Genomic DNA, 115,343 nt, shown 5'->3' with positions numbered 1-115,343 from the left:
GCGGCACCCGGAAGGTGGACGTGTGAGCGCGCGCCTGTCGCTGCGCGAGGCCGGGGTCGACCGGGACGGGGTCCCGGTGTTGCGCGACGTGCGCGCCGACGTCGAGCCCGGCGAGTGGGTGGCGGTGATCGGCCCCAACGGCGCCGGCAAGTCCACCCTCCTCAAGGCGGTCGCCGGCCTGCTCCCCCACGTGGGCGAGATCACCGTGGCGGGCCGCCCCGTTCGCGGCCTCTCCGCCCGCGAGCTGGCCCGGACCATCGCCTACACGGCCCAGAACCCGGTCGTGCCCGACCAGATGCCCGTCCACGAGTACGTGCTCCTCGGCCGCACCCCCCACCTGGGCTACCTGGCCCGCCCGGGCCGCCGCGACCGCGCCATCGCGAGCGAAGTGATCGACCGCCTCGACCTGGGCCGATTCGCCGCCCGCGACGTGGGCCGGCTCTCCGGCGGCGAACGGCAGCGGGTGGTGCTGGCCCGCGCCCTGGCCCAGCAGGCGCCGGTGCTGCTCCTGGACGAGCCGACCACCGCGCTCGACTTGGGCCACCAGCAGCAGGTCCTGGAACTGGTCGACACGCTGCGGATCACCGACGGCCTGACCGTCCTGACCACGCTGCACGACCTGGGCGTGGCCGCCCAGTACGCGGACCGCCTGCTGATGCTGGTCGGCGGCCGGGCGGTCTCCTCCGGCCCGGCCGCCGACGTACTCACCCCCGACACGATCGCCGAGCACTACCAGGCGACCGTCACCGTCGACCAAGGTCCGGACGGCCGCCCCCGGGTCCATCCGGTCCGCCCCCGCCGGACGGTCCGAGACACCGCCGAGGAGGCCCCGTGACCGCACCGCCGCACCCGCGCCCGACCCCGTCCGCCCTGCTCACCCCGGAGCAGCCCGTCCGCGACGAGGACGGCACCCGCCGCCCGGCCCTGCTCTGGCGCGCCGGGCCGCACCGGATGATCTCCTCCGCCCTGCTCGGCGGCGGGATCGGCGAACGCGCATGGGTGCTCAACCTCCAGGTCCGCCCGGGCTACGACCGCATGGACCCGGCCGCCCACCTGGCCGATGTGGCCGCCTCGCTCGGCCTGACCGGCCCCGGCGTGGGCCTGATGACCGCCGCCGACGTCACCGCGTGGACCCACGGCGCGGACGAGGGCGTCGAGGCCCTGGCCACCACCGGAATCGGCATCCCCACCTGGGCCGCCGCCCCCGGCCCGGGTGTGCCGGGCACCCCGCCCCCCGGCACGATCAACATCATCGCCGCGATCCCGGTCCCCCTGTCCGACGCGGCCCTGGTCAACGCGATCGCCACGGCCACCGAGGCCAAGGTCCAGGCCCTCCTCGAAGCGGGCCGCCAATGCACCGGCACCCCTTCGGACGCCATCTGCATAGCCGCCACCATCCCCCACCCGAACACCCCGGTCGAACCCTTCGCCGGCCCCCGCTCGATCTGGGGCGCCCGTCTGGCCCGAGCCGTCCACACCGCAGTCCTCACCGGCGCCCACAACGACCAATCCCGCCGCACCAACACCCTCCACGCCCCCGCATGACCGCGCCCCGCCCCGAAACATCCGAGCCGTCGGCCCACCACCCCCGAGGCGCGTCAGCGCCCACGCCTCAGGCCACCCCCGGGATCGACGCGCGCAGCGCGGAGAGCGGCGGAGCCGCGAGTTTCGGGTCGGGTGGCCCGGAGCGAAGCGGAGGGACACCCGACCCCGAGCGAGGGGCCACTTTTTTCTCGGAGGAGCGAAGCGGGGGAGAGAAAAAAGCGGTCCCTCGCGAGCCGGCGCAAAGCGCCCAACAAGCAGCCCCTCGCGAGCCGGCGGCGGAGTCGGCCGGTGGGCAGAGGACAATGGCCCCGTGAGCCCCCAACCCGACCTTCGTGCCGCGACCGTCCGCAGGCTCGAGAAGTCCGCCGGTGCCCTGGCGGGCGCGGCGCTCGCGAGGATGGACGAGGCGCTTCCCTGGTACCGGAACATGCCCGCCGACAACCGGTCCTGGATCGGCCTGGTGGCGCAGGCCGGCATCTCCGCGTTCACCGAGTGGTTCCGGCATCCGGAGACCCCGCAGAAGGTCAGCGCCGACGTATTCGGCACCGCGCCGCGCGAATTGACCCGCACCATCACGCTGCCGCACACGGTCGAGTTGATCCGCACCACCATCGAGGTGGTCGAGGCGGAGATCGCCACCCTCGCCGCGCCCGGTTACGAACAGGAGTTGCGCGAATCGCTGCTGCTGTACTCCCGGGAGATCGCCTTCGCCACCGCGCAGGTGTACGCGCACGCCGCCGAGACGCGCGGCGCGTGGGACGCCCGCCTGGAGGCCCTGGTGGTGCACTCGCTGCTGCGCGGCGAGGCCGACGAGGGCATCCTGTCCCGGGCCTCGGCACTCGGCTGGGGCTCGCCGGACTCGGTCATGGTCGTGGTGGGCAACGCCCCGGACGCGGACGCCCAGGAGGTCGTCGACGGCATCCACCGGGCGGGCCGACACGCCCGGCTGAACGTGCTCACCGGGGTGCAGGGCGAGCGGCTCGTGGTGATCCTCGGCGGCACCGACGACCCGATCCGCGCGACCCGGTCGCTGATCGGCCAGTTCGCCCCCGGCCCGGTGGTGGTCGGCCCTCAGGTGCCCGACCTGTTGGCCGCCGTACGCTCCGCCCAGGCCGCGATGTCGGGACACCGCGCGTGCGTGGCCTGGCCCGACGCGCCGCGCCCGGTTTCCGCGGACGATCTCCTGCCCGAGCGCGCGCTCGCGGGAGACGACGAGGCCCGGGAGCAGTTGGTGGAGGAGATCTACATACCCCTGCACGCGGCCGGCTCCGCGCTCCTGGAGACGCTCTCCGTCTACCTGGAGCAGGCGGCGAGTCTCGAAGGAGCCGCCCGGATGCTCTTCGTCCACCCCAATACCGTGCGCTACCGGCTGCGACGCGTCGTGGACGTCACCGGCCTGGTACCGACCGAGACCCGTTCCGCATTCACCCTCCAGGTCTCGCTGATCCTCGGCCGACTGGCCGCGATCGAGAGCTAGTCGGCACCTATTTGTACGAACCCAACAAAGTCACCATCGGATCTTCGTCCCTGCCGATAAGGGGTTGCCACCCCTCGCAGGAGAGAGGCTTGACCTCGTGCTCGTACTCGTCGCCCCCGGACAGGGCGCTCAGACGCCCGGATTCCTCGCCCCCTGGCTCGACCTCGACGGCGTGGCCGACCGGCTGCGCTGGTGGTCGGCCGTCACCGGCCTCGATCTGATCCACTACGGCACCAAGGCCGACGCCGACGAGATCCGGGACACGGCGGTGGCCCAGCCGCTGCTCGTCGCCTCGGGTCTGGTGGCCGCGTTCACGCTGTTCCCGCAGCCCGACGACGTCCCCGGTTCGGTACGCGCCGCCGCCGGCCACAGCGTCGGCGAGCTGACCGCCGCGGCCGCCACCGGCGTGATCTCCGCCGAGACGGCGCTGACCCTGGTGCGCGAGCGGGGCCGGGCGATGGCCGCCGCCGCCGCGGTCACGCAGACCGGGATGAGCGCGGTCCTGGGCGGCGACCCCGAGACGGTACTCGCCAAGATCGCGGAGCACGGCCTGACCCCGGCCAACATGAACGGCGCGGGCCAGATCGTCGCCGCCGGCACCTTGGAGCAGTTGGCCGCGTTCGCCGCCGACCCGCCGGAGAAGGCGCGCCTGCGACCGCTGGCCGTGGCCGGCGCGTTCCACACCGAGCACATGGCACCGGCGGTGAACCGCCTGGCCGAACTGGTCCCGGGCGTGAGCGTGCGCAACCCGAGCGTCCCGTTCCTGTCCAACGCCGACGGCACGGTGCTGAACGACGGCCACGACGTGGTCGCGCGCCTGGTCAGCCAGGTCTCCAACCCGGTCCGCTGGGACCTGTGCATGGAGACCATGAAGGACCTGGGCGTGACCGGCCTGATCGAGGTCACCCCGGCCGGCACCCTGACCGCTCTGGCCAAGCGCGCCATGCCGGGCGTGGAGACGGTCGCGCTGAAGACTCCGGACGACCTCGAGGCCGCCCGGAAGCTGGTCGAGGCGCACGGTGGCCCGACCGGCCCCCAGAGCCCGTCGTGACCCCCGTCGCGACACCCGCTCTGCACCCGGCCGCGAACCCACCCGGCCTCGAACCCGTACGGGAGGACCACGCGTGACCGCAACCATCACCCCCCGCGCCGGAGCCGCGCACGCGCGCATCCTCGGCGTCGGCGGTTACCGCCCGGCCCGGATCGTGCCCAACTCCGAGCTGGTGGACCGGATCGACTCCTCCGACGAGTGGATCCAGTCCCGTTCCGGGATCCGGACCCGGCGCTGGGCCTCCCCCGAGGAGACCGTCGCCGAGATGTCCGTCGCGGCGGCCGGCAAGGCCCTGGCGCACGCGGGTCTGGACGCCTCGCAGGTCGGCTGCGTGATCGTCTCGACGGTCACCCACCTCAAGCAGACCCCGGCGATCGCCACCGAGATCGCACACCGCCTGGGCGCGGGCGGCGGGCGGGCGGCGGCGTTCGACGTCTCCGCGGCCTGCGCGGGCTTTTGCTACGGCGTCTCGCTCGCCAGTGACATGGTCCGCGGCGGCAGCGCCGAGTACGTCCTGGTGATCGGCGTCGAACGGCTGAGCGACCTGACCAACCTGTCCGACCGGGGCACCGCGTTCATCTTCGGCGACGGCGCGGGCGCCGTGGTGATCGGCCCCTCGCCCACCCCGGGCATCGGCCCCGTGGTGTGGGGTTCGGACGGTTCCCAGGCCGAGGCGATCACCCAGACCGTCGACTGGAACGACCTGCGCGACGACCGCGAGCAGGAGTTCCCCACGCTCAAGATGGAGGGCCAGAAGGTCTTCCGCTGGGCCGTGTGGGAGATGGCCAAGGTCTGCGAGCAGGCCCTGGACGCCGCCGGCGTCAAGGCCGAGGACCTGGACGCGTTCATCCCACACCAGGCCAACATGCGGATCACCGACGCGATGATCAAGGCGCTCAAGCTGCCCCCCGAGGTGCCGGTCGCCCGCGACATCGCCGAGAACGGAAACACCTCCGCCGCGTCCATCCCGCTCGCCATGGAGCGCATGCTCGAAAGCGGCGAAGCGGTCAGCGGCGGGACCGCGTTGATCATGGGATTCGGGGCCGGCCTCGTGTACGCGGGGCAGGTCATTACGCTTCCGTAGTCCCCCGTCGGTCGCCGCGAGGCGCCGATCGGACGAGCAGCACGGCTTTACGTCACCGCAAGATTCCAATCAAGGAGCATCATGGCTAGCCAGGAGCAGGTCCTCGAGGGCCTCGCCGACATCGTCAACGAGATCGCCGGCGTCCCCCAGGACGAGGTCGAGCTGGACAAGTCCTTCATCGACGACCTGGACGTGGACTCGCTGTCGATGGTCGAGGTCGTCGTGGCGGCCGAGGAGAAGTTCGAGGTCAAGATCCCGGACGACGACGTCAAGGGCCTCAAGACCGTCCGCGACGCGGTGGACTACATCGTCAAGGCCGCCGCCTAGGTCGGATGTAGCGCCGGTCGTTCTCCGGGCCGGACCGCGTTCGCGCGTCCGGCCCGGTCCGTCGCAGTCACACCACGGGCCCCGGCATCGCCGCACCCTCGGCACGCCGGCCGCCCGAACCCACAGCGTGAGAGTGAGAAGACAGTGAAGTCGACCGAGCGCAACGACGCCACGCGGACCGTGGTGATCACCGGTCTGGGTGCGACCACGCCGGTCGGCGGCGATGTCGCGACCACGTGGTCCGCGCTGCTCGCGGGCACCTCCGGCGCGCGGGCCCTGACCGAGGAATGGGCCGAGCAGCTGCCGGTCACCTTCGCCGCGCGGATCGCGGTCGAGCCCCTCGAGGTCATGCCGAAGGTCGAGGCGCGGCGCCTGGACCGCTCCGGCCAGTTCGCCATGATCGCCGCACGCGAGGCCTGGCTCGACGCCGGCTACGCCGCGAAGAACACCGCGCCCGACGACGCCCCGGACGCCCTCGTGGTGGACCCGACCCGCCTGGGTGTGGCCATCGCCTCCGGCATCGGCGGCGTCACCACCCTGCTCGACGCGTGGGACACCTTCAACGAGAAGGGCCCGCGCCGGGTCGGCCCGCTGACCGTGCCGATGCTCATGCCCAACAGCCCGGCCGCCAACGTCGGCATCGAGCTGGGCGCGCGGGCCGGCGTACACACCCCCGTGAGCGCGTGCGCGTCCGGCGCCGAGGCGGTCGCCTACGGCCTGGAGATGATCCGCTCGGGCCGCGCCGACGTGGTGGTCTGCGGCGGCACCGAGGCCGCGATCCACCCGCTGCCGATGGCCGCGTTCGCGAACATGATGGCGATGTCCAAGCGCAACGACGAGCCGCAGCGCGCGTCCCGTCCGTACGACAAGGGCCGCGACGGCTTCGTGATGGGCGAGGGCGCCGGCGTCCTGATCCTGGAGAGCGCCGAGCACGCGGCGGCCCGCGGGGCCCGCGTGTACGCCGAGGTCGCGGGCGCCGGGCTCAGCTCCGACGGCCACCACATCGCCCAGCCCGAGCCCACCGGCCGCGACATCGCTCGCGCGATGGCGCTCGCCTTGGCGGACGGCGGCCTGGAGCCGGAGGAGATCGTGCACGTGAACGCGCACGGCACCTCGACCCCGGCGGGCGACGTCACCGAGCTCAAGGCGATCCGCGCGACGCTGGGCGACGCGGCGGCCGACAAGGTCACCGTCACCAGCACCAAGTCGATGACCGGTCACCTGCTCGGCGGCACCGGCGCGGTCGAGTCGGTGGCCACCGTGCTCGCCCTGCACCACCGCCTCGCGCCGCCCACGATCAACGTCGACGACCTCGACGACGAGGTCGACCTGGACATCGTGCGGGGCGAGCCGCGCACGCTGCCCGACGGCGCGATCGCGGCGCTGAACAACTCGTTCGGCTTCGGCGGGCACAACGTCGTGGTCGCCTTCCGCAGCTTCGAGTAAGGCCCCACCGTCGCACACCCGTTCGTGCCCCCGTCGCGGATCTCGCGGCGGGGGCACGAATGTTCGCGGCCGAGCCCGGCGCCGCCGACCCGGTGATCGACCTGCTCGGGAGTACTCGCGTACCGGCGACCACCGCCCCGAGCCAACCCACAAGAGGGACGAATCACCCACGCCAGGGCGACCGTTCGTCCCGCCGTGCCCCGGGGCGCATCCGCCGGCAACCCGCTCCGCCGGCCGCTCTCGATCCCAAGCAGGAGACGCGAGCGACCCTTCCGGATGATTCGGGAGGGCCGCTCGTATCGGTATGTCTATACGCATGTCTTCGTCTCGGGGATCCCCCGCGTGCTCAGACCACCTGGTGCAGCCACCGCACCGGGGTGCCCTCGCCCGCGTAGCGGAAGGGCTCCAACTCGTCGTCCCACGGCTTGCCGAGCAACTTCTCCACCTCGGAGCGCAGATCGACCTCGCCCCGCGCCGCCCGACCGAGCACCGCGCGCAGTCGGTCCTCAGGGATCAGGATGTCGCCGTGCGCCCCCGTGACGGCGTGGAAGATGCCGAGCTCGGGGGTGTTGCTGTAGCGCTCCCCCTCGGCGTTGGCCGAGGGCTCCTCGGTGGCCTCGAAGCGCAGCAGGTGCCAGCCGCGCAACGCCGAGGCGAGGCGCGACGCGGTACCGGGCGCGCCCTGCCAGCACAGCTCGGCCCGCAACATCCCGGGCGCCACCGGTTGGCGGACCCAGTCCAGACTCACGCGCACGCCAAGAACGCCCGCTGCGGCCCACTCGACGTGCGGGCACAGCGCACGCGGCGCGGAGTGCACGTACAGAACTCCACGTGTCGTCACCGGGACCTCCAGGCTTCAAGGACGAGGTTCGCCTTCCCCAGCGGCCTCAAGCCTTGTCTCGGACTGCCTGTTCGAATCCCGGTTTTCCATTGTGCCCCACAGACCACGGATGTACCACAGGCACCAGTTGCTGTCCGTAATCACATGTGGGCAATTGTCCGATGTGAAGGAACAATTCGTTACTCACCGTCTCGGAATGGTGAGCCACTGCACTCAACGTGCCCGGCCGTCGACGACGCCACTCCCGGCATTGTCGGCCTTCACACGAAGGAGTGACATACCGTCGATGGACATCGTCGTGTCGATGCTAGGGGGCGGAGGGGGCGGCGTGGGTCGGAAACGACGAGTAGGGGCGGCAACCGCGATGATGGTCGCGGCGTTGTTGACGTTGTCCTCCTGCATGGATTCGGGCGACGGCGACAAGGCCGATCCGGCGGCTGCCGGGGATCGACTTATTGCCGGGCCGAGTGGTGGGCAAACCCCGACACCCGGCAACCCGACCTCGGCCGAACAGCCCAACGGCAAGGTGCTGTCGCCGGCACCCGAGAAACCGCCCACCGCGACCGTGCCGCCCCGACCCCGTTCGATGGCGGCCCTGGGCGACTCGATCACCCGAGGGTTCGATACCTGTTCACCGCTCCAGGACTGCCCGGAGAAGTCGTGGGCCACGGGCACCTCGGCCGATGTGAACAGCCACGCCAAGCGGCTCGGTCTGCCGGCCGAGGCCGTGTTCAACAACGCGAAGACCGGCGCGAAGATGACCGATCTGGCGGGCCAGGCCCGACAGGCGGTCGGCCAGCGGGTCGACTACGTCACGATCCTGATCGGCGCCAACGACGCCTGTCGGCACACCGTGGACGAGATGACCTCGCCGGGCACCTACGAGAGCCAGTTCCGCGACGCGCTGGGCATCCTGCGCAGCGGCCTGCCGAACACGCGTGTGCTCGTGGTCAGCATCCCGGACCTGGGTCGCATGTGGGAGACCGGGCACGACGAGTTCCTGGCCCGCACGGTGTGGTCGGTGGGCAACGTGTGCCAGTCGATGCTGGACGACCCGCAGTCGACCAAGCCCGACGCGCTGGACCGCCGACAGCGGGTCCGCGACCGGGTGACCGCGTACAACGCCAAGCTGCGCGAGGTGTGTTCGACCTGGGCCAACTGCCGCTACGACGGCGGCGTGGTCAACACCCAGCGGTTCGGCAAGAACGACGTGAGCCACTGGGACTGGTTCCACCCGAGCGCGTCCGGCCAGCGCACGCTCGCCGAGGTGACGTCCCGCCAGGGATATACGTGGGGATAGCCCGTTCGAGTGATTTCACTCCCGGAATCCAGCAGGAGCCCGCTAAGCTCTGACTCGACTACGGAAAAGAGTCGCCCGACGACACACAGCAACCAAGGCATCGGGTGGGACGAGCCGACACACAAGCACACGGCACGAGGGCACGGCATGACACGAATGCGGTCGGCGTTCGACGGCGCCGAGAAGAACGGGTGGGGCGGGTGGGACTCGAACCCACGGCCAGAGGATTATGAGTCCCCTGCTCTAACCAGCTGAGCTACCGCCCCTTGCCGTCCGCTGCCGGACAGCCTGACGCAGCATAACCGGTCAGGCCCGACCAACGCCCGGGGGGATCCTCGCGGGCGTGGTCTCATCCTGCCCGAAACCGTTCGCATCCCGCCGTCGATCGCAGACAGTCGATCGTCCGTGCCACACGCGCGATCCGCCCGCCGCTTTCCTCGCCCCCGGCGCCCCTCACGGCGCCGGGGGCGAGGCGCGGGGGGACGGGCGCCGGGGGCGAGGTGCGGAGGCGCGGCGCCGAGGGCAGAGCGCGGCGCTATGCCACCAGCGGCGCCAGGCGGGAGCACAGCGTGGTCACGTGGGCGCGGACCATGTCCTCGGTCATCCCACTCAGCGAGGCGAAGAACCACACCGTCTCGATCGGCGTATCGGCCACGTACGCCCGGATCTCCCGCGCCGCGTCCTCCGGGGTGGCGTGCAGGAAGTGGCCGGGCGCCGCGGACAACCCGCGTGCCCGCCAGCGGTCCGGGTCGATCGGGCGCGGCGGCTCGGCCCCGGTGCCCTCCGCCGCGTACCGGTGGTAGCCGTCCCACTGGTGTGCGAGGTGGCGGGAGACCACCGGCCAGTCCCGCTCGGGGTCCTCGGTGATCCAGCCGTTGAGCAGCCCGGCCATCCGCGCGGACGCCGGATCGTGGCCGCCGGCGCGCAGGCCGTCCAGATACGGCGCGGCCATCGCCGGGTTCGCGGTGAGCAGCGACTCACCGAGCAGTCCGGCCCGCCGCGCGCCCTGCGGCCCCTGGTAACCGAGCCAGATCCGCGGCCGGCGCTGCACGGGCGGCGGGCTGATCGTGCCGGTCTCCCACAACCTGCGGATCTCGCGCGCGCTCGCGTCGGTGGCGCCGAATCGGGTCGCGAGCAGGTCGCCTCGGTCGAAGAGGTCGTACTCGGGCCTGCGGTAGCCGGTGCCGATGCCCAGTTCCAGCCGCCCGCCGCTGACCAGGTCCACGATCGCGGCCTCCTCGGCCAGGTGCGCGGGGTGGCGCAGCGGCGCGATGGTCACGCCGGTGCCGATCCGGGCCCGCTTCGTGCGCGCGGCGATCGCGGCGGCCAGGGTGAGCGGCTGGCTGAGGTAACCGTCGTCGAAGCCGTGGTGCTCGGTGGTCCAGATCGAGTGCACGCCGAGCCGGTCCGCCTCCTCGCACAGCTCCAGCGCGAAGGCGTACAGCCGAGACCAGTCCTGTCGCCACTCGACCGGATTGCGCATGTCCAGATAGATGCCGACGTCGACCATGCGCGCGCTCCCCACGGGGTGGGCGTCCCGACGGGCCGACCCGGGGCGTGGTCCGGGTCGGTCGTCTGACACCGTGATATCTGACTGACCGTCAGCTTACGGAGGCAGCATGTCGGATTCGATCACCACCCGGCTCGATCGCCTGGAGGCGTACGAGCAGATTCGCCAACTGGCCGCCCGCTACGCGCTGGCGCTGGACAGCCGGGATGTGCCGGCGCTGGCCGACCTGTTCGTGCCGGACGTGCGCACGGGGGCGGGCGGTGTGGGTCGGGCCGCGCTCGCCGAGTGGTTCGATCCGGTATTGCGGCCGTACGGGATCACCTTCCACCTGATCGGGAACCACGTGATCGACCTGGTCGACGAGGACCACGCGACGGGTGTCGTGTACTGCCGTCCCGAGCACGAGGTGGGCGACCTGTGGGTGGTGATGCCGATGCAGTATCGGGATCGCTACGAACGGCGGGACGGGCGCTGGTACTTCCGCAGCCGCAAGCCCGAGGCCTTCTACGCCGCCGATGTGCTGGAGCATCCGCTGGCCGTGCCGGGGCGCTTCCACTTCCCCGACAACCCGATGATCACCGATGCGCAGTTGCCCGAGAAGTGGCCGTCCTGGCAGGAGTTCTGGGCCCGGGCCGGGAGCGAGTGAGCCGGGGCGGACCGGATACGCGACAGCGCCCGCCGGTGGACCGGCGGGCGCTGTCGATGGCTCCCGCAATTGGACTCGAACCAATAACCTGCCGGTTAACAGCCGGCTGCTCTGCCAATTGAGCTATGCGGGATTGCGTCGGACCGTCTGGCGGTCGCTGCGTGGAATACATTAGCGCATTCCGAGGGGTGGCCCGCACCAGGGTTTTTCCGGTAGGACCTCACAGGTTGCCTACGCACGTCGCCCGGGTAGGCGCTGACGTGCACGGGCGGGACAAACGACCGCGGAGGACACCATGATCAACAAGCTCACCTTCGTCACCGGCCTCGCCATCGGCTACGTCCTGGGGGCGAAGGCCGGGCGGGAGCGGTACGAGCAGATCCGCAAGCTTTCCGGCACGGTGGCGAGCAGCCCGCCGGCGCAGAAGGCCGGGCACGCGGCGGCCGGGCTCGGCCGCGAGGCGGGCGCCAAGGCCGGCCGCGCGATCGGCGAGCATCTGCCCGAGCGGGTGGGTCGGCACCTGCCGGACCGCTTCGGCGGCCACGGCACGAACGGCTCGTCGGTAACGTCGTCACGCCACGGCCAGGGGCTGTAACACCCCGGACGACGCCCACAACGCGCCGGTAGATCCCGGGCGGACCCACGGGGGCACCCATGGGCCGCCGGGGCCACCGGCGTGGGCACCCCTGGCATGCCCGCTCGGCCCGGCCGGGCCGGCATCCCCACCCGCCTCCGCAGATCGGCGGGCGCCAGGGCCGCGGATCCGGTGGCCTACGCGGAACCCGGCGGCATACCCGACCGGCGAGGTCGCAGGCGTGTGTAGCCGGACATGGACCCGGCGACCTGTGTGAAACCCGACGGCACGCCCGGCCGGCGAGGTCGGAGGCCTCTTGCAACCAGGCAGGAGCCCGGTGGCCCGTGTAGACGCTGTCGGCATACCCGGCCGGCGAGGTCGCGGGTGTTTGCGGTCGGTGTGTGCTCGGTGGTCGTGGGTGGGTGGTCAGTCTCTTCTGTGGCGGCCGCCTGTTTCGGCGGTTTCTCGCGGTGGGGTCACGGCGCCGGGGTGCAGGCGGTTACGTACCTCGCGGTACTGGGCCCGGACCGCGTCGCCGAGGGCGAGTTCGTCCTCGTCGGCCCCGATGAACGTATCGATGTCCGCCGACCACTCCGGCAGCACCCCGAACAGCGCCCAGGCCGCCTGCCGGGCCGCGCCCCGGGCCACGAACCGGCCCGCGAGCGCCGCCGGCGGCACCGCGGTCGGCACGCCGAACAGCGCGGGCGCGATCCCCGCCACCGCCGCCGAACGTGCTCCCGGGCCGATCAGGATCAGCCGCTCCACCGCCACGTCCCGATCGCGCAGCGCGTCCAATGCGTCCGAGATGCCGCACAACATCCCCTCCACCCCGGCCCGCGCCAGCGCCGGCGGGGTCATGCTCTCCCGGCGCAGCCCGGTGAGCGTGCCCGCCGCGTGCGGCAGGTCGGGGATGTGCTCGCCCTCCAGGTAGGGGAGCAGGACCAGCCCGCTCGCGCCCGGCGTGCACTCCAGCGCGATGCGATCGAACTCCTCGGCGTCCACGCCCAGCATCGAGGCGGTGCCGCGCAGCACCCGGGCCGCGTTGAGGGTGCGCACCAGCGGCAGGTGGCGCCCGGTGGCGTCGGCGTACGAGCCGACCACGCCCGCGGGGTCGGCCAGCGGCACGGGGTGGACCGCGAACGCGACGCCGGTGGTGCCGAGCGCCACCACCACGTCGCCGTCGGCCAGGTCCGCGCCGAGGGCCAGGGCCGCCTCGGCGCCGGTGCCGGGCGCGACCAGGATCCCCTCCGGCGTGCGCCCGGCGGCGGCGCCCGGCGGCAGCACGATCGGCGTGCGCGGCACCCGGCCGATGGCCAGGTGCATGAGGTCCTCGCGCCACTCCCCCGTGGTCGCGTAGTAGCCCGTGGTGGAGGCGTCCGCCCGGTCGGTGACCGGGTCCGGCGGGCAGCCGAGCAGTTGCCAGGTCACCCAGTCGTGCGGCAGCAGCACGGTGGCGATCCGGGTCACCGCCTCGGGCTCGAACCGGGCGAACCGGCGCAGCTGCGCGATCGCGGACGAGGAGCCCGGCACCGCGCCGGTGGCGGCCGTCCACGCGGCCGGGCCGCCGAGCGCGTCGACCAGGTCGGCGGCGGCACCGGAGGCCGAGGGGTCCTCGTCGGGCAGCGGATGCCCCAGGATCACCCCCTGGGCGTCCAGCGGCACCGCGCCGTGGTTCTGCGCGGCCACCGCGATCGCCGCCACGCCGTCGAGCAGACCGCCCGCCGCGGCCTCGCCGAAGGCCCGCAACCACGCGCCCGGCGTGGTCGAGGCGCCCTCGGCGTACGCGGCGCGCCCCTGGCGCAGCGGCGTACCGGTCGCGGCGTCGCAGACGAGAATGCGCAACTGGTGCGCTGAGCAGTGCACCCCGGCGACGAGGGTGGGTGTCGGGCTTGTCGGCATGGGCGAATTCTGACAGCAGATGTAAGCCGAAACGCCAGGGATCAGTCGAGATAGCCTCGCAGTTGCTCCGAGTACGACCGCTCGCGGAGCCGGGACAGGGTGCGTGACTCGATCTGGCGTATACGTTCCCGGGTCACCCCGAAGACCCGGCCGATCTCCTCGAGCGTGTGCGGTTCGCCGTCGGCGAGCCCGTAGCGGAGCTGTACCACCTGCCGCTCGCGGTCGCCGAGTGTGGACAGCAGCGCCTCCAGGTGTTCGCGCAGCATCAGGTAGGCGGCGGCCTCGGCCGGGGCGGTCGCGTCGGTGTCCTCGACGATGTCGCCGAGCAGCACCTCGTCCTCGCCGACGGGGGTGTGCAGCGACACCGGCTCCTGGGCCAGCCGCAGGATCTCGGTGACCCGCTCGGCGGTGAGGTCGAGCGCGGCGGCGACGTCCTCGGCGGTGGGTTCCTCGCCGCGTTCCTGCAACAGGCGGCGCTGGACCCGGATGACCCGGTTGATGAGTTCGACCACGTGTACCGGGACCCGGATGGTCCGGGCCTGGTCGGCCAGCGCCCGGCTCATCGCCTGGCGGATCCACCACGTCGCGTAGGTGGAGAACTTGTAGCCCCGGGTGTAGTCGAACTTCTCCACCGCCCGGATCAGCCCCAGGTTGCCCTCCTGAACCAGGTCGAGCAGACCCAGGCCGCGGCCGACGTAGCGTTTGGCGATCGAGACCACCAGGCGCAGGTTGGCCTCGATCAGCCGGCGTTTGGCGCGTTCGCCGTCGCGGACCAGGGTGGCGAGCGCGTCCCGGGCGGCGGGGTCGGCGGGCGGGTCGTCGAGCAGGCGGGCCCCGGCGAACAGTCCGGCCTCGACCCGGCGGGCCAGGTCGACCTCGTCGGCGGCGCTCAGCAGCGGCACCCGGCCGATCTCGCGCAGGTACTGGCGCAGCAGGTCGGCGGAGGAGCCGGCGGATTCGGCGGGGCGGGCGAGTTCGTCGGGTTCGCCGTCGCCGGCCGGCGCGGCGGTCGCCTCGACCTCGGTCGGGGCGGGTGGCGCGTTTCCTGGGGTGACGTGCTTCGTGAGGACGGTGGCCGGGCCCGGTTCAGGCTCATCCGTCCGTTCCGTGTGGGCGGGGTCGCCGCCGGGCGTTTTCCCCCCTCTGGTGTGCCGATGCACCTTCCCCAGTCTGCTCCACGAGGGGGCCTGTAGCCGAGAGTCCGGGCGTGGAAATCTCGCCCGGCGTGGGCGGTTCACCCGATTCGGCCGGCCGGGAGGGGCTTTCGGGCGCCCGGCCCGACGGTGGTCAGCCGCCGGGGGCGTAGAGGGCCTCGGCGCCGCGGTCGAGCAGGGCCCGCTTGTACGTCTCCAGGGTGGTCAGCTCCTGCCAGACCCACCCGTACTCCTCCGCGTCGCGGCCCGGGTCCAGGCGCAACAGGCGGGACTTGGCGTCGGCGATCCGGCGTTCGGCGGAGAACACCCGCAGCCGGACCAGGTTGCCGTCGGCGTACGCCCGGTCCGGGTCGCTGCTCAACCGCATGTTTTCCACGGCCAGTTCGGTGACCATGTGCCGCACGGCGTCGTCGGGCGCCGCGACGCGCACCTCGCCGACCCAGTTCGGGGTCTGCGCGAGGTCGCAGCACACGCCGCCGGCGGTCGCGATCGCCGTGCGCACCGCCGCGTACGGCGCGGCGGTGAACTCGTCCACCTCGTAGTGGTCGAACGCGGGCGCGACCAGCGCGGGCGTCTGGAGCGCGAGCTTGAGCACCTCGCGCTGGACCGCCTGGCACATGTCACGCGGGTCGGGTCGAAAGCCCGCGGGCCGCTGCGGGGCGGCCGGCCGTCGGCCGCCGGCCGGGGTGGCCGGCCCCTGGGTGGGGCCGCCGCCGCGCTCGCCGCGCGCGGCCCGCTCACGCTGCCAGCGGTTGACCTGGGCGACTCGGCCGACCACGAACTTCTCGTCCAAGAAGCCCAGCATCGAGTCGAGTCGGACCGCGTAGGTGTGGCGCAGTGCCTGGTCCTTGATGCCGGCGATGACCGGTGCGGCGGCGTCGAGGGCGGCGACCCGGCCCTCGGCGGTGGACAGGTCGTGGCCCTCGATCCGGCTGCGGATGGCGAACTCGAAGAGCGGGACGCGCGCGTCGATCAGGGCGAGTACGGCCTCGTCGCCCTGTTCCAGGCGCAGGTCGCATGGGTCCAGGCCGCCCGGCTCGACCGCGACGAACGTGCGGGTGACGAACTTCTGGTCCTCCTCGAACGCGCGCAGCGCGGCCTTGCGGCCGGCGGCGTCGCCGTCGAAGGTGAAGATCACCTCGCCGCGGAACTCGCCGGAGTCCATCAGCAGTCGGCGCAGCACCTTGATGTGCTCGTCGCCGAAGGAGGTGCCGCAGGTGGCGATCGCGGTGCCGGCGCCGGCGAGGTGGCAGGCCATCACGTCGGTGTAGCCCTCGACGATGACCGCCCGGCCGGACTTGGCGATCTCCTTCTTGGCCAGGTCGAGGCCGTAGAGCACCTGGGACTTCTTGTAGATGGGCGTCTCGGGGGTGTTCAGGTACTTGGGGCCGTTGTCGTCGTCGTAGAGCTTGCGCGCGCCGAAGCCGATCACGTCACCGGTGATGTCGCGGATCGGCCAGACCAGCCGGCCGCGGAAGCGGTCCATCGGGCCGTTGCGGCCCTCGCTGGCCAGTCCGCCCTCCAGCATCTCCTGCGGGGTGAAACCCTTGCCGCGCAGGAATCGCACCAGATTCTCCCAGCCCTTGGGCGCGTAGCCGAGCGAGAATCGCTCCGCGGCGTCCTGCGGGAAGCCCCGGTCGGCGAGGAATCGGCGGGCGGTCTCCGCCTCGGGGGTGCCGAGCTGGTCGGCGAACCATGCGGCGGCGATCCGGTGCGCCTCGACCAGGCGGGTGCGCCGGCCCTGCTGGCGCCCGGGGGTGTAGCCGCCCTCCTCGTAGTGCAGCTCGATGCCGTACTGCTGGGCCAGCCGCTCCACCGTCTCGGAGAACGTGGTGTGGTCCAGGCGCATGACGAAGTCGAGAACGTCGCCGCCTTCGCCGCAGCCGAAGCAGTACCAGAGGTTCTTGGCCGGGCTGACCTGGAAGGAGGGGGACTTCTCATCGTGGAAGGGGCAGAGCCCCTTGAAGTTTCCTCCGCCCGCGTTGCGCAGTTGCAGGTGTTGTTCTGCGATCTCCGCGATGCGTGCCGTCTCGCGGACCCGCCTGACGTCTTCTTCACGGATACGGCCGGCCACGATCGTCGAGTCTACGGGTCCGTCCGACACCCGGGGGCGGTGACCGGTCGGCCCGGTTCATCGGGTCGTCAGCGTGGCGTGCAGGGTGAGGGCGGCGCGGTCGGTCAGGGAGGCGACCTGGTCGATCACCACGCGCAGCCGGGCCGCGTCGGTGTCGGCTTCGATCCAGTCCTCGCGCAGGGACGCGTCCAGCCGCTCGGGGGCGCCGGCGGCGAGCAGTTCGACCAGTTCGGTCAGGACGGTGCGCTGGCGCTCGCGCAGTTGTTCGGCGCCCTCGCGGGCCATCACGTAGCGGGCGGTGATCGCCTTGAGCACCGCGCATTCGAGGCGGATCTCGCGCGGGACGATCAGGTCGGCGGCGTAGCGAAGGGCCGGCGCGGTGCCGTACAGCTCCCGGGTGGCGTGCTCGGCGGCCAGGCAGAAGCGGCCGATCAGGCCGCTGGTGGCGTTCTTGAGCCGGGCCTGGGCGCGGCGCGAGCCGTCGTAGCCCGCCGGCCAGAAGTCGAGCGCGAGCAACCGGTCCAGCGCCTCGCCGAGTTCGTCGGCCACGCAGTCGGGGCGGTAGCGGCGCACGGTGAGGTCGAGCAGTTCGCGGCGCTCGCCCGCGTCGCGCAGGCGCACCAGGTCGAGGCGGTGCGACTGGACCGCGTCCTCCAGGTCGTGCACGGAGTAGGCGACGTCGTCGGACCAGTCCATCACCTGGGCCTCCAGGCAGCGGCGGTCGGGGTCGGCGCCCTCGCGCACCCAGTCGAACACGGCCCGGTCGTCGTCGTACGCGCCGTAGGCGTGCTTGTCCTGGCGGCGGGGCCACGGGTATTTGAGCACCGCGTCGAGGCCGGCGCGGGTCAGGTTGAGGCCGACGCTGCGGCCGTCGGGGGCGAACGTCTTGGGTTCGAGCCGGGCGAGCAGGCGCAGGCTCTGCGCGTTGCCCTCGAAGCCGCCGCAGCTCTTGGCCGCCTCGTCGAGGGCGCGTTCGCCGTTGTGGCCGAACGGCGGGTGGCCCAGGTCGTGCGCCAGGCAGGCGGTCTCCACGAGGTCCGGGTCGCAGCCGAGCGCCTGACCCAGCTCACGGCCGATCTGGGCGCATTCGAGCGAGTGGGTGAGCCGGGTGCGTGGGCTGTCCTGGCCGGCCGGGGTGCTCTCGCCGGGGGTCACCACCTGGGTCTTGCCGGCGAGTCGGCGCAGCGCGGCCGAGTGCAGCACCCGGGCCCGATCCCGCTGGAACGCGGTGCGCCCGCGTCGCTTGTTGGGCTCGGGGACCCAGCGGGCGAGGTCGTCGGGGCCGTATCGCCGCGGTACGGAGCGGGGTGTCGCCGGATCTGCCGATGTGCTGTCCACTTGTCCACATTAAGGAATTGCTCCGACATTCGACGGAGGCCGGGCCGCGAACACTGCGCGAAGCCTTCACCGCGCGTCGGACAACTTGCCGCGCAGCTGGAGCACGGCCTTGGTGTGGATCTGGCAGGTGCGGCTCTCGGTCACCCCGAGCACCTGGCCGATCTGGGACAGGGTCAATCCCTCGAAGTAGTAGAGCGTGACCACGGTCTTCTCCCGTTCCGGCAGTGCGTTGACCGCGCGGGCGAGCAGGTGGCGCATCTCGCGGCTCTCGGCCACCTCGACGGGGTCGTCGGCGGTGGTGTCCTCCAGCGTGTCGACCAGGCTGAGCCGGTCGCCGCCGTCCTGGCCGGTGTGCAGGAGTTCGTCGAGGGCCATCACGTTGATCAGCGAGAGCTGGCTGAAGATCGCGTGCAGGTCCTCCAGCGCGATGCCCATCTCGCGGGCCACCTCGACCTCCGAGGGGGTGCGGTTGAGCTTGGCTTCCAGTCCCGCGTACGCCAGTTCGACCGCGCGGGCCTTCTGGCGGACGGACCGGGGAATCCAGTCCAGCGCGCGCAGTTCGTCGATGATCGCGCCGCGGATGCGACTGATCGCATAGGTTTCGAATTTGATCGCGCGATCAAGATCAAACTTCTCGATCGCGTCGATCAGGCCGAACATCCCGTACGAGACGAAATCGGCCTGGTCCACATTGGCCGGAAGGCCGACGCCGACCCGCCCGGCGACGTACTTCACGAGCGGCGAGTAATTCAGGATGAGGCGTTCCCGCAGGGTGGGGTCCCCCGAGCGCTTGAAGTCGCTCCAAAGGTTCTCCAGCGCGCGGTTGGAAGCGCCACCGTCCTCGACGGTGACGGCCGGTCCGTTCTCGGACGCGGCCGCGGTGGCGCTCTTACGCCCTGGGGTGTGCTTGGGCATACGTGGCCTTGTGTCGTTCCACGGAAACGTGCGTGTAGATCTGCGTCCTCGCGAGCGTAGCGTGACCTGACGACTCCCGAGCGCTACAACGACGGGGCTCGGCCCCCGTCGCCCGAATCACGGCATCCCACCCGAAGCCGCCCGGCGCGCGCCGAACCACCCCGGACCGAGGCGAAGGGGTCGCTCGGCCGGCCTCGGACCGAGGCGAAAGGGTCGCTCGGCGCCACCCGAACCACGCCCATCGCCACACCCGCGCACACGGCGACCCCCCTGCGGCGGCGTGACCGGCCCGCCCCGCACGACACCGCCCGCCAACAGCACTCGCACCCAAGGCGGCGCACACCCCGCCTCCCGCACGCCCCCACACCCCGGCACCGGCGCACAAACAACCAACACCCCGGGTGGCGCGCTGGTGGCGGGGCTGGGCTCGGGGGTGGGGCGCGTCGGGGGCTTCGCTGTGGGCCGTGTCGGAGTGTGGGGGGTGGGTCCTGCGGGACGGCGACGGGTCGCCGTCCGGGCGACTGCGGTCGCCGGTGGGGTGATTCATGTCCGGGGCGGCGTTCTCGGGCGCGCGCTCGTCGGTCACGGGTATGGCACACCTCCTCGATCGGGCCTCCTCCCCTCACGGTGATGATCACTGCGGCCCCAGGTCAAGCACCGCCACGGCGACGCCACCCCTTCGAGGTGCGATCCACGAGTTCGCGGGCCGCCAGCACGTCGAGTCGGCGTCGCGTGGCGGCCGGCGCCGATCCCGCCTCGTGCGCGATCGCGGCCGTGGACAGCGCGCCGCGCCACGGCACCACATCCAGAATCCGGCGGATCTCGGGCGGCAGATCGTCCCCCGGGCGACTCGGGCCGGCCAGGACCGGCGCGAGGTCGTCGCCGATCGCCCCGACCTGCTCGATCACCTCGGCCGCCCGGGTCACCAGGACCGACCCCGGCTCGCGCAGCAGCACGTGTACGCCCGCCGAACTCGGCGAGCCGATCGGCCCCGGCACCCCCATCACCTGGCGGCCGAGCAGCGCGGCCCGCCGGGCACTGATCAGCGCACCGCTGCGCAGCGCCGCCTCGACCACCACGGTGCCCCGGGTCAGTGCCGCGATGACCCGATTGCGCTCGATGAAGCGGTAACGGGTCGGATGCGCGCCCGGCGGCAGCTCGGTGACCAGCACACCCTCCTCGGCGATCCGGGCCAGCAGCCGCTCGTGCCCACGCGGATAGTTCACGTCGATCCCACACGCCAACACGGCGACGGTGGACCCGCGCACCGCGAGCGCCCCCCGGTGCGCGGCCCCGTCCACCCCGTACGCGCCACCGGAGACGACCGTCCAGCCTGCCTCGGCCAGCTCGGCCGCGAGCGCCCCCGCGACGTGCGCGCCGTAGTCGGTGCAGGCCCGCGCGCCCACCACCGCCACCGACCGCAGCGCGGCGAGCCGCAGCGGGGTCGCGCCGCGCGTCCACAGCCCCAGCGGCCGGGCGTCCCCGAGGTCGTCGAGCTGGGTGGGCCACCCCGGATCGCCGGGAACCACAAAGCTCCCACCCACCTCGGCGAGCCGAGCCGAGTCCTCGTCGGGATCACACGCCCCCAGCCGAACCCGATACCCCGCCGGATCCCGCCGAGCCAACTCCCCCGGCAACGCCCCATGCCCCCGCAGATCCCGCAACAACCGAGCGGCCCCGTACACCCGCACGGCCCGCCCGAACACCGCGTCCCCGGGCTCCACCAGCCGACTCAACACCGCCCGAGCCGCCCGCTCCCCCACCACATCCCGCTCGGGAAAGTCCCCATCCCCCCAAGGCAACGACTCCACCCCACCCACCCCCACACCTTCCGTCCCCCGACACCCCCGCCGGGCCCAACAAAACCCCGCAACCCGCCAAAAGACCGCCACCCGCTCGGATGCCGACCACGTGCCGTTGCCGGGCCGGCGCGGGCGTTGACGCGCTCACCCCGGGCCACCCATTCGCAACTCCCACCCACCCCACGGTGGCCACCACCGACCCTCCGCCCCGCACACGAGGCCGCCGGCCACCGGGGCGAGCGCGGGTACGCGGGCCCGGTCGGGGCCTGCGGTGCGGGTGAACTCCGGGGCAAGGCAACGGCGACGCCCCGGACGTGTGGTGACGGCGGGCCACATCCGACGCTGCCGGACGTACGTGGTGACGCAGTGACGCGCTCAGTGGTCCGCTCACCCCGGACCATCCCGCCGCAACTCCCACCCACCCCACGGGGCCGCCCCCGGCCTCCCCCATCCGGACGCTCGCATCACCCCCCCAGCCACCGCGCGAGGCCGCGAGCGGCCTGTCGGGTCGGCGGTGCCTCATCTCTCGAACCCGTCGTCGTCCGCCGTGTCGCCTCGGATCACTCCCGTGCGCAGTTCGAGGGCCGTGTCCACGTCGGAGCGGGTGGGGCGGGGGTGGGCGTGCAGGTCTGCCAGGGTCCAGGCGACGCGGAGGACTCGGTCGAGACCCCGGGCGGTCAGGAAGCCGCGCTCCATGTCGCGCGCCGCCCGGTCGAGGGCGTCGCCGTCGACCGTCCACCGCGTGCGCAGCTCGCGCCCCGGCACCTCGGCGTTGACCGTCCACCCCGTGCCGGCCAGCCTCCGCGCGGCCCGCTCCCGGGCCGCCAGCACCCGTGCGGCCACCACCTCCGACCGCTCCCCCGCCGCCTCCGGCGCGAACAACTCGGCGCGGGAGACCGTATCCACCGTGACCCGCACGTCGATCCGGTCCATCAGCGGCCCGGACAGCCGGGCCAGGTACTTGTGCCGCATCAGCGACGAGCACGTGCAGTCCAGCCCCCGTCCGGAGAACCGCCCGCACGGGCAGGGGTTGGCCGCCATCACGAGCAGGAACCGGGCGGGAAAGCACAACATCCCCCCGCTGCGCGCCACGGTGACCGTGCCGGACTCCAGCGGCTGGCGCAGCGCGTCCAGCACCCGCCCGCTGAATTCCGGGCTCTCGTCCAGGAACAACACGCCCCGATGGGCCAGCGAGACCGCGCCCGGGCGTGGGAGGCCGTTGCCGCCGCCGACGATCGCGGGCATCGTCGCGCTGTGGTGCGGCGCGCAGAACGGCGGCGTGGTCACCAGCGGCAGGTCGGGGCGCAGCGTGCCCGCGATCGAGTGCACCGCGCTGACTTCGAGCGAGGCCGGTCCGTCCAGCGCCGGCAGGATCCCGGGCAGCCGCTCGGCCAGCATGGTCTTGCCCGCGCCCGGACTGCCGAGCAGGAACAGGTGGTGCCCGCCCGCGGCGCACACCTCCAGGGCCCGGCGGGCCCGGCCCTGACCGGCCACGTCGGCCAGATCGGCCGGCGCCGACCCGGCCGGCGGGCCCGCCGTCAAGGTGCCGACCACGGCCAACGGATCGGGGCCCAGACCGATGTCGCGCACCGCCTCCGGCTCGGCCGGCGCCGGCTCCCCGCGCAGCCTCGCCAGCAGGTGCCGCAGCGAGGTCACCCCCCACACTGCGACGCCCGGCACCAACTCGGCCTCGCCGGCCGCCACGGAGGGCACCACCACCCGGGCGCACCCGGCCGCCGCGGCGGCCATCACCGCCGGCAACACCCCGCGCACCGGCCGCAGCCGCCCGTCCAGGCCCAGCTCGCCGATCATCACCAGGTCCTCGATCGCGCGCGGGTCCAGCACGCCCGCCGCGGCCAGCATCGCGGCCGCGATCGGCAGATCGAAGCCCGATCCGGTCTTGGGCACCGTCGCCGGCGACAACCCCACCGTCAGCCTGCGCTGCGGCCACTCCTCGCCGCTGTTGACCACCGCCGCCCGGACCCGCTCCTTGGACTCCACCAGGGTCCGGTCCGGCAGACCCACGAGGGTGAACGTGGTCACCCCCGGCTCCAGGTCGGCCTGCACCTCGACCACGACGCCGTCCACCCCGACCAGGGTGACCGACCGGGTGCGCGCGAAGCCCATGCTCAGCACACCCCCCGGACGTGCTCGACCCCGGCCGCCCCACGCACCGCCGCGACCACCGCGACCAGGTCGATCCGCACCTCGCGCCCCGGCGGCCCGGCAAGCGGGTTCGCCGCCCGCCAGCGCTCGGCCAGCACCCGCAGCCGGGCGGCCTTGACCGGGCCGATCGCCTCCAGCGGGTGCTCGAACCCGCCCGCGCGCCGGGTCTTGACCTCGCACACCACCAGGACCGGCCCGTCGCGCGCGACGATGTCGATCTCGCCGTCCCGACAGCGCCAATTGCGCGCCAGGACGGCCATGCCCGCCTCGGTCAGATAGCGCGCCGCGACCCGCTCGCCGTAGCGCCCCACCGCGCCGTTCCTGGACTGCCGGGCCGGGCCGCCCCGGCCCTCCCTGCCACCCGCATCGGTACGCACAACGACCACCTCCGGGCTCGACGCTGCCGGAGCCGGAGGTGGTCGTGTGTCGACCCACCGTGACCTGTGCACAAACCGGTCGTTGTGGATACCGCCCTTGCGGACGCGCGGAGTCCGCTCAGCCGCCGAACCCTTCGTTGCCCGCGGGCATCTCGAATTCGCTCTTGGTCAGTTCCTCGACGTTGACGTCCTTGAACGTAAGAACCCGGACATTCTTCACGAATCGTGCGGGTCGATACATGTCCCACACCCACGCGTCCGCCATGGACAACTCGAAGAAGACCTCCCCGTCGGCCGACCTCACGTGCAGCTCGTACTGGTTGGTGAGGTAGAAGCGCCTTTCCGTCTCGATGACGTACTTGAAGAGACCCACGACGTCGCGGTACTCGCGGTAGAGCTGCAGCTCCATCTCGGTCTCGTACTTTTCGAGATCTTCCGCACTCATGCGCGCCCCTCGCTCCTGCGCTTCGCTGACGCCTCCCATTGTGTACCGGCGACCCTCGCGTCCACCGGCGCACCATGGCACAACCGTCCGGGACATCCCCGGCGGCCCGGATCGACCGGCCGTCGACCCGCCGGCGCCGCGGCGCTCAGCCGTTCCACCACTCGAACGGCTCGTCGATCAGCTCGCCGGCCAGGAACCTCGGCAGCAGCTCGGGCAGCCTGCCCGGGTAGAACCGCGCCGGCGCCGCCCGGATCTCGTCCACCGGCCACCACACCGCCTCCTGGTACTCGGCCAGCTCGTCCGCGGTCCACAACGAACGGTCCTCGCAGACCGCGGGCGCCCGCTCGGCGACCCGGACCAGGACCACGAACTCGTGTTGCACCCGCCGATGCCCCGGCCGCACCCACGTCACACTCCGCCGCCAGGTCGGCGGCCCCACCTCGGCGGGCTCGATCCGCAGGCCGGTCTCCTCCCGGATCTCCCGAACGGCCGCGTCCACATAGGTCTCCCCGGGGTCCAGACCGCCGCCCGGCAGGTCGTACCAGTCGGACGGATCGGATTCGGGGACCCGGGTGCGAAACAGCAGCACCCGGTCGTCGGGGTCGAGAATCACCACGCGCACGGCGCGTCGTTCCAGGTCGGGAGCCAGGTCGGCGGGGTAGTCCGGCACCGGCTCCGGTACGTCTCCGGGCCATGACACGGGTTGAGTCGTCATCCCCGGATTGTGCCCCGAGCCGCGAACGGCCGGGTCGCGCGGGAGGGGATTCCCGAGCGCCCGGCCGGATGCGAGAGGTCGGCCGTCAGGCCGGCGGCGCCGCCGAGGGCGGGCGCGTGGCCGTACGCTCCTCGGGCCCGCCGCGCCGCCTGCGCCGCCACCACACCAGCGGCACCGCCCCGATCAGCCCGGCCGCCATCGGGGTGCCGCCGATCACGTCGAGCCCGAGGCCCGGCTGGTCGAAGGTGCCCGGCACGCCGAGGCCGTGGATCCGGTTCAGCGGCCACACCACGGTGAACGCGCGGCCGATCACCTGGTCCTTGTCCACCGTCCCGTTGAACGGCTGGTCCATGTGATAGCGCGAGTCGGACGAGTTGTCCCGATTGTCGCCCATCAGCCAGATCCGGCCCTTGGGCACGGTCACGTCGAACACCTTCGTCGACGGGGCCACGCCCTTCTTCAGGTACGAACTCTCGTCCAACGGCTTGCCGTTGACCATGAGCCGGCCCTGCGCGTCGCAACACTGCACCCGGTCGCCGCCGACCCCGATCACCCGCTTGATCAGGTCCTTCTCGTCGGCGGACGGCATCAGGCCGACCCAGGACATGCCCTTTTGCAGCCCGCGCACCACCGCGTTGTCGGACTGCTTCGGCGCCTCCTGGAGCCAGTTGCCCGGGTCGTGGAAGACCACGACCTGCCCGCGCTCCGGCTCCGCGCCGAACCACGGCGAGAACTTGTTCACCAGGACCCGGTCGCCGACCTTGATGGTGTTCTCCATCGACTCCGACGGAATCGAGAAGGCCTGCACGAGGAAGGTCTTGATGAGCAGCGCCAGGACCACCGCGATCACCAGAAGCAGCGGCAGTTCCTTCCAGAACGACCCCTTCTTCTTGCGCCGTTCGCCCGAGGCCGAGGCGCCCTCGTCGGTGCCCGTGCCCTCCGGTTCACCGACACCCTCCGGCTCGCCGGAGTCGCCCGATCCCCCGGAGTCGCCCGGACCACCGGGACCGCCGGGGCCGTCCGCGTCCGACGGTCCGCCCGCGCCCGGACCACCGGTCGCGGGGGTCGGCGCCACCGGTGGAAAGATCGGCGCCGCGTCGGCGTCGGCGGCGGCCCCGTTCTTCGGATGTTTCACCAGATCGGGCGACTGCCGGGGCCCGTCCCCGCTCGTTGGTTGGGTCGGTGGCGCTCCGGGATCGTGCGGCGCGTCGGTCGGGTGCCGCTCGTGCGGCTCCCGCCCACGATCGTCGTCTCCACCAGCGGATCGCGCTCCGATCACGACTTCCCCCACGGCGCCTCCTCGTACCCGTGCAGGCCACACGGCATCCGGTCGGGGCTGTCCACCGGCTGCCCACAGCTCTGTCTTGATGATTTCCGACCCGTGCCGCGCACGTCGCCGGGTCGATGTCGACCCCACGGGGCCGGCATGCGCCGGCGCGAGCGTACACGTCGGCGTAGCAGGACCAGCGGAACCGCACCCACCATTCCCATAACGACCGGGGTGGGCGGGAGAATCGCAACCGACAGGGCTTTGTTCCCGAATGTGTCCGGAACCGGCAGCCGATGCGCGCGACCGAACGGCCAGGCCACCAGGACGGCCCGCCCGACCACATCGTCCACCGGGATCGTGCCCTGATAGGGCCGATCCATATGTGCCCGCGAGTCGGCCGAGTCGCCGCGATGGTCGCCCATCACCCACAGCCGCCCCTTGGGCACGGTCACACTGAAGCGCTTCTCCGAGGGCGCATTGCCCTTGTACAGGTAGGGCTCGTCCAGCGGAACACCGTTGACGGTGATTCGCCCGGACGGGTCACAGCAGGCCACCGTGTCGCCGCCGACCCCGATCACCCGCTTGATCAGGTCCTGTTCGTCGTCCGAGGGCAACATGCCCACGAACACGAGCCCCTGCTTGAACTGCTTGAGTCCGGGCGGCGGATCGTCCGTCTTCTTCTTGCCCAGCCAGCCGCCCGGGTCCTTGAAGACGACCACCTGGCCGCGTTCGGGGGTCCACCCGAACCACGGCGAGAACTTGTCCACCAGGACCCGGTCGCCGACGTCGATGGTGTGCTCCATCGATCCCGACGGGATGTAGAACGCCTGCACCAGAAACGTCTTGATCAGCAGCGCCAGGGCGAGCGCGATCACCGCGAGCATAGGCAGTTCGCGCCACAGCGGCACCACCTTGTCCTTGCGCCGCGAACGCCTGCCCCGACGCCGGCGCGCGGGAGCGGGGGTCGGCGCCTCGACCGACGGCGCCGCACGGACCGGTTCGGCCTCGCCGAGCGCCACCGCGCCCGCGACCTCCGGGGTCGGGAGCGGACCGGCCGCGCCCTCGGGGTGGGCACTCGGCCGCGCGGGCACCGGATCGGCGGCCCGGGCGCCCTTGGGCTTGCCGCGTTTACCCACGGCGGTCGAAGTCCGACCGATCGAACGTCTTCGGCCGATCCGCGCCCTGGATCCGCCCGAACGGCCAGATGATCCACTGCGCGCGCCCGATCACCCGGCTCTCCGGCACCATGCCGCCGCCGGGGTCGCCCAGGTGGTCGCGCGAGTCGGCCGAGTTGCTGCGATGGTCGCCCATGACCCAGAGCTTTCCCTTGGGCACCTCGGCCTCGAACGGAAAGTCGGAGGGCTTGTCGCCCGGATGCAGGTAGTCGCCCTCGTCCAGCGGCACCCCGTTGACGGTGACCCGACCCTGCGGGTCGCAACACTTGACCACGTCGCCGCCGATCCCGATGACGCGCTTCACGAAGTCGTTGTCGTCGGGGTTGGTGAAGCCGAACACCCCGCCGAGCTTGCGCAGCGCGCCGGTCACCGGGTCGGGCGAGCCGCCCTCGGGGGTGAACGAGCCGCGCCCGTCGAAGACGATCATGTCGCCGCGGTGGATGTCCCCGTACTTGTAGGCGAGTTTGTTCACCAGGACCCGGTCGCCGACCTCCAGCGTGTTCTCCATCGAACCGCTGGGGATCACGAACGGCTGGGCGACCCACGAGTTCACCACCAGGACGACGACCATCGCGATCGCGACCAGGAGCGGGAGTTCGATCCACGCGGGCATCCGCCGCCGACGCGGCGCCTCGGGAGCACCCTCGACCTCGGGAGCACCGTCGACCTCGGGACCCGACTCGGCCTCGGAATCGGCATCGGCATCGGCATCGGCGCCACCATCAAGGTCGCCGTCGGACTCGGTCCCGGCAACAACGTCAGTCCCGGACGCGGTCGCGGCTTCGGCGGTCACAGTCGCGGATACGGTCTCGGCCCCGGACGCGGTCCCGGTCCCGGATGCCGTCGCGGTCCCGGGCTCGGGTGCCGTCTCGACCGTCGAACCCGCCCCGTCCTCGGGGGCGTCGGCCTTCTCCGGCCCCTTCGACGGCGCATCGACACTCGCCTCGGCGGCCGGGCCGACGCCCGCACCGCCGCCCGTGCCCGCCGTCGAATCCTTTGCGAAATCAGGGGACTTCGGCGCCGCCGGCACCGTCCCGAGCGCCCCGTCGAGCCCGCCCCCGTGACCGTTCCCGCCCGACGCCCCTCCCAGGACACGCGAAGGCCGCGCCTCCACGACCTCGGTGGACGAGGTACCGGCGGATTCCTCCGCCGTGGAGGCACGGCCTCTGCTCTGCTCTGCGTCGTCCATCACGAACGAGCCTAGCGCCCGGGTCGGCTCGCCATGGGCGAGGCACCCCGGGTGCGGCGCACGGGTCAGCGCGTCGGACGGTCCGAGCGCTTCTCTTTGATCTTCGCGGCCTTGCCGCGCAGGTCACGCATGTAGTAGAGCTTCGCGCGACGCACGGCGCCGCGGGTGACCAGCTCGATCTTCTCGATCACCGGGGTGTGCACCGGGAAGGTGCGCTCCACGCCGACGCCGTAGCTGACCTTGCGGACTGTGAAGGTCTCGCGGACGCCGTCGCCCTGGCGACGCAGCACGAAGCCCTGGAAGACCTGGACGCGGGACTTGTTGCCTTCGATGACGCGCACGTGCACCTTGAGGGTGTCACCGGGGCGGAAGTCCGGGACGTCGTCCCGCAGGGATGCGGCATCGATGTGGTCGAGCTTGTTCATCTCGCGTCGCTTTCTCGGGGGTGCCACAGGTCACCCACGGGGATTCGTGGTTACGAAAGGGGGGTCGCCGGTCCCGAATGGCGCTCCCCCTGTGGCAGGGGTGCCGTCCGGCTCCCGGGGAACCCGGTCCGGATCGGGACATGGCAACAGCGTCTCAGTCTGCCACAGGTGGGTCGGCCCGATGAAACCGGCCGTCCCGCTCGACCCAGCCCAGCTCGGCGAGCAGCGCCCGGTCCTTCTTGTCCACCGCCGCGGGGTCGATCCGGACGATCAGATCGGGCCGGTGCGCCGAGGTCCGGCGCAGCGCCTCGTCCCGCCGCCAGCGGGCGATCGCGCCGTGGTTCCCGGACACCGTGATCGGCGGCACCTCGCGCCCGCGCCACTCGGCGGGCTTGGTGTACACCGGTCCCTCCAGGAGGTTGGCCATCGCGCCCGGCGCGAACGAGTCGTCCCGGTGCGATTCCGCGTTGCCCAGCACTCCCGGCAGCAGCCGCGCCACGGCCTCGACGATGACCAGCACGGCCACCTCGCCGCCCGCGAGCACGTAGTCGCCGATGGACACCTCGTCCACCCGCATCCGGGTCGCCGCCTCGTCCAGGACCCGCCGGTCGATGCCCTCGTACCGGGCGGGCGCGAACAGCAGCCACGGCTCCTCGGCCAGTTCGACCGCGAGGTCCTGGGTGAACGGCCGGCCCGACGGCGTGGGCACGATCATCCGGGGCACCGGGGCCGCCGCGCTCTCGCCCTGCTCCAGCACGGCGTCCAGCGCGAGCCCCCACGGCTCGGGCTTCATCACCATGCCGGGACCGCCGCCGTACGGGGTGTCGTCGACGGTCTTGTGCACGTCGTACGTCCAGTCCCGGAGCTGGTGCAGGTGTACGTCCAACAAGCCCTTGGCGCACGCCTTGCCGACCAGCGAGACGTCCAGCGGGGCCAGGTATTCGGGAAAGATGGTGACGACGTCGATCCTCACGACGGGTCCTCGGACGTGTCGCCCTGCGCCGGGTCCGGCACCGCGAGCACCGCGTCCTCCGCGTCGAGCAGGCCCGGCGGCGGGGTGATCACCGCGCGCTGGTTCTCCAGGTCGATCTCGGGGACGATCTGCTGCACGAACGGGATCATCACCTCGCGCCCGTCCGCCCGGCGGACCATGAGCAGGTCCTGCGAGGGCAGGTGGGCCACCTCGGTGATCTCGCCGACCGCCTCGCCGTCGGCGGTGACCACATCCAGGCCGATCAGCTGGTGGTCGTAGAACTCCTCGGGGTCCTCGGGGAGTTCGTCCGGGTCGATCTCGGCGATCAGCAGCGTGTTGCGCAGCGCCTCGGCGCCGCTGCGGGTGGTCACGCCCTCGATGCTCAGCAGCAGTCGACCGCTGTGCACCCGACCGTCGGCGATGGTCAGCGGACCGACCGACGGCGGGTCGGTCATCAGCACCGCTCCGGGCGCGAGCCGCAGTTCGGGCTCGTCGGTACGGACCTCGACGGTCACCTGGCCCTTGATGCCGTGTGCCTTGCCGATACGGCCGACCACAAGCTGCACCTGCGACTCCTCAATCTCTGCCTGGAAACCCTGAAAACCGACCGGACCCGACGGCCCGACCGCCGAGCACCGGAAATGCCAAGAAGCTGCCCGGCGGATATGACTCCGCCGGGCAGCTCCCGGTTGGACGTGATGTCCGGGTACGTCAGCGAACCTGGTCGACGTCGACGAGGTCGACGCGGACTCCCCGGCCGCCGAGCGCGGTCACGACGGTACGCAGCGCACGCGCGGTGCGGCCACCTCGCCCGATGACCTTCCCGAGGTCTTCGGGGTGGACCCGGACCTCGAGAATGCGGCCGCGGCGAAGATTACGCGCCCGTACCTTGACCTCGTCCGGATGCTCGACGATGCCCTTGACCAAGTGTTCGAGGGCTTCCTCGAGCACGGTCAGCCCTCGTTAGCGGCGGTCTCGGCGGCGGCTTCGCCCTCGGCGGCCGGAGTCTCGGTCTCGGCGGCGGCCTCGACCTTCTTCTCCTTCTTGGCCTTCGGCGTGGTGGCGCCGTCCTTGGGCTCGTCCATCGCCTCGCGGGCGGCGGCCTCGAAGAGCGACTTCTTGTCGGCCTTCTCCGCGGCGACCAGGAGCGGGGCCGGGGCCGGCTCGCCCTTGTGCTTCTGCCAGTCGCCGGTCAGCTTGAGGATGTGCGCGACGGGCTCGGTCGGCTGCGCGCCGACGCCCAGCCAGTAGAGCGCACGCTCGGAGTCGACCTCGATACGCGAGGGGTTCTCCATCGGGTGGTAGATACCGATCTCCTCGATCGCCCGACCGTCACGCTTGGTGCGGGCGTCGGCGACGACGATGCGGTAGTGGGGCGAACGGATCTTGCCCAGGCGCTTCAGCTTGATCTTGACTGCCACGAGAGTGGTGTCTCCTGCATCTTGACGTGGGTGAACAGCCGGCGTTCACGTGGGGACATGAGGCTCGGCTGATCGTGGACACGGTAAGCATGCGGAGAGAGGGTCCGGCAATGCCCCGGGTACTCAGCTCGCCATTCTGCCAGACTTCCGGGCGCCGACCAAAGCCGGGGCGAGGACCGGGGGAAAACCCGGGTGGTCGAGCCTCGCGCGGCTTTTAGAATGCAGGTCGCACGCCCTTCCCCCTAGTCGTTAGGTCGCCACGGTCTCATGCGTTGGTCCGAACTGTACGTACCCACTCTCCGTCAGGACCCCGCCGACGCCGACGCGGTCAGCCACCGTCTGCTCGTGCGCGCGGGCTACATCCGGCAGCTGATGGCCGGCCACTACTCGCTGCTGCCGCTCGCGGTGCGGGTGCGCGCGAAGGTCGTGCACATCATCCGCGAGGAGATGGACCGGATCGGCGCGCAGGAGATGATCCTGCCGACGATGCATCCGGCCGAGATCTGGCAGAAGAGCGGTCGCTGGGAGGTCATGGGCGACGAGATGTTCCGGCTCAAGGACCGCAAGGGCACCGACCTGGCACTGGGCATGACGCACGAGGAGATCTTCACGACCCTCGCGCTCGAACTCAGCTCCTACCGCGACCTGCCGCAGACCTGGTACCAGTTCCAGACCAAGTTCCGGGACGAGCCGAGGCCCAAGAGCGGTCTGATCCGGGTGCGCGAGTTCACCATGAAGGACTCGTACAGCTTCGACCTGGACGCCGAGGGGCTGGACCGTTCGTTCGAGGCGCACCGGCAGGCGTACGTCCGCATCTTCCAGCGGCTGAACATCCCCGCGATCGCGGTGCAGGCGTCCAGCGGCACCATGGGCGGCAGCGGCTCGACCGAGTTCATGTGCCCGTCGGCGGCCGGCGAGGACCTCGTCGTGCACTGTCCGAACTGCGACTACGCGGCCAACGTGGAGAAGGCCACGTCCACGCTCGCGGCGATCGAGGACGGCCCGGGGCTCGACGCGCCGGAGCGGTTCGACACCCCCGGCGTCAAGACCATCGAGAACCTGACCAGGGCACACGGCGTCGCGGCCGACCGGCAGATCAAGACGCTGGTCTACATGGTCGGCGGGCAGCTCACGCTGGCCCTGCTGCGCGGGGACCACGCGCTGGTCGAGCAGAAGCTGATCGACACCACCGGCTCCAACGACGTGCGCCCGGCCACGCCGGACGAGATCAAGGCCGCGCTCGGCGCGTACCCGGGCAGCCTGGGCGCGGTCGGCGTGACCGACCTGCCGATCCTGGCCGACGAGGCGCTGCGGGGCCGTCGGGACATGGTCACCGGCGCCAACGTGGACAAGGTGCACGTGCGCGGCGTGGACGTCGAGCGGGACATCGCGGTGGGTCGCTGGGTGGACCTGCGCGAGGTGGTGGCCGGCGAGCCGTGCCCGAAGTGCGGCACCGGCCTGGAGGTCGAGCAGACGGTCGAGATCGGCCACATCTTCAAGCTCGGCGACAAGTACACCAATGTGCTCGGGGTGAACGTGCTCGGCGCGGACGGCGAGCGGATCACCCCGGTCATGGGCAGCTACGGCATCGGTGTCGAGCGCGCGATGGCCGCGATGGTCGAGACGCACCACGACAAGAACGGCATCGTGTGGCCGGTCGCGGTGGCGCCGTTCGAGGTCGCGGTCGCGCTGCTCGACGTCGACGACGAGAAGTCGCGCACCACCGCCGAGGAGATCTACGCGGAACTGCGGCGGCAGCGGGTGGACACGATCCTGGACGACCGCGCCGAGCGTCCCGGGGTGAAGTTCAAGGACATCGAGCTGGTCGGCATCCCGTTCCGGGTGACGGTCGGCGCCCGCAGCCTGGCCGAGGGCAACGTGGAGATCGTCTCGCGCGCGAGCGGCGAGAAGGCGCTGGTCCCGGTCGCCGAGGCGGTCGAGTACGTACGCAAGCTGGTCCTCGACGCGAGCTGACCCCCTCGCGTAAGGCCTGAGTGCCCCCGCCGGACACACCCGGCGGGGGCGCTCGTCGTGCGGGGGTCAGCGCAGCGTCAACTCGGTGGGCCTGCGCGGCTGGAGCGGGTCGAACAGGTCGAGCAGGGCCGCCGCCTCCGCCGCGCCGCCCCGAATCGCCCGGGCGTCCCCGCCGGCCAGCGCGCCGCGCAGATCGGTCCGGCCCAGATGCAGCGACTCCACGGTCTCGCGCGGCAGTTCGAGGACCACGGCGGCGTCCGCCGGGATCTCCCGCAGGAAGCGGGCCACGCCGCGATGGATGTGCAGCGCCACCTCCTCCTCGCCGTGCACGCCGCCGAGCACCCGCCAGCCGAGCACGGTGTCCACCTCAAGCGCCTCCTCCGCGCGCAGCCGGGTGGTGTACAGCTCGATCAGCCAGGCCGCCGGGATCCGGGCGACCAGGTCCCTGGGCGCGAAGACCGCGGCGAAGTTGATCAGCGGCAGGATCGGCTGGATCCGGTCCTCCAGCTCGTCCGCGCTGGTCAGGTACCAGTTGCGCCAGTTGACGTTCAGCTGGGCATAGCCGAGTCGGCGAAACGCGGCGGCCTTGACCGCCCGCGCGTCCGAGTCCTCGCGGTCGATCCGGGTCAGGTGGGTGGCCAGCTCGGCCGCCCACTGGTACTCGCCCGCCTCGTACGCCTCGGTCGCCGCGCCGAGCACCCGCTCCCGGCCGCCCATCAGCGCCACCGTCCGGCGCGCGTGCTCGGCTCGGGGCAGCGGATCCAGGTCCACCGGATCGCCGCCGAACCAGCCGAGGTAGCCGAAGAAGATCTGCCGCACGGTGTGCTTGACGGTGCCGTAGTACTCCCGCGCGTACGGCGCGTACGAGGCCAGGTGTTCGGGCAGTTCGATCGTCTCGGCCAACTCGTCCGGGGTCAGCCCCTCGTTCATCCGGCGCACGGTCTGGTCGTGGATGTACTGGATGCAGTCCCGCTCCACGGCCAGCACCTCGGCGACCCGGTCCGCCCCGGACACCGGTTGGCCGTGGCTGGGGATCAGGTGCGCGGCCCCGTGCGCGCGCAGCGCGTCGATGCTGCGCACCCACTGCATCGGGTCGCGGTAGCGGCACCCGCGCAGGGTGTGGATGTTGGGCAGGGTCGGTCCCTGGATGGTGTCGCCGCACAGCAGCACGTCGCTGTCCGGCAGGTACACGCTGATCGCGTCGTCGGTCTCGCCGGGATTGTGGAACAGTCGCAGCCGCACCCCCGCGACCTCGGTCTCCAGCACGTCCCCCACCAGCACGGTGGGCATCACGAACGACGGCGTGCCCACCCCGGCGTGCGGGCCGACCGCGTCGTTGACGCCCTCGGTGTCCGAGGGGCCGAGGAGGTTGCCGAGCGAGTACACCGAGCGCAGGCCCATGATGTGCAGCGTGGGCCCGGACTGGTCGGTGAGCGCGGCCAGGAAGGTCCGGTGCGCGTACACGTCCACGTCGGGCGTCGCGGCCCAGTGGCTCAGTCCGTTCACATGGTCGGGGTGGTGGTGGGTGACCACCACGGCCCGCACCGGGGCCCGGGGGTCGCGCAGTTGCGGTCGCAGTTCGGCCTCGATCACCGCGGCCAGGTCCGCCCCGCTGCCGGTGTCGACCACCACCAGTCCCTCGGGGCCCTCGATCACCGCGGCGTTGGCCGAGGACCAGCCCACGGCGACGTGCACGTGTCCCGCCACGGTGTATACGCGCTTGGCGAAGTGCGCGGTGTGCGCGGCGAGTTCTGGATGAACGGCAGGCTCGACCTCGTACGTCATGGGCGGGCAGCCTGCCATGTCCGGCCCTACGAGGGAAGAATGGTCTTCTCCGCGCCCGGCCACTCCTCGGCGGTCAACGCGAAGCGCTCGTGGTCGCGCCAGGCGTCGTTGAGGAACAACATGCGCGGGGTGAAGCCCTCGTAGCGAAAGCCCATCCGGCGCGCGAGCGCGATCGAGGCGTCGTTGCCGGGCTGCACGTTGATCTCCAGGCGGTGCAGCGCGAGACCGTCCGCGGCGAACACCCGATCGATCACCAGGGCCAGCCCCTCGGTCATCCGGCCGGTGCCCGCGTAGGGCGTGTAGGCGTCGTAGCCGAGCGTCGCGTTGCAAAAGCGCGCCCGCACGATGTTCGAGACGTTGATCCGGCCGGCCAGGCCGCGCTCGGCGAGGTCGATCACCAAGAACGTGCGGAAGGTGTCACCCTGGCGGCGGATCAGGTCCGGCAGGTCGTTCGGGTCGGCCGGGTTCCAGCGGGCGATGTGCTCGGAGCGGCGGATCGCCTCGGCGGAGGCGTCCGCGTCGGCCGCGGTCGGCGGTCGCACGCCCACCCGGCACCCGGGCACGGTGTACAGGTCCATGGCCCCGTCATCTCCATCCTCGCCTCGTCGTCCGAGCGGGTCGGGACGGCACCTCGTGGGTGTGCCGCGACGTGGTGCGCCCACGTCGCGGTCCCCGCCCGCCTGTTGTGCCCCGCCGCTACTTCTGCCCCGGCGGCAGGAAGTTCTTGAACTCGTCGGGCAGTTCGAAGTCGGCCGCGCCGCCCGCGCCGTTGCCGGCCGGCAGCCCGAACGGGTTGGCGGCGCGCTCCTCGCGCCGGGCCGCCTCGGCCGCCGCCTCCTGCTTGCGCTTCATCGGGTTGCCCGACTGACGCTTGCCCTTGGCCTGCTTGGGCGCCTTGCCCTTCTTCCGGCCGGCGCCGCCGCCCATGCCCGGGATACCGGGCATCCCCGGCATGCCGCCGCCCTTGGCCATCTGGCCCATCATCTTGCGGGCCTCGACGAACCGCTCGATCAGGTTGTTGACCGCGTTGACCTCGGTGCCGGCGCCCTTGGCGATACGCGCCCGGCGCGAGCCGTTGAGGATCTTCACGTCGGCCCGCTCGGCCGGCGTCATCGACTTGATGATCGCCGCGACCCGGTCCAGGTCGCGGTCGTCGATGTTGTCGATCTGGTCCTTCATCGCGCCCATGCCGGGCAGCATGCCGAGCAGCTTCGAGATCGAGCCGAGCTTCTTGACCTGCTCCATCTGCTGGAGGAAGTCCTCCAGGGTGAAGTTGTTGCCGCCGCCGTGCAGCTTCTCCGCGGCCTTGAGCGCGAGGTCCTGGTCGTACTTGGCCTCGGCGATCTCGATCAGGCTGAGCATGTCGCCCATGCCCAGGATGCGCGAGGCCATCCGGTCGGGGTGGAACGCGTCGAAGTCCTCGAGCTTTTCCCCGCTGGAGGCGAACATGACCTGCCGGCCGGTCACCGAGGCGACCGACAGGGCCGCGCCACCGCGCGCGTCGCCGTCGAGCTTGGAGAGCACCACGCCGTCGAAGCCGACGCCGTCGAGGAACGCCTGCGCGGTGACCACCGCGTCCTGGCCGATCATCGCGTCGACGACGAACAGGATCTCGTCCGGCTTGACCGCGTCGCGGATGTCGGCGGCCTGCTGCATCATCTCGGCGTCGATGCCGAGCCGGCCGGCGGTGTCGACGACGACCACGTCGTACTGCTTGGTCTTGGCGAACTCGATCGAGTCGCGAGCCACCTTGACCGGGTCGCCCACGCCGTTGCCGGGCTCGGGCGCGTAGACCGCGACGCCCGCGCGCTCGGCGACCACGGAGAGCTGGTTGACCGCGTTCGGGCGCTGGAGGTCGCAGGCGACCAGGAGCGGCTGGTGCTTCTGCGCCTTGAGCCACTTGCCCAGCTTGCCCGCGAGCGTGGTCTTGCCCGCGCCCTGGAGGCCGGCGAGCATGATCACCGTGGGACCGGTCTTGGCGAAACGCAGCCGGCGGGTCTCGCCGCCGAGGATCCCGACCAGCTCCTCGTTGACGATCTTGACGATCTGCTGGGCCGGGTTGAGCGCGCCCGACACCTCGGCGCCGCGGGCGCGTTCCTTGACCCGGGCGATGAACTCGCGGACCACCGGGAGCGCCACGTCGGCCTCGAGGAGGGCGACCCGGATGTCGCGGGCGGTGGCGTCGATGTCGGCTTCGGAGAGCCGCCCCTTGCCGCGAAGGTTCTTGAAGGTCGCTGCGAGGCGGTCGGAGAGAGTGTCGAACACGTCGGCAGAGGTCCTTCGTCAGATACGGGTGGTGTCGGGCCCAGCCTAACCGCCCACCGAGCGGTCGTGACGGGGGCACGCGTCCCGGTTCCGCCGGCGGCGGGCCCGACCGGTCACGGCGCCAGCGCCTTCTCCAGGGTCCTGGCCAGGCCGCGGGCCTCGGCGGCGGCCAGCGGCGCGCCGTCGGGGGCGACCACGTAGAAGGCGTCCACCGCGTCCGCGCCGTGGGTACCCACCCGGGCCTGCCGGACGCTGACGTGCGCGTCGGCGAGGGCTTGGCCGATGCGGTGCAGCAAGCCGGGGCTGTCGGGCGCGCGTACCTCCAGGACCGTCGCGGTCGCGGACGCGTCGGGGATCACCTCGACCCGGGCGGGGGCGCGCGGGGCGCCGCGCCGGGGCGGGTAGGCGGCCTCGCGTTTGGCCAGCCGGGCGGCCACGTCGAGCCCGCCGTCCAGGGCCTTGCGCAGGTCCTCGCGCAGCGCCGCCGGGTCGGGCAGTCGGCCGAACTCGGTCTCCACCGTCCATACCGTGACGCCGAGCGCGTCGACGACGTCGATCGCGGCCGAGCGCACGGTGAGCCGGTGCAGCGCGAGCACGCCCGCCGCCAGCGCCAGCAGGCCGACCCGGTCGGCGGCGGCGATGGTCACCTCGGCGCCGAATGGCAGCGGCTCCAGACGCACCACCGGCAGGTCGCCGGACACCTCGGCGAGCACAATGCGCTCGGCCGGCAGCGCGAGCGCCGCCGGCGCGGGGCGGCCGGCGAACACCGCCCTGGTCCGGGCGACGAGGTCCCGGACCAGGGCGTCCCGCCAGTCGCTCCACGCGGCGGGTCCGGTGGCGGCGGCGTCGGCCTCGGTGAGCGCGTGGAGCAGTTCGAGGGTTTCCACGCTGCCCACCGCCTCGGCGAACGCCGCCACGGTGGTCGGGTCGTCCAGGTCGCGTCGGGTCGCGGTGTCCACCAGGAGCAGGTGTCGGCGCACCAGCGTGCCGATCACGTCCACGTCGTCCTTGGCGAAGCCCATCCGCGTGGCCGCCTCGCGCGCGATCACCTCGCCGCTGACGCTGTGGTCGCCGGGCCAGCCCTTGCCGATGTCGTGCAGCAGCGCGGCCACCAGGAGCAGGTCGGGCCGGGCCACCCGGCGGGTGTGCGCGGCGGCCTCGACCGCGGTCTCGATCAGGTGCCGGTCGACGGTGAAGCGGTGGACGGCGTTGCGCTGCGGCCGGCAGCGTACCCGCTCCCAGTCCGGCAACAACCGGGTGATCAGCCGCCTCGATTCCAGCGCCTCCCACACCGGCAGCACGTCGCGCCCGGCGCCGATCAGCGCCACGAACGCCTCGCGCGCGTCGGCCGGCCACGGATCGCTCGGCGGCGGGCACTCGTTCGCCAGCCGGTCCACGGTGTGCCGCGACAGCGGCAATCCGGCCCGGGCCGCGGCGGCCGCGGCGCGCAGCAGCAGGACCGGATCCCGGGCGGGCCGGGCGGCCTGGGCGAGCACCACCTCGCCGGCGTGCTCGACCACGCCCTCGGCCAGCGGCGTACGGGCGGACATCCCGGTGCGCGCCCGGCGCAACCGGCGCAGCCCCGCGCCCGCCTCGCGCGCGGCCAGCACCCGGGAGACCTCGCGCCAGGTCACGTCGCCGGCGTAGGCCAGCGCCCGGGCCGCCTCGGAGACCCGGCGAAGCAGGGTGTCCGCGTCGAGCAGGCCGAGCCGGCGGGCCACCGCGTCCTGTTCCTGGAGCAGCAGCCGGTCCGCGCCGCGCCCGGTGACCAGGTGCAGCGCGTCGCGCACGTCGAGCAGGGTGGCGCGGGCGGCGTCCACCTCCTCGTGCGGGGCGTCCGCGATCCAGGAGGCGGAGATCGCACGCAGGGCGGTGGCGTCGCGCAGACCGCCGCGGGCCTCCTTGAGGTCGGGTTCGAGCAGGAAGGCGACCTCGCCGTGGCGTTCCGCGCGCTCGCGGCCGGCCCGGTGCAGTTCGGGCAGCCGCTTGACCGCTGCGGCGCGCCACGCGGTGAACATCGACGTGCGCAGCGCGGCGGTGGGTTCGGGGTCGCCGGCGATGTGCCGGATGTCGAGCAGGCCGGTCTGTACTCGCAGGTCGTCGGCGGCGGCCCGGCGGGCCTCGTCGGGGGTGCGCACCGAGTGGTCGAGGGCGATGCCCGCGTCCCAGACCGGGTACCAGATCGCCTCGGCGAGTTCGGCGACGCCGGCGCGGCCGTCGTGCAGCAGGACCACGTCGAGGTCGCTGCCCGGGGACAGCTCCCGGCGGCCGTAGCCGCCGACGGCGACCAGGGCCACGCCTCGCGGCGGGGCGCCGGCGGCGGTGAACAATTCGGTCAGCCAGCGGTCGGTCAGCGCGCAGAGCGCCTGCCGGCGGGCGGCGCCGGCGGGCCCGGCCGGATCGGCCAGGAGGTCGTCCCGGGCCCGGGTGTAGCGCGAGCCGGCGGTCGGTTCCATGGTGACTGCTCCCTCGTTCACGGGCATCGGCGCGCGCCGCGCGCTCGACCCGAAAAGGCCGATGGCCGGACCTGCCCCGAACACGCGCTTCGGGGCGGGACCGGCCATCGGGTCCTACAGGGCTTCCGGGCCGCGTTCGCCCGTGCGGACCCGGACCACGCTGCCCACGGGGACGATCCAGGCCTTGCCGTCGCCGATCTTGCCGGTGCGGGCGGCCTTGACCAGGACTTCGAGCAGTTCCTCGGCGTCCTCGTCGTCGGCGAGCACCTCGATGCGGACCTTGGGCACGAGGTCGACCTGATACTCGGCGCCCCGGTAGACCTCGGTGTGGCCGCGCTGCCGGCCGTAGCCGCTCGCCTCGGTCACGGTGAGGCCGTGCACGCCGAACGCCTGGAGGGCATTCTTGACGTCGTCGAGCCGGTGCGGCTTGATCACCGCCGTGATGAGCTTCACGCATCCACCTTCGTGTCGGCGGGTGCCGCGGCACCCGCGCCCGTAGCGGTGCCGATGCCCGCCGTCGGTCGGGTGGAACCGCCGAGAGCGGCGAAGTCGTACCCGGTCTCGGCGTGCTCGACCCGGTCGATGCCGGCCACCTCGTCGTCCTCGGACACCCGGAAGCCGATGGTCTTGTGAATGACCGTGCCCAGGATGTACGTGACCACGAAGGAGTAACCGAGGACGGCACCGACGCCGATCAGCTGCTTGCCCAGCTGGTCGAAGCCCCCACCGTAGAACAGGCCCTTCGCGTCGCTCTGGACGTGACCGGTGGCCAGCAGGCCGGGGGCGAGCGAGCCGATGATGCCGCCGACCAGGTGCACGCCGACCACGTCGAGCGAATCGTCGTAGCCGAGCCGGTACTTCAGGCCCACCGCCCACGCGCAGACCGCGCCCGCGACCACGCCGAGCGCGATCGAGCCGAGCGGGCTGAGCGCGCCGCACGCGGGGGTGATCGCGACCAGGCCGGCCACCGCGCCGGAGGCGGCGCCGAGGGTGGTCAGGTGTCCGTCGCGGATCTTCTCCAGGAACAGCCAGCCGAGCATCGCCGCGGCGGTGGCGATCTGGGTGTTGATCAGGGCCCGTCCGGTGACGCCGTCGGCGGCCAGCCAGGAGCCGGCGTTGAAGCCGAACCAGCCGAACCACAGCAGCCCGGCGCCGATCATCACCAGCGGCAGGTTGTGCGGGCGCATCGGGTCGCGCTTGAAGCCGACCCGCTTGCCGATCACCAGGACCAGGGCCAGTGCCGCGATGCCCGCGTTGATGTGTACGGCGGTGCCGCCGGCGAAGTCGATCACGCCCTTCTCGAACAACCAGCCGTCCGCGGCCCAGACCCAGTGCGCGACGGGGAAGTAGACCAGGGTGACCCAGAACGCGACGAACAGGGCCCAGGCGGTGAACTTGGTGCGGTCCGCGACGGCGCCGCTGATCAGCGCGGGGGTGATGATCGCGAACATCAGCTGGAAGGCCGCGAACACCGTGACCGGGATCGTGTAGCCGTCCCACAGTTCCGCGACTCCGATGTCGCGCATGCCGTACCAGTCCAGGTTGCCCACAAGGCCGCCGAAGGCGTCCGTGGAGAACGTCATGGAAAACCCGTAGAGCACCCACAGCACCGTCACGACAGCCAGGCAGATGAAGCTCATCATCAACATGTTCAGGACGCTCTTCACGCGGACCATGCCGCCGTAGAAGAACGCCAGCCCGGGCGTCATGAGCATCACCAGTGCGGCGCTCAGGAGTACGAATGCGGTGTTACCCGTGTCCATACTCTGCCTCTCTTCTCCGTGGCCCCGGCCGACCTCCGGGAGCTCATGGGAAGGAGCTTCGGGGTGTGAGGTTTCACGCCGTGGCGCCCCGTGTTTCGCCGACGTGACGCTTGCCGCACGAGTGTTTCGGGCGGATGAACGTCCGCTCACGCCTGCGAACGGCCGGATCCCGCCGGTCACCGAGACCGTCCCGGCCGGTCGCCGGGAGTGTCCGAGGGGTGTCCGCGGGGTGAGCGGAACACGTCCCGCACACGGCCCGTCGACGACATCTGACGCACCGTCAGTTAGCTGCTCTCCACACCTTGTTCCCGCAGGTCGACACGTGCCGACGACCGGCGGCGCGCCGGCTCGCGACGGACGTTTTCGACCCGCTAACGGTTGCGATGAATCCATTGACATTGATCGCGCCCACTGCCGTAATTAATCACCGCGCTTAACTGACGACCCGTCAAGGCACGTGTCACCACCGGTGATCCGGCCGACCCGGGCCTCGTCGCCTCGGCGCGGGTGTACCACCGCACGGAATGTTCAACAGACCTCGTCAACCGACCAGACCAGCGAGAGGGGGTGACACCGTCGTGTTGCGCCTGCTCGGTCGCAAGTTGCTGGCCCTGATTCCGGTGCTGTTCCTGGTCACGTTCGCGACCACGGCCCTGCCCGACCTGGTGGACGGTTCACCGGTCGCCCAGATGCTCGGCCCCGGTTCCACGCCGCAGGACCTGAAGGACCTGGAGCACGAGTTCGGGTACGACAAGTCGCTGCCCGTCCGATACGTGACCTGGGTGGGCAATGCGCTCACCGGCGACCTCGGGGAGTCCCTGAAGACCCGGACCTCCGTGATGGACGGCATCGCCGAACGTTTCCCGGTGACCCTGGAACTCGCCGTCTTCGCCCTGCTCATGGCCCTGATCGTGGCCGTGCCGCTGGGTGTGTGGACGGCCGCCAAGGCCGGCGGCCGGGTGGACCGCGTGATCGGCGGCGTCTCCTCCGGGCTGCTGTCCATCCCCACCTTCGTGAGCGTGTTCATCCTCGTCTACTTCTTCGCCAACCCGAAGATGATGCTCGCGTTCAAGCCGACCGGGTGGGAGTACATCTCGGTCGACTTCGCCAAGAACATCGAGTTCGCGTTCCTGCCCGCGCTCGCCCTCGCGCTCGCCGAGATCCCGCAGTTCCAGCGCCTGTTGCGCAGCGACATGCTGGCCACGCTGCAGGAGGACTTCATCCTCACCGCGCGCTCCAAGGGCCTGTCCACGCCGTACGTGCTCTTCCGGCACGCGTTGCGGCCCTCGTCGTTCTCGCTGCTGACCGTCTCCGGGCTGACCCTGGGCCGGTTGATCGGCGGCACCGTCATCGTCGAGTCCTACTTCGCCATCCCCGGCCTCGGACAGGGCATGTACCAGGCGATCAACGGCAAGGACATCCCCGTCGTGCAGGGCACGGTCGTGGTCATCGCGCTGATCTACGTGCTGCTCAATACGCTCGTGGACATCGGCTACTCCCTCATCGACCCGAGAGTGAGGGCCCGATGAGCACACTCGAAACCGCCCCCGCCGTCGGCGAGACCCCCGCGACGGTGGCCGCCGCCAAGAGCGGCAAGGCGCGCAAGCGGCCGAGCTTCCTGCTCTGGTTCGCCATCGCGTGGATGGCCGTCGTCCTGCTCGGCGCGCTGCTCAGCCTGGTCGCCTCCGACGTGTTCCCGCACGGGTACGACAAGGCGTTCGGCGAGGCCAAGCAGGCACCGTTCTCCAGCTGGCCGGAATTCCTCGGCACCGACGGCCTCGGCCGCAGCCACCTGACCCGGCTCGCCTTCGGCGCGCGCGTATCGATGATCGTCGCGCTGGTGTCGGTCGTGGTCGGCGTGCTCGTCGGCGGCCTGCTCGGCCTGGTCGCCGCTTACTTCCGCGGCGTCACCGAGATGGTCATCGACCTGTTCTCCGACGCGCTGCTCGCCTTCCCGCCGCTGATCCTGCTGCTCGCGCTGTCCTCGGTGTACGAGCCGTCGCAGACCAGCATCACCGCGGGGCTCGCCGTGCTCACCATCCCCGGCTTCACCCGGCTGACCAAGGCGAGCGCGATCGCCCAGTCCAACCGCGAATACGTCACGGTGGCCAAGGCGATGGGCGCGGGTCCGGGTCGGATCATCTTCAAGGAACTGCTGCCCAACACCTTCCCCGCGGTGATGTCCTACTCGGTGATCGTGATGGCCGTGCTGATCGTCGCGGAGGGCTCGCTGTCCTTCCTCGGGCTCAGCATCCCGCCGCCGATGCCCAGTTGGGGCGGCATGATCAACTCCGCGAAGGACGATCTGTCGCTGTATCCGTCCCAGGTGTTCGTGCCCTGCGCCGTGTTGTTCTTGACCGTCTTCTCGCTCAACGTCATCGGCGACCGGCTGCGCGCGAAGTTCGACGTCCGCGACACCAAGCTGTAGCCGCGGCACCGGCGACGGCCCCCCGAACGGCCGTCGCCGGCGCCCTGCTTCGACCCCATCACACAGACGGGACCGCTCTCATGAATGGGATCCAACGGCCGCGCGGCACGAAGGTGGCGTGGTGACCATGGCGGAGCCGACCACGACCGGCTCGCCCACGCCGGACGAACCCCTGCTGCGGGCCGAGGACCTGCGGGTGCACCTGGACACCCCGCGCGGCCTGCTCAAGGCCGTGGACGGCGTGTCCTTCGCCATCGAACGCGGCGAAACCCTCGGCCTGGTCGGCGAGTCCGGCTCGGGCAAGTCGATGCTGGTGCGCTCGCTGATGGGCATCTGCCCCTCGATCGCCAACATCCGGGGCAGCGTGCGCCTGGACGGACGCGAACTGGTCGGGGTTCCGCGCAAGGAGGCCCGGAAGATCTGGGGAAACCGGATCGCGATGGTCTTCCAGGACCCGATGACCTCGCTCAACCCGGTGTTGCGGATCGACCGCCAGCTCACCGAGTCGATGCGGCTGCACCTGGGCCTGGGCAAGAAGGAGGCCGGCGAGCGGGCGATCGAACTGCTCACGCTGGTCGGCATCCCCGAACCGCTCAAGCGCTCCCGGCAATACCCGCACCAGCTCTCCGGCGGCATGCGCCAGCGGGTGACCATCGCGATGGCGCTCGCCTGCGACCCCGACGTGCTGATCGCGGACGAGGCCACCACCGCGCTCGATGTGACCGTGCAGCGGCAGATCCTCGACCTGCTCCAGGAGATCCAGGCCGAACGCGGCATGGGCATGATCCTGGTCAGCCACGACCTGGGCGTGGTGGCCGGACGCACCGACCAGATCGCCGTGATGTACGCCGGTCGGATGGTCGAACACTCGCCCACCGCGGACCTGTTCGCGCATCGCCGGCACCGCTACACCGAGGCCCTGCTCGGCGCCGTGCCGCGCCTGGACGTACCGCGGGACCAGCGGCCGCGCGCGATCCCGGGCAGCCCGCCCGACCTGATCACGCTCGCCTCCGGGTGCGCGTTCGCGGCCCGCTGCGGCGCGGCCGACGACCTGTGCCGCGCGCAACGCCCCGAGCTGGGCGAGGACTTGGGCACGCACCGGTTCGCCTGCCACCACCCGGTCGGCACCGACGCACCGGCCGACGGCGCCGCCGACGCCGCCTCGGGCACCGGCGCCGACGAGAAGCCGTCCCTGATGAAGGAGACCCCCGCATGACGGCCGACGACACCGCGCCGGGCGCGCTCGCCCTCGACGACAAGCCCGCGGCCGTCACGGGTACCGACCCGCTGCTCACGGTCACCGACCTGGTCCAGCGTTTCCGGGTCCCCGGCGGGATGATGAACGCGGTCGCCGGGGTCAGCTTCGAACTCGGCCGCGGCCGCACCCTCGGCCTGGTCGGCGAATCCGGCTGCGGCAAGTCCACCCTCGCCCGCGCGATCCTGCAGCTGACCAAGCCGTCCGAGGGCTCGGTGCGGTTCGACGGGCAGGAGTTGACCACGCTGCCCAAGGCGGGCCTGCGCACCATGCGCCGGCGCATCCAGATGGTGTTCCAGGACCCCATCTCGGCGCTGAACCCGCGCCGGAAGATCTTCGACATCGTCGCCGAGGGTTTGGTCATCTCCGGCCTGCCCGCCGAGCAGATCCGCCCGCGCGTGGAGGCGGTATTGCGCCAGGTGGGGCTGGACCCGGAGCTGGTCTCCGATCGCCGGCCGCACCAGTTCTCCGGCGGCCAGTGCCAGCGGATCGCCATCGCCCGGGCCATGGTCGTCGACCCCGACCTGCTGATCTGCGACGAACCGGTGGCGTCGCTCGACGTGTCGGTACAGGCGCAGGTGCTGGACCTGCTCGACGAGATGAAGCACCGTACCGGCGTGTCGATGATCTTCGTCGCGCACGACCTCGCGGTGGTGCGCAACATCAGCGACGACGTCGCGGTGATGTACCTGGGCACCATCGCCGAGACCGGGGACACCGCGGCGATCTACGACACGCCCGCGCACCCGTACACCCGGGCCCTGCTGGACGCGGTGCCCGCACCCGACCCGGCCGCCGCCCCGTCCGGTCCCGCGCTCGGCGGCGAGATCCCCTCGCCGATGAACCCGCCCAGCGGGTGCCGGTTCCGCACTCGTTGCCCGATCGCCCGCGCGCAGTGCGCCACGCATGTGCCCACGCTGCGCGAGATCGCGCCGGGGCACCGGGTCGCGTGTCACTTCCCGCTGGTGGGCGAGGCGGCGGTGTTCGCCGACGAGGCGACCACCGGCGCGCCGAAGGCCGAGGCCGCGCCCGCCGCCGTGCAGGCCGCGGACGCCGAACCGGCCGCGGAGCCCGGTTCCGAGGCCCCGAAGCAGGACTGACGCACTCTCGTCCGACGCGGTACGGCCCACGACCGGCCGTACCGCGTCGCTGTGCGTACACAGCCGTGTCCGGGTCGGTCGATCGAGGCCCGAATCGGGCATCCCGCCCTCGATGCGACACGTGTCGAGCTATAGCCTCACGGCGCTGACCGCGCTGTTCGCGCGGCAACCGGCCTCCGGCCGGCCTGCTCCACGCTTGAGGACGTTTTCTGTGGCACACGCACGACCTTTCGCCCTTCGGGCCCGCCGCCGCGCCGCCGCCGTCGTCGCGGTGATCGGCCTGCTGGCCGCGGCCGGCTGCGGCTCCGACTCCGGTGAGCCGCCCAGCGCGGTGGGCACGCCCCGGGCCGGTGGCTCGCTGGACATCCTGGCCACCTCCGACGCGCGCAGCCTGGACCCCTTCCTGCCCTCCTACGCCGCGCAGGCCGACGGCAACCGGATGGCGGCGCTGTACGACAGCCTGCTGTGGACGAACCCGGTCACCGGCTCCGTACAGCCGCAGTTGGCGGAGAGCCTGAACCCGGTGGAGGGCAGCGGGAACAAGATCTGGAGCCTGCGCATGCGGCCCAATCTGAAGTTCACCGACGGCACCGTCTTCGACGCCGCGGCGGTCAAGATCAACTGGGACACGCATGCGGTCCCCACCACCAACTCCCGCCAGCGCGACGCCACCGTGGGGATGAAGAGCCAGATCGGCGCGGACGCGCTGGAGCTGCGGATCATCCTGGACAAGCCGAACGGCAACTTCGACCGCCTGGTCGCGCGCAGCCTGTCCTTCATCGCCTCGCCCAAGGCGATCGCCGAGGGCGTCGACAAGCTGGCCGAACACCCGGTCGGCGCCGGTCCGTTCATGCTGGCCCCGGGCGGTTGGGTCAAGGGCGACCACCTGACCCTGGTGAAGAACCCGACCTACTGGCAGGGTCCGGCCAAGCCGTACCTGGACTCCATCACGTTCCGCTACGAGTCCAGCGGCACCGCGGCGGTCGACCGGGTGAAGAAGGGCCGGGCCGATGTCGCGAACGTCAGCGACGCGTTCACCCTCAAGGCCGCGCGCGCGGCCGGGATCGGGGTCGAGACCCTGGCACTGTCCGGCGGGCAGTTGCTCAGCTTCGACACCTCCGGCGGCCCGACCGCCAACCCGGACGTGCGGCGCGCGATCGTGCTGGCGCTGAGCAGCGAGGAGATCAACCGGCGCGTGTTCGGCGGCGCCGGCACCCCCGCCCGCGGCATCTTCAATCAGTCCACCGCGCTGGCCAATCCGCAGTTGTCGGCGCCGGAGAACAAGCCGCAGCAGGCGGCCGAGCTGTTCGCCAAGGTGACCGACAAGGGCGCCAAGCCGATGCGGATCAAGTTCATCGCGCCCAAGAGCGCCGCGATCGACGAACTCGGCCGCTACATGAAGGAGACGCTGGAGAAGTTCCCCGGTGTCACCCTCGACGTGGAGACCGCCGACCTCTCCGAGTTCGTCAAACGATCGAATCTGGCCGACGCGTTCGACGTCAAGGTCAGCCAACTCCTCGCCGACGACCCGGAGCCGGTGGTCTACCAGTACCTGCACCGCGGCAGCCCGAGCAACTGCTGCTTCTACGGCGACGACGCGGTGGACCGCGCGCTGGACGACGCGCGCAACACCACCGACCCCTCCCGCCGGCGCGCCGCCTACACCCAGCTCCAGCTGCAGTTGGACCGCGACATGCCGCTGTGGGTCTACCAGGAGGCGGTGGTCGCGGGCGTGTTCCACTCCGGGGTCACCGGCGTGCAGCTGTGCAACGACGGCATCTTCCTGTTCGACCGGCTCGGCAAAAAGGGCTGACTGGTCATCAGAAGTACAACGGTGACCCGATCTTGATGGACCCGTTCGCCGGAAGGCAGTAGAAAGGGACGGCGCCCTTACCAGTCGGTTCGTGGAGGCCGGGAATCATTCCTCGATTCCCGGCCTTCACGCATCTCGTCTCCAGGTCGCAGACAGTCGAGTACTCCCGTACACCCCGTACCACCGCACGACCGCACAACCGCACGGACGCACCACCATGCTCCACCCGGGGCACCGTCGCCCTCTCCCCCCGAGTCGGCCGGCGCCCCCGGCACCAAGCACGTCCGCCGCCCGGGCCCGGTTGCCCGGACGGTCCGTCAGGTGAAGGTTGGCCTTGCAGTGACTCGTACTTCCCTGTTGTCCCTTCGATCCTCGTGTCGTACCCGCCGCCGAATAGTCGCGCTGCTCGCGGCGACCGCGCTGGCCGGCGGCCTCGCCGGCTGCGGGAACGACGACGACACCAAACCGTCGGCCGCGGGCACGCCCAAGCAGGGCGGCTCGCTCACGATGAGCCTCCCGGGCGACTCCACGAGCCTGGACCCCTTCTCCACCTCGTACGTGAACGTCGCCGACGGAAGTCGGATGTCCGCGCTGTACGACTCGCTGGTGTGGACCGATCCCACCACCGGCAGCGTGCGCCCGCAGCTCGCCGAGTCGCTGGCCGTCCTCGGCAGCAAAGCCGACACGTGGCGACTCAAGCTCCGCCCCAACGTGAAGTTCAGCGACGGCACGGTGTTGGACGCCGAGGCGGTCCGCTTCAACTGGGACCGGCACAAGGACCCCAAGATCGGTTCCTTCCAGCGGGGCGCGGCGAGCAACATCCTCTCGCTCACCGTCAGCGACCCGCTCACGCTCGACATCAAACTGATCTCCGAGAACGCGAACTTCGACCACCTGGTGACCCGTTCGCTCGCCTTCATCGCCTCGCCCACCGCACTGCGGGCCAGCCCGACCGGAATCGCCGACAAGCCGGTCGGCGCGGGCCCCTACAAGCTGGTGGCGTGGGAGCGTGGGGTCAAGCAGACCTTCACCCGCAACCCCGACTACTGGCAGCGCGAGAAGGGGCTGCCGCACCTGGACAACCTGACCATCACCGTCGACACGGACGTCACCCACTCAGTGGCGGCGGTCGACGACGGCAAGACCGATCTCACCGTCGCGGTGGACCCCCTCGCCGTCGCGCAGGGCGAGGACAAGAAGCTCGGCGTGTTGCGGATCGGCCTCAACGGCGGCCAGATGGTCGTGTTCAACATGAACGTCGCGCCGTTCAAGGACCTGCGCGCCCGCCGCGCGTTCGTCTTCGCGTTCAGCGGCGCCGAGATCAACCAGAAGTTCTTCGGCGCCAAGGGCATCCCCGCCAAGGGCATCTTCGCGGCGTCCTCCCCCGTCGCCAACATCCAGCTGGCCGCGTCGGAGAACGACAAGCAGCGGGCGAAGGAACTCTTCGACGACGTCACCGCGAACGGCACCAAGCCGATCAAGTTCACGTACTGGGTGCCGCAGGCGCCGGCCTCGATCCGGGTCGCGGAGTACATGAAGCAGGTGCTCGGCACGTATGCCGGCGTCGAGATGGAGGTCAAGGTCGTCGACATCGCGACCTACGTCAAGACCGTCCGCGGCGGCGGCAGCACCGAGTGGCAGGCCGCCCTCGGACAGCAGTGGATCGACGACCCGGAGCCGGGCATCTACGATCTCCTGCACGGCAAGAGCATGACGAACAACAGCGGTTACGAGAACGCCTCGGTCGACACCGCGCTCGAGGACGCGCGCAAGACGACCGACCCCGCGGCCCGACGTGACGCGTACACGCGTGTACAGCTGCAGGTGAACAAGGACATGCCGTTCTGGGTCTACCAGGAAGCGGTCACCGCCGCGATCTACGCCCCCAGGATCACCGGCGTCCAGCTGATGAACGACGGGATCGTCCTGTGGGACCGGATCGGAACCACCGGCTAGTCGTTCCACCTCGTCCCGCCCGGAATCCGTGAATCCGGGCGGGACGCCCCCGGCGCATCCGGGTCCGTCCCTCCCCCGAACCGCGGACGGGCCCGATCCCTCCGCCGATCCGCGCCCTCGCACCACAGCGCTACCGCACTTTTGGAACGACTGCACCGACGCACGACGCACGTTCGAACCCCACAGTGATAGGTAGGTAGGCTGGCAGTGGTACCCGATAAGAAGACACCCTTACCACCAGGACGCCGGGGCCCGCGCCGCCGGCTCTCGCTCGCCCTCGCGCTCGCGGCGGCGACGGCGTTGGCCGCGGCGGGTTGCGGGCTGGGCTCGTCCGACTCCAAGGGCTCGTCCGACGAGCCCCCACACGGCGGTTCGGTGACGATCCTGATGCCGGGCGAGGAACGCGGGCTCGATCCGTTCACCGCGTCCTACTCCAGCATCGCCGACTCGAACCGTCTCTCCGCGCTGTACGACGTCCTCGTGTGGACCGATCCGACCACCGGCGGGGTGCGCCCGAAACTGGCCGAGTCGCTGGTGTCGGACCAGACCTCGCGGATCTGGACGCTGACGCTGCGCCCGGACGTGCGCTTCACCGACGGCAGCCTGCTCGACGCCGGCACGGTCAAGGCCAACTGGGAGGCGCATCGCGACCCTTCGGTGCGTTCGCTGGTCGGCGGCCCGCTGCAGAAGGTGCAGCTGACCGAGGTGTCGGCGCTCCAGCTGAAGATCGAACTCCCGTCTCCCAATGCGAACTTCGACCACACGGTCGCCCGCAACCTCTCGTTCGTGGCACCCCGGCGACTGGCCGCCACCCCGGAGGGCCGCTTCGAGCTCAAGCACGCGCCGGTCGGCGCGGGCCCGTTCAAGCTCAAGAGCTGGGAGCCGGGCAGGGAGCTGCGTCTGGAGCGCAACCCCCAGTACTGGCAACACGATCGCCCCTATCTGGACGAGGTGGTCTTCCGGGTCGACAAGGACGCGGAGTCGGGCAACAAGACGATCCGCGCGAAGCGGGCCGACCTCACGCTGAGCACCGATCCGCAGAGCATCGCCCAGGCTCGCGCGGACGGGCTCGTCGTCGAGGACGCCCGGCTCAACGGCGGCCTGATGGTCGCCTTCAACGTGCGCAAGGGCCCCTTCCAGGACCCGAACGCCCGCCGGGCGGTGGCGCTCGCGCTGAGCAGTACGGAGATCAATCGGCGCTTCTACGGCGGCCGGGACGACTCGGCGCGGGGCATTTTCGACGCCTCCTCGCCGCTGGCGAACGTCAACCTGGCCGCACCGGAGAACCGACCGGAGGAGGCCAGGGCGCTGTTCGCGCAGATCACCGCGAACGGGAAGAAATCGTTCGTCTTCCGCTATCTGGTGCCCGACGCGGGCAAGATGCGGGACACCGCCGAATACATCCGGCAGACCCTGGAGGGCTATCCGGGCGTGACCGTGATCGTCGAGGTCACCGACATGGCCTCGCTGGTGACCCGGCTGGCCGGCAACGACTTCGACGCCACGGTGTGTCAGCTGTGGGCCGACGACGTGGAACCGACGATCTATCAGTTCCTGTACAGCAAAGCCGGGTTGAGCAATATCACCGGTTACGCCAACGACGTCGTGGACGCCGCCCTGGAGGACGGCCGACGCTCCACCGACGCCGCCTCGCGACGCGACGCCTACACCCGACTGCAGAACCAGGTCAATCGTGATCTGCCGTTCTGGGTCTACTCGTCGGCGGTGATCGGCGCGGTCCACCGCTCCGACGTGGTCGGGATCCAGCTGTACAACGACGGGCTGATCCACTTCGACGCCATCGGGCGGCGCTGATGGACGGCTGACCCCACAGACCCGGCCGGGTGGCCGCCACGACGCCGCGCTTCGGGCGCCGCCGGCACCACCCGGCCGTGCACCACCGCACCACCACATCCGGTCCGAACGGGGACCGGTGTGCCTTGTGACAACGGAGGAGTCACATGAGCAAGCACCACGGCACCATCGCACGACGGCGTACGGCGACCCTCGCCGGCGCCTCGGTCCTGGCCCTGACCCTCGCCGCGTGCGGCGGCGGTGACGACGCCCCGGGCGGAAAGGCGGACCCGAACGCCTCGGCGGGCGCGAAGAAGGGTGGCAACCTCACCCTGCTGACCGTGTCCGACGCCCGCAGCATGACGCCGTTCAACGCGTCCTACGCGGCGGTCACCGACCTCAACCGCATGCTCGCGGTCTACGACGCGCTGTTCTACGTGGACAACACGCAGAACAAGGTCGTCCCGCAGATCGGCGAGAGCCTGAAGAGCGACGACGGCGGCAAGACCTGGGAGCTCAAGGTCAAGCCGAACGTCAAGTTCAGCGACGGCACCCCGCTGGACGCCGCGGCGGTCAAGTTCAACTGGGAGATGCACGCCAAGCCGGAGGTGCTCAGCCAGCACCGCCCGGCCGCGTCCGGCCTGGGGTTGGAGGTGGCCGACCCGCTCACGCTCAGAGTCACCCTGCCGATGCCGAACGCCAACTTCGACCGCACCGTGGCCACGGAGTTGTCCTACATCGAGTCGCCCAAGCAGTACGGGATCGACCCGAAGGGCGAACGGCCGGTCGGCGCGGGCCCGTTCATCCTCAAGACCTGGAACCGGGACAGCCAGATGGTGTTCGAGAAGAACCCCAACTACTGGCAGGGCGCGGACAAACCGTATCTGGACACGCTGACCATCAAGGTGGTCAACGACGTCAAGCAGCAGGTCGACACGATCAAGGCCGGCGGCGCCGACATCACCTTCACGATCGACGCGCAAAAGACCAAGGCCGCCCAGGAAGCGGGCCTGGGCGTCACCCCGTTCACCCTCGACGGCGGCCAGATGATCGTGTTCAACACCTCACAGGCGCCGTTCGACGACCCGCGCGCCCGCCGTGCGGTCGCGCTCGCGCTCGACCCGGCCGACCTGAACCAGAAGATGTTCGCGGGCACGGCGACCCCGGCCAAGAGCATCTTCCACAGCGGCAAGAACTTCACCGACTCCACCGCCGTGCAGCCGAGCCCGAACAAGGTCGAGGCGCAAAAGCTCTTCGACGAGTTGGCAGGCGAGGGCAAGCCGGTCAAGTTCAACTACCTGGTCCCGGAGAACCCGACCTCCAACGCGACCTCCGAGTACACCATGACGGCGCTGAACGCCTTCAAGAACGTCGAGGTCAAGCTCGACAAGGCCGAGGTCGGCAGTTACTACCTGCGACTGACGGTGCAGAAGAACTACACCGCCGCGCTCTACCAGATCTGGTCGAGCGACCCGGAACCGATCCTGTTCAACAGCCTGTTCTCGCAGACCCCGCTGAACTTCACCGGCTACAAGAGCCCCGAGGCGGACGCGGCGCTGATCAAGGGCCGCTCCACCACCGACGAGACGGTGCGCAAGGCCGCCTACGCGGATCTGCAGAAGGCGCTGGTCAAGGATCTGCCGATGCTCGCCTACCAGGAGGCGGTCACCAACATCATCTCCGGCCCCCGGGCCGTGGGTGTGGTCGGCGTCCAGGACGGTGGCATGCTGATGGACCGGGTCGGGCTGAAGTAGCCGATCCCGCGCGCCGGATCGACCCCGGCCGGATCCGACGCATCGTCACCGACGGTGTCCGGGAGGCCCGTTCGCACATCGCGGACGGGCTTCCCGGCCGGTTCCGCGGGGCCGTGCGGGGCGAGATTCCGACACGATTCAACGACTGCCTGTAACGATGTAACAGATCGGCGTACAGGTCGTGCATGTTGCGCCGAGTGGATCTACGGTGTGCCGCACGCAGTACCGATTCGGCAGTCCCCGCTCCACGCTCCACGCTCAAGGCTCCCGGCACCACTTGTGTTGTTCCCCGGCGGAGGTGGCAAGAACGTTGTCTGCACGACGCACGACCGCACGTCGCACTGCTCTGGTCTCGATGACGCTGGCTCTCGGCATCACGGCCACCGCGTGTGGCGGTTCGGACGACTCGAAGTCCTCGGGCGGCAATCAGTCCGCGGTCCAGGGCGAGGCCAAGTCCGGTGGCGGCATGACCATGCTGGCCGTCCAGGACTCCGCCTCGCTCGACCCGTTCAAGGCATCCTCGGTCGCGGTGGCGGACGAGCCGCGCCTGGCGGCGCTGTACGACCCGCTGTTCTACATAGACAAGGACAACTCGGTCAAGCCGCACCTGGGCGAGGCGCTGACCACCGCGGACAACGGCAAGACGTGGCTGCTCAAGCTCCGTCCCGGGGTCGTGTTCTCCGACGGCACGCCGCTGAACGCCGAGGCGGTCAAAACCAACTGGGACATGCACGCCAAGGCCGACGTACAGTCCCTGCACCGCCAGATCGCCGCCGGGCTGACCACCAAGGTGGTCGACCCGAACACCATCGAGATCACCCCGCTCGGCATGCCGAACGCCAACCTCGACCGGGCGATCGCGATCGACCTGACCTACATCGCCTCGCCCGCCTCGCTGGCCAAGGGTCCGGACGAGTACCGCAACCGGCCCGTGGGCGCGGGGCCGTTCAAGCTGGAGAGCTGGACGCGCGGCAGCCAGCAGGTCTTCGTCAAGAACGAAAAGTACTGGCAGAAGGACAAGGGTCTGCCCAAGCTGGACAAGCTGACGATCAAGAACGTGCCGGACATCAAGCAGCAGTACAGCACCGTCACCAGCGGTGGCGCCGACGTGTTCGTCAGCTCCGACAACGCCACCATCGCGCAGGCGGAGAAGGAGATCGGCGTCGTCCAGCGCACGGTCGACGGCGGCCAGATGATCCAGTTCAACATGACCCGGCCGCCGTTCGACGACCTGCGGGCGCGTCAGGCGATCACGCTGGCCCTGGACCCGGCCGGCATCCCCAAGACGCTCGCCAACGGCTACGTGCCGGCGAAGGGCTTCTTCGCCCAGAAGTCGCCGTTCTACGACCCGGCCGCCGTGCAGGCCGCACCGGACAAGGCCAAGGCCAAGCAGCTCTTCGACGAGCTGGAACGGGAGGGCAAGAAGGTCGAGTTCACCTACCTGCTGCCGCAGAACCCGTCGTCGATCAAGGTCGCCGAGTGGATGCAGACCCAGCTGGCCGACTACAAGAACGTGTCGATGAAGCTGGAGCCGCTGGAGATCGGCGCGTACGTCGAGAAGTACGCGTTCCGCAAGGACTTCCAGGCGATGCTCTTCCAGCAGTGGCTGGCCGACCCCGAACCGGTGACCTTCAACAACTGGTTCTCCAAGAGCCCGACCAACTTCGTCGGCTGGAAGAGCGACGCGGTGGACGCCGCGCTGCTGACCGGCCGCAACTCCACCGACCCGGCCGTGCGCAAGAAGGCCGCCTCGGACCTGAGCAAGGCGATGGTCGCCGACCTGCCGGCGTGGACCTACGCGGAGTCCTCGATCGCGGTGATCTCCAACAAGAAGATCACCGGCGTCGTGCAGTTCAACACCGGCGTCTTCTTCATGGACCGGATCGGGTTCAAGTAGTCGCCGAACCCTCGCGCGCGTCGGCCCCCTCCCGGGTGTGGGAGGGGGCCGACGCGCGTCACGCGGTGGGAAACGGCGCCTCGGGCAGCTCTCGCGCCACCCGGGCGGCCAGCGCGCGCACCGCCGCGTCCGCCGGGAAGGCGCCCACCAATGCCTCGACGGTGCGCCGCAACCGTACGATCAGCCGCTCCGAGCGCACCCGGAAGGCTATCTCCAGGGCCGCTGCGGCCTGTTCCACCGCAGCCCCCGGGTTGCGCTCGATCAGGAACACGGTGGCCAGCCCCACCCGGGCAAGCGCCAGGCTGCGCACGTACTCGCCGGTGCCCTGGAGCAGCCGCACCGCCTCGCCCAGCCGCTCCTTCGCCGGGGCCACGAACCCCGGTCTGGTGTAGGCGAGATCCCGGAACGCGTGACCGCTCTCGGCGAGCAGTTCGGCCCGGTCGAAGTAGCGGATCCAGTCCGGCTCGAACTCCGCCCTGGTGTCGGCCAGCGCCTGTTCGGCCAGCCCCAGCGCGCGCCGGCATCGGTCCGCGTCGCCGAGCGCGGCATACGCCCGGCCCTCCAGCGCGTACAACATCGCCTGGAGCGCGGTACTGCCCGTGTCCCGGCTGCCGTACTGCGCCAGGTGGATCAACTCCAGTGCATCCTCGGACAGTTCGTAGTGGATCATCTGCCGCGACATCACCCCGAGCACATTGGCCCCGAACGGCGCGTCGTCGCACTCCTTCGCCGCGTGCAGCGCGAGCACCATGTACTTCTGCGCGCCCGGCTGCAGGCCGGTGTCGTAGGACATCCACCCGGCCAGCAGCGCGAGTTCGGCGGTCAGCCCGAGCAGCCGGGCGCGCACGGCGGGCGGATGTTCGTCGCGCAGCAGGTCGGTGAGCCCGTTGAGCTGCCCGATCACCGCCTTGCGCCGCAGTCCGCCGCCGCCCTGCATGTCCCAGCGCCGAAACAGCCGGACCGTCTCGTCCAGGTGCTCGGTCGCACCGGCCGGCAGCCGCGCGAAGCGCCTCGGCCTCACGCCCCGTGCGCTCGCCGGGCGGCCCGGGACCACCGCGGGGAGCGATACCGGCAGCGGCGCCGACCAGCGCTGCAACGGCTCCACCAGGTCCCGACCCGCGGCCAGCCGCAGCGCGGGGCCGACGAACTCCTGGCGGCCCAGCAGCAGATCGCCGCGCGTGTACTCGCCGAGGATGTCCACCACCGTCTCGAAGGTCCACGGCAGGTCCACGCCGAAGTCGCCGTGCGGCTCGTCCGGCTCGCGCAGCCCGAGTTCGTCGATGCTGACCACACGCCCGAAGCGCCGGGTGAACAGCTCTGCCAGGATCTGCGGTATCGGCTCGCGCGGCTGCTCGCCGTCCAGCCAGCGGCGCACCCGCGAGGTGTCGGTGCTGACGTGCGGGGCGGACATCGCCTTCGCATGGCGGTTCACCTGGCGCGCCAGTTCGCCCTTCGACCAGCCGCTGCGCGCGAACCAGGCCGAGAGCCGATCGTTGGGCTGCCGCCCGCCGTCCGGCTCGGGTTCGTCGGCGCACCCGCCGTCCCGCGCTCGCGTCGTCGCCACCGCATCGCCCCCATGCCCTCAGCGGTCCGGCCGGTCAGGCGTCGGGCCCCGATGGGAAACCGTACGCGCAGGCCCGTTCGCCGAACGTATTCCGACTCGCGCGCAGGTGCCGGTCGATATCGCAAACGCCACGCTTCGCCACCCCGCGCGCCCGGGACGCGCTACGGGGGAGGCCACGTTTGACTGATCGGCGACGCGGTGTCACCGACGGCTGCCCGTTGCCGCCGTTCATATCGTGCGGACACCACGATCGTCGAGGTGACCTTATGCGGTCACAGCGTAACCAAAAGTAATGAGTGCCGTTGGGGAGGACATGGACATCATGCTCGGATCGCGCCGGCGCACGCGGGCCGCACTGTGGCAGGCGGTGGCCGAGTTCGCGGAGGAACGCGGCTGGCCGGTGGCCCAGGGGGCACATCTGGTCCGCGACGGACGCGGCACCCACTGTTCGTGCGGCCGTCGTACGTGTGCCGCGCCGGGCATGCACCCGGCCGACCCGCGCTGGTCCGAACGGGCCACCGCGTCGCCGGCGGCGGTGCGCTACCTGTGGTCGCAGTGGCCGGACAGCACCGTGGTGGTCCCCACGGGTCGGGTCTTCGACGCGATCAGCGTGCCGCGCGCGGCGGGCGCGCGGGCGCTGGCACGCCTGGAACGTATGGGCACCCCGCTGGGCCCGGTCCTGGCCACCCCGACCGGCCGGCTGGCGTTCCTGGTCGCCCCCGGAGCCGCCGCCGAACTCCCGCACCTGCTCTACCAAATGGGCTGGGACGACGCCGACCTGGACCTACGCTGCCACGGCACGGGCGACTACGTCTTCGCCCCACCATCCCCCATGGGCCTGCTCGGCCCGGTCGAATGGATCCGCCCCCCGGCCCCAGGCACCCCAATCCTCCCCGAAGCCCGCCTACTCCTGGGCACCCTCGCCTACACCTGCCACCGCCACGACACACCCCCCACAGGCCGATCCCTGTGGCTGGCCTCCTGACCAATCCACCCGGCCGCCACGGAGCCCCCAAAAGCCGCAACCTCCGGTCCCCTGAAACCCAAACCCCATCAGCCCGTCCGGCACTTGAGGACACCGGCCCGGAGGCCACCACAATCGGCAGCCTCAAACACCCAAAGCACCCAGCTCTCAGCCCGTCCGGCGTTTGAGGACACCCCGGCCGGAGGCCACCCAACGGCAGCCTCCGGCACCCGAGGCACCAAACCCCTTCAGCCCGTCCGGCGTTTGAGGACACCGGGCCGGAGGCCACCACCCAACCGCGACCTCCGGCGCAAACGACACCCGAACCATCCAGCCCGTCCGGCGTTTGAGGACACCCCGGCGCGGGCGAAGCCCAACCGCAGCCCGAAGACCCGCGCGCTCCGCGCCAACCCGCGCCTACTCCCCAATGAGCGCGTCCACGAACGCCGACGGCTCGAACGGCGCCAGATCGTCCGGCCCCTCCCCGAGCCCGATCAACTTCACCGGCACGCCCAACTCCCGCTGCACCGAAACCACGATGCCCCCCTTGGCGGTCCCGTCCAGCTTCGTGAGCACGATGCCGGTGATGTCCACCACCTCCGCGAACACCCGAGCCTGGACCAGCCCGTTCTGCCCGGTCGTGGCATCCAGCACGAGCAGCACCTCGTCCACCGGCCCGTGCTTCTCCACCACCCGCTTGACCTTGCCCAGCTCGTCCATCAGCCCGGTCTTGGTGTGCAGCCGCCCGGCCGTGTCCACGAGCACCGTGTCCACGCCCTCGGCGATGCCCTCCTTGACCGCGTCGAACGCGACGCTGGCCGGGTCCCCGGCCTCCGGCCCCCGCACGGTACGGGCGCCCACCCGCTCGCCCCACGTCTGCAATTGGTCGGCCGCCGCGGCACGGAACGTATCCGCCGCCCCCAGCACCACACTGCGCCCGTCGGCCACCAGCACCCGGGCCAGCTTGCCCGTCGTGGTGGTCTTCCCGGTCCCGTTGACGCCCACCACCAGCACCACGGCCGGCCGGTCGCCCGCCTCTCCCCCGGTGTGCCGGGCGGTCTTCAGCGTACGGTCCAGGTCCGGCCCGACCAGCGTGAGCAGTTCCTCGTGCAACAGCGCCCGCAGATCGGCCGGCGTCCGGGTACCGAGCACCTTCACCCGGGTACGAAGCCGGTCCACCAGCTCCTGCGTGGACGCGACGCCGACGTCGGCGGTCAGCAGGGTGTCCTCGATCTCCTCCCAGGTGTCCTCGTCCAGGTGCTCGCGCGCGAGCAGGGCCAGCAGCCCCTTGCCCAGCGAGGTCTGCGAACGGGCCAGCCGGGCCCGCAGCCGGACCAGCCGGCCGGCGGTGGGGTCGGGAATCTCCAGCGGCGCAGGTTCCGGCTCGGCCGGCACCACCACCGTGGTCTCCGGCAGGTCGACCGTGGCGACGGTACGCCGCGGCGCCTCGACGCTCGGCGCGGCCTCGTCACCGACACCCGGCTCGACCGGCGTGCGCGGCGGCGCCGGCGGGACGCCCTTGCGGCGCGAGCCGACCACGAACCAGCCGGCGGCGCCGAGGACGACAAGGGCAATGACGACGATCAGGATCACAGTCTCCATAGGACCTCCAGTCTCCCAGACCGCCCGGCGGCGAACCGCGACCGGCCGCCTCCGGCGGGTCCGCGCCCGGCGGGCGGTGCGATCACCCGGAGACCGTTGAATCCTGACACTGCGTCAGATAGCTTGCCGATGCCAAGCACCGTCCGGCCGACGACACGTGTCCGAGACGGCTCGGCCCGACCCGGAAGGTGTTCACGGTCCATGGCTGTCACGAATCTGCGGTTCAACCAGGTGCTCCCCGGTCTCGACCGGCAGGAGATGTCCGCCCGCTATCGGGCCACCGTCGAGATGGCGGCCTTCGCGGACAAGAACGGGTTCGACATGATCAGCCTGGAGGAGCACCACGGCGCGGACAACGCCTGGAGCCCGTCACCGCTGAGCACCGCGGGCGCGATCTTCGGCGCCACCGAACGCATCGGCGTGATCGTCTGCGCGCTGCTCGCCCCGCTCTACGACCCGATCCGGCTCGCCGAGGACATCGCCGTCCTGGACAACATCAGCGGCGGCCGGCTCTCCCTCGTCGCGGGCATCGGCTACCGGCCCGAGGAGTACGCGGCGCTCGGCAAGGAGTGGAAGCGGCGCGGGAAGATCCAGGACGAGGTCCTGGAGACCCTGCTCAAGGCGTGGACCGGCGAGCCGTTCGAATACCGCGGCACCACCGTACGGGTGACCCCGAAGCCGTTCACCGACCCGCACCCGATGGTCATGGTCGGCGGCACCGCGAAGGCGTCCGTGCGCCGCGCGGTCCGGCTGCGCCTGCCGTTCTACGCGGCGGCGCCGATCCCGGAGCTGGAGCAGTACTACTACGAACTCGCCGCGGAGGAGGGCTTCGAGGGCGGCTTCGCGATCCTGCCGCCGGTGAAGACCCGGATGATCTACTGCACCGAGGACCCGGACAAGGCGTGGGCCGAGTACGGCGAATACTTCCTGCACGAGGCCACCACCTACGCCGGCTGGCAGACCCCCGACATCGCCTCCGTCGTCGAGTCGTCGGCCACCACCGTGGCGGCGCTGCGCGAGGAGGGCATCTACTGCTGCCTCACCCCCGACGAGTGTGTCGAGATCGGGCAGGCCGGCGGTCTCACCGACGCGCTGATCCTGCACCCGCTGGTCGGCGGCCTGCCGATCGACGCGGGCTGGGCCAGCCTGCAGCTGTTCAACGACAAGGTCATGCCGCGCAACGTCCCGGCGTAACGCCTCTGCCGAGGGCCGCGCTCCGCCCCGGAGCGCGGCCCTCGGCCGGTCCGGGCCCACCACACCGCCCCGGGCGGGTCTCAGCGCACCGCCCCGCTCATCGGCTCGGCGTGCTCCGTCGCCTCCCGCCGATCCTCCTGCCGCAACCGCTGGCTGATCACCGTCGTCACGCCGTCGCCGCGCATCGAGACGCCGTAGAGCGCGTCGGCGACCTCCATCGTGCGCTTTTGGTGGGTGATCACGATCAGCTGCGAACTCTCCCGCAGCTCCGCGAAGATCCCGATCAGCCGCTGGAGGTTCATGTCGTCCAGCGCCGCCTCGACCTCGTCCATCACATAGAACGGACTGGGCCGGGCCTTGAAGATCGCCACGAGCAGGGCCACCGCGGTCAGCGAACGTTCGCCGCCGGACAACAACGACAGCCGCTTGACCTTCTTGCCCGGCGGCCGGGCCTCGACCTCGATGCCCGTGGTCAGCATGTCCTCCGGGTCGGTGAGCACCAACCGCCCCTCGCCACCGGGGAACAGCCGGGCGAACACCCCCACGAACTCCCGCGCGGTGTCGTGGAAGGCCGCGGTGAAGACCTGCTCGACCCGCTCGTCCACCTCCTTGACCACGGTCATCAGATCGCGGCGGGTCTTCTTCAGATCCTCCAACTGCTCGGTCAGGAAGTTGTGCCGCTCCTCCAGCGCGGCGAACTCCTCCAACGCGAGCGGATTCACCTTGCCGAGCTGTACATGCGCCTTCTCCGCCGCGCGCAGCCGCTTCTCCTGCTCGGCCCGGACGTACGGACGCGGCCGCGCCTCGGCCGAATCCGGATCGCGCGTCTCGCCCTCGGCCGGCAACGACGCGGGTACGAGGCGGTCCGGGCCGTACTCGGCGACCAGCCCCTCGGCCTCGATCCCGTGCTCCTCCAACGACCGGGCCTCCAACTGCTCGACCCGCAACCGCTTCTCCGCCCGCAACATCTCGTCCCGGTGCACCGAGTCGGTCAACTTCTCCAACTCGGCGGCGAACTCCCGGGACCGACCACGCTCGCGGGCCAGCTCCGCCTCGCACGCGGCCCGCGCCGCCTCCGCCGCCTCGCGCTCGGCGCCGGCGCGTGCCAAGGACGCCTCGACGTGGAGCAACAGCGTCTCCGCGCCCACGAGCACGGCCCGCGCGATCCGTGCCTCCACCGCCAACCGCTCCCGGCGCCGCGCGGCCGCCGCGCGCGCCTCCCGCTCCGCCCGCGCGCCGCGGTCCAGCGCGTCGGCCCGACCCGCGAGCGAGCGCACCCGCTCCTCGTGGGTGCGCACCGCGAGCCGGGCCTCCATCTCGGCCTGCCGCGCGGCGCTCGCCGCGCCCGCGAGCCGATCGCGCTCGGCGTGGTCCGGCTCCTCGTCGCCCTCGGCCGCGTTGTACTCCTCGGCGCTCTCCAGGCGGGCCGCCAACTCCTCGGCCTTCGCCTCCTCCTGCTCCCGCGCCGCCTCGGCCGTGGCCACCGCGCCCGCCAACCGCTCGGCCTCGCCCGCCGCCGCCCGGGCCTGCCCGCCGAGCCGACCCAGCTGCTGCGCGGCCGCGGCCACCCGGCGCTCCGCCTCGCGCCGCTCCGCCCGGGCCCGCTCGACCGCCGCCGCGGCCTCCCGCCGACCCGCCACCGCGTCGGCCAGCGCGTCCTTGGCCGCGGCGCACGCCCGGGTCAACACGTCCAACCGCGCGACCGCCTCGTCCACCGCGGCCTGCACCTCCAGCAGGCTCGGCGCACCGGCCGACCCGCCGGACGCGAAGCCCTCGCCGACCAGATCCCCGTCCCGGGTCACCGCCCGCACCCCGGGCACCGCCCGGACCAGGTCCGCCGCGGCGCCGAGGTCGTCGACCACCGCGACCCGATCGAGCAGCACGGCCAGCGCCCCGCGCAACGCCTCGGGCACGACCACCAGCCGCGTCGCATACACCGCGTCCGCCGGCAGCGCGGGCCACCCCTCCGGCCCCCCAGCCGCCGGCTCCTCCGCCGCGGCCCCGGCGAGCACCAGCGCCGCCCGCCCCGCGTCGTCCTTGCGCAGCAGCCGCAACGCGTCCACGGCCGGCTCCACGCCGGCCACCGCGACCGCCTCCGATGCCGCCCCCAGGGCCGCCGCCACCGCCTGCTCGGCGCCGTGCTCCACGGTGATCAGCGCGGCCACCGTGCCGAGCACGCCGGAGAGCCGGTCCCCGGCCGCGAGCAGCGCACCGCTACCGTCCCGGCGGCGCAACGCCGGCTCCAACGCCTCCTTGCGCGCGGTCACCGCCGACCGCTCCCGCTCCACCGCCTGCTCCGCGTCACGCGCCCGGGCCAACGCCTCCTCCGCAGCGACCAGCGCCTCCTCGGCCGCCGCCAACCGGGCCTCGATCGCGGCAGGCCCGGACCCGCCGTCACCGTCCTCGGGCGAACCCTCGACCCCGAGCCGCAGCTCCTCGTACTCCTCCCGCGCCGCGACCGCCCGCTCCCGCGCCTCGTCCCGGGCGCCCGCCAGTCGCCCGATCTCGGCTTCCGCGGCGGCCACCCGGCTGCGCGCGGCGCCGACCTGTCCGACCAGCCGGGCCAGTCCCTCCCTGCGGTCCGCGAGCGCCCGGGCGACCGCCTTGAGCCGGCCCTCCTCGGCGACCAGGGCCCGCTCCAGCTCGCCGCGCCGCTCCACCGTCTCGGCCAGTTCGATCTGCGCCGACTCCAACGCGGCGGCCAACTCCGCCTCCTGTTCGCGGATGCGTTCGGCCTCGCGCTCCATCTCCTCCGGGTCGCGCCCCCGCCGCTCGTCGGCCGGCGCCGCGCTCGCGTGCCGCAGCCGCTGACCCGCAAGCCCCGCCGTCCCACGCACCCGTTCGGCCAGCGCGGACAGCGTGTACCAGGTCTCCTGCGCCCGGGCCAGGCGCGGCGCCATCGCCCGCACCCCGGCCTCCAGTTCGGCCTCCCGGGCCTGGAGCACGCCCAACTCGCGCTCGACCACCGTGCGCCGCTCGCGCAGCGCCGTCTCGTCGGCGACCTCCTCGGCCAGCGCCCGTCGCAGTCCGACCAGGTCGTCGGCGAGCAGCCGCAGCCGCGCGTCCCGCAGGTCGGCCTGGATCGCCGCCGCCCGCCGGGCCACCTGGGCCTGCCGGCCGAGCGGCTTGAGCTGCCTGCGCAGCTCGCCCGTCAGGTCCTGGACCCGGTTCAGGTTCGCCTGCATCGCGTCCAGCTTGCGCAGCGCCTTCTCCTTGCGCTTGCGATGCTTGAGGACGCCCGCGGCCTCCTCGATGAACGCGCGGCGCCCGGTGGGGTCGGCCTGCAACACGGAGTCGAGCCGGCCCTGGCCGACGATCACGTGCATCTCCCGACCGATCCCGGAGTCGGAGAGCAGTTCCTGGATGTCGAGCAGCCGGCACGTGCTGCCGTTGATCTCGTACTCGGAGCCGCCGTTGCGGAACATCCGCCGGGTGATGGTGACTTCGGCGTAGTCGATGGGCAGCGCGCCGTCGGTGTTGTCGATGGTCAGGCTCACCTCGGCCCGCCCGAGCGGCGGCCGGCCGGCGGTGCCGGCGAAGATGACGTCCTCCATCTTGCCGCCGCGCAGCGCCTTGGCGCCCTGCTCGCCCATCACCCACGACAGCGCGTCGACCACGTTCGACTTGCCGGAGCCGTTGGGCCCGACCACGCACGTGATGCCGGGCTCGAAGCGCAGCGTCGTCGCCGACGCGAAGGACTTGAAGCCACGCAGGGTCAGACTCTTGAGGTGCACGCGACAAAAGGGTAGTCGGCGGTGCCCACACGATTGCCGTGCTCCGTCGACGGGTCGGCGTGTCGAGTGCCCCGTATGGGGGTATCAAACGCTGGAAGCGAGCAGGTGGGCGGGCAAGGGGGATCGGCGGGGACGACACACGGGGCGGTTGGCAAAAACACCGGGCGCGCGGGTCGACGGGCGCGCCGCACACGGGTCGTGCGGAGACCGAAGGCACAGGGAACGCGGTCGGAAACGACAAAGGGACGCCTGAAGGCGTCCCTGGTTATCGCTTACAAACCTACGCTCGCGACAGCGCGGGTTCCGCCGTGGAGACGTCGAAGCCGGCAAGCAGCTCGTCCGAAGCGGCGGCATTGAGCGCGTCGTTGCGCTCCTGGGCACGGACAAGTTCCGTTTCCAGGTCACGAACACGCTGCTGGAGCCGTCGATTCTCGGCGAGCAGTCGGGGATCGGGGCCACCGACGTAACCGAGAAGCGCCTTCGCCATGAGAGGGTCCTCCACGCTGAAAATGAATGACCACGCAGATTCGCGGGTCTAAATGTGGCACCCGGCCGCAAGGCTCCTGATAGGGTGCGCGGGCTTCCAGCGTCGCACCAAAAGCGCAGGAGGTCAATATCATAACGGCACGATAACGGGACCTTCACCCGATCAACGCAGTTTTCCGCGGACTGGGGCGACGGTCGTCGTGCTGGGTGTACGAGATCATCTTTCGACGTCGGCGTCAAGAAGATTCCGGTTGTCCGCCAACTCCCGACAGCCGTGCCCTAGAGTCACACCGGCACCACACCCGTTCGGGTGAATCGACCTCCCCCTGCCGGAAGGTGACTCGACCCTCCATGGCCCGGCACAGTCGCACTCCGACGTCGGCACGCCCGCATCGACGACGCGCGAGGTCGCGACGGCGACGACTCGCGCCCCTGCTCGCCCTGTTGGCCGTACTCGCCGTGGGCGGCACGGTGGCCGGCATGGTCGTCTCGGAGCACGCCGGCGAATCCTCCACGCGGCACGCGAGCGGCCCCGACGGCGACCGCGCCGGGCGGCCCCTCGACGGATCGGGGCCGGCCGGCCTCGCCGGAGCCGACCGCACCGGCGACGAGGCGTCCCGCAGCCTGCTGCCGGGCGCGGCGACCACCGGCCGCACCGCCCTGCCGGATCCCGGCGCCGGCACCGCCCCCACCACGACCGCGCCGCCGAGCACCCCGAGCAGCGCCGGCACCGGTACCGGCACGCCGAGCCCGAGCACCCCGACGCCCGGCAAGCCCGCGGCGACGCCGTCCACGAGCGCGCCGAAACTGCCGAGCGACCCCGAGGAGCGGGTGCTCGCGCTGGTCAACGACGAGCGGGCGAGCGCGGGCTGCGGCCCGGTCAAAAACGACGCGAAGCTGGTCGCACTGGCCCGCGCGCACAGCGACGACATGGCCGCCCGCGACTACTTCGACCACAACACGCCCGACGGGCAGACCCCGTGGGACCGGGCCGAGAAGGCCGGCGTGAGCTACCTGGGCGCGGAGAACATAGCGCGCGGCCAAAAGACCGCCGACGCGGTGATGCGCGCCTGGATGAACAGCCCGGGCCACCGCCGCAACATCCTCGACTGCTCGCTCACCAAACTCGGCGTCGGCATCCACGAGGGCACCGGCGGCCCGTGGTGGACCCAGGAATTCGGCCGCTGACCCGCTCCACGCACCCCGACACCCCAGGGCACCCGGACACCGCGGGCTCCGGTCAGCAGGGGCCCACCCCGAGTCGATCCGCCAGCAGGCCGAACACGCGCAGCCCCGACTCGCCCTGGTTGCGCGCGAGCACCCCCTCGATCGCCGGCCGGGTGGTGGGTCGACCCGCCGCCCGAGCCCAGCGCACCGCCGCCGCGGCCACCTTCGGCCGGGCCCGGACGAGCACCTCGGCCACCTCGTCGCGCAGTTCGGCGTAACGCGCCGGCCGCAGCAGGTCGCCGTCGCCGTCGAAGACGTCGTCGCCGGTGCGCGCCGCCTCCAGTTCGAGCCGACTCATCGCCAGATGCGCCGCCGCCTCGCCGGGGTTGAGCCAGGCCTCCCACTCCCCGGCCTCGCTCACCCCCTGGACGTGCGCCACGTGCGTCTCGAACACCCAGCACACCAGCACCGGCGAGTCGGCCTTGGCCGCCAGCGCGGCGACCCACGGCCGCTCGAACGCGAACGGATCGTCGTCGTGCCGGACATGCGTCGCGGTCCAGCCGTCCGGCGACTCCCACATCGTTCGGGCCGGGTGCGCCGCGACATCCACGTGCGGCGCGAACTCGGACAACGGTCGTGCCCCACGCACGACGACGATGTCCCCGTTGAATGCCATGACACGCTCCCTGACTACCGTGCCTACGCCCCGACCGTCGCCCTGCGTGGCGTGCGCTGACAGGACGGACAGAAGTAACTGCTGCGATTCATGAACGAGATGCGCCGGATCGGCGTCGCGCACCGGTTGCACGGCTCGCCCTCGCGGCCGTAGGCGTCCAGGCCGCGGGAGAAGTAGCCGCTCTCCCCGTTCACGTTGACGTACAGACTGTCGAACGAGGTGCCGCCCGCCGCGAGCGCGTCGTTCATCACGTCGCGGACCGAGGCGAGCAGCAGTGTGGTCTGCGCGAGGGTCAACCGTCCGGTCGGGCGCGCGCCGTGCAGTCGGCTGCGCCACAGCGCCTCGTCGGCGTAGATGTTGCCGATGCCGCTGACCAGCGACTGGTCCAGGAGCGCGCGCTTGACCTCGGTGTTGCGCCGGCGCAGCGCGGCGTGGAAGAGCGTGTCGTCGAACAGCGGATCGAGCGGGTCGCGCGCGATGTGCGCGATCGAGGGCGGCAGTTCGGCGCCGCCGCGCTCGACCGCGAGCCCGCCGAACGTGCGCTGGTCGACGAAGCGCAACTCGCGCCCGCCGTCGGTGAAGCCGAAGCGCACGTGCAGGTGTTTCTCCCGGGGCGCCTCGGCCGGTTGCACGAGCAGTTGGCCGCTCATCCCCAGGTGCGCCAGCAGCGCGTCCTCGGGCTCCTCGGCGCCGGGCGCCACCAGCGGCAACCACAGATACTTGCCGCGCCGGCGCGCGGCGTGCACGCGGGCGCCGACCAGCGCGTCGGCGAAGTCCGCCGAACCCGCGAGATGGCGGCGGATCGCCCGCTCGTGGGTGACCTCGACACGTGCGATGGTCCGGCCCACCACCCACGTCTCCAGTCCGCGACGGACGACCTCGACCTCGGGCAGTTCGGGCACGTGGGCACTCCCCCTGGAGACGGCGCGACTGAGGAAGCCGGACCCGGCGGGGCCGGGTTCGGGAATGCGAAAATGCCTGCCGGTAGGTGAGGTCGTGCCGGGCGAGGACGGGGGTCGTCGACCGGTTCGAACTTACCTATCGGCAGGCATTGGCTCGGAGACTAGGCGGTGGCCGGCGAGGCGCCGGAACCGTCTCCGTACTTGGCGCGGATCGAGTGCCAAGCGCTTTCGGCGGCCTGCTGCTCCGCCTCCTTCTTGCTCCGTCCGACGCCGGTGCCGTAATCGACACCCGCGACCCGGGCCAGGGCCGTGAAGGTCTTCTCGTGGTCGGGGCCGGTCTCGGAGACCACGTACTCGGGGACTCCGATGCCCGCCGCGGCGGTCTGCTCCTGGAGACTGGTCTTCCAGTCCAGGCCCGCGCCGAGATTCGCCGACTGCTCGATCAGCGGATCGAACAACCGGTGGATCAGCTCGGTCGCCGCGTCCAGGCCCTGGTCCAGGTACACCGCGCCGAGGATGGCCTCGAGCGTGTCGGCCAGGATCGAGGACTTGTCCCGCCCGCCGGTCCCCACTTCACCGCGGCCGAGCCGGATGAAGGCGCCCAGGTCCAGTCGCCGACTGACGCCCGCGAGGGCGCGCGAGTTGACGACCGCGGCCCGCAGCTTCGCGAGCTGGCCCTCGGGCAGGTCGGGGTGCCTGCGGTAGAGCGTGTCGGTGACGACGAGGCCGAGCACCGAGTCGCCCAGGAACTCCAGGCGCTCGTTGGTCGGCAGCCCGCCGTGTTCGTAGGCGTACGAACGATGGGTGAGGGCGCGTTCCAGAAGGGCGGCATCGAGCGACCAGCCCAGCCGCCCTTCCAGATCCGCGTATTGCGCGAGTGATTCCGTCACCGGAACTACCACCGGCCTGATCAGACGTCGAGGACCTGGCGGCGGTTGTAGGTGCCGCAGCTCGGGCACGCGATGTGCGACAGCTTGGGCTCACGGCAGCGCTCGCAGGTCACCAGGTTGGCGGCAGTGGCCTTCCACTGGCTCCGGCGGTGCCGGGTGTTGCTGCGCGACATCTTCCGCTTCGGAACAGCCACGGCTACTTCTCCTGGTTCTCGTCGGCGCCGGAGGCGCCGTCAACGTCGGCTTCGGCGGAAGGTCCGTCGAAGATGCTGGTCAGCTTCGCCCACCGGGGGTCGGCGAGCTCGTGACTGTGGTCGGGGTCCTCCGCGAGCAGCGCTCCGCATTCGGAGCACAGACCCGGGCAATCCTCCCGGCACAGCGGCGAGAGCGGCAGTGCGAGCACCGTCGCGTCCCGCAGGACCGGCTCCAGGTCGAACAGGTCGTCCTGCAGCCGGAGGGCGTCCTCGTCGGCGTCCGTGTCCGGGTAGACGTACAGCTCCTGGAAACGCACCGTGAGCTCGCGCTCGAGCGGTTCCAGGCACCGGACGCACTCACCGGTCAGCGGCACCTGCGCGACGCCGGTGACCAGCACACCCTCCATGACCGCTTCCAGCCGGACACCCAGCCGGATCGGGACACCTTCGGGAGCGCCGATCACATCCGCCACACCCATGTCCACCGGGGCCGGCACGGTGCGGGACACCTTCAGCATGGATCCAGGCCGGCGCCCCAGCTCGCGTGTGTCGACGACGAGCGGTTTGCGGTGATCCAAGCGGTCCAGGGTGTCCTACCTCATGCAATGCCACCTCCCGTCGCCGGGAGGCTCGAATGGTCAGGGTGCCGACCCTCGGGGCACGCGAAGAACACGCCTCGGGCAGGGTCGGTCCGTAAGAGTATCGCAGCCCGCGCGCCAGGCCCCAAACGGGGCCATTCGAGCGGGCCGCGCGAAGCGCCGGACCGGGTCGGGCGAGCCGGCTACTGCCGGCCGCCGTCCTGCTGGAACTGGCGCACGTCGATCAGGCTCGTGTCGAAGAAGCTGGTCTCGTCCAGCGACTGGCCGTAGCCGCCCTGCGGGTCGTAGGCGGGCTGCTGTCCGGTGTTCGGCCCGGCGTGGTGCTGTGCCTGGTCGTGCGGGCCCGGGTACTGCGGCTGCCCGTGCTGATCGTACTGGCCCATGTCGTACTGGCCCTCGTAGCCGCCCGCGTAGCCGTTGTCGACGCCCGTGCCCTGCGCGTAGGCGGGCTGTCCGTAGCCGGGCTGCGCGTAGGTGTCCTGGCCGTAGGGGCCGGCCTGCGCGGGCACGGTCGGTGCGGCGGGCGGCGCGCTCGGGTACTCCGGTCGGCCGGGCTGCTGCGGCTGTTGCTGCTGCGGAGCGGCGAAGGTCTCCTCGTGGCCGTCGAGCTGGGCCTGGAGGCTGCCGGGGCGGGCCTTGGCCTGCGCGTCGGCCAGTTCCTGCGCCTGCATGTACTCGCCCAGTTCGTCGGAGGGGCGCCGGCCGCGCATCTTGTCGCGGCCCCGGCCGATCGCGCCGAGCGTCTTGGTGAGCACCACCTCGAAGTTGGCCAGCTTCTGGTCGACGTAGTCGTCGGCCTCCTCGCGGATGCGCTGGGCCTCGTGGCGGGCCTCGGTCAGGATCCGCTCCGCCTCGCCGTACGCCTCGCGCGCCACCTCGGTGTCGGCGACCAGCGAACCGCGTTCCTCCCGCGCCTTGGCCAGCACCCGTTCGGCCTCGCGGCGCCCCTCCTCGATCACCGACTCGCGGTCGCCGAGCACCCGGCGGGCGTGCTGGAACTCCTCGGGCAGCAGGTTCTTGAGTTCCTCGAGCCGGGCCACCACGTCCGCGCGATTGACCACGCAGGACGCCGACATCGGCATCGAGCGGGCGTTCTCCACCAGGGCGATCAGTTCATCGAGCTTGGGCTGCACGTCCACGGGCTTGCTCTCTCTCCTCAAACCGACGGTAGCCGTCGTGTTCGCCGGCATCGCGTGACGGACCGACTCGCCCCGGGCGGTCGGCCCGGTGACGAGGCACGTGCCGCGTCAGCCCTGCGCGAGCCGCTCGGTGAGCCGACGTAGCACCGTCTCCGGCACCAGGCCGGACACGTCGCCTCCGTACGTCGCGACCTCTTTGATGAGACTCGACGACAGAAAGCTGTAGAGGGGGTTCGTCGCGACGAACAGGGTCTCCACTTCGGTAAGACCGTAGTTCATCTGGGCCATCTGCAACTCGTAGTCGAAGTCGGTGACCGCGCGCAGCCCCTTGATGATGGCCGGGATCTCGCGCTCCTTGCAGAAGTTGACCAGCAACCCCTCGAACGCCTCGACCCTGACGTTGCCGTACTGCTCGACCACCTCGTGGAGCATGTCGATGCGCTCCTCGATGGTGAACAGACCGGAGCGTTTGGCGCGGTTGAAGCCGATCGCCACGTAGACCTCGTCGTAGAGGCTGGAGGCCCGGCCGATGATGTCCAGATGACCGTTGGTGACCGGGTCGAACGAACCGGGGCAGACGACTCGACGCAACGGAGGTTCCCCTCGAAATCGGGTGCCGGCGGGTGCGGACCCGACGGTCCGGCCGCCTGATCAGGCTTGCGCGGCGCGACCGTACCAGAGCGTTCCCTCGCCGTAGCGACGGGATCTGATCTCGACGAAATCGGCGGGCCACGCGAATGGCCCACCGCGCGTGGCCCGTTCGACCGCGATCAGCGCGTCGGCCGCCAGCCAGCCGTGTTCGGCGAGCGTGTCGAGCAGCGCGCCCACCTCACCGTCGGTGACGGCGTACGGCGGATCGAGGAAGACCACGTCGTACGGCTCGCCGGGGCACGGCGCGCCGGCCGTCTTCTCCGCCCGGGCCGGCCGCAGTTCGGCGCCGGGCAGGCCGACCAGGCGGATGTTCTCCCGGACCACGCCGGCCGCCTTGGCGTCGGACTCGACCAGGAGGGCGTGCGCGGCACCGCGCGACAGCGCCTCCAGGCCGACCGCGCCGGAGCCGGCGAACAGGTCGAGCACCCGCGCGCCGTGCATGGTGCCGCGCAGCGACTGGAGGGTGGAGAACAGCCCCTCGCGGGCCCGGTCCGAGGTCGGCCGGGTGTTCTCCCCCGGCGGGGTACCGAGCCGGCGACCACGTGCCGCGCCGGCGATCACCCGGGTCATCCGCGTGCTCGCGGACGGGGGGCGGCCGCGTGGGCGGCGACGGGGGCGGGTTCGGCGTACGTGTCCGGCATGGCGTCCACGCTATCGACTGGTCGCGGCCGGCGGCATCCGGGCCCGAATACCGTGCGTGACGTGTCATACACGCGGGGTTTCCCGATCGTTTGGAGGGTGTGCACGGCGGGGGCGCCACCGCCGTGCGACGACCGCGTCGATCCGTCGCGTCGATCCGTGCGATCGACCCGCTCGGCGACATCCACCCCACGCACCGGGAGATCCCGATGAAGCTCCGCACCCTCCTCGCCATGGCCGTGGCGGGCGTCGCGCTGGCCGCGTCCGGCGCGGCCCCGGCGATCGCCGCCTCGGCCGCCCCGCAGACCGCGACGGCGAACTGCTACGTGGACAGCAACGGCACCCTGCACTGCGGCAACGGCGTGAGCGACCTGCGTTCCCAGCCCTACTTCTGGGCCCCCGTGGTCAGCCGACTGACCACCACCTACAGCTACTTCAGCTGCTGGACCGAGGGCGACCCGCACTCGGGCGGCAACAACATCTGGTACTACACCGACGGTGACGACGGCGGACACGGCTTCCTGCCCGCACAGCGGGTGCTCACCCCGCAGGACCCGATGCCGGGCATGTACCACTGCTGACCGGCGCGACCCGGCGCGGCCGGGGGCGAGTTTGTCCCCTCCCCCGGCCGCGTCCGGCCGTCCGGCCCGTGCTCATGTGCCGGGTCGGCCCCGGCTCACGTGCAGTCCGGGACCTCGGTCTCGTTGCGGGTGCGCACGCCGGGCAGCCAGCCCTCGGCGCCGGTGCCCAGGACCACCACCCGATACCAGTGCCGGGACGCGACGCCGGTCTCGTCGGTGACGCGCGGGCCGTCGGCGAGCAGGCAGACCAGAAGCACCCGGTCGCCGTGCCAGACCCGTTCGGCCAGGTCGGCCGTCCGCGACGACAGGGCCGGTTTGTGGAAGACGCCGAGCGAGCACTCGATCGTGCGCAGCGCCCGACACGGCTCCTCCGAGTTGTACACCTCGCCCTGCACGCTGGCCGCACGCGCGGCGGGCGGCTTGGGCGTCGGCCGCTCGGCGGGGTTGTGCCGGCCCGCCAGGAACGCGCTCAGGCCGACCACGGCGACCACCACGACGGCCGTGAGCACCGTCGCGAACGCCCCGCGCCACCTCGGGCGCGGGGCCGGCCTGCGCGTCACCCGCGCGGCGAGGCCGGGCGGCTCAGCGCAGTGCGCGTCCGCGTCGCGCAGCCGGACGCGCAGTTCGCGGACCGCGTCGTCGGGGTCGTCGAGGTCGGGGGGCGACGGATTCACCGGGTCACTCCTTCGTGCCGGTCCCGGCGGCGGAACCGGCCGGTGGGGCCGCCCAGGCCGGCGCGCAGCCGGGTCAGGGCGCGCTCGCGCGAGCGGGACACCGTCCCGCGGTGCACGCCCAGGATCTCGGCGGCCTGATCGATCGTGTAGCCGTCCAGGTCGACCAGCAGCACCGCCGCGGCCTGTTTGGCGGGCAGCGAGCCGAGCATCCGCACCGCCTCCCACTCCGCCTCGCGCCGGGCGATCGGGTCGGCGGCGCCCATGTGCGCGTGCTCCGGTTCGGGCGGTTCGGCCAGCAGCACCTGTCGGCTGCGCACCCGCCACATGTCGCGGGTGACGCTGACCAGCGCACGGAAGGCGTACGCGTACGGCTCCGGGTGGCCCAGGAGCCGGTCGGGTCTGCGGGCCAGTTTCAGGTAGGTCTCGTGCACCGCGTCCTCGGCGCTGCCCTCGCCGGCGAGCAACACGGCCCGCCGGTACAACCGAGGGAGCAACTCGCAGAAGAGCGCGTCGAAGCCCTCGTCCCCCGTACGTGCGTCCATGGCCCATTGGTAACCAACCGGCCGGGCGTCGCGCGTGCTCCGAACGGGTGATCGCGGGGGGCGCGTCGGAGCGGAGCGAGGGCGGTCAGCCCTTGTCGAGGTACTCCGCGCGCTCGTCGTCCAGGATGCTGGCCAGCGCGCTGCGCAGGTCGGGGTGCTCGGTCAGGTCGGGGTCGGTCGTCACGATCGAGCTCGCCTCCTCGCGGGCGGCCACGATCAGCTCCTCGTCCCGGACCACCTCCAGCATGCGCAGCGAGGAGCGGGAGCCGGACTGCGCGTCGCCGAGCACGTCGCCCTCGCGGCGTTGTTCGAGGTCGATCCGGGACAACTCGAAGCCGTCCAGGGTCGCCGCCACCGCGTCCAGGCGCTCGCGTGCCGAGGTGCCGCCGGGCATCTCGCTGACCAGGAGGGTGAGTCCGGGGGCGCTGCCCCGGCCGACCCGGCCGCGCAGCTGGTGCAGTTGGGAGACGCCGAATCGGTCGGCGTCCATGATCACCATCGCGGTCGCGTTGGGCACGTTGACGCCGACCTCGATGACCGTGGTCGCGACCAGCACGTCCACCTCGCCGGCGGTGAACCGGCGCATCACGTCGTCCTTGTCCTCGGGCGCCATCCGGCCGTGCAGCACGGCGATCCGCAGGCCGGCCAGCGGGCCCTCGCCGAGCGCGGCCGCGATGTCGAGTACGGCCAGCGGCGGCCGGCGTTCCTCGGCCCCGCCGTCGGCGTCGGCGCCGATGTCCTCGGGGTCGTCCAGGTACGCCTCGGCGGGCAGGTCCTCGTCCCGCTTGCGGGCGCCCTTCCGCCCGGCCTTCGTCCCGGCCTTCTTCTTCGCCTTCGGGTCGTCCTCCTCGTCGCCGATCCGCGGGCAGACCACGTACGCCTGATGGCCCTTGCCCACCTCCTCGCGCACCCGCTCCCAGGCGCGGTCGAGGAAGTGCGGCTTCTCCTTCGCCGGGACCACGTGGGTGGCGATCGGCGAGCGTCCGGAGGGGAGTTGGGCCAGGATCGAGGTCTCCAGGTCGCCGAACACGGTCATCGCCACGGTGCGCGGGATCGGCGTCGCGGTCATCACCAGCAGGTGCGGCGGCCGTTTGCCCTTGCCGCGCAGCGCGTCGCGCTGCTCGACGCCGAACCGGTGCTGCTCGTCGACCACCACCAGGCCCAGGTCGTGGAACTCGACCTTGTCCTCGATCAGCGCGTGCGTGCCGATCGCGATCCCGGCCTCGCCGGTGACCAGATCGAGCAGCGCGGCCCGGCGCGCGGCCACCCCCATCGACCCGGTGAGCAGGGTCACCTTGGTCCCGACCTCGGATCCGCCCAACATCCCGGCCCCCTCGGCCAGCGGCCCGAGCATCTCCACGATCGACCGGTAGTGCTGCTGGGCCAACACCTCGGTGGGCGCCAACAACGCCGTCTGCCCCCCGGCATCCACCACGGTGAGCATCCCCCGCAACGCCACCAACGTCTTGCCGGCACCCACCTCGCCCTGGAGGAGGCGGTGCATGGGGTGTTCGCCGGCCAGGTCGGTCTCGATCTCGGCGCAGACGTCCTTCTGGCCGTCGGTGAGTTCGAACGGCAGGCGGGCGTCGAAGGCGTCGAGGATGCCGTCGGGGCGACGGGGGCGGGCCACCGCGGACTGGGCGCGGGCGTCGCGGCGGCGGCGGGCCAGGGCGATCTGCAGGACGAATGCCTCGTCCCACTTGAGCCGGTCCTTGGCCGCGGCGACGTCCTCCCAGGAGGTGGGGCGGTGCACCTGGACCAGGGCCTCGGCCAGCCCCGGCATGCCGCGCCGGGTGCGCATCTCGGCGGGCAGCGGGTCGCCGATCTCGCCGAGCGTGTCCAGCGCCATGCCGACGCACTGGGCGATCTTCCAGGACGGCATGCTCGCCGCCGCCGGGTAGACCGGGATCAGCGCACCGGCGAACAGGTTCGCCACGCCGTCCTCGTCGTCCTCGCCGACCAGCTGGTAGTCGGGCTGGCTGAGTTGGATCACGTTGTTGAACCGGCCCACCTTGCCCGCGAACAACCCGCGCCGGCCGGGCCGCAGTTCCTCCTCGCGCCAGGCCTGGTTGAAGAAGACCAGGGTGAGCTTGCCGCGCCCGTCGGTGACCTCGACCTCGAGCAGGTTGCCGCGCCGGTTGCGGAACTGGCGCTTGGTCACCTTGGCGATCTCCGCCATCACGGTGACGTGCTCCTCGGGCTCCAGGCGCGAGAGGTCGGTCAGGCGCCCGCGCTCCGCGTAGCGCCGGGGGTAGTGGCGCAGCAGATCTCCGACGGTGTCCAGCTTGAGGGATTTGGCCAGCACCGTCGCCGTGCGGTCGCCGACGAGTTTCTTCAGCGGTTCGTCAAGGCGCGACATGCCGCCCAACGGTACTGGGCGGTGGTGTCATCGACGTGGTCCAACCGCCGGGTCGGCGCCTACTCGACCCCGATCAGCAGCGGGTACACCTCCTGGCCGCCCTCGTAGACCATCACGTCCACACCGAGCCGGGTGGCCCGCAGGTGGCGCTCGATCGCGGCGGCCAGGCCCGGCGGGCAGGCGCTGCCGGTGACCAGGGTGACCAGTTCGCCGCCGCCGGCGAGCATCCGGTCCACCACCACGGTGCCGGTCTCGCGCTGGTCCTGGCCGATCACCGCGATGTCGCCCTCGATCACGCCGAGCACGTCGCCCGCCTGGCAGACGCCGGCCATGGTCCACGACTCGCGGACGGCGACGGTGAGCGCGCCGTAGCGGGTCGCGCCTGCGGCCGAGGTCATCCCGACGATGTCCTGGTCGAAGCGCCGGCCCGGCTCGTGCACGGCGAGCGCGGCCAGGCCCTGGACGGCGGCCTTGGTCGGGATCACCTGGACCCGCACCCCGGCCGCCTGGGCCTGCTGGGCGGCCACCCCGGCCACCGCGTGGCAGTCGGCGTCGTTGGGCAGCAGCACCACCTCGCGCGCCTCGGTCCGCCGGATCGCGTCCACCAGCACGCTCGTGGACGGCCCCCGGCCCGGCCCGGCCTGCACGACGTGCGCGCCGTTCTCCGCGAACAGCGTGGCCAGGCCGTCGCCGTGGGCGACCGCGACGATCCCGCGTGTCGGCGCGGGTTCGGGGGCCGCTGTGCCGACGAGCACCCGCTCCAGGTGGGTGATCCGGATGCGGTGCGGGCGGCCTGCGGCGATGCCCGCCTCGACGGCGGCGCCCGCGTCGTCCACGTGCACGTGGACGTTCCACAACCCCTCGCCGCCGACCACCACGAGCGAGTCGCCGAGCGCGCCCAGCCGCTCGCGCAGCGCCGGCAGCGCGTCGTCGGGCGCGTCGAGCAGGTAGATCACCTCGAACCCGGGCCCACCGCCGGCGTCCTCCTCGGACCCGACGGGGTCGGCGTACGGGACCGGGACGGGCGTGTGCACCTGGTGCGGGTGGATCCGGTACGCCGAGCGCTCGCCGGTGACCACCGCGAGCAGCGCGTCGAGCAGCACGGTCAGCCCGCGCCCGCCGGCGTCCACCACACCCGCCCGGCGCAGCACGTCCAGCTGCTCGGGGGTACGCGCCAGCGCGCCGCGGGCGGCGGTCGCGGCGGCCCGCACCACCGGTCGGATCTCCTCGCCCGCCCCGGCGGCGGCATCGGCCGCGGCCCGGGCCACGGTGAGCATGGTCCCCTCGACCGGCCGGGCCACCGCGGCGTACGCGGCGTCGGCGGCGGTGCGCAGCGCGTGCGCGAGGGCGAGCCCGGCGGGCACCTCCCGGCCGCTCGCGCGCGCCGCGACCTGCTCGGCCTCGAACCGTTCGGCCATGCCGCGCAGGAGTTGGCTGAGGATCACCCCGGAGTTGCCGCGCGCGCCCATCAGCGCACCGTGCGCGAGCGCCCGGAAGGCGGTCGGCAGATCGGGTTCGGGCAGGTCGGCGCCGAACAGCGCGTCGACCTCGGCGGTTCCCGATTCCAGGGTCAGGAACAGGTTCGTGCCGGTGTCGCCGTCGGGCACGGGATACACGTTGAGCGCGTCGATCTCCTCGCGCGCCCGTCCCAGCAACTCCAGCGCGACGCGACCCCAGCGGCGTACCGCCGGACCGTCCAGCTCTCCCAGCAGGCCCTGCACGCCCACCTCCTGTACGAATCCGATTGTGCGCGTCCCGTTCGCCGGCAGGTTATCGAGACGGGGAGCGGTGAAGCGGCCTACCCGGATGGGTTAGGCTTGGCGGGAAGCATGGCGAGATCGACCGATTGCCCATGCCCGGATCATCCCGGGTTCGCGCATCGCCTGGTCCGTCGGTTACTCTTCTGCGGTTGTCCGGCATTCGCCGGCACGCGTTCGTACGCAATTCCCATTCGTCTTTGGAGTGTTCCCGTGGCTGCCAACTGCGACGTCTGCGGCAAGGGGCCGGGCTTCGGCAACAGCATTTCGCACTCTCACCGCCGGACGCCCCGTCGCTGGAACCCCAACATCCAGACGGTGCGTGCGAAGGTCGGTGCCACGCCGAAGCGCCTCAACGTCTGCACCTCGTGCATCAAGGCGGGCAAGGTTTCCCGCTAGTCGCGCGACTGCTCGACTTCTCGAAGGGCCGGTTCACCCCTGGGTGGACCGGCCCTTCGGCATGTCCGGGGCGGGTGATTCGGTACGGGCCCGGGGATCGGCCGTGTCCCCGGGCCCGTGCGTCGCTCAGAACCCGTTGCGCCACCGCCAGGCGTGGTCCACCGGACCGATGCCCTCGCCGAGCGGGAAGCCGGCCCGGATCGCGCCGGTGACGTACTCCTTCGCCGCCGCCACCGCGTCCGGCACGGTGTCGCCGAGCGCGAGCCGCGAGGCGATCGCGCTCGCCAGCGTGCAGCCGGTGCCGTGGGTGTGCCGGTTGTCGTAGCGCGGGCTGGTGAACCACCGCTCGTCGGTGCCGTCGAAGAGCAGATCCGCGGCCTCACCCTCCAAGTGGCCGCCCTTGACCAGCACCCAGCTCGGGCCGAAGCCGAGCATCGCCTCGGCCGCGCCGCGCATGTCGGCACGCTCGCGCACCTTGTGGCCGGTCAGCAGCTCGACCTCGTACAGGTTGGGGGTGACCAGCGTGGACACCGGCAGCAGCCGGGTGCGCAGGGTCTCCAGCGCGTCGTTGGCGAGCAGCGTGTCGCCGTGCTTGGACGACGCCACGGGGTCGACCACCACCGGCACCCGTACGTCGCCCAGCAATTCGGCGACCACCGCGACCAGGTTCGGCGACGCGAGCATCCCGGTCTTGATCGCCTGTACGCCGATGTCGTCCACCACACTGCGGAACTGGGCCCGCACCGCCTCGGCCGGCAGCTCCCAGTAGCCCTGGACGCCGAGCGAGTTCTGCGCGGTCACCGCGGCGATCACGCTCATCCCGTGCACGCCGTGGGCCAGCATCGTCTTCAGGTCGGCCTGGATCCCGGCGCCGCCGCCGGAGTCGGAGCCGGCCACCGTCAGCACACGCGGAGGAGTCTGCACCATGCCGTGCAGCCTATCCGCGCCCGTTTCGGGCCCACTTTCCCGCCCCCGACGGCCCCGACCCACGAGTCTCAGCCGCGGTCGAAGTGATCCCACCCGCCGGCGACGTCGGGGTCGCGCCCGTCCACGGTGACCCCCGTGCCCGTGTGCACCCGTCCGATCACCCGCCAGCGCGCCGGCAGCGCGGTGCCCGCCGGGAAGGTCGCCGCGAGTGCGTGGTCCTCACCGCCGGTGAGCACCCAGTTGAGCGGATCGGCGCCGAGCGCACGCGCCACGTCGCGCATCTGCGCCGGTACGTCCAGCCGGTCGGACAACACGTCGATCCGCACCCCGGACGCACGCGAGACATGTCCCAGGTCGGCGAGCAGGCCGTCGCTGACGTCGATCATCGACGTCGCGCCCAGGACCGCCGCGCCGGGCCCGGCGTCGTAGGGCGGCTCGGGCCGGCGGTGCGCCTCCACGAACGCGCGCGGCGCGCGGTGCCCGTGGCCCAGGATCGCCAGCCCCGCCGCCGACCAGCCCAGCCAGCCGGCGACCGCGACCACGTCGCCCGGCCGGGCGCCCGAGCGCACGACCGGGGCGCGCCCCTGGAGGTCGCCGAGCGCGGTCACCGCGACCGTGACCGTGTCGCTGCCGACCACATCGCCCCCCGCCACACCCGCGCCGACCACCGCGCACTCGTCGCGCAGGCCGTCGTACAGCTCCAGCGCCCACCCGGTGGGCAGGTCGGGCGGTCCGCACAGCCCGATCAGCAGCGCGGTCGGCACCGCGCCCATCGCCGCGACGTCCGCCAGATTCTGCGCGGCGGCCTTGCGGCCCACGTCGTACGCGGTCGACCAGTCGCGCCGAAAGTGCCGACCCTCGACGAGCAGGTCCATGGTGGCCACCACCCGACCGTCGGCGGCGGTGACCACGGCGGCGTCGTCGCCCGGCCCCAGGGACACGTGCGGCCCCGTCGGCACACGCGCGACCAGCGCCCCGATCAGGCCGAACTCGCCGAGATCGCCCAGCGTCCCGCTCATCGCCGCTCTCCTGCCATGCCCATCAGCCCTGATCCGCCTCGTCGACCATGTTTGTTCGGGGTGTCCGTTCGGGATTGCCTGTTCGGGATGCCGGTTCGGGACCCGGCACCTGTGATGCATCGGCTTCCGCTGTGGTCGCCGAGCCCCGCCGGGCCGACAATGGTCGCAGCAGCGGGGATCCCGTCAAGATCCCATCATCCTGCGCGCCGGGAGGCCGTGGTGGTACAGGCATACATCCTGATCCAGACCGAGGTCGGCCGTTCGGCGTCGGTGGCCAGAGCCGTCGCCGCACTGCCGGGGGTGACCCGGGCGGACGACGTCACGGGCCCCTACGACGTGATCGTGCGGGCCGAGGCCACCGACGTGGACCAGTTGGGCCGCCTGGTGGTCGCCGAGGTGCAGCGCATCGACGGCATCACCCGCACCCTGACGTGTCCGGTGGTCAACCTGGGCTGACCCCGGCGAAGGAGTCCCGCCCTCGACGCGCCTAGGCCCTGTCCGGCGGATCTTGGCGGGGCCGCGCCGCCCGGCACCGCACCTCGCCGCACCGGAGAAACAGCCGAATAGAACCACTATGCGGCTGCTTCTCCGGCACGCCGATGCACGGCACCGGACGACGCGGCCTGATCCACCAAGACCCGCCGGACAGGACCTAGGATCGAGGACGTGTTCTCTCCCCGTGTTCTGGCGTGCCTGTTTCCGGTCCTCGTGCTGACCGCGACGGGGTGCGGCGACGGGTCGGGGCGGATCGAGGTGACCGCGCCGACGCCGGCGCCGGGGGCGGCGACCGAGGCGTGCCGGGCCCTGCACGACGCGCTGCCGAGCAAGGTGATGAACGCCGGGCCGCGCGAGGTCTCGCCGAAGTCCCCGCTGATCGCCGCGTGGGGCGATCCGGCGATCGTGCTGCGCTGCGGGGTGGCGTTGCCCGCGTCGATGCGGGTGATCGACCCGACCAAGGTGAACTCGGAGCCCGCCGACTCGGTCGAGGTGAACGGGGTGACCTGGACGTTCTCGAAGTACGCCGACGGCGTGCGCTTCACCACCGTCTACCGTCGGGCCAACGTCGAGGTGTCGGTGCCGAAGAAGTTCGCCGAGCCGGCCGCGCCGCTGGTCGATGTCGCGGACGCGGTCAGCCGCGCGGTGCCGGCCACGCTGGATTTGTCGGAGCGCTGAGCGGCGACCGAAACCGTCGGCCGCCGCTCAGCTCTTCCTAGCGCAGCAGCGCGTTCGGGCGGCGCAGTGCCGCCGTGATCAGCCGGTCGACCAGTTCGGGGTAGTCCACGCCGGTGGCCTGCCACATGCTCGGGTACATCGACACCGGCGTGAAGCCCGGCATCGTGTTCACCTCGTTGATCACGAACTGCCCGTTCTCCAGCAGGAAGAAGTCCACCCGGGCCAGGCCCTCGCAGGACAGCGCCTCGAAGGCGGCGATCGCGAGTCGCTGCACCTCGGCGGTCTGTTCCTTGGTCAGCGCCGCCGGCACGTCCAGTTCGGTGCCGTTGTCGGGCAGGTACTTGGCGGCGAAGTCGTAGAACTCGTGGTCGCCGCCGACGCGCACCTCGGCGGGCAGGCTCGCCCGCGGCCCGTCCTCGAACTCCAGTACGCCACACTCGATCTCACGGCCCGTCAGCATGCCCTCGACGACCACCTTGGGGTCGTGCCGACGGGCTTGTTCGATCGCCGCGTCCAGGTCCTCGATCCGGTGCACCTTGGTGATGCCCATGCTGGAGCCGGCCCGGGCAGGCTTGACGAACACCGGGAAGCCCAGCGAGGACACCGCCTCGCGCACGGCGGCCGGGTCACGCTCCCATTCCCGGGGGCGGACCGTGGCATACGGGCCCGAGGGGAGGCCGAAGCCGGTGAACAGGGCCTTCATGTATTCCTTGTCCATGCTCGCCGCGCTGGCCAGCACACCCGACCCGACGTAGGGCACCTGGGCCAGTTCCAGGAAGCCCTGGAACGTGCCGTCCTCGCCGTAGGGGCCGTGCAGGAGCGGGAAGACCACGTCGATCTCGCCCAGCAGCTTGGGCAGCATGCCGGGTTCGAGCACGGTGATCTCGCGCGCCGTGGGGTCGGCCGCCAGGACCAGCGTCGCGGTGGACTCCGCGACGTCGGTGACCTCGGGCAACCGGTCGCCCTGGATCGCCAGCCGGGTCGGATCGTCCCCGACGAGCATCCAGCGCCCGTCGGTACCGATCCCGATCGGCAACACGTCGTACTTGGAGCGGTCGATCGCGGCCAGCACACTCCCTGCGGTGACGCAGGAGATCGCGTGCTCGGAGCTGCGGCCGCCGAAGACGACCGCGACGCGGGGGCGCGAGGAGAAGTGGGGGGTGCCCGAAAGGTCGTTCATGGTCGAACAACCCTATCCCGGAGCACGTTCGAGCGCAGGAACGGCCCGCCGCGACGACGCCGACCGGATCGCGACGAAGGTGCCCCGACCCGGTCGACGACTCCGGTCACGACTCGTAGCGTTCCGGCTTGGCGGAGCGGGAGAGCAGGGCCATGCCGACGGTCGGGGGCTTGCCGCCGTGCATGATCGACACGACCACGTCGGTGATCGGCATCTCGACGCCGTACCGACGGGCCAACATCTGTACCGATTCACAGGACTTGAAGCCCTCGGCGATCTGGCGGCTGTCCCGGACGGCCTCCTCGATCGGCGTGCCGCGGCCGATCTTCTCGCCGAAGGTGCGGTTGCGCGACAGCGGCGAGGTACAGGTCGCCACGAGGTCGCCGAGACCGGCCAGGCCCGCGAAGGTGTGCGCGTCCGCGCCCATCGCCGCGCCCAGGCGGGCGGTCTCGGCCAGACCGCGGGTGATCAGCGTCGCCTTCGTGTTGTCGCCCATGCCCATGCCGTCGGCCATCCCGACGGCGAGCGCGATCACGTTCTTGACCGCGCCGCCGAGTTCGCAGCCGACCACGTCGGTGTTGGTGTACGGGCGGAAGTAGGACGTGTGGCACGCCTCCTGAAGTCGCCGGGCGACGTCTTCGTCGGTGCACGCGACCACACTCGCGGCGGGCTGGCGCTGGGCGATCTCCATCGCCAGGTTGGGACCGCTGACCACCGCGATCCGCCCCTCGGGCACACCCGCGACCTCGCGAATCACCTCGCTCATCCGGTTCGCGGTGCCCAGTTCGACGCCCTTCATCAGGCTGACCAGGATCGCGTCGTCGGACAACAACGGCGCCCACGCGGTGAGGTTGCCGCGCAGGGTCTGCGACGGCACCGCCAACACCACGAACTCCGCGCCCTCGGCGGCCTTGGCGGGATCGGTGGTGGCCTCGATCCCGACCGGCAGCGCGATGCCGGGGAGGTATTCCTCGTTCTCGTGCCGCGTGTTGATCGCGTCGGCCTGCTCCGGGCGCCGTCCCCACATCACCACGTCGCACCCCGCCTCGGCGAGCACGATCGAGAAGGCGGTCCCCCAGGACCCCATGCCGAATACCGCGCAGCGCGTCATGCGCGACCGCCAGCGGTGCCGGCGGTGCCGTCGGTCTCGGTGTCGGTCGGCTTGGTGTCGGTCGGCTTGGTATCCGTCGGCTCGGCGTCGGTCGGCTCGACCTCGACGCCCTCGGCACCCTCGATCGCACCCTTGCGGCCCGATCCCCGGCGCACGCCGGCGTTCGGCGGGGCCGGTTCGTCCCGCAGCTTGACCAGCAGCTCGGTGATCGACTCCATGATCCGGTCCGTCGCGCCGCGCAGTACGTCGGCGGTCAACTCGCGCCCCCGGAACTCGTCCAGGTCGACCGGCGGGCCGGCCAGTACGTGCATCGTCTTGCGCGGCAACAACCGGGGTCGTTTCGTGTACGGCGGCAACAACTCGTGCGCGCCCCACTGCGCGACCGGGATCACCGGCGCACCGGTGGTCAGCGCGATCCGGGCCGCACCGGTCTTGCCGAGCATCGGCCACAACGTCTTGTCCCGGGTGATCGTGCCCTCCGGGTAGACCGCGACGCACTCGCCCTTCTCGACCGCCTCCACGGCCGCGCGGAACGCGAGCGCGGCGTCGGCGGAGTCGCGGTACACCGGGATCTGCCCGGCGCCGGCCAGCACCCGCCCGACGAACGGGATCTTGAACAGGCCGGATTTGGCCAGGAAGCGCGGCACTCGGCCGGTGTCGTACTGGAAATGCGCGTAGGTCAGCGGGTCGACATAGGAGATGTGGTTCACCGCCGTGACGAACCCGCCCGACGTCGGGATGTTCTCGGTACCCCGCCAGTCGCGTTTGGTGAACAGCAACAGCAGGGGTTTGACCACCACGACCGCCAGGCGGTACCAGAAACCGATCCTTCGGCGGGCCACCGGCGTTCCTCCCGTTCATGTGGTTCAAATTCGTAAGTGTGTCGGCGCGGACGCACACCGCGATGCTCCGCGGCCGTGTCGCTCCTCACACCATCGACGTTCCCCGCGTGCGGCGTGGAACATCGATGCTGGCGGAACATCGATGCTGTACGGGCGGACCCCATAGTTTCCCCTGGGCCTTCCGCATTGTCGAGAAACGTCCTCGTCGACCGATGAGGATATGGGCTTACGGTACGGATGCGAGGATCTTGCCGATGTCCCCCGCCACGGGTTCCACCGCCCCGCGCCGCGCCGCGGGTCCCGGCGGCCACGTCCGCTCCGCCCCGCCCCGATGGCGGCTCGTGGTGCCGGTGAAGCCGCTGTCGATCGCCAAGAGCCGCCTCGCCGGCGCGATCGGTCCCGGCCATCGCCCCGAACTCGCCCTCGCCTTCGCCCTCGACACCGTCCGCACCGCGCTGACCTGCGACCGGGTACACGGGGTGCTCGTGGTCACCGACGACGACCGGGTCGCCGCGGCGATCCGGGGACTGGGCGCCGATGTCGTGGCCGATGTCGGCGGCGGGCTGAACGCCGCGCTCGCACACGGGGCCCGGATCGCCGGCGCGGCCCGACCGCACACCGGCGTCGCGGCACTGTCCGCCGACCTCCCGGCGTTGCGGGCCGAGGAGTTGGATCGGGTGCTGGCCGCCGCGACGGGTGTGCGGCGGGCGTTCCTGGCGGACGCGGCGGGGGTGGGCACCACGTTGCTCGCGGCCGCGCCCGGGGTGGCGTTGGCACCGGGCTTCGGCGGCCCCTCGCGGGCCCGTCACCTGGCCTCGGGCGCGGTCGAACTCACGCCCTACGACGTGGATTCGGTGCGCCGGGACGTGGACACCGGCGAGGATCTGCGGGCCGCGATCGGGCTCGGGGTCGGCGCGGCCACCGCCGCGGTGCTCCCGTCCGTGCCGTTTTCGCCGCGTGCCGCCGCCTCCTGACGCCGCGTCGGTTCCGCGGCGGCGCGGACGGCGGTGACAATGGGGGCATGCAGGGCACCGTGTACACCTTCGAGACCGACTCGCGTGAGGGCGTCGTGCTGCTCGACGACGGCTCTCCCGTGCCCTTCGACGCGGCGGCGTTCGACGCCGGCGGAATGCGCTTCCTGCGCCCCGGCCAGCGGGTTCGGATGACCCTGGACCCGGCCGGCGGGCGGGTGGTGCTGGTGACGCTGTACACGCTGCCGGATCCGCCGCGCTGACCTCGCCGGCCGTACCGCCCGCCCGGGCCCCGCGCCGACGGGCGGGCCTCGATCGGACCTACGGCGACGGGCCGGAACCCCGGGGTGGGGGTTCCGGCCCGTCGCCGTCGTACATCTACCGCCGGCTCACGAAGTCCGTCGCGTCAGGCCTTCTTGGCCGCGCGCTTGGTCGCGGTCTTCTTGGCCGCGGGCGCCTTCGCGGCGGCGGGCTTGGCCGCGGCCGGCTTGGCGGTCGCGGCCTTCGGCGCTGCCTTGGTCGCCTTCGCCTTGGTCGTCGGAGCCTTGGCCGCGGCCGGGGTGCTCTTGACGGCCTTGGTGGTGGTGGCCTTGGTGGTGGTCGCGGCCTTGGCGGTGACCTTCTTCGCCGCGGCCGGCTTGGTCGCCGCCTTGGTCGCGGGCGCCTTGGTCGCCTTTTTGGCGGCGGGCTTCGCGGTCGCCGGGGTCTTGGCCGCGGCCGCGGTCTTGCGCGTGGTGGCGGCCGGGGTCTTGACCGCGGCGGCGCGCGAGGTCGCCGGCTTCGCCGATGCCTTGGTCGTCGCGGTGGTCTTGCGGGTGGTCGCCTTCGCGGCGGGCGCCGCGGCGTCCGTCGCGACCACGCGCGGAGTCGGGCTGCTCTTGGCGGCCGCACTCTTCACGTTGGGCTTCGGAAGCTTCTTCGTCCCGCTGGTGTAGTCCTTGAAGCCCTGGCCCGCGCGGAAGCGCGGCACCGAGGTCTTCTTGACGCGCACCCGCTCACCGGTCTGCGGGTTGCGGGCGTATCGAGCCGGACGGTCCACCTTCTCGAACGAGCCGAAGCCCGTGATGGACACCCGGTCTCCCGCCGTCACCGCACGAACGATGGTGTCGAGGACGGCATCGACTGCCTCTGCGGCGGCCTTGCGGCCACCCAGTCGGTCAGCGACCGCCTCGACGAGCTGCGCCTTGTTCACGTCTTCCCCTTCGGAAACCGATGCCGGGACAGTTCAGCCGGCATTGGGCACGCTAAGCATCCAAAAGTGCCGAAGCAATTACCGAACGGGCGAATCACCCTTGTGTCGCAACGGATTCAGGCTTCGGCGGTGTCCCGCGAACTCGCGGGCCCCGCGTCCAACTCGTCCATCAACTTGGTCAGTCGCCGGTCGGCGTCCGCCAAATCATGCTTTGCCGCGTCGGTGATGACCAACAAGCGGCGGATTAGCGCCACTTTCGCCTCGTTCGGTAGTCGGAGCCTACGCACCCGGGCGTGGGCGACCTTCAACCGGGTGGCCAGTTCGGCGAAGAGTTCCACTTCTTCGAACTCGTTCACGTGTCGGCCTTGGTGCTCCACACCGCAATTGTGACAGCTCATCCGGCTATGGGCACAACGGGGCGGCCATTGGGGCGAATCCCGAACACGCGAACGGCGGGACGCGATCGCGTCCCGCCGTTCATTTTCGGCCGATCGGCCTATTTTGCAAGGGAGTTCGTGATCAGCCCACCGGCTGGGTGCGCGGCAGCCAACTCGGCCGGTTCGCCTCGAACGAGGTGATGTCCTCTTCGTGACGCAGGGTCAGACCGATGTCGTCCAGCCCCTCCAGGAGGCGCCAGCGGGTGTAGTCGTCGATCTCGAAGTCGGCGACGATCTCGCCCGCACGCACCTGACGACCCACCAGATCGACGGTGATCTCGGCGGTCGGGTCCGCCTCGGTCAGCGCCCACAGGCGTTCGACGGTCTCCTGCGGCAGTACCACGGTCAGCAGCCCGCCCTTTTGCGAGTTGCCGCGGAAGATGTCCGCGAAGCGCGCCGAGATGACCGCCTTGAACCCGTAGTTCTGCAGCGCCCATACGGCGTGCTCCCGGGAGGACCCGGTGCCGAAGTCGGGACCGGCCACCAGGACCGTGGCGCCGGCGCGCTCGGGCCGGTTCAGCACGAACTCCGGGTTCTTGCGCCAGGCTTCGAACAGGCCGTCCTCGAAACCGTCGCGGGTGACCTTCTTGAGCCAGTGCGCGGGGATGATCTGGTCGGTGTCCACGTTGCTCTCGCGCAGCGGGACGGCCGTTCCGGTGTGGGTGGTGAAGGCTTCCATGGCTCAGACTCCTGCGGTGCTCAGGTCGGCGGGGGCGGCCAGGTGGCCCAGCACGGCGGTCGCGGCCGCGACCTGCGGCGAGACCAGGTGGGTACGGCCGCCCTTGCCCTGCCGTCCCTCGAAGTTGCGGTTGGACGTGGACGCGCTGCGCTCGCCGGGGGCGAGTTGGTCGGGGTTCATGCCCAGGCACATCGAGCAGCCCGCGTAGCGCCACTCGGCGCCGAACTCGGTGAACACCTTGTCCAGGCCCTCGGAAACGGCCTGGAGCGAGACCCGCACCGAACCCGGAACGACCAGCATCCGCACACCGTCGGCGACCTTGCGGCCCTTGACGATGTCGGCCACCTCGCGCAGGTCCTCGATCCGGCCGTTGGTGCACGAGCCGACGAAGACCGTGTCCACCGCGATGTCGCGCAGTTTCTGGCCCGCCGTCAGACCCATGTACGCGATGGCCTTCTCGGCCGCCGCGCGCTCGACCGGGTCCACGATCGCGACCGGGTCGGGCACCGACTCGGCCAGCGGCGCGCCCTGGCCGGGGTTGGTCCCCCAGGTGACGAACGGCGAGAGTTCGCTCGCGTCGATCACCACTTCCTTGTCGAACACCGCGTCCTCGTCGGTGACCAGGCTCCGCCAGTACGCCACGGCGGTGTCCCAGTCGGCGCCCTGCGGCGCGTGCGGGCGGCCGTCCAGGTACGCGAACGTGGTCTCGTCCGGTGCGATCATGCCCGCCCGGGCGCCGGCCTCGATCGACATGTTGCACACGGTCATCCGGCCCTCCATCGAGAGGTCCCGGATCGCCTGGCCGCGATACTCGATGACGTAGCCCTGACCGCCGCCGGTGCCGATCCGCGCGATCACCGCGAGGATCAGGTCCTTGGCACCGACCCCCTCGGGCAGCGCGCCCTCGACGGTCACCGCCATCGTCTTGAACGGCGCCATTGGCAGCGTCTGGGTGGCCAGCACGTGCTCGACCTGGCTGGTGCCGATGCCGAACGCCAGTGCGCCGAACGCGCCGTGGGTCGCGGTGTGGCTGTCGCCGCAGACCACGGTCGTGCCCGGCTGGGTCAGCCCGAGCTGCGGGCCGACCACGTGCACGATGCCCTGTTCCACGTCGCCCAGCGAGTGGATCCGGACCCCGAACTCGGCGGCGTTCTTGCGCAGCGTCTCGATCTGGGCGCGCGAGACCGGGTCCGCGATGGGTTTGTCGACGTCGAGCGTCGGCGTGTTGTGGTCCTCGGTCGCGATCGTGAGATCGGTGCGCCGGACCGGGCGGCCGGCCTGACGCAGACCGTCGAACGCCTGCGGACTGGTCACCTCGTGCAGCAGGTGCAGGTCGATGTAGAGCAGATCCGGCTCGCCCTCCGCGCGACGCACCACGTGTGCGTCCCAGACCTTCTCCGCGAGTGTCCGTCCCATCGCTGTCCCTCCGGCCGGCGCCATTGCCGGCGCTGTGTGTCCCTCGTGTCGCGCGGGTGCGGCTGATTCCGTATCCGCGATCGACGCCCTGACGCGTGCCCACGTCCCGACCCCTCCCGGCTGTTCTCCGGTGGTCGGCTCGGCGCGTTGCGCCACTGTGCCGGCACCGGGGCCGAGGGTGGACTTGCGTCTCGTAATCCGAGACGGCAATATCAAGGCATGGACAATTCTAGCGGAGTCGGCGTTCTCGACAAGGCCGCTGTCGTGCTGGCCGCGCTCGAAGCCGGTCCCGCCACGCTCGCGGGACTCGTCGCCATAACCGGTCTTGCCCGGCCCACGGCGCATCGACTCGCGGTCGCCCTGGAGCACCACCGTCTGGTCGCCCGCGACATGCAGGGTCGCTTCGTGCTGGGCCCGCGACTGGCCGAGCTGGCCGCCGCGGCCGGCGAGGATCGGCTGCTCGCCGCCGCGCACCCGGTGCTCGCGCACATGCGCGACATCACCGGCGAGAGCGCACAGCTCTACCGGCGCCAGGGCGACATGCGCGTGTGCGTGGCCGCGGCCGAGCGGCTCTCCGGGCTGCGTGACACCGTCCCCGTCGGCAGCACGCTGCCGATGAAGGCCGGTTCGGCCGCGCAGTGCCTGCTCGCCTGGGAGGAGCCGGAGCGGCTGCACCGAGGTCTGCAGGGCGCGCGGTTCACCGCCACCACGCTCTCCGGCGTGCGGCGCCGCGGCTGGGCGCAGAGCATCGGCGAACGTGAGCCCGGCGTCGCGTCCGTCTCCGCCGCCGTGCGCGGCCCCAGCAACCGCGTGGTGGCCGCCGTGTCCGTCTCCGGCCCGATCGAGCGGCTGACCCGGCACCCGGGACGACTGCACGCGCAGGCCGTGATGGAGGCCGCCGCCAAGCTGTCCGACGCACTGCGCCGGGCCCAGGTGGAGGTCTGACGCCCGTCGACCCCGGACGCCGCCGAGCGTCCGGGCCGGCACCGCCGGGGCGATCGCCGACGCGGCCCGCGCGGGATGGCCCCCGACCACCCGCGTCGGCGCCCGAGCCCGGGAAACGAAGAAGACCTCCCGCGACTACGGGAGGTCTTCTTCTTCGAGGTAGCCCCGACGGGATTCGAACCCGCGCTACCGCCTTGAGAGGGCGGCGTGCTAGGCCACTACACAACGGGGCCTCGTATTGCCGGTGTTGCTCCGAGCCGCCTGCGAGGCGACACGGTGACGATCTGGTAGCCCCGACGGGATTCGAACCCGCGCTACCGCCTTGAGAGGGCGGCGTGCTAGGCCACTACACAACGGGGCCAGATCGCAATCATCAACTCTTACCAGCGACATCGCCCGAAGACGATGCAGCTGGGGTACCAGGACTCGAACCTAGACTAACGGAACCAGAAACCGTCGGGCTGCCAATTACCCCATACCCCAATGCTCGGTCCTTCGCGTTACCCGGGGGTTTTACGAGGACTTCGCTCCGCGCTGCTCCCTTGCGGGGCGGCACGAGAAGAACTTTACCCGATGAGGCGCGCGTGACCAAAACGGGTTACCGGCCCCCCGTTCGAACCACCACAAGTCCGGCCGGCCCGCCCACGACGTGCGCGGAAGACCCCTTCAGCCGCGCTTGACCACGGTGTTCGTGAGGGTGCCGACGCCACCCACGGTGACCGAGACCCGGTCGCCCACGTGCAGTGGTCCGACCCCCGCCGGCGTGCCGGTCAGCAACACGTCGCCGGGCAGCAGCGTCATCGCCTGGGTGACGTGCACGATCAACTCGGTGACGGTGCGGATCATCTGCCCGGTGCTGCCGGCCTGGCGCACCTCGCCGTTGACCGTGCACGCCACGGTCAGCCCCTCGCCCTCGGTGACCTGGTCGAGCGTGATGTCGGTCTCCACCCACGGGCCGAGCGGGCAGAAGGTGTCCATGCCCTTGGCCCGGCCCCACTGGCCCTCGGTGCGCTGCAGGTCGCGCGCGGTCACGTCGTTGGCGCAGGTGAAGCCGAAGATCACTTCGGCCACCCGCTCGGCGGGCACGTCGCGGCACATCCGGCCGATCACCACGGCCAGTTCGGCCTCGTGGTGCACCTCGTCGGAGATCTGCGGGTACGCGATGCCGTCGCCGTGTCCGATCACGGACGTGGACGGCTTGAGGAAGGTGATCGGCGCGTCCGGGAGCGCGCCGCCCATCTCGGCGGCGTGCGCGGCGTAGTTCTTGCCGATCGCCACCACCTTGCTGGGCAGCACCGGCGCGAGCAGGCGCACCGAGGACAGGGCGTGTTGCGCTCCGGTGGGCCGCAGTTCGCCGAAGGGGTGGCCCGCGAGGGCGTGTACGACCAGTGACTCGGGTCGGTCGGCGTCGCCGGTCACCACCCCGAAGGAGACGGAATCGTCGGTGGAGAACCTGGCGATGCGCACGATGGGGTCACCCTTGCCGGAGAGTCACGAACGAGACGTGCCCAAGGCTACGCGGGCGCGACCCGGGTCGGCGTCGCGCCGCGGCGGATGCGCAGGTGACGGGCGTGACCGGGGGCAGGGTGCGAGGGGGTTCCGAGTGCGGCCGGCGGTGGATCCGGGACGTCGGCGGGTCAGGCCGAGGCGTCGGTGCCGGTCGGGACGTCCATCAGGTTCGTCCGCCGCGGGTTCGCGGTGCGCACCTCGGCGATGACCGACCGCGCGGCCTCTGTCGTGCGCTGACGCGGCAACACCGCGTCGACCTGCGTACGCCTGGGGTTGGCCGTGCTGGGGCGGTGCGTGCTGATGGTGTCCACGGTTCCCGGTTCTCGCTGTTCTCGCTCGTTCTCGTCCACAGGTGCGCGCGGGGTGCGATGGTGTGCACCCTGTTGCGGTCTTGCCCGCCAAGATTACCCGTGGTTACGTCAGGGGTGGTCACGGGTCACCCACGGCTGCTGCTCACCGACCGCACATCACGGTTTACACCAGGTGTTCGAGCCGGCACATCAATATGTGATTTTCACCTCCCCGGAACCTCGACAAACGTATGGCATTTTGCCCCTGATCGTCCGTTAATACCGGTTGATTGCCGCCCGAAACGGCTTAACCGCCGAGATCGGGTTGAATCACGGTTTGTCCGGACCCCGCTATCTTGTTGCGGCTCCGTGGCTGTGCTGAAATGCCTGCGACCACGGGGGTGGTTCCCAACAAGCGGAGTTCCTTCACCTTGTCGCGCGAGCGCGACGGAGGTGCCCTGGGAAGAACGCGAATCCAGGGATTTACGCGCACACGAGCCTCGCCTTACCGGCGGGTCTAACGACTGGTCACAAGAGGTTGCGACGCTAGTGCAGGGACGTCGGAAGAAGCAGCACGACTCCGCAGGGGCCCCGGCCACGGCCGGCCCCGCCACGCCGGAGGTGCGAGCCCCGCAGCAAGCCAGCGGACCCCAGGATGCCAATGAGACCCCCGACTCCGTCGGGGACTCCATAGCCGGCGCCGGGGCGGCCCGGCCTGCCGGGACGGCACCGTCCCGGCTCAAGTTGCTGTTCTCGATCGGGAACTGGCGCATCCGTACCCGGATCACCGCGCTGCTCCTGCTACCGGTCGTGGTCGCCGCGTTGCTCGGCGGCCTGCGTATCCAGTCGTCGATCGACAAGACGCAAGAGATGGACACGGTGCAAAAGGCATCGGCCATCATCGACCAGGCGTCGACGCTGGCCGCGTGGCTGGAGCAGGAACGCGACCTGCTCGCGCAGGCGAGCGTGGCTCCGCCGGCGGATCTGACGGGCGAGGTGAACAAGGCCAAGAAGACCACCGACGACCAGGTCACCGTCTACAACGCGACCGCCGCGAAGCTGAACACCGACTCGATGCCGGTGCTCGGTGCCACGCTCAAGGACATCGGCCACTCGCTGACGGAGTTGAACCGCACCCGTCAGGACGCCTTCAAGACCAGCACCCGCAGCACCATCGACGCCTACAACAAGATGATCCTGCAGCTGCTGCAGATCAACCAGGAGGCGCCCGAGGTCACCCGTGACGCCGACCTGATCCAGGGCGCCCGCGCGCTGGGTTCGTTCGGCGAGGCGAAGGCGTACGCGTCCTCGCAGCGGGCCGCGGTCGTCGCGTACGCGCTCAAGCCGAACGACCTCCCGCTGGAGGCGGGCGAGACGCTCGCGCGACTGAACGAGGGCGAGCAGAACGCGATCCGCGCGTTCATCAGCGTCGCCCCCGCCGACTGGAGCGCGCTGTACAAGTCGGGCGTCAGCCGGGACAAGATCACCCTGGTCGAAGAGGCCTTCCAGCAGTTCAAGGGCATGGTCGGCGCCGCGGTGTCCGCTCCCAAGCCCGGCGGCAACGCCAAGCTGGACAACATCGGCGAGTTCAACCAGCAGACCTGGTGGACGTTGTCGACGGACAAGATCGGCGCGCTCGGTCAGGTCGAGGCCCGGCTGGGCAAGGAGCTGACCGCCACCGCGAAGGACCTGCGCGACCAGGCCCGTACCGACGCCCTGGTCAACACGATCCTCGTCGTCGGCGCGCTGTTGATCACCATCCTGCTCGGTGTGATCGTGGCCCGTTCGCTGGTGCGTTCGCTCAACACGCTGCGTCGGTCCGCGCTGGAGGTCGCCGAGGAGCGGCTGCCCGAGACGGTGCGCCGACTCTCCGAGTCGGACCCCGGCGACGTGGACCTGGCCATCGAGCCGATCGGCGTGTTGTCCCGGGACGAGATCGGCCAGGTGGCGCGCGCGTTCGACGCGGTGCACGCCGAGGCCGTACGACTCGCCGCCGAACAGGCCCTGCTGCGTGGCAACGTCAACTCGATGTTCGTCAACCTCTCGCGCCGCAGCCAGAGCCTGATCCAGCGTCAGCTCGCGCTCATCTCCGACCTGGAGAACCGCGAGGCGGACCCGGACCAGCTGGCCAACCTGTTCAAGCTCGACCACCTCGCCACCCGCATGCGCCGCAACGGTGAGAACCTCCTGGTGCTCGCGGGCGAGGAGCCGGGCCGGCGCTGGACCCGACCGGTTCCGCTGGTCGACGTGCTGCGCGCCGCGGCCTCCGAGGTGGAGCAGTACGAGCGGGTCGAGTTGGGCGCGCTGCCCACCACCGACATCGCCGGCCGCGCGGTCAACGACCTCGTGCACCTGCTCGCCGAGTTGCTGGAGAACTCCACCACGTTCTCCAGCCCGCACACCAAGGTCCGCGTCACCGGCCACATCCTTCCCGACGGCCGGGCGCTGATCGAGATCCACGACAACGGCATCGGGCTCACCGGCGACGACCTCGCCGACGCCAACCAGCGACTGGCCCGTCCGCCGGTGGTGGACGTGTCCATCTCGCGTCGCATGGGTCTGTTCGTGGTCGGCCGACTGGCCACCCGGCACGGCATCCGCGTCCAGCTCCGGCCGGGCGAGGGTGGCGGTACCACCGCGCTGGTCATGCTCCCGATCGAGCTCATCCAGGGCGACCGCCCCGGCGGCGGCGACGGGTGGAGCAAGGGCGGCGACAAGACCGCGGCCGCGGTGTCCGGCTGGAGCGAGGAACTGCCCTCGGCCACGCCCGCCGCGCCGGCCCTGCCCGGTCCCCGGGTGGGCAGCCGGGCCCAGGAGCGCAACCGGCGGCGCGAACTGCCTCAGCGCAGCGCCGAGACACCGGTGCAGCCGGTCAACCAGCCGCCCCAGCCGACGCCGGCCGCGGACAACCGGCCCGCCCAGGCGCCGGTGCAGCAGGAGCCGTCCTACGGCAGCACCCAGTCCTTCGAGGCACCCTCCTTCCAGGACGCCTCGACCGGGCAGGACACTCCGTACCCGGGCACGGTGAACCCGTTCGCGAGCGAGCCGGGCGTGCACAGCACCGGTGCGCACCGCGCGCCGAGTTCGCCGCCGCCGGCCACGCCCGGTCGCGACAACCCGTTCGCCCCGGTCGGATCGCCGGCCCAGGACACGGGCGCCTTCCCGGCCGCACCGCCGGCGCCGATGTTCGGCACCGCCGAGGAGCACCTCGGAGCCGAGGCACAGCAGACGCAGTTCGGCACGGACACCGGGTCCTTCCCGGCCGCGCCGCAGTTCGGTGACGGCACCGTACGCGGGGGTGACACCTCGCAGTTCGCGTCGCCGTTCGGATACGCGGACGAGCCGCGTCCCGAGGCCGACATCGACCCGCTCGACCCGCTCGGATACGAGCGGTCCGGGCAGTTCGGCGGCCCGGGTGCGGAGCTCGCACCGCGCCGGGACGAGCCGCAGCGCCCGACCTGGGGCACCGAGTACGACGAACTCACCCCGGTGGCGCCGCTGCCGCCGATCGAGCCCGTCGCGCCGCCGGCCGAGGTGCCGTCCGGCTACGACGCGCCGCGCCGGGAGGAGTTGACCCGTCGCGACGAACTGCCGCAGCGGGCGCCCGAGTCCGGGGACGAACTCGGGACGGACACCGGCGACGCGCTGCCCGTGCTGCGCGGTCCGGCGCAGACGCGTCCCCTGCCGGTGCGGTCGGAGCAGGACGAGCACACCCGGGCCGAACAGGTGCGCGGCCCGCAGGGCGATGTGCGTCCGGCGGTCTCGCCGTTCGAGCCGGCCGGTCCGGGTCGCTCGGAAACCGGTCCGTTCGCGCCCGTCGGTGCGCAGGAAATCGCCGAACAGGTGCCTGCTCCGTCCGAGTTGGACATGAGTGCGCCCCCGAGCACCGGGGACGACGGTAGGCTTCCCATCTTCGACACACTCGAGTCGGACTGGTTCCACCGCCAGGGCAACCGCGGCGGTCGGATGCGTGCCGCGCAGGTCCGTTCCACGCCGCGAGGCGGGGAGCGAGCCGTACCGGCAGGCGAGCAGGCGCTCCCGGATCCGGGTCCGTTGGGCGATCTCGATCGTCGGGTGCCGATGGCGACCAATCCGCCGCAGGCACCGGCCGAGCCGGCACCGGCGTTCGGCGGTGGGCGTCAGCAGCCCGCCACCGACATGTTCGGGACGCCGACGGAGCCGGACGAGGTCGTCGAGCAGTCCGCCGCGGTCTCCCCCGCCGCCGGCCCGCAGGGGCCGCAGTCGGGTTGGTACTCCGCGGGTGACGACGGTTGGCGCGCGGCCGAGGCCGCTCGTGAGCCGTCCTCGGGTGGCACCACCGGAGCGGGCCTGCCCCGACGTGTGCCCCGCGCCAACCTGGTGCCGGGCGGCGTCGAGCAGTCCGGCGGGGCTCAGGCCCCGGGTCACACGGGTGCGGGCTCTGCCGCGGCCGGGTCCCGTCGGGAGCCGGGTCGACCGACCGCGCCGAGCGGGCCGGGCCTGTCCCGGTCGCCCGACGAGGTCCGTGGACGGCTGACCAACTTCCGCCGGGGCATCCAGCAGGGTCGCACCGCCGGGGCCGGGGGATCCGCCCCTCGACCTCGTGACGAGAACAACCAGGAGCAGGCATGACTGAGAAGTCGTTGAGCCAGGCCGCGCAGAACCTGAACTGGCTGATCACGAACTTCGTGGACAACACCCCCGGGGTGTCGCACACGGTCGTGGTCTCCGCGGACGGCCTGCTGCTCGCCCTGTCCGAGGGCTTCCCTCGCGACCGGGCCGACCAGCTCGCCGCCGTCGCATCGGGTTTGACCAGCCTGACCCAGGGTGCGTCCCGTATCTTCGAGGGCGGGCACGTCACCCAGACGGTCGTGGAAATGGAACGGGGTTTCCTCTTTATCATGTCGATTTCGGACGGCTCCTCGTTGGCCGTGCTGGCGTCGCCGGAGTGCGACATCGGCCTGATCGGCTACGAGATGGCCCTGCTCGTCGATCGCGCGGGCGCCGTGCTCACGCCGGCGTTGCGCGCCGAACTCCAAGGTGCACTGCCGCGATGACACCTTCGGATATGTCCGATCACGGGGACCAGGAGTTTCACGAGACCCTGGTCCGCCCATATGCCATGACCGGTGGTCGTACCCGGCCTCGCTACCAGCTCGCGCTGGAGGCCTTGGTCACCACGACTCCTCAGGTGGCCAATCCACCCGGCCTGTTGCCCGAGCACCAGCGCATCTGCGCGCTGTGTCGGGAGGTCAAGTCGGTAGCCGAGATCTCGGCTCTGCTCACCATCCCGCTCGGTGTCGCCCGCGTCCTCGTCGCGGATCTCGCCGAAGCCGGCCTGGTGGTCATCCACCAGCCCGGGAACGACCAGGGGCAGCCGGACGTCACGCTGCTCGAAAGGGTGCTCAGTGGACTTCGCAAGCTCTAGCCCGGGCCCGGTCCCCGCCAGGTCCTCCACCACGTCGGCGAAGATCGTCGTCGCCGGCGGATTCGGCGTGGGCAAGACCACGCTCGTCGGTGCCGTCTCGGAGATCGCTCCGCTGCGTACCGAAGCGGTCATGACGTCCGCCAGCGCCGGGGTCGACGACCTGTCGGCGACGCCGGACAAGCAGACCACCACGGTCGCGATGGACTTCGGTCGCATCACGCTGGACGAGGATCTGATCCTGTACCTGTTCGGTACTCCGGGTCAGCACCGATTCTGGTTCATGTGGGACGACCTGGTCCGCGGCGCGATCGGCGCCGTGGTTCTGGTGGACACCCGCCGACTCGCCGACTGTTTCCCCGCGATCGACTACTTCGAGAACAGCGGTCTGCCGTTCATCGTCGCGTTGAACTGCTTCGACGGATTGCAGACCCACCACGCGGAGGATGTCCGCGAGGCATTGCAAATAGGGCCCGACACCCCGATCGTGAGCTGTGACGCACGGCGCCGCGAATCGGCCAAGTCGACCCTGATCACGCTGGTCGAGCATGCTCTGATGGCTCGCCTGCGCTGACCTTCGGTACACGTTCCACCTGTTTTTTTCGTATTTTGCACCAGCACACCTCAGGCGAATCCCATTGCGGGGTTCGCCTGAGGTGTTGTCGCCGTGCGAACGGCCCGGGGAGGATTCCCGAGGGTTGTACGGGGAATTCGACAAACGTGTGACAGGACGCGGCGACATGCCCGGCCGAGTCTCCGCCTCGGCCCACACATTGCTAGGGTCCTTCCATAGCCATCTGTTGCCCAATTGATATCAGAACGTTTTGAGGCGCAGGCCCAACAACGAACCGAGGTGGGGTTCGGTGGACGACAACAGCAGGCGCGCGGCACAAGCGGCCCGCCTTCCGATGGTCGACGGAACGACCGAATCGGGGCTGCCGCGAAGGCCCCCGCAGGCGAACCTGCTGCCGGGCGCGGCGGCCGAGGAGTTCGGCCTCGATCGGGAGCTGTCGCTCTCCCGGGAGCCGGAAGAGGTCCGGGGGCGCCTGGAACGTTTCGCCGTCGGACGCGAGTTGGCACGTCTCGAGGAGAGCGAACCGCTGCTGCCGCCGAACCCGATGACCGCGGCGAGTCCGCTGGCCTCCTCCCCCGTGCGTCCGCCCGCGCCGCCGGCTCCGCCTCAGCCCCGGACGGTGACGCCGGCAACTCCCGTGCCGCCGCCCACCGCTCCGCCCGCCCCACCCGCTCCGTCCGTGCTGCCGGCCCCGCCGCCGGGATCCCTGTCGCCGCTGCCGGCGGGTTGGGACGAACCGTGGGGCGACGGGTGGCGTTCGTTCCGCCCCGGCCGCCCCTGACGGTTCGTCACATCGGCCGCTACGCGCCGTCCGGACCCTCGGTGTGCCGTACACCGGGGGTCAGGCCCGCCTTGAGCAGTCCGTAGGTGTAGGCGTCCTCCAGGGCCTGCCAGGACGCCGCGATCACGTTCTCCGCGACACCGACGGTGCTCCACTCCTGCTTGCCGTCGGTGGTCTCCACCAGCACGCGCGTGATCGCGTCGGTACCGTGGCGGCCCTCCAGCAACCGGACCTTGTAGTCCATCAGTTCGAATGTCGCGAGCTGCGGGTAGATGCGCTCCAGGGCCAGCCGCAGCGCGCGGTCGAGCGCGTTGACCGGGCCGTTGCCCTCGCCGGTCGCCACGATCCGCTCGCCCTTGGCGTACAGCTTCACCGTCGCCTCGTTGACCGGGACCCCGTCGCCCCGCTGTTCGCTGATCGCGCGCCACGACTCCAGGGTGAAGAACCGTGCTCGGCCCAGGCTTTCGTCCCGCAGCAGCAGTTCGAACGACGCGTCGGCGGCCTCGTAGGTGTAACCCGCCGCCTCGCGCTCCTTGACCTGGTTGACCACCCGGCCGACCAGGTCCTTGTCGTCGGAGAGGTCGTAGCCCAGTTCGCGGCCCTTGAGTTCGATCGAGGCCCGGCCGGCCATGTCCGAGATCAGCATGCGCATGTCGTTGCCGACCCGGGCCGGGTCGATGTGCTGGTAGAGGTCGGGGTCGACCTTGATCGCGGACGCGTGCAGGCCGGCCTTGTGCGCGAACGCGGACACGCCCACGTAGGGCAGGTGGGTGGACGGGGCGAGGTTGACCACCTCGGCGATCGCGTGCGAGATCCGGGTCATCTCGCGCAGCTTGCCCTCGGGCAGAACGCGCATGCCCCGCTTGAGTTCGAGGTTGCCGACCACCTGGAACAGGTTGGCGTTGCCGACGCGTTCGCCGTAGCCGTTGGCGGTGCACTGGACGTGCGTGGCGCCGCCCTCGACGGCCGCGAGGGTGTTGGCCACCGCGCAGCCCGTGTCGTCCTGCGCGTGGATGCCGAGCCGGGCCCCGGTGGCGGCGTGCACCTCGGTAACGATCTCGCGGACCCCGGTGGGCAACATGCCGCCGTTGGTGTCGCACAGCACGACCACCTCGGCGCCCGCGTCGTGCGCGGCGGCGACCACGCTCAGCGCGTAACCCGGGTTGGCCCGGTAGCCGTCGAAGAAGTGCTCGCAGTCGACGAACACCCGGCGGCCCTGTGCGCACAGGTGCGCGACGGTGTCCCGGACCATCTCCAGGTTCTCGTCGAGCGTGGTGCGCAACGCGAGCGAGACGTGTTTGTCGTGCGACTTGGCCACCAGGCACACGACCGGCGCGTCGGAGTCCAGCAGGGCCTGCACCTGGGGGTCCGCGGCAGCGGTGGTACCGGCCTTGCGGGTCGAGCCGAAGGCGACCAGGACGGCGTTGACCAACTGCAGTTCGTCCTTGGCCCGGCGGAAGAACTCGGTATCGCGCGGCACCGCGCCGGGCCAGCCGCCCTCGATGAAGCCGACGCCGAAGTCGTCCAGATGGCGGGCCACGGTGAGCTTGTCGGACACCGTGAGGTTGATGCCCTCGCGTTGTGAACCGTCCCGGAGCGTGGTGTCGAAGACGTGGAAGGCGCTCGGGTCGGTCGTCGTGGGGTGCATGGGTTCTCCCATCGGTCAGAAATGGCGGGCCCGCGCGCGGGTGCTTGCCACATGGGTGGTGCGGCAAACAAAAAGACCCCTCGCGGTCGCGAGAGGTCTGCGTGCGGGCGGTGGGCGGTTCGCTCACCCCTTGTGGGGGGATCGGCCCGTTGCCGGCACGCTGCGGCTAATAATGAGCCACTGCTGCATGGTTCATGATTTTGGCACACTCGGCGGCGCGTGGTCGGGCGGTCTCACCATGTGGTCGGTGCGGATTTTTTGTTCGCCCACCCGCTCCACCCGTTACGTCAGGTGGACGAGCTGCGGAATACCGCGAGGCGCGGGCGCGCGGGTCCCGAAGGCCGCTGCGGATCCGGCCGCTCCCCGGCGCGTCAGCGCCCACGATGTGATCGTCGACCGGTGATCGACGAGCGTGCGAGGAGAGCGGCCGGAGGCCGCCGCGGCGTAGCCGCACCGCGCGAAGCGCGGCTTTCCGGAGCGGCCGGAGGCCGCCGCGGCGTAGCCGCACCGCGCGAAGCGCGGCTTTCCGGAGCGGCCGGAGGCGGCCGCGGCGTAGCCGCACCGCGCGAAGCGCGGCCTTCCGGAGCGGCCGGAGGCCGCCTAGATGTTATGGGTCCAGCCGTGCACGTCGTCCGCGCGGCCGGTTTGGATGTCGACCAGAGCCTTGCGGAGTTCCATGGTGATCGGGCCCGCCTCGCCTGTGCCGACGGTCCAGCTCGCGGTGGTGGACTTGACCGAGCCGACCGGGGTGATCACCGCGGCGGTGCCGCAGGCGAAGACCTCGGTGAGGGTGCCGTCCGCGTTGCCCTCGCGCCAGTCGTCGACCGAGATCTGCGCCTCCTCGGCCGCGTAGCCGCGGTCGGCGGCCAGCCGCAGCAGCGAGTCGCGGGTGATGCCGGGCAGCAGCGAGCCGGTCAGGCGCGGGGTGACGATCCGCGCGTCCTTGCCCTCCCCGTACACGAAGTACAGGTTCATCCCGCCCATCTCCTCGATCCAGCGACGCTCCACCGCGTCCAGCCAGACCACCTGGTCACAGCCCTGCTCGATGGCCTGGGCCTGGGCGACCAGGGACGCCGCGTAGTTGCCGGCGCACTTGGCCGCGCCGGTGCCGCCGGGCACCGCGCGCACGTACTCCTGGGAGAGCCAGACCGAGACCGGCTTGACGCCGCCCGCGAAGTACGGGCCTGCGGGCGAGGCGATCACCACGAACAGGAACTCGTTCGAGGGGCGCACCCCGAGTCCGACCTCGGTGGCGAACATGAAGGGCCGGATGTACAGGCTCTCCTCGGCCGCGCCGGGCACCCAGGCGATGTCCTGGCGGATCAGCGCGTCCACCGCGGCCACGAACAGGTCCTGGGGCAGTTCCGGCATGGCCAGGCGGCGCGCGGAGTGCTGGAAGCGCTCGGCGTTGGCGTAGGGCCGGAAGGTGGCCACACTGCCGTCGGGCCGGCGGTAGGCCTTGAGCCCTTCGAAGATGGACTGCGCGTAGTGCAGCGTCATGTTCGCGGGGTCGATGTCCAGGGACGCGTAGGGGGTGAGCTGCGCGTCGTACCAGCCGCGTCCGGCGCTCCACTTGATCGTCACCATGTGCTCGGTGAACACGCGGCCGAAGCCCGGGTTCTCCAGACGCGTGGCGCGTTCGGCGTCGCTCAGCGGATGCGAGGTGGGCTTGAGGTCGATCGACAGGGGTGCCTGGAGGGAGGGCTCCTGCGGGGCGGCAGTCGTCATGGCTGGTTCTCGTCCTTCACCGTGGAGTATGGCGGGGCCGGGGCTGCGGATACCCGGCTTCCCGCACATGGACGTACTGGAAGTGTCCCGGGAACCGCACCCGCGTTCCACCCGGTGAGACGTTAACGCAGTCGACCGGGATCCCGACAGGCGCGGCCCCCGTCCCGCCGAACGACCGATTCGCCGGTCCGGCAGGGGGCACGCGTCGACGGTCCCGGTCGACGGACGTGGTGGTGCCGGCGAATCAGCCGGCTACTCGGGCGGCGAGCGCGTCGCCGATCTGCGACGTGGTGCGCGCGCCGAGGGTCGCCCGCTCGGCGAGGTCGGCGTACACGGCGGCCTCGACCCGGCGGGCCTCCTCGGTCCGGCCGAGGTGTTCGAGCAGCATGGCCACCGACAACACCGCGGCGGTGGGGTCGGCCTTGCCCTGGCCGGCGATGTCCGGCGCGGAGCCGTGCACCGGCTCGAACATGGACGGGAACTCGCCCGACGGGTTGATGTTCCCGCTGGCCGCGAGGCCGATGCCGCCCGCGATGGCGGCGGCGAGGTCGGTGATGATGTCGCCGAAGAGGTTGTCGGTGACGATCACGTCGAAGCGCTCGGGCTGGGTGACCATGAAGATGGTCGCCGCGTCCACGTGCAGGTAGTCGGTGGTGACGTCGGGGAAGTCGGCGGCCACGGCCTGGAAGATCCGCGTCCACAGGTGTCCGGCGTGGACCAGCACATTGTTCTTGTGCACCAGGGTCAGCTTCTTGCGCGGCCGGGCCTGGGCGCGGGCGAACGCGTCGCGCACGACCCGCTCGATGCCGAACGCGGTGTTGACGCTGACCTCGGTGGCCACCTCGTGCTCGGTGCCGGTGCGCAGCGAGCCGCCGTTGCCGGTGTACGGGCCCTCGGTGCCCTCGCGGACCACCACGAAGTCGATCTTCGCGTCGGATCCGAGGGGTGAGACGACGCCCGGTGCCAGGCGGGCCGGGCGCAGGTTGACGTGGTGGTCGAAGGCGAAGCGGAGCTTGAGCAGCAGGCCCCGCTCCAGGACCCCCGAGGGCACGCTCGGGTCGCCGATGGCGCCGAGCAGGATCGCGTCCCGGTCGCGCAACTCGGCGAGCACGCTGTCGGGCAGCGTCTCTCCCGTGCGGTGGTACAGGCGGGCACCGAGGTCGTACTCGGTGGTCTCCACCTTGACGTCGGCGGGGAGTACGGCGCCGAGGACCTTCAGACCCTCCGCGACCACTTCCTGGCCGATGCCGTCACCGGGAACCACTGCGAGACGAATGCTGCGAGACATGCGGGGACCCTACCTTTCGTCCCAGGGACCGACATGCGGCGTCCGGATGATGGGACGCTCAGCGCTCCTCGTCGGCCGGGCCTCCGTTGTCGCGCCGGTCGAGGGCGCGCTGGAGCGCTCGGGCGGCGTTGCGGCGCGTGGTTTCGTCCATGACTGCACTTCCTTCACAAGGCTGGCGACTACACGGTGTGCGACGGACACGTGCGAGGGCCTTGTGGGCGTGCCGAAATTTCCTGCCGTACGGGGATTTCCGGAAACGGAAGGAGCCGTCTTCCTTAACGGTAGGCGACGAACGACATCGATGTCTGCAATTTACTCGGAGTTCCTACTATCTGAGACCGACAACCCCCCACCCGGCGTAGCGGCACGGCGTCGGCGGGCCGAGGCGCGTCGACAACGAGGAAGGGCCCGGGCACCCCCTCGGGGTATCCGGGCCCTTCCTCATCGTGTCGGCCGTGTCGCTCGACCGGTTTCGTCCGGTCGACCGGACGAAACTCAGTCCTCCAGGTTCACCGAGCGCACGAACGCGGCGCCGATCTCCTCGGCGATGGCGTTCAGGATCTGCGGCTCGACCGTGGTGTCGACGGTCAGTGCGACCAGCGCCTCGCCGCCCTTGGCCGCGCGGGCGACCTGCATGCCGGCGATGTTGACGCCCGCCTCGCCGAGGTGGCGGCCGATCACGCCGACCACGCCGGGCTTGTCGGCGTAGCGCAGGAAGACCATGTGCGCGGTGAGCACCAGGTCGACGTCGAAGCCGTGCACCTCGACGATCTTCTCGATGTTCTTGGGGCCCGCGAGGGTGCCGGAGACCGAGATCTCCTCGCCGTCGGCGAGCGTGCCGCGCACGGTGACCAGGTTGCGGTGGTCGGGGCTCTCCGAGCCGGTGGTCAGCCGGATCTCCACGCCGCGCTCCTGGGCGAGCAGCGGGGCGTTGACGTAGGAGACCGATTCCTCCACCACGTCGGCGAACACGCCCTTGAGCGCCGCCAGCTCCAGCACCTTCACGTCGTGCTGGGTGATCTCGCCGCGCACCTCGACGTCGAGGCGGACCGCGACTCCGCCGGCCAGGGCGGTGAAGATCCGGCCCAGCTTCTCGGCGAGCGGCAGGCCCGGGCGCACGTCCTCGGCGATCACGCCGCCCTGCACGTTGACCGCGTCCGGCACCAGTTCGCCGGCGAGCGCCAGCCGAACCGACTTGGCCACCGCGACGCCGGCCTTCTCCTGCGCCTCGTCGGTGCTCGCGCCCAGGTGCGGCGTGGCCACCACGTTGTCGAACTCGAACAGCGGGCTGTCCGTGCACGGCTCCTTGGCGAACACGTCGAGCCCGGCGCCGGCGACCCGGCCCTCCTTGAGCGCGGACGCCAGCGCGACCTCGTCGACGATCCCGCCGCGCGCGGCGTTGACGATCCGCACCGTCGGCTTGACCCGGCGCAGCGCGTCCTCGCCGATCAGGCCCAGCGTCTCCGGGGTCTTCGGCAGGTGCACGGTGATGAAGTCGGACTGCTCCAGGACCTCGTCCAGGGTGAGCAGTCGCACGCCCATCTGCGCGGCGCGGGCGGGCTGCACGTAGGGGTCGTAGGCCACGATGTTCATCCCGAACGCGGACATGCGCTGCGCGACCAGGACGCCGATCCGGCCCAGGCCGACCACGCCGAGGGTCTTCTCGGACAACTCGACGCCGGTGTACTTGCTGCGCTTCCACTCGCCGTTCTTGAGCGCGGCGCTGCCCTGCGGGATGTTGCGCGCGACCGAGATGATCAGGCCGCAGGCCAGTTCGGCGGCGGTGACGATGTTCGAGGTCGGCGCGTTGACGACCATCACGCCGGCCTTGGTGGCGGCGGGGACGTCGACGTTGTCCAGGCCCACACCGGCGCGCGCGACGACCTTGAGCCGCCGGGCCGCGGCGATCGCCTCGGCGTCCACCTTGGTGGCGCTGCGGATCAGGATGGCGTCGACGTCGGCGATCGCGGACAGCAGCTCACCGCGGTCGGCACCGTCGCAGTGGCGGATCTCGAAGTCGGGTCCGAGGGCGTCGACGGTGGCCGGCGACAGTTCCTCGGCGATCAGAACGACGGGCTTGCTCACGGTTTTCCTTCGCCTGCTGCGATGACGGATGGTCGCGCGCGAAGCCGCACGACGGGTGGCCTGACGCGTGGCCGATCCTACCGCCGCCTTGTGAAGGACTTCACAGATGTCCGATGTGTGGACGCAGGCGCGCGAGGCACGGATTCTGACGAGCAGTCAGGTCGAGGTGCGATCGGCGGGCCGCTCCGGGCGACCCGGGGCGGTGCTCAGTCGGCCGCCAGGAACCAGCCGATGGTGACCCGGCGCTGCCCGTTGAGGTCGAGGATGACCACCTCGCCGGAGCCGGGCCGGGGCAGCGGCGCGGTGCCGCCGTAGGGCAGCAGGCGCGCTTCGCCGTCGTCGACCTGTACCTCGGCCACCGGCGCGTCCTGCGAGCCGCGCCGCCAGGTGACCCACCAGATGCCGTCGTCGCCGCACTGGAATTCGAGATGCACCCTGGACACGAACAGCCAGTCGGCCGGTGTCACGAGGTGGCAGCGGGTCGCGTCGCGACCGACCGCCAACGTCGCCCCCGGCCGGCTGGGCGCGCTTGCCATCAGCATGGCAACCGTCGCCGCGTCGTCCGCCCCCGACGTCGACGCCATGTTGAGATCGAGCACCGGTTCCTCCCCCACGCTCCTGGTCGTCAGATCCTCGGTCCGTCCCCCGTGCCGTCCCACCCCTCGGGCCGGCCCGCCGTTCAGTCGATCGAACCGCCGCGCCGGGCGCACGGGCACGGTTCGCCACCCACAATGCCGCAGACGACCGCGGTCTGCGCGATCAGGTCCCACCCGCCGTGGACGTGCGGCGTGGTGTCCAGGTAGTCGGGTCCCAGCAGATGGTTCAGTTCGGGGCAAAGCTCAGAACTGTAGAAATCCCTGCGCAATTCGGTCTTGCAGCGCTCGACCGTGGCCTTGGCCATGTACAACATCTCGCACAACTCGTCGGTGGTGCGCGGGCGCTTGGTGGCCCGGCCGTGGATCCAGTCGCACGACATCGCCGCCAGCACCTCCAGACGCACCCCCTGCAGCTTGGCGCGCAACTGGTCCGGGCCCACGTCGATCGTGTCCTGGACGCCGCCGAACGCGATACCGCCCGAGTCCGACGGCCGGATCGGCTGCATCGCGCGCCATGCGAGCACCACGCTGCGTCGGCGGGCCAGATCGCTGACCAGGATGCTGCCGCTGGTCCGCGCCGGCAGCGGCAGGATCGCGCCGTACGGCATGTCCTGCGAGGTCTCGCCGCGCTTGATCCGCACGATCGCCACCGGTGTGTCCCGCGTCCCGCGGGGCCATTCCACCGTCCAGCCGCGGTCCTCGCTGTACTCGAACACGAGGTGCTTGCGGGAGACGAACAGCCAGTCGTGCGGGGTCAGCAGCGGTCGGCACGTGCTGGGATCGCGGCCCACGAACACCCGCGTGCCCGCCACGCCGGGCGTGCGCACGCTCTTGGGGCTCGGCAGCGGATCACGTTCCGCCTCGCGGCCGTCCCGCAACGCCGTGAACGACATGTTCAGTTCGAGCATTTTCCCCTCGCCCCCTCCCGGGTCCCACCGCTCACCTGGTACCCGCGTGCGGGGCGTCGGCACCACACGGACACGGACCGCGTCCCGTTATTCCGTGGGTGACCGCCGTCTGCGCTATCAGGTCCCAGCCGCCGTGCACGTGCCGCACGGTGTCGAGGTAGTTCGGACCGAGCAGGGAGTTCAACTCCGGGCACAGGCCGGAGCTGTAGAACTCGCGACGCAACTTGGTCTTGTACCGCTCGACCGTGGCGGCGGACAGGTGCAGCAGGTCGCACAGTTCCTTGGTCGACTTGGCGCGTTTGACCGGACGGCCGTGCACCCAGTCGCAGGACAGCGCGGCCAGCACCTCCATCTCCGTCTCGGAGAGGCGGTTCTGCAGCACGAACGGCGCGACGTCCTGGGTCTCGGGCACGCCGACGTCCGGCTCGGTCGGCTCCTCGCCGGGGCGTTGCGGCAGGGACACCCGCCACTCCACCAGGACCCGGCGTCGCCGGGCGAGGTCGGTGACCACCACCCGGCCCGGGCGCAGCGAACCCAGCGGCAGCGTCGCACCGTAGGGCACCGGTTCGGACACGCCCTCGCGGTCGATCTGGACCAGCGCCACCGGGCGCGGATGCGAACCCTGGAGCCATTCCACGCTCCAGCCGCGTTCCAGGGAGTAGACGAACTCCAGGTGCACGCGCGATACGAAACGCCAGTCCTTCGGCGTGACCAGGCCACAGCGCGACGGGTCCCGGCCGATCGCGATCTTCTTGCCGGGCTCGCTTTGCACCTTCACCGTGCGCGGCCGGGCCAGGTCCGACTCCTGCTGGTCGGCGTCGTCCGACGTCGCCACGGTGAGGATCAGTTCGAGCATCGCCATCCGTCCGGTCTCGTGCCCCGCCCTGGGGCATCGCCCATCTTCGCCCGGTGAACCGTCACCAGGCCGTTCCGCCGTCCGACCGTAGGGCCCCGGGGGTACCCGACGCATCCTCCGATTGTTCCCTGGGGTCGGCGCCGGAGCGATGACCTTCCGGAACGGGCAGTGCGTCGCATTCGACCACGACCGCCGTGGCGTCGTCGTCACCGCTCTCGACGGCCGTCCTGGTCAAGGTCGTTGCGGCGTGGAAGGGGTCGCCGTGCACCAGGTCGGCGACCGTTTCGTCGGGCAGGTGGCCGACGCCGTCCGTGGCGAGGACCACACGGTCCCCGGGGTGCAGTTCGATGCGTTGCAGTTCGGGTTCGGGCGCTTGGGAGCCGCCGAGGGGGGTGGAGGTGAGCAGCCAGGGGCGGCCGAACTCGGCGGCGTTGCCCTGTTCGGTGAGCCGGAACGCCCGGCCGCCGCGGACCAGCCAGCACACGCTGTCACCGCAGCCGGCCAGGTGCAGCCGGCCGTGTTGCAGGACGGCGGCCACCACGGTGGTGCGCATGCCCTCGTACTGCGCGACCCCGTGCCGGCGCACCGCCAGGTCGGCCACCGCGATCGCCGCGCCGAGCCGGTCGCTCCAGCCCGCGGACAGGTCGGCGGCGGCGAGTTCGGACACCAGGGTGCGGACCGCGACGTCGGCCGCGTACCAACCGGCGGGGTGGCCGCCGAGGCCGTCGGCGACGATGAACACCTCGCCCGTCGCGGCGTAGCGGTCGTCGTTGTCCCGGGCGCTCAGCTCCGGGCCCAGGCCGCGCCGTTCACGGCGGGCGGCCCGGCGGCGGCCGGGGTGCGAGGAGGTGGACCAGGCGGACGCCTGCACGCCGAGCGGCGGGCCGCTGCGGGCGCGGATCTCCTCCTCGGTCGCCTCGGCGCGGCGCAGGCTGTCGCTGCGCGAGGTGGTGGGCACGTCGAGTTCGTCGGGCTCCTCGACGGCCTCCGCGGCGGGCACGGCGACGGGCAGCAGTTCGGTCTGCGAGTCGGGTGCCGGGGCCGCCTCGGGGGCGTGGGGCGCTTCGGGTACGCGCGCCGCGTCGGGCGCGTAGGGCGTCTGCGGCACCCGGGCCGCCTCGGGCGTGTGCGGCGGCTCCGGCACGCGCGGCGGCTCCGTGGGCATCGGCGGCACCGAGGGCGGGGGCGGCACCGCGTGCGCGGCGGGGACCGTGGTGTCGGTGGAGCCGGCGGCGGCGATCGTGGGCGGCGGAGGCACCGCCGCGGCCCGGGACCGCGCGCCCACCGCGGGCGGGGTCACCGTGTGCGGCACCGGGTCGGGCGCGGGCTCGGCGTCCTCCCCGTCGGCCCCGAAGGTCTCGGCCGGTCGGGGTGCCCGGTCCCACGGGGACGCCGCTCGCGCCGCGCCGTCGGGCGCGCCGGCCCCGGTCGGCGCGTGGTCGGGATCCGGCCGCTGCGCCGGGTCGGCGTCGTGGTCGAATTCCGGCCGGTCCGCCGGCGGCGCCGGATCATCCGTGCCGTCCGCGAAGGTGTCGTCGAACCCCCGTGGCGCCCGTGCCTCGACGGCCGGTTCGGCCGCGGGCTCCGGTGCGGCCGGCGGCTCGACCGGCGCCCGGGTCGGCGCGTCCTCGAAGTCGAGGTAGAGGTCGCCGAAGATGTCGTCGTCGACCACGGCCGGCCGCTCCGCGCGCAACTCGTCCTGCCGTAGCGTCCGTTCCGGGAAGCCACCGCGGGCCGGCACGGTCGTCTCCCGACCCGAGTCCCCTCTGCCCCTCATGTGTCTCACGCTCCACGATGTCGGACCGGAACGGCAAGTCCGGTGCGGCGATAGCACTGCCTCGTTCAAGCATGCTGCCTTGAATGCGCCGGTGGCATGTGAACCGGAGGCCAATTCCTTCGGGTTTCCCGGATCCGCCGGCTTCGACGCATCCGGATCGCGCGGGCGACGGTCCCCCGCGCGCGCCCCGGCGCGGCGCCCGGCCGGCGCGCATCGACACCCGACGCGCACACGGGTTCGACGCGGGGTTCGCACACGGGTTCAGGAACGCCCGGTCCGGACCGCTTCCGAGCCGTCCGCGAGCAGCCCCGCGAGCGCGGCCCGCCCGCGCGAGAGGCGGGCCTTGATGGTCCCCTCCGGCGCCCCCTCGTGCGCGGCGATCTCGGCCACCGACAGGCCGCCCATGTGGTGCATCACCACCGCGCGCCGCTGCGCCTCGGGGATCTGCCGCAACGCGGTGACCAGCGCGACCGATTCGGGGCCCGGCGCGGGCAGGTCGCGCTCCGGGCCGTGTCGGATCCAGCTCTTGAGCGCGGTCCGGGTGCGCCGCCAGCGGCTGACCGCGATGCGCTGGCCGACCAGCCGGATCCAGGCGACCGGGTTCTCGTACGAGCTGATCCGGTCCCAGTCCTTCCAGGCCCGGATGTAGGCCTCCTGCGCGGCCTCCTGGGCCTCGCCGAGGTCCCCGGTCAGCGCGTACAGGTGGGCGACCAGGGCGCCGTGGCTCTCCGCGTAGAACACGTCGAAATCGGGGCGATCGCCCTTGTCCCGTCCCATTGTGTTCCCCCGCGTCCCGTCGCGGCGTGTTTCGTCCTGCCGTGACCCGGTACTTTATCCGGCCCCGGGCGTGCATCCGATCCCGGTTCGGGTCGCCGAATCCCCGGCCCGGGTTTCTCTCCCCCACCCACGCACGCGAAGCGGTGATCGGTTCCGTGTACCGACCAACCGAGTGCCGGCGAGGCATGCCAGCGCCACCGTCAGACCGGCGCCGAACAGCACTCGGCGCAGGTGCCTGCGCCGGGCGCACAGCGCTCGGATCGGGGGGCGTCCGGCGCCCGGAGCGGCGGCGAGGAGGCGACCCACATCACGTTCGAGCGCGCCGAACACACCGGCGATCGCCTCCTCCTCGGTCATGGTCGCGCATCCCCCGTCACTCACCCTGCCGGGCCGTGTGACACGTCCGGTACGGTGCACACGCGCGCCGGCGCGCGGGGGTTGCGCCCGGGCGCGCGGTCGGGTGTCCGGGCGGGCGGATCGCCCTCACGGCCGGCCCATCGCCTCCCTGGCCCGGTCCTTGCCGACGGTGAAGTTGACGTTCGAGGTGGTGTCGTAGCCGGGCAGTTCGTGGTCCCGACCGTGTGTGTGCGCCCAGTCGGCGGCGATCTGCTGCATGTAGCCGCGCCCCCACGCGTGTTGGTCGGCGATCTCGCGGTCGGTCTGTGCCGAGGTGTCCACCTGGCTGTTCTGCGCGGCGTAGTCGGCGGTCAGCGTGACCACCCGGGACAGCGGCTCGGCGACCATCGTCGGCAGCGGGCTCATCTTGACCGCGCCGGCGACCACGTTGGCGGCGCCCTTGCCGGTCCAGGTGGTCTGGTCGTTGTACTCCTTGTCGCTGACCACCTGCTGGTGCCGCATCGCCTCGGTGCGCACCTCGTCCAGCATGCCGACCACCTGGGCCGAGTCGGCCAGATGCTGGTCGGCGGAGATACCGGCGGGCGGATTGCCGGTCGAGATGCGTTCCAGGCCGACCGCGATGAAGGCGTGTTCGGCGTCGGCGATCTGCCGGAACGCTTTGGGGTCCTCGGCGAGTACCGCCATCGTGCGCATCAGGTCGTGGTCGGGGGTGCCGCCGAGGAAGGCGGCCCGGGCCTCCCCCGAGTTCGGGAACAGCGGGTCCGGACCCGAGGATCCGCCCGCGCGGTCGTTGCGCAACTCGTTGTGGATGTCGGGCATGTACGAGGCCACCGCGTTGGTGACGCTGTCCCGGTAGTCGGCGAAGTGCCCGCCGGGGCCCTCCTGTCCGACGGTGTGCATCGCGTCGGCGAAGATCCGCGCCCCCGCCTCGGTGTGCGCGCCGCCCGTGGTCGCGCCCGCCGGATGCCCGGTGGCGGCGGCCTCGAACGCCTGGCCGAACAGGTCGGCCGGCGAGCCGGGCCCGGTCTCGTTGCCCCAGTCCCGCTGCTTCATCAGGTAGTGCAGGTTGTCGCCCGACTTCGGGTCGAAGACCTGCTCGGCCGCGCTCGGGTCGCGCCCGAGCGCGTGCATCAGACCGGACAGCTGATCGAGGTCGTGGCCGTCGGGTCCCATCGCCGCCGCCAGTACCGGGAAACGGTCGGACGTCAGCGGGATGGGCTCGTGCGGGTGGTAGCCGTCCCGGTCGAAGGCGACCATGTCCTTGCCCACGTCGGCGAGGAACCGCGTGTCCCAGTCCCCCCGGTGCAGCCAGTTGCCGATCAGCTGATACCCGGCGAGGTGGTGCTTGGGGATGTCCTGGAGTTCGTAGGACTTGCGACCGGCCGCCTTCAGCCCGTCGATCCAGGTCTGCGTCACGTGCGGCTGACCGTTGGACTGCGTGGCGGTGACCAGGTTGGCGCCCAGCGAGTCCTGGATCGCGCGCAGCTTGTCGATGGTGGATTCGGGGATGTTGACGCCGGTCCCGTTTCGGCCCTTGTTGACCACGTCGGTTTCGAGCTGCAACAGCCCGTCCGGACCCAGGGTGTTCAGCAGGTTGGTGGCGAAGATCGACGACTTCTCGTTGCCGTGCAGGAGGTTGCGCAACTCCTCGACCTCCTCCGGCGTCAGCGAGTCGACCCGCTTGGCCAACTCCGCGGCACGGATCGAGTCGGGCAGTTCGCCGCCGCCGATCGCGTTCGCGTTGAACGAGGTGCCGCTGGTGCCGATGTCGCCCTTGAGCGCCGAGGCGGCCCGCGCGTCGGCGTCGGTCGCGTCGTCGAGCGCGCTCTCGAACTTGTGCCGGAACTCCTCCGCCAGTCCCCGCATCCTGTTCGTGTGCGCCTCGATGTCCTGCGGATCCGGCTGGTGTCCCTGCGCCTTGAGCGGTCCCCACGTGAGCGAACCGTCGTTCGCCACCGTCAACTCGTGTGCCTGGGCGTCGGCGATCGCGTCGGTCAGCCGCTTCTTCGCCCCGCCGATGTCGTCCGCCGCGTCGCGCAGGATCGCGCAGATCGCCCGGAGTTCGGTCTTGCCGCCCTCGAACACCTCGTCCAGGCCCCGGTATCGGGCCAGCGTGGCCTTGGCGGAAGGGCCGTCCCACTCACCGGTGACCGTCAACGCCCTTGCGTCGACCCGGATCAGCTGCTGATTGTGGTCCAGCCAGGACGCGAAGTCGTAGAACTCCTGGGCCGATTCGCGCAGCGCCTCGATCCGCAGGTCGCGCAGCTGGGCAAAGCCGACCACGGTCAACTCACCTTCCCGGCAAGGGAGATGGTGACGGCGTGCTCGTTGCGGTCGTAGTTGTCGGCGATCGAGTACAGCCCGTCGGAGATCTCGCCCAGATCGGCGGTCAGCCGCGCGATCTGGTCCTTCCACCGCGCGGTAACCAGCGGGGCGGCCAACTGCCAACCGGCAAACGCGGTCCTGGCGCTCAGCGCGTCCGGCACCGACCGTACGGTGTTCACCTCGCCGGCGGTCACGTGCAACGTCTTGGCGGAGGCGCGCAGTTGTCCCGCCTCGACCTTGGTCTTGTCGTTCGGACCGGTGGTGCCGCCGTTGCCGGGCGGGATCACGCTCTGCGGCATACCGGGGTTCAGTACGGTTCGGATCTTCGAGGGATCACTCATGATCGCCGAGTCAAGCGATCATGGGATGGCGCTCGAAACCGACGCGTGGTGAAGCCCGCGTGAACGACGGGGGCCCGATCCGGAAAGTGCCCCGGACCGATCCGGTCCGGGGCACCCACGCCGCCGTGTGGCGGGCAACTCGTCGAGGATCAGGCCTCGTTGGTCACCCAGCTCATCATCTTGCGGAGCTCCTTGCCGGTGGTCTCCAGCTTGTGCTCGGCGTCCGCCTTCACGTACTCCTTGTACTTGGGCAGGCCCGCCTCGTACTCCGCCATCCACGCGCTCGCGAACGAGCCGTCCTGGATCTCGGCGAGGACCTTCTTCATCTCCGCCTTGGTGTCGGCGGTGATGATCCGGGGGCCGGTGATGTAGTCGCCCCACTCGGCGGTCTCGGAGACCGACCAGCGCATCTTCTCCAGGCCGCCCTCGTACATCAGGTCGACGATCAGCTTCAGCTCGTGCATGCACTCGAAGTAGGCGATCTCCGGCTGGTAGCCGGCCTCGACCAGGGTCTCGAAGCCCGCCTTGACCAGCGCCGAGGCGCCGCCGCAGAGCACCGCCTGCTCGCCGAACAGGTCGGTCTCGGTCTCTTCCTTGAAGGTGGTCTTGATCACGCCGGCGCGGGTGCCGCCGATGCCCTTCGCGTAGGAGAGCGCGAGCGCGAGGGCCTCGCCCGACGCGTCCTGCTCGACCGCGACGATGCACGGCACGCCGCGACCCTCTTCGTACTGCCGGCGCACGAGGTGGCCCGGGCCCTTGGGGGCGACCATGCACACGTCGATGTTGGCCGGCGGCTTGATGAAGCCGAACCGGATGTTGAAGCCGTGCCCGAAGAACAGCGCGTCGCCGTCCTGGAGGTTGGGCTCCACGGCCTCGGCATAGACCTTGGCCTGGACCGGGTCCGGGGTGAGGATCATGATGACGCTCGCCTCGGCGGCGGCCTCGGCGGGGGTGACCACGCGCAGACCGGCCTCCTCGGCCTTGGTCCGGCTCTTCGAGCCCTCCAGCAGACCGACCCGCACGTCGACGCCGGAGTCCCGCAGGGACAACGCGTGGGCGTGGCCCTGGCTGCCATAGCCGAGCACCGCGACCTTGCGGTTCTGAATGATGGACAGGTCGGCGTCGTCGTCGTAGAACAGCTCGGCCACTTCGGGGTTCTCCTTCAAGACGGGTGTTTCCGGGGGCCACGCCCCGCTCGTCATCTTCCCAAATCACGAGCGGGCCGCGGGTCCGCGGTCTGCAATGTGGACCGTGCCGGACCGGGGGTCGGGGGTCCGGCCGAGCCGGTGTCAGGCCGAGCGCTCCACCGACCGCAGCGAGCGATCGGTGATCGAGCGGCCGCCGCGGCCGATGGCCACGACGCCGGACTGGACGAGTTCCTTGATGCCGAACGGCTCCAGCATGCGCAACATCGCGGCGAGCTTGTCGGGGCCGCCGGTGGCCTCGACGGTGACCGCCTCCGGCGAGACGTCGACCGTCTTGGCGCGGAACAGCTGGACGATCTCCACCACCTGCGAGCGGGTCTCGTGATCGGCGCGCACCTTGACCAGCAGCAGTTGGCGCTGCACCGACGCGGGCGGGTCCAGCTCGACGATCTTGAGCACGTTGACCAGCTTGTTCAGCTGCTTGGTCACCTGCTCCAGCGGCAGTTCCTCGACCACGCTGACCACGATGGTGATCCGGGAGATGTCCGGATGCTCGGTGGTGCCGACCGCGAGCGAGTCGATGTTGAAGCCCCGACGCGAGAACAGGGCGGTGATCCGGGCGAGGACACCGGGCTTGTTCTCGACGAGGACCGAAAGGGTGTGCTTGGACATGATCGCTGGACTCCTATGCCTTCCTGATGCCCTGTCGGCCTGTTCAGTCGTCCGAGTCGCCGAAGTCGGGGCGCACGTCGCGCGCCGCCATGACCTCGTCGTTGGAGGAACCGGCCGCGACCATCGGCCACACCATCGCGTCCTGGTGGACGACGAAGTCGATGACCACGGGCGCGTCGTTGATCGACATCGCCTTGTGGATGGTCTCGTCCAGCTGGTCCGGGCTCTCGCAGCGCAGTCCGACGCAGCCCATCGCCTCGGCGAGCTTGACGAAGTCGGGCAGCCGGCGGCTCTGCAG

At 71.5% G+C, this 115,343-nt stretch carries 101 protein-coding genes, 5 tRNA genes and 2 pseudogenes (2 of these 108 cut by a window edge); 36 read left to right on the top strand and 72 right to left on the bottom strand.

Annotated elements, in window-relative coordinates:
• From ACMXN5_RS22805 to fabF, 8 genes are all read left to right on the top strand, one after another.
• On the top strand, nucleotides 1-26 hold the end of the coding sequence (locus ACMXN5_RS22805; RefSeq protein ID WP_439676739.1) for a FecCD family ABC transporter permease. 1,027 nt of this gene lie to the left of the window's left edge; only the last 26 of its 1,053 coding nucleotides appear in the window; its start codon lies beyond the left edge, outside the window; the stop codon is at nucleotides 24-26.
• Entirely contained in the window at nucleotides 23-835 is an 813-nt protein-coding gene (locus ACMXN5_RS22800) for an ABC transporter ATP-binding protein (RefSeq protein ID WP_439676738.1), read from the top strand. The genes ACMXN5_RS22805 and ACMXN5_RS22800 overlap by 4 nt, the downstream gene beginning before the upstream one ends.
• Entirely contained in the window at nucleotides 832-1,545 is a 714-nt protein-coding gene (locus ACMXN5_RS22795) for an adenosylcobinamide amidohydrolase (RefSeq protein WP_439676737.1), read from the top strand. Before ACMXN5_RS22800 ends, ACMXN5_RS22795 begins: the two co-directional genes overlap by 4 nt.
• A 310-nt stretch (nucleotides 1,546-1,855) precedes the next feature.
• A complete protein-coding gene (locus ACMXN5_RS22790; protein ID WP_078975217.1) occupies nucleotides 1,856-3,022 on the top strand; it encodes a PucR family transcriptional regulator in 1,167 nt (388 codons plus the stop codon).
• Nucleotides 3,023-3,119: 97 nt separating this feature from the next.
• Nucleotides 3,120-4,073, top strand: coding sequence for an ACP S-malonyltransferase (locus tag ACMXN5_RS22785; RefSeq protein WP_439676736.1), 954 nt, complete (start codon nucleotides 3,120-3,122; stop codon nucleotides 4,071-4,073).
• Between the two features lie 73 nt (nucleotides 4,074-4,146).
• A complete protein-coding gene (locus ACMXN5_RS22780; RefSeq protein WP_439676735.1) occupies nucleotides 4,147-5,157 on the top strand; it encodes a beta-ketoacyl-ACP synthase III in 1,011 nt (336 codons plus the stop codon).
• Nucleotides 5,158-5,238: 81 nt separating this feature from the next.
• Entirely contained in the window at nucleotides 5,239-5,484 is a 246-nt protein-coding gene (locus tag ACMXN5_RS22775) for an acyl carrier protein (protein WP_371863166.1), read from the top strand.
• 144 nt (nucleotides 5,485-5,628) lie between these two features.
• A complete protein-coding gene (gene fabF / locus ACMXN5_RS22770) occupies nucleotides 5,629-6,930 on the top strand; it encodes a beta-ketoacyl-ACP synthase II (RefSeq protein ID WP_439676734.1) in 1,302 nt (433 codons plus the stop codon).
• A gap of 346 nt (nucleotides 6,931-7,276) precedes the next feature.
• On the opposite strand, the gene ACMXN5_RS22765 is transcribed toward fabF, so the two are convergent.
• Nucleotides 7,277-7,771 carry a DUF3145 domain-containing protein gene (locus tag ACMXN5_RS22765; protein ID WP_126642859.1) on the bottom strand — a complete coding sequence of 165 codons (495 nt, stop codon included), beginning with the start codon at nucleotides 7,769-7,771 and terminating at the stop codon, nucleotides 7,277-7,279.
• A gap of 328 nt (nucleotides 7,772-8,099) precedes the next feature.
• Between ACMXN5_RS22765 and ACMXN5_RS22760 the strand changes: the two genes are divergently transcribed.
• On the top strand, nucleotides 8,100-9,071 hold the full coding sequence (locus ACMXN5_RS22760; RefSeq protein WP_395788118.1) for an SGNH/GDSL hydrolase family protein: 972 nt from the start codon (nucleotides 8,100-8,102) through the stop codon (nucleotides 9,069-9,071).
• A 192-nt stretch (nucleotides 9,072-9,263) separates the two neighbouring features.
• Here the strand turns inward: ACMXN5_RS22760 and ACMXN5_RS22755 are convergent.
• Nucleotides 9,264-9,337 (bottom strand) — tRNA-Ile (locus tag ACMXN5_RS22755).
• A 269-nt stretch (nucleotides 9,338-9,606) separates the two neighbouring features.
• On the bottom strand, nucleotides 9,607-10,581 hold the full coding sequence (locus tag ACMXN5_RS22750; RefSeq protein WP_439676733.1) for an LLM class flavin-dependent oxidoreductase: 975 nt from the start codon (nucleotides 10,579-10,581) through the stop codon (nucleotides 9,607-9,609).
• Between the two features lie 109 nt (nucleotides 10,582-10,690).
• On the opposite strand from ACMXN5_RS22750, the gene ACMXN5_RS22745 reads away from it, so the two are divergent.
• Complete coding sequence (locus ACMXN5_RS22745) at nucleotides 10,691-11,227, top strand: nuclear transport factor 2 family protein (protein ID WP_439676732.1); 537 nt, start codon at nucleotides 10,691-10,693, stop codon at nucleotides 11,225-11,227.
• A 57-nt stretch (nucleotides 11,228-11,284) separates the two neighbouring features.
• Here the strand turns inward: ACMXN5_RS22745 and ACMXN5_RS22740 are convergent.
• Nucleotides 11,285-11,360 (bottom strand) — tRNA-Asn (locus tag ACMXN5_RS22740).
• A gap of 162 nt (nucleotides 11,361-11,522) precedes the next feature.
• On the opposite strand from ACMXN5_RS22740, the gene ACMXN5_RS22735 reads away from it, so the two are divergent.
• Nucleotides 11,523-11,822, top strand: coding sequence for a YtxH domain-containing protein (locus ACMXN5_RS22735; RefSeq protein WP_439676731.1), 300 nt, complete (start codon nucleotides 11,523-11,525; stop codon nucleotides 11,820-11,822).
• A gap of 405 nt (nucleotides 11,823-12,227) precedes the next feature.
• Here ACMXN5_RS22735 and ACMXN5_RS22730 read toward each other — a convergent pair whose 3' ends face one another.
• The 18 genes from ACMXN5_RS22730 to rpsP form a co-directional block, all read right to left on the bottom strand.
• The gene (locus ACMXN5_RS22730; RefSeq protein ID WP_439676730.1) at nucleotides 12,228-13,700 is read right to left on the bottom strand and encodes an FGGY-family carbohydrate kinase; all 1,473 of its coding nucleotides are present in this window, start codon (nucleotides 13,698-13,700) and stop codon (nucleotides 12,228-12,230) included.
• A gap of 41 nt (nucleotides 13,701-13,741) precedes the next feature.
• The gene (locus ACMXN5_RS22725) at nucleotides 13,742-14,860 is read right to left on the bottom strand and encodes an RNA polymerase sigma factor (protein WP_439676729.1); all 1,119 of its coding nucleotides are present in this window, start codon (nucleotides 14,858-14,860) and stop codon (nucleotides 13,742-13,744) included.
• A 127-nt stretch (nucleotides 14,861-14,987) separates the two neighbouring features.
• On the bottom strand, nucleotides 14,988-16,928 hold the full coding sequence (gene dnaG, locus ACMXN5_RS22720; RefSeq protein WP_439676728.1) for a DNA primase: 1,941 nt from the start codon (nucleotides 16,926-16,928) through the stop codon (nucleotides 14,988-14,990).
• Nucleotides 16,929-16,985: 57 nt separating this feature from the next.
• The gene (locus tag ACMXN5_RS22715; RefSeq protein WP_439676727.1) at nucleotides 16,986-18,266 is read right to left on the bottom strand and encodes a deoxyguanosinetriphosphate triphosphohydrolase; all 1,281 of its coding nucleotides are present in this window, start codon (nucleotides 18,264-18,266) and stop codon (nucleotides 16,986-16,988) included.
• Nucleotides 18,267-18,332: 66 nt separating this feature from the next.
• Complete coding sequence (whiG, locus tag ACMXN5_RS22710) at nucleotides 18,333-19,181, bottom strand: RNA polymerase sigma factor WhiG (RefSeq protein WP_379995307.1); 849 nt, start codon at nucleotides 19,179-19,181, stop codon at nucleotides 18,333-18,335.
• A gap of 650 nt (nucleotides 19,182-19,831) precedes the next feature.
• On the bottom strand, nucleotides 19,832-20,992 hold the full coding sequence (dprA, locus tag ACMXN5_RS22705) for a DNA-processing protein DprA (RefSeq protein WP_439676726.1): 1,161 nt from the start codon (nucleotides 20,990-20,992) through the stop codon (nucleotides 19,832-19,834).
• A gap of 510 nt (nucleotides 20,993-21,502) precedes the next feature.
• Nucleotides 21,503-23,110, bottom strand: coding sequence for a YifB family Mg chelatase-like AAA ATPase (locus tag ACMXN5_RS22700; protein WP_439676725.1), 1,608 nt, complete (start codon nucleotides 23,108-23,110; stop codon nucleotides 21,503-21,505).
• A gap of 2 nt (nucleotides 23,111-23,112) precedes the next feature.
• Nucleotides 23,113-23,526 (bottom strand): YraN family protein, encoded by a 414-nt coding sequence (locus tag ACMXN5_RS22695; RefSeq protein WP_395788096.1) that lies wholly within the window; start codon nucleotides 23,524-23,526, stop codon nucleotides 23,113-23,115.
• 118 nt (nucleotides 23,527-23,644) lie between these two features.
• Complete coding sequence (locus ACMXN5_RS22690; RefSeq protein ID WP_078979196.1) at nucleotides 23,645-23,971, bottom strand: DUF2469 domain-containing protein; 327 nt, start codon at nucleotides 23,969-23,971, stop codon at nucleotides 23,645-23,647.
• Nucleotides 23,972-24,116: 145 nt separating this feature from the next.
• The gene (locus ACMXN5_RS22685; protein WP_380036300.1) at nucleotides 24,117-24,686 is read right to left on the bottom strand and encodes an NUDIX hydrolase; all 570 of its coding nucleotides are present in this window, start codon (nucleotides 24,684-24,686) and stop codon (nucleotides 24,117-24,119) included.
• 85 nt (nucleotides 24,687-24,771) lie between these two features.
• Nucleotides 24,772-25,761, bottom strand: a complete 990-nt coding sequence (gene lepB / locus ACMXN5_RS22680; protein WP_439676724.1) for a signal peptidase I — start codon at nucleotides 25,759-25,761, stop codon at nucleotides 24,772-24,774.
• Between the two features lie 200 nt (nucleotides 25,762-25,961).
• On the bottom strand, nucleotides 25,962-27,092 hold the full coding sequence (lepB, locus tag ACMXN5_RS22675; RefSeq protein ID WP_395788092.1) for a signal peptidase I: 1,131 nt from the start codon (nucleotides 27,090-27,092) through the stop codon (nucleotides 25,962-25,964).
• A complete protein-coding gene (gene lepB, locus ACMXN5_RS22670; RefSeq protein ID WP_439676723.1) occupies nucleotides 27,085-27,924 on the bottom strand; it encodes a signal peptidase I in 840 nt (279 codons plus the stop codon). Before lepB (ACMXN5_RS22670) ends, lepB (ACMXN5_RS22675) begins: the two co-directional genes overlap by 8 nt.
• 461 nt (nucleotides 27,925-28,385) lie before the next feature.
• A complete protein-coding gene (gene rplS, locus ACMXN5_RS22665; RefSeq protein ID WP_078975236.1) occupies nucleotides 28,386-28,745 on the bottom strand; it encodes a 50S ribosomal protein L19 in 360 nt (119 codons plus the stop codon).
• A gap of 154 nt (nucleotides 28,746-28,899) precedes the next feature.
• A complete protein-coding gene (gene trmD / locus ACMXN5_RS22660) occupies nucleotides 28,900-29,718 on the bottom strand; it encodes a tRNA (guanosine(37)-N1)-methyltransferase TrmD (protein WP_439676722.1) in 819 nt (272 codons plus the stop codon).
• Complete coding sequence (gene rimM, locus ACMXN5_RS22655; RefSeq protein ID WP_439676721.1) at nucleotides 29,715-30,284, bottom strand: ribosome maturation factor RimM; 570 nt, start codon at nucleotides 30,282-30,284, stop codon at nucleotides 29,715-29,717. Before rimM ends, trmD begins: the two co-directional genes overlap by 4 nt.
• A gap of 145 nt (nucleotides 30,285-30,429) precedes the next feature.
• Nucleotides 30,430-30,669, bottom strand: a complete 240-nt coding sequence (locus tag ACMXN5_RS22650) for an RNA-binding protein (RefSeq protein ID WP_020553237.1) — start codon at nucleotides 30,667-30,669, stop codon at nucleotides 30,430-30,432.
• Between the two features lie 2 nt (nucleotides 30,670-30,671).
• On the bottom strand, nucleotides 30,672-31,139 hold the full coding sequence (rpsP, locus tag ACMXN5_RS22645) for a 30S ribosomal protein S16 (protein WP_439676720.1): 468 nt from the start codon (nucleotides 31,137-31,139) through the stop codon (nucleotides 30,672-30,674).
• Nucleotides 31,140-31,406: 267 nt separating this feature from the next.
• On the opposite strand from rpsP, the gene ACMXN5_RS22640 reads away from it, so the two are divergent.
• A complete protein-coding gene (locus ACMXN5_RS22640; RefSeq protein WP_439676719.1) occupies nucleotides 31,407-33,113 on the top strand; it encodes a proline--tRNA ligase in 1,707 nt (568 codons plus the stop codon).
• Between the two features lie 66 nt (nucleotides 33,114-33,179).
• On the opposite strand, the gene ACMXN5_RS22635 is transcribed toward ACMXN5_RS22640, so the two are convergent.
• The 6 genes from ACMXN5_RS22635 to ACMXN5_RS22610 form a co-directional block, all read right to left on the bottom strand.
• Complete coding sequence (locus ACMXN5_RS22635; protein ID WP_439676718.1) at nucleotides 33,180-34,898, bottom strand: alkyl sulfatase dimerization domain-containing protein; 1,719 nt, start codon at nucleotides 34,896-34,898, stop codon at nucleotides 33,180-33,182.
• A 26-nt stretch (nucleotides 34,899-34,924) separates the two neighbouring features.
• Nucleotides 34,925-35,476, bottom strand: a complete 552-nt coding sequence (locus ACMXN5_RS22630; protein WP_439676717.1) for a GNAT family N-acetyltransferase — start codon at nucleotides 35,474-35,476, stop codon at nucleotides 34,925-34,927.
• A gap of 118 nt (nucleotides 35,477-35,594) precedes the next feature.
• Nucleotides 35,595-37,163 (bottom strand): signal recognition particle protein, encoded by a 1,569-nt coding sequence (gene ffh, locus ACMXN5_RS22625; RefSeq protein WP_439676716.1) that lies wholly within the window; start codon nucleotides 37,161-37,163, stop codon nucleotides 35,595-35,597.
• A gap of 113 nt (nucleotides 37,164-37,276) precedes the next feature.
• On the bottom strand, nucleotides 37,277-39,646 hold the full coding sequence (locus ACMXN5_RS22620) for a [protein-PII] uridylyltransferase (RefSeq protein ID WP_439676715.1): 2,370 nt from the start codon (nucleotides 39,644-39,646) through the stop codon (nucleotides 37,277-37,279).
• A gap of 87 nt (nucleotides 39,647-39,733) precedes the next feature.
• The gene (locus ACMXN5_RS22615) at nucleotides 39,734-40,072 is read right to left on the bottom strand and encodes a P-II family nitrogen regulator (protein ID WP_439676714.1); all 339 of its coding nucleotides are present in this window, start codon (nucleotides 40,070-40,072) and stop codon (nucleotides 39,734-39,736) included.
• Nucleotides 40,069-41,382, bottom strand: coding sequence for an ammonium transporter (locus tag ACMXN5_RS22610; RefSeq protein WP_395788074.1), 1,314 nt, complete (start codon nucleotides 41,380-41,382; stop codon nucleotides 40,069-40,071). Before ACMXN5_RS22610 ends, ACMXN5_RS22615 begins: the two co-directional genes overlap by 4 nt.
• 578 nt (nucleotides 41,383-41,960) lie before the next feature.
• Here ACMXN5_RS22610 and ACMXN5_RS22605 point away from each other — a divergent pair.
• The 9 genes from ACMXN5_RS22605 to ACMXN5_RS22565 all read left to right on the top strand — a co-directional run bounded on the left by ACMXN5_RS22605 (nucleotide 41,961) and on the right by ACMXN5_RS22565 (nucleotide 55,379).
• On the top strand, nucleotides 41,961-42,911 hold the full coding sequence (locus ACMXN5_RS22605; RefSeq protein WP_126642836.1) for an ABC transporter permease: 951 nt from the start codon (nucleotides 41,961-41,963) through the stop codon (nucleotides 42,909-42,911).
• Nucleotides 42,908-43,810: an ABC transporter permease gene (locus ACMXN5_RS22600; RefSeq protein ID WP_439676713.1), complete on the top strand. Its 903-nt coding sequence runs from the start codon at nucleotides 42,908-42,910 to the stop codon at nucleotides 43,808-43,810. Before ACMXN5_RS22605 ends, ACMXN5_RS22600 begins: the two co-directional genes overlap by 4 nt.
• A gap of 127 nt (nucleotides 43,811-43,937) precedes the next feature.
• Complete coding sequence (locus tag ACMXN5_RS22595) at nucleotides 43,938-45,026, top strand: ABC transporter ATP-binding protein (protein WP_395788670.1); 1,089 nt, start codon at nucleotides 43,938-43,940, stop codon at nucleotides 45,024-45,026.
• The gene (locus ACMXN5_RS22590; RefSeq protein ID WP_439676712.1) at nucleotides 45,023-46,165 is read left to right on the top strand and encodes an ABC transporter ATP-binding protein; all 1,143 of its coding nucleotides are present in this window, start codon (nucleotides 45,023-45,025) and stop codon (nucleotides 46,163-46,165) included. Before ACMXN5_RS22595 ends, ACMXN5_RS22590 begins: the two co-directional genes overlap by 4 nt.
• 211 nt (nucleotides 46,166-46,376) lie before the next feature.
• The gene (locus tag ACMXN5_RS22585; protein ID WP_439676711.1) at nucleotides 46,377-47,978 is read left to right on the top strand and encodes an ABC transporter substrate-binding protein; all 1,602 of its coding nucleotides are present in this window, start codon (nucleotides 46,377-46,379) and stop codon (nucleotides 47,976-47,978) included.
• A gap of 339 nt (nucleotides 47,979-48,317) precedes the next feature.
• Nucleotides 48,318-49,934, top strand: a complete 1,617-nt coding sequence (locus tag ACMXN5_RS22580) for an ABC transporter substrate-binding protein (protein ID WP_439676710.1) — start codon at nucleotides 48,318-48,320, stop codon at nucleotides 49,932-49,934.
• A gap of 207 nt (nucleotides 49,935-50,141) precedes the next feature.
• Nucleotides 50,142-51,749 carry an ABC transporter substrate-binding protein gene (locus tag ACMXN5_RS22575; protein WP_439676709.1) on the top strand — a complete coding sequence of 536 codons (1,608 nt, stop codon included), beginning with the start codon at nucleotides 50,142-50,144 and terminating at the stop codon, nucleotides 51,747-51,749.
• Nucleotides 51,750-51,895: 146 nt separating this feature from the next.
• Nucleotides 51,896-53,482: an ABC transporter substrate-binding protein gene (locus ACMXN5_RS22570; RefSeq protein ID WP_439676708.1), complete on the top strand. Its 1,587-nt coding sequence runs from the start codon at nucleotides 51,896-51,898 to the stop codon at nucleotides 53,480-53,482.
• 355 nt (nucleotides 53,483-53,837) lie between these two features.
• Nucleotides 53,838-55,379: an ABC transporter substrate-binding protein gene (locus tag ACMXN5_RS22565; RefSeq protein ID WP_439676707.1), complete on the top strand. Its 1,542-nt coding sequence runs from the start codon at nucleotides 53,838-53,840 to the stop codon at nucleotides 55,377-55,379.
• A 58-nt stretch (nucleotides 55,380-55,437) separates the two neighbouring features.
• Here ACMXN5_RS22565 and ACMXN5_RS22560 read toward each other — a convergent pair whose 3' ends face one another.
• Nucleotides 55,438-56,943 carry a hypothetical protein gene (locus ACMXN5_RS22560; protein WP_439676706.1) on the bottom strand — a complete coding sequence of 502 codons (1,506 nt, stop codon included), beginning with the start codon at nucleotides 56,941-56,943 and terminating at the stop codon, nucleotides 55,438-55,440.
• 292 nt (nucleotides 56,944-57,235) lie between these two features.
• Between ACMXN5_RS22560 and ACMXN5_RS22555 the strand changes: the two genes are divergently transcribed.
• Nucleotides 57,236-57,928: a bifunctional DNA primase/polymerase gene (locus ACMXN5_RS22555; RefSeq protein ID WP_439676705.1), complete on the top strand. Its 693-nt coding sequence runs from the start codon at nucleotides 57,236-57,238 to the stop codon at nucleotides 57,926-57,928.
• Nucleotides 57,929-58,324: 396 nt separating this feature from the next.
• Here ACMXN5_RS22555 and ftsY read toward each other — a convergent pair whose 3' ends face one another.
• Nucleotides 58,325-59,509 (bottom strand): signal recognition particle-docking protein FtsY, encoded by a 1,185-nt coding sequence (ftsY, locus tag ACMXN5_RS22550; RefSeq protein ID WP_439676704.1) that lies wholly within the window; start codon nucleotides 59,507-59,509, stop codon nucleotides 58,325-58,327.
• A 201-nt stretch (nucleotides 59,510-59,710) separates the two neighbouring features.
• Here ftsY and ACMXN5_RS22545 point away from each other — a divergent pair, with 201 nt between their 5' ends.
• Entirely contained in the window at nucleotides 59,711-60,703 is a 993-nt protein-coding gene (locus tag ACMXN5_RS22545) for an LLM class flavin-dependent oxidoreductase (RefSeq protein WP_395788052.1), read from the top strand.
• Nucleotides 60,704-60,783: 80 nt separating this feature from the next.
• Here the strand turns inward: ACMXN5_RS22545 and smc are convergent, their stop codons facing one another.
• Nucleotides 60,784-64,437, bottom strand: coding sequence for a chromosome segregation protein SMC (gene smc, locus ACMXN5_RS22540; RefSeq protein WP_439676703.1), 3,654 nt, complete (start codon nucleotides 64,435-64,437; stop codon nucleotides 60,784-60,786).
• A 280-nt stretch (nucleotides 64,438-64,717) separates the two neighbouring features.
• Nucleotides 64,718-64,924 carry a hypothetical protein gene (locus ACMXN5_RS22535; protein ID WP_379995249.1) on the bottom strand — a complete coding sequence of 69 codons (207 nt, stop codon included), beginning with the start codon at nucleotides 64,922-64,924 and terminating at the stop codon, nucleotides 64,718-64,720.
• A gap of 443 nt (nucleotides 64,925-65,367) precedes the next feature.
• Between ACMXN5_RS22535 and ACMXN5_RS22530 the strand changes: the two genes are divergently transcribed.
• Nucleotides 65,368-66,111 (top strand): CAP domain-containing protein, encoded by a 744-nt coding sequence (locus tag ACMXN5_RS22530; RefSeq protein ID WP_439676702.1) that lies wholly within the window; start codon nucleotides 65,368-65,370, stop codon nucleotides 66,109-66,111.
• A gap of 52 nt (nucleotides 66,112-66,163) precedes the next feature.
• On the opposite strand, the gene ACMXN5_RS22525 is transcribed toward ACMXN5_RS22530, so the two are convergent.
• The 8 genes from ACMXN5_RS22525 to rsmD all read right to left on the bottom strand — a co-directional run bounded on the left by ACMXN5_RS22525 (nucleotide 66,164) and on the right by rsmD (nucleotide 71,711).
• On the bottom strand, nucleotides 66,164-66,766 hold the full coding sequence (locus ACMXN5_RS22525; protein WP_379995245.1) for a hypothetical protein: 603 nt from the start codon (nucleotides 66,764-66,766) through the stop codon (nucleotides 66,164-66,166).
• 23 nt (nucleotides 66,767-66,789) lie between these two features.
• Nucleotides 66,790-67,668, bottom strand: coding sequence for a bifunctional DNA-formamidopyrimidine glycosylase/DNA-(apurinic or apyrimidinic site) lyase (gene mutM, locus ACMXN5_RS22520; protein ID WP_439676701.1), 879 nt, complete (start codon nucleotides 67,666-67,668; stop codon nucleotides 66,790-66,792).
• A gap of 161 nt (nucleotides 67,669-67,829) precedes the next feature.
• Entirely contained in the window at nucleotides 67,830-68,570 is a 741-nt protein-coding gene (gene rnc / locus ACMXN5_RS22515; RefSeq protein ID WP_395788044.1) for a ribonuclease III, read from the bottom strand.
• Between the two features lie 8 nt (nucleotides 68,571-68,578).
• Nucleotides 68,579-68,752: a 50S ribosomal protein L32 gene (gene rpmF, locus ACMXN5_RS22510; RefSeq protein WP_026218805.1), complete on the bottom strand. Its 174-nt coding sequence runs from the start codon at nucleotides 68,750-68,752 to the stop codon at nucleotides 68,579-68,581.
• Nucleotides 68,753-68,754: 2 nt separating this feature from the next.
• Nucleotides 68,755-69,270: a YceD family protein gene (locus tag ACMXN5_RS22505; RefSeq protein WP_246127283.1), complete on the bottom strand. Its 516-nt coding sequence runs from the start codon at nucleotides 69,268-69,270 to the stop codon at nucleotides 68,755-68,757.
• A gap of 263 nt (nucleotides 69,271-69,533) precedes the next feature.
• On the bottom strand, nucleotides 69,534-70,490 hold the full coding sequence (locus ACMXN5_RS22500; RefSeq protein ID WP_380042475.1) for a cell division initiation protein: 957 nt from the start codon (nucleotides 70,488-70,490) through the stop codon (nucleotides 69,534-69,536).
• A 108-nt stretch (nucleotides 70,491-70,598) separates the two neighbouring features.
• Nucleotides 70,599-71,081 (bottom strand): pantetheine-phosphate adenylyltransferase, encoded by a 483-nt coding sequence (coaD, locus tag ACMXN5_RS22495; RefSeq protein ID WP_078975266.1) that lies wholly within the window; start codon nucleotides 71,079-71,081, stop codon nucleotides 70,599-70,601.
• A 60-nt stretch (nucleotides 71,082-71,141) separates the two neighbouring features.
• Nucleotides 71,142-71,711 carry a 16S rRNA (guanine(966)-N(2))-methyltransferase RsmD gene (gene rsmD, locus ACMXN5_RS22490; RefSeq protein ID WP_439676700.1) on the bottom strand — a complete coding sequence of 190 codons (570 nt, stop codon included), beginning with the start codon at nucleotides 71,709-71,711 and terminating at the stop codon, nucleotides 71,142-71,144.
• A 278-nt stretch (nucleotides 71,712-71,989) separates the two neighbouring features.
• Here rsmD and ACMXN5_RS22485 point away from each other — a divergent pair, with 278 nt between their 5' ends.
• Nucleotides 71,990-72,361 (top strand): hypothetical protein, encoded by a 372-nt coding sequence (locus tag ACMXN5_RS22485; RefSeq protein WP_439676699.1) that lies wholly within the window; start codon nucleotides 71,990-71,992, stop codon nucleotides 72,359-72,361.
• Between the two features lie 95 nt (nucleotides 72,362-72,456).
• On the opposite strand, the gene ACMXN5_RS22480 is transcribed toward ACMXN5_RS22485, so the two are convergent.
• From ACMXN5_RS22480 to ACMXN5_RS22465, 4 genes are all read right to left on the bottom strand, one after another.
• Nucleotides 72,457-73,035: a hypothetical protein gene (locus tag ACMXN5_RS22480; protein WP_439676698.1), complete on the bottom strand. Its 579-nt coding sequence runs from the start codon at nucleotides 73,033-73,035 to the stop codon at nucleotides 72,457-72,459.
• The gene (locus ACMXN5_RS22475) at nucleotides 73,032-73,577 is read right to left on the bottom strand and encodes an RNA polymerase sigma factor (RefSeq protein ID WP_439676697.1); all 546 of its coding nucleotides are present in this window, start codon (nucleotides 73,575-73,577) and stop codon (nucleotides 73,032-73,034) included. The genes ACMXN5_RS22480 and ACMXN5_RS22475 overlap by 4 nt, the downstream gene beginning before the upstream one ends.
• 85 nt (nucleotides 73,578-73,662) lie before the next feature.
• Complete coding sequence (recG, locus tag ACMXN5_RS22470; protein ID WP_439676696.1) at nucleotides 73,663-75,936, bottom strand: ATP-dependent DNA helicase RecG; 2,274 nt, start codon at nucleotides 75,934-75,936, stop codon at nucleotides 73,663-73,665.
• Between the two features lie 59 nt (nucleotides 75,937-75,995).
• On the bottom strand, nucleotides 75,996-77,663 hold the full coding sequence (locus ACMXN5_RS22465) for a DAK2 domain-containing protein (protein WP_395788030.1): 1,668 nt from the start codon (nucleotides 77,661-77,663) through the stop codon (nucleotides 75,996-75,998).
• A 243-nt stretch (nucleotides 77,664-77,906) separates the two neighbouring features.
• On the opposite strand from ACMXN5_RS22465, the gene rpmB reads away from it, so the two are divergent.
• A complete protein-coding gene (gene rpmB / locus ACMXN5_RS22460) occupies nucleotides 77,907-78,092 on the top strand; it encodes a 50S ribosomal protein L28 (protein ID WP_078975273.1) in 186 nt (61 codons plus the stop codon).
• Between the two features lie 126 nt (nucleotides 78,093-78,218).
• Here the strand turns inward: rpmB and thiD are convergent, their stop codons facing one another.
• Both thiD and ACMXN5_RS22450 read right to left on the bottom strand, forming a co-directional pair.
• Nucleotides 78,219-79,019, bottom strand: a complete 801-nt coding sequence (gene thiD / locus ACMXN5_RS22455) for a bifunctional hydroxymethylpyrimidine kinase/phosphomethylpyrimidine kinase (RefSeq protein ID WP_439676695.1) — start codon at nucleotides 79,017-79,019, stop codon at nucleotides 78,219-78,221.
• A gap of 68 nt (nucleotides 79,020-79,087) precedes the next feature.
• Nucleotides 79,088-80,038 carry a thiamine-phosphate kinase gene (locus ACMXN5_RS22450; RefSeq protein WP_078975275.1) on the bottom strand — a complete coding sequence of 317 codons (951 nt, stop codon included), beginning with the start codon at nucleotides 80,036-80,038 and terminating at the stop codon, nucleotides 79,088-79,090.
• Between the two features lie 219 nt (nucleotides 80,039-80,257).
• On the opposite strand from ACMXN5_RS22450, the gene ACMXN5_RS22445 reads away from it, so the two are divergent.
• The gene (locus ACMXN5_RS22445) at nucleotides 80,258-80,494 is read left to right on the top strand and encodes an Lrp/AsnC ligand binding domain-containing protein (protein ID WP_126642809.1); all 237 of its coding nucleotides are present in this window, start codon (nucleotides 80,258-80,260) and stop codon (nucleotides 80,492-80,494) included.
• Between the two features lie 210 nt (nucleotides 80,495-80,704).
• Nucleotides 80,705-81,211: a DUF3515 domain-containing protein gene (locus ACMXN5_RS22440; RefSeq protein WP_439676694.1), complete on the top strand. Its 507-nt coding sequence runs from the start codon at nucleotides 80,705-80,707 to the stop codon at nucleotides 81,209-81,211.
• A gap of 37 nt (nucleotides 81,212-81,248) precedes the next feature.
• Here the strand turns inward: ACMXN5_RS22440 and ACMXN5_RS22435 are convergent, their stop codons facing one another.
• From ACMXN5_RS22435 to ACMXN5_RS22425, 3 genes are all read right to left on the bottom strand, one after another.
• On the bottom strand, nucleotides 81,249-82,391 hold the full coding sequence (locus tag ACMXN5_RS22435; RefSeq protein ID WP_439676693.1) for a D-alanine--D-alanine ligase family protein: 1,143 nt from the start codon (nucleotides 82,389-82,391) through the stop codon (nucleotides 81,249-81,251).
• A gap of 106 nt (nucleotides 82,392-82,497) precedes the next feature.
• Entirely contained in the window at nucleotides 82,498-83,502 is a 1,005-nt protein-coding gene (locus ACMXN5_RS22430) for an NAD(P)H-dependent glycerol-3-phosphate dehydrogenase (protein ID WP_379995220.1), read from the bottom strand.
• Nucleotides 83,499-84,344, bottom strand: a complete 846-nt coding sequence (locus tag ACMXN5_RS22425) for a lysophospholipid acyltransferase family protein (protein ID WP_439676692.1) — start codon at nucleotides 84,342-84,344, stop codon at nucleotides 83,499-83,501. Before ACMXN5_RS22425 ends, ACMXN5_RS22430 begins: the two co-directional genes overlap by 4 nt.
• Before the next feature lie 254 nt (nucleotides 84,345-84,598).
• On the opposite strand from ACMXN5_RS22425, the gene cofC reads away from it, so the two are divergent.
• Both cofC and ACMXN5_RS22415 read left to right on the top strand, forming a co-directional pair.
• Nucleotides 84,599-85,318 (top strand): 2-phospho-L-lactate guanylyltransferase, encoded by a 720-nt coding sequence (cofC, locus tag ACMXN5_RS22420; RefSeq protein ID WP_439676691.1) that lies wholly within the window; start codon nucleotides 84,599-84,601, stop codon nucleotides 85,316-85,318.
• A 47-nt stretch (nucleotides 85,319-85,365) separates the two neighbouring features.
• Entirely contained in the window at nucleotides 85,366-85,578 is a 213-nt protein-coding gene (locus ACMXN5_RS22415; RefSeq protein WP_379995214.1) for a hypothetical protein, read from the top strand.
• A 143-nt stretch (nucleotides 85,579-85,721) separates the two neighbouring features.
• Here ACMXN5_RS22415 and ACMXN5_RS22410 read toward each other — a convergent pair whose 3' ends face one another.
• The 4 genes from ACMXN5_RS22410 to leuC all read right to left on the bottom strand — a co-directional run bounded on the left by ACMXN5_RS22410 (nucleotide 85,722) and on the right by leuC (nucleotide 89,039).
• Nucleotides 85,722-86,507 (bottom strand): HU family DNA-binding protein, encoded by a 786-nt coding sequence (locus tag ACMXN5_RS22410; RefSeq protein WP_395788014.1) that lies wholly within the window; start codon nucleotides 86,505-86,507, stop codon nucleotides 85,722-85,724.
• A gap of 116 nt (nucleotides 86,508-86,623) precedes the next feature.
• Nucleotides 86,624-86,884, bottom strand: a complete 261-nt coding sequence (locus tag ACMXN5_RS22405) for a hypothetical protein (RefSeq protein ID WP_371863149.1) — start codon at nucleotides 86,882-86,884, stop codon at nucleotides 86,624-86,626.
• A gap of 142 nt (nucleotides 86,885-87,026) precedes the next feature.
• Nucleotides 87,027-87,623 (bottom strand): 3-isopropylmalate dehydratase small subunit, encoded by a 597-nt coding sequence (leuD, locus tag ACMXN5_RS22400; RefSeq protein WP_379995210.1) that lies wholly within the window; start codon nucleotides 87,621-87,623, stop codon nucleotides 87,027-87,029.
• 3 nt (nucleotides 87,624-87,626) lie between these two features.
• Nucleotides 87,627-89,039, bottom strand: a complete 1,413-nt coding sequence (gene leuC, locus ACMXN5_RS22395; protein ID WP_439676690.1) for a 3-isopropylmalate dehydratase large subunit — start codon at nucleotides 89,037-89,039, stop codon at nucleotides 87,627-87,629.
• A gap of 219 nt (nucleotides 89,040-89,258) precedes the next feature.
• Between leuC and ACMXN5_RS22390 the strand changes: the two genes are divergently transcribed.
• Nucleotides 89,259-89,984: an IclR family transcriptional regulator gene (locus ACMXN5_RS22390; protein WP_026218813.1), complete on the top strand. Its 726-nt coding sequence runs from the start codon at nucleotides 89,259-89,261 to the stop codon at nucleotides 89,982-89,984.
• Nucleotides 89,985-90,144: 160 nt separating this feature from the next.
• Here ACMXN5_RS22390 and ACMXN5_RS22385 read toward each other — a convergent pair.
• The 5 genes from ACMXN5_RS22385 to ACMXN5_RS22365 all read right to left on the bottom strand — a co-directional run bounded on the left by ACMXN5_RS22385 (nucleotide 90,145) and on the right by ACMXN5_RS22365 (nucleotide 91,804).
• Nucleotides 90,145-90,217, bottom strand: a tRNA-Glu gene (locus ACMXN5_RS22385).
• 52 nt (nucleotides 90,218-90,269) lie between these two features.
• Nucleotides 90,270-90,345 (bottom strand) — tRNA-Glu (locus tag ACMXN5_RS22380).
• Between the two features lie 50 nt (nucleotides 90,346-90,395).
• Nucleotides 90,396-90,467 (bottom strand) — tRNA-Gln (locus ACMXN5_RS22375).
• Nucleotides 90,468-90,650: 183 nt separating this feature from the next.
• Nucleotides 90,651-91,451, bottom strand: a complete 801-nt coding sequence (locus ACMXN5_RS22370) for a fumarylacetoacetate hydrolase family protein (RefSeq protein WP_395788010.1) — start codon at nucleotides 91,449-91,451, stop codon at nucleotides 90,651-90,653.
• A gap of 170 nt (nucleotides 91,452-91,621) precedes the next feature.
• Complete coding sequence (locus tag ACMXN5_RS22365; protein WP_439676689.1) at nucleotides 91,622-91,804, bottom strand: hypothetical protein; 183 nt, start codon at nucleotides 91,802-91,804, stop codon at nucleotides 91,622-91,624.
• Between the two features lie 723 nt (nucleotides 91,805-92,527).
• On the opposite strand from ACMXN5_RS22365, the gene ACMXN5_RS22360 reads away from it, so the two are divergent.
• From ACMXN5_RS22360 to ACMXN5_RS22340, 5 genes and pseudogenes are all read left to right on the top strand, one after another.
• Nucleotides 92,528-96,394 (top strand): nitrate- and nitrite sensing domain-containing protein, encoded by a 3,867-nt coding sequence (locus tag ACMXN5_RS22360; protein WP_439676688.1) that lies wholly within the window; start codon nucleotides 92,528-92,530, stop codon nucleotides 96,392-96,394.
• Nucleotides 96,391-96,819: a roadblock/LC7 domain-containing protein gene (locus ACMXN5_RS22355; RefSeq protein ID WP_020553297.1), complete on the top strand. Its 429-nt coding sequence runs from the start codon at nucleotides 96,391-96,393 to the stop codon at nucleotides 96,817-96,819. Before ACMXN5_RS22360 ends, ACMXN5_RS22355 begins: the two co-directional genes overlap by 4 nt.
• A 38-nt stretch (nucleotides 96,820-96,857) precedes the next feature.
• Nucleotides 96,858-97,190: pseudogene (locus ACMXN5_RS22350) on the top strand (DUF742 domain-containing protein); the annotation flags it as partial.
• The gene (locus tag ACMXN5_RS22345; protein WP_078975288.1) at nucleotides 97,171-97,761 is read left to right on the top strand and encodes a GTP-binding protein; all 591 of its coding nucleotides are present in this window, start codon (nucleotides 97,171-97,173) and stop codon (nucleotides 97,759-97,761) included. The pseudogene ACMXN5_RS22350 and the gene ACMXN5_RS22345, both read left to right, overlap by 20 nt.
• Before the next feature lie 289 nt (nucleotides 97,762-98,050).
• Nucleotides 98,051-98,542: a hypothetical protein gene (locus ACMXN5_RS22340; protein WP_439676687.1), complete on the top strand. Its 492-nt coding sequence runs from the start codon at nucleotides 98,051-98,053 to the stop codon at nucleotides 98,540-98,542.
• 19 nt (nucleotides 98,543-98,561) lie between these two features.
• On the opposite strand, the gene cimA is transcribed toward ACMXN5_RS22340, so the two are convergent.
• The 14 genes and pseudogenes from cimA to ACMXN5_RS22270 form a co-directional block, all read right to left on the bottom strand.
• Nucleotides 98,562-100,190: a citramalate synthase gene (cimA, locus tag ACMXN5_RS22335; protein WP_439676686.1), complete on the bottom strand. Its 1,629-nt coding sequence runs from the start codon at nucleotides 100,188-100,190 to the stop codon at nucleotides 98,562-98,564.
• A 600-nt stretch (nucleotides 100,191-100,790) separates the two neighbouring features.
• A complete protein-coding gene (locus tag ACMXN5_RS22330; RefSeq protein ID WP_439676685.1) occupies nucleotides 100,791-101,918 on the bottom strand; it encodes a branched-chain amino acid aminotransferase in 1,128 nt (375 codons plus the stop codon).
• Nucleotides 101,919-102,162: 244 nt separating this feature from the next.
• Nucleotides 102,163-103,206 carry a 3-isopropylmalate dehydrogenase gene (locus ACMXN5_RS22325; RefSeq protein WP_439676684.1) on the bottom strand — a complete coding sequence of 348 codons (1,044 nt, stop codon included), beginning with the start codon at nucleotides 103,204-103,206 and terminating at the stop codon, nucleotides 102,163-102,165.
• A 495-nt stretch (nucleotides 103,207-103,701) separates the two neighbouring features.
• Nucleotides 103,702-105,291 (bottom strand): phosphoglycerate dehydrogenase, encoded by a 1,590-nt coding sequence (serA, locus tag ACMXN5_RS22320; protein WP_379995192.1) that lies wholly within the window; start codon nucleotides 105,289-105,291, stop codon nucleotides 103,702-103,704.
• Nucleotides 105,292-105,497: 206 nt separating this feature from the next.
• The gene (locus ACMXN5_RS22315) at nucleotides 105,498-105,890 is read right to left on the bottom strand and encodes a hypothetical protein (RefSeq protein ID WP_078979204.1); all 393 of its coding nucleotides are present in this window, start codon (nucleotides 105,888-105,890) and stop codon (nucleotides 105,498-105,500) included.
• 80 nt (nucleotides 105,891-105,970) lie between these two features.
• Nucleotides 105,971-106,795, bottom strand: a complete 825-nt coding sequence (locus ACMXN5_RS22310) for a hypothetical protein (protein WP_439676683.1) — start codon at nucleotides 106,793-106,795, stop codon at nucleotides 105,971-105,973.
• Between the two features lie 31 nt (nucleotides 106,796-106,826).
• Nucleotides 106,827-107,657 (bottom strand): hypothetical protein, encoded by an 831-nt coding sequence (locus ACMXN5_RS22305; RefSeq protein ID WP_078975295.1) that lies wholly within the window; start codon nucleotides 107,655-107,657, stop codon nucleotides 106,827-106,829.
• Nucleotides 107,658-107,712: 55 nt separating this feature from the next.
• Entirely contained in the window at nucleotides 107,713-109,428 is a 1,716-nt protein-coding gene (locus ACMXN5_RS22300; RefSeq protein WP_439676682.1) for a protein phosphatase 2C domain-containing protein, read from the bottom strand.
• Nucleotides 109,429-109,689: 261 nt separating this feature from the next.
• On the bottom strand, nucleotides 109,690-110,205 hold the full coding sequence (locus ACMXN5_RS22295; RefSeq protein WP_395787992.1) for a SigE family RNA polymerase sigma factor: 516 nt from the start codon (nucleotides 110,203-110,205) through the stop codon (nucleotides 109,690-109,692).
• A gap of 483 nt (nucleotides 110,206-110,688) precedes the next feature.
• Nucleotides 110,689-112,845 carry a hypothetical protein gene (locus ACMXN5_RS22290; RefSeq protein ID WP_439676681.1) on the bottom strand — a complete coding sequence of 719 codons (2,157 nt, stop codon included), beginning with the start codon at nucleotides 112,843-112,845 and terminating at the stop codon, nucleotides 110,689-110,691.
• Nucleotides 112,846-112,847: 2 nt separating this feature from the next.
• Complete coding sequence (locus ACMXN5_RS22285) at nucleotides 112,848-113,228, bottom strand: WXG100 family type VII secretion target (protein WP_439676680.1); 381 nt, start codon at nucleotides 113,226-113,228, stop codon at nucleotides 112,848-112,850.
• A gap of 149 nt (nucleotides 113,229-113,377) precedes the next feature.
• Entirely contained in the window at nucleotides 113,378-114,376 is a 999-nt protein-coding gene (ilvC, locus tag ACMXN5_RS22280; protein WP_439678057.1) for a ketol-acid reductoisomerase, read from the bottom strand.
• Nucleotides 114,377-114,517: 141 nt separating this feature from the next.
• The gene (gene ilvN, locus ACMXN5_RS22275; RefSeq protein ID WP_020556335.1) at nucleotides 114,518-115,045 is read right to left on the bottom strand and encodes an acetolactate synthase small subunit; all 528 of its coding nucleotides are present in this window, start codon (nucleotides 115,043-115,045) and stop codon (nucleotides 114,518-114,520) included.
• Nucleotides 115,046-115,088: 43 nt separating this feature from the next.
• A pseudogene (locus ACMXN5_RS22270) lies at nucleotides 115,089-115,343 on the bottom strand (acetolactate synthase large subunit); its annotated part runs 1,518 nt beyond the window's last position; the annotation flags it as partial.

This window comes from Embleya australiensis (assembly GCF_051903075.1).
In the GTDB taxonomy this organism is placed as follows: domain Bacteria; phylum Actinomycetota; class Actinomycetes; order Streptomycetales; family Streptomycetaceae; genus Embleya.
This window is presented reverse-complemented; position numbering and strand designations above follow the sequence as displayed.

Coding starts and splice junctions, on each gene's coding strand:
- ACMXN5_RS22775 (WP_371863166.1), top strand. CDS start 5,239: ATGGCTAGCCAGGAGCAGGTCCTCGAGGGCCTCGCCGACATCGTCAAC.
- ACMXN5_RS22750 (WP_439676733.1), bottom strand. CDS start 10,581: ATGGTCGACGTCGGCATCTATCTGGACATGCGCAATCCGGTCGAGTGG.
- ACMXN5_RS22745 (WP_439676732.1), top strand. CDS start 10,691: ATGTCGGATTCGATCACCACCCGGCTCGATCGCCTGGAGGCGTACGAG.
- ACMXN5_RS22735 (WP_439676731.1), top strand. CDS start 11,523: ATGATCAACAAGCTCACCTTCGTCACCGGCCTCGCCATCGGCTACGTC.
- ACMXN5_RS22730 (WP_439676730.1), bottom strand. CDS start 13,700: ATGCCGACAAGCCCGACACCCACCCTCGTCGCCGGGGTGCACTGCTCA.
- whiG (WP_379995307.1), bottom strand. CDS start 19,181: ATGCCCAAGCACACCCCAGGGCGTAAGAGCGCCACCGCGGCCGCGTCC.
- ACMXN5_RS22700 (WP_439676725.1), bottom strand. CDS start 23,110: ATGGGCTTCGCGCGCACCCGGTCGGTCACCCTGGTCGGGGTGGACGGC.
- ACMXN5_RS22690 (WP_078979196.1), bottom strand. CDS start 23,971: ATGAGTGCGGAAGATCTCGAAAAGTACGAGACCGAGATGGAGCTGCAG.
- ACMXN5_RS22685 (WP_380036300.1), bottom strand. CDS start 24,686: ATGACGACTCAACCCGTGTCATGGCCCGGAGACGTACCGGAGCCGGTG.
- rplS (WP_078975236.1), bottom strand. CDS start 28,745: ATGAACAAGCTCGACCACATCGATGCCGCATCCCTGCGGGACGACGTC.
- ACMXN5_RS22640 (WP_439676719.1), top strand. CDS start 31,407: ATGCGTTGGTCCGAACTGTACGTACCCACTCTCCGTCAGGACCCCGCC.
- ACMXN5_RS22635 (WP_439676718.1), bottom strand. CDS start 34,898: ATGACGTACGAGGTCGAGCCTGCCGTTCATCCAGAACTCGCCGCGCAC.
- ACMXN5_RS22630 (WP_439676717.1), bottom strand. CDS start 35,476: ATGGACCTGTACACCGTGCCCGGGTGCCGGGTGGGCGTGCGACCGCCG.
- ACMXN5_RS22620 (WP_439676715.1), bottom strand. CDS start 39,646: ATGCCCGTGAACGAGGGAGCAGTCACCATGGAACCGACCGCCGGCTCG.
- ACMXN5_RS22610 (WP_395788074.1), bottom strand. CDS start 41,382: ATGGACACGGGTAACACCGCATTCGTACTCCTGAGCGCCGCACTGGTG.
- ACMXN5_RS22600 (WP_439676713.1), top strand. CDS start 42,908: ATGAGCACACTCGAAACCGCCCCCGCCGTCGGCGAGACCCCCGCGACG.
- ACMXN5_RS22595 (WP_395788670.1), top strand. CDS start 43,938: ATGGCGGAGCCGACCACGACCGGCTCGCCCACGCCGGACGAACCCCTG.
- ACMXN5_RS22590 (WP_439676712.1), top strand. CDS start 45,023: ATGACGGCCGACGACACCGCGCCGGGCGCGCTCGCCCTCGACGACAAG.
- ACMXN5_RS22570 (WP_439676708.1), top strand. CDS start 51,896: ATGAGCAAGCACCACGGCACCATCGCACGACGGCGTACGGCGACCCTC.
- ACMXN5_RS22565 (WP_439676707.1), top strand. CDS start 53,838: ATGACGCTGGCTCTCGGCATCACGGCCACCGCGTGTGGCGGTTCGGAC.
- ACMXN5_RS22555 (WP_439676705.1), top strand. CDS start 57,236: ATGAGTGCCGTTGGGGAGGACATGGACATCATGCTCGGATCGCGCCGG.
- ftsY (WP_439676704.1), bottom strand. CDS start 59,509: ATGGAGACTGTGATCCTGATCGTCGTCATTGCCCTTGTCGTCCTCGGC.
- ACMXN5_RS22545 (WP_395788052.1), top strand. CDS start 59,711: ATGGCTGTCACGAATCTGCGGTTCAACCAGGTGCTCCCCGGTCTCGAC.
- ACMXN5_RS22535 (WP_379995249.1), bottom strand. CDS start 64,924: ATGGCGAAGGCGCTTCTCGGTTACGTCGGTGGCCCCGATCCCCGACTG.
- ACMXN5_RS22525 (WP_379995245.1), bottom strand. CDS start 66,766: ATGGCATTCAACGGGGACATCGTCGTCGTGCGTGGGGCACGACCGTTG.
- ACMXN5_RS22505 (WP_246127283.1), bottom strand. CDS start 69,270: ATGCTGAAGGTGTCCCGCACCGTGCCGGCCCCGGTGGACATGGGTGTG.
- rsmD (WP_439676700.1), bottom strand. CDS start 71,711: ATGACCCGGGTGATCGCCGGCGCGGCACGTGGTCGCCGGCTCGGTACC.
- ACMXN5_RS22485 (WP_439676699.1), top strand. CDS start 71,990: ATGAAGCTCCGCACCCTCCTCGCCATGGCCGTGGCGGGCGTCGCGCTG.
- ACMXN5_RS22475 (WP_439676697.1), bottom strand. CDS start 73,577: ATGGACGCACGTACGGGGGACGAGGGCTTCGACGCGCTCTTCTGCGAG.
- recG (WP_439676696.1), bottom strand. CDS start 75,936: ATGTCGCGCCTTGACGAACCGCTGAAGAAACTCGTCGGCGACCGCACG.
- thiD (WP_439676695.1), bottom strand. CDS start 79,019: ATGGTGCAGACTCCTCCGCGTGTGCTGACGGTGGCCGGCTCCGACTCC.
- ACMXN5_RS22450 (WP_078975275.1), bottom strand. CDS start 80,038: ATGAGCGGGACGCTGGGCGATCTCGGCGAGTTCGGCCTGATCGGGGCG.
- ACMXN5_RS22435 (WP_439676693.1), bottom strand. CDS start 82,391: ATGAACGACCTTTCGGGCACCCCCCACTTCTCCTCGCGCCCCCGCGTC.
- ACMXN5_RS22430 (WP_379995220.1), bottom strand. CDS start 83,502: ATGACGCGCTGCGCGGTATTCGGCATGGGGTCCTGGGGGACCGCCTTC.
- cofC (WP_439676691.1), top strand. CDS start 84,599: ATGTCCCCCGCCACGGGTTCCACCGCCCCGCGCCGCGCCGCGGGTCCC.
- ACMXN5_RS22415 (WP_379995214.1), top strand. CDS start 85,366: ATGCAGGGCACCGTGTACACCTTCGAGACCGACTCGCGTGAGGGCGTC.
- leuD (WP_379995210.1), bottom strand. CDS start 87,623: ATGGAAGCCTTCACCACCCACACCGGAACGGCCGTCCCGCTGCGCGAG.
- leuC (WP_439676690.1), bottom strand. CDS start 89,039: ATGGGACGGACACTCGCGGAGAAGGTCTGGGACGCACACGTGGTGCGT.
- ACMXN5_RS22390 (WP_026218813.1), top strand. CDS start 89,259: ATGGACAATTCTAGCGGAGTCGGCGTTCTCGACAAGGCCGCTGTCGTG.
- ACMXN5_RS22355 (WP_020553297.1), top strand. CDS start 96,391: ATGACTGAGAAGTCGTTGAGCCAGGCCGCGCAGAACCTGAACTGGCTG.
- cimA (WP_439676686.1), bottom strand. CDS start 100,190: ATGCACCCCACGACGACCGACCCGAGCGCCTTCCACGTCTTCGACACC.
- ACMXN5_RS22330 (WP_439676685.1), bottom strand. CDS start 101,918: ATGACGACTGCCGCCCCGCAGGAGCCCTCCCTCCAGGCACCCCTGTCG.
- ACMXN5_RS22325 (WP_439676684.1), bottom strand. CDS start 103,206: ATGTCTCGCAGCATTCGTCTCGCAGTGGTTCCCGGTGACGGCATCGGC.
- ACMXN5_RS22310 (WP_439676683.1), bottom strand. CDS start 106,795: ATGCTCGAACTGAACATGTCGTTCACGGCGTTGCGGGACGGCCGCGAG.
- ACMXN5_RS22305 (WP_078975295.1), bottom strand. CDS start 107,657: ATGGCGATGCTCGAACTGATCCTCACCGTGGCGACGTCGGACGACGCC.
- ACMXN5_RS22300 (WP_439676682.1), bottom strand. CDS start 109,428: ATGAGGGGCAGAGGGGACTCGGGTCGGGAGACGACCGTGCCGGCCCGC.
- ACMXN5_RS22295 (WP_395787992.1), bottom strand. CDS start 110,205: ATGGGACGGGACAAGGGCGATCGCCCCGATTTCGACGTGTTCTACGCG.
- ACMXN5_RS22285 (WP_439676680.1), bottom strand. CDS start 113,228: ATGAGTGATCCCTCGAAGATCCGAACCGTACTGAACCCCGGTATGCCG.
- ilvN (WP_020556335.1), bottom strand. CDS start 115,045: ATGTCCAAGCACACCCTTTCGGTCCTCGTCGAGAACAAGCCCGGTGTC.